This window comes from Methylobacterium sp. J-118, assembly GCF_057836565.1.
In genome coordinates this window covers 5,577,629-5,686,861 of the sequence record NZ_JBYQFA010000001.1, presented here as the reverse complement: position 1 = coordinate 5,686,861, position 109,233 = coordinate 5,577,629, and the positions used below count along the sequence as shown (strand labels likewise).

118 protein-coding genes and 1 tRNA gene (2 of these 119 only partly in view) are annotated in these 109,233 nt (G+C 64.8%); 72 read left to right on the top strand and 47 right to left on the bottom strand.

All coding sequences use genetic code 11. The annotated features are described in order from the left end of the window. Window positions 1-71 carry the final stretch of a sensor histidine kinase gene (locus AC3IF3_RS27725; protein WP_489231100.1) on the top strand. It extends 1,336 nt beyond the left edge of the window, so the window shows 71 of its 1,407 coding nt (coding positions 1,337-1,407); its start codon lies off the left edge, out of view; it ends in the stop codon at window positions 69-71. Here AC3IF3_RS27725 and AC3IF3_RS27720 read toward each other — a convergent pair. Then, window positions 1-1,390, bottom strand: the 5' portion of a protein-coding gene (locus AC3IF3_RS27720; RefSeq protein WP_489231099.1) for an aminotransferase-like domain-containing protein. The gene continues 2 nt to the left of window position 1, outside the view; the window shows 1,390 of its 1,392 coding nt (coding positions 1-1,390); the start codon lies at window positions 1,388-1,390; its stop codon straddles the left edge of the window (only 1 of its three bases is visible, at window position 1). The two genes, AC3IF3_RS27725 and AC3IF3_RS27720, sit on opposite strands and share 73 nt — an antisense overlap. A gap of 115 nt (window positions 1,391-1,505) precedes the next feature. Here AC3IF3_RS27720 and AC3IF3_RS27715 point away from each other — a divergent pair, with 115 nt between their 5' ends. The 13 genes from AC3IF3_RS27715 to AC3IF3_RS27655 all read left to right on the top strand — a co-directional run bounded on the left by AC3IF3_RS27715 (window position 1,506) and on the right by AC3IF3_RS27655 (window position 7,477). Next, window positions 1,506-1,805, top strand: a complete 300-nt coding sequence (locus AC3IF3_RS27715) for a DUF1127 domain-containing protein (protein ID WP_489231098.1) — start codon at window positions 1,506-1,508, stop codon at window positions 1,803-1,805. 57 nt (window positions 1,806-1,862) lie between these two features. Further along, window positions 1,863-2,249, top strand: coding sequence for a RidA family protein (locus AC3IF3_RS27710; RefSeq protein ID WP_243965107.1), 387 nt, complete (start codon window positions 1,863-1,865; stop codon window positions 2,247-2,249). Between the two features lie 355 nt (window positions 2,250-2,604). Continuing rightward, window positions 2,605-2,871 (top strand): hypothetical protein, encoded by a 267-nt coding sequence (locus AC3IF3_RS27705; protein WP_489231097.1) that lies wholly within the window; start codon window positions 2,605-2,607, stop codon window positions 2,869-2,871. 193 nt (window positions 2,872-3,064) lie between these two features. Continuing rightward, window positions 3,065-3,337, top strand: coding sequence for a hypothetical protein (locus tag AC3IF3_RS27700; RefSeq protein WP_489231096.1), 273 nt, complete (start codon window positions 3,065-3,067; stop codon window positions 3,335-3,337). Then, complete coding sequence (locus AC3IF3_RS27695; RefSeq protein WP_489231095.1) at window positions 3,334-3,588, top strand: hypothetical protein; 255 nt, start codon at window positions 3,334-3,336, stop codon at window positions 3,586-3,588. The genes AC3IF3_RS27700 and AC3IF3_RS27695 overlap by 4 nt, the downstream gene beginning before the upstream one ends. A gap of 75 nt (window positions 3,589-3,663) precedes the next feature. Further along, the gene (locus AC3IF3_RS27690; RefSeq protein ID WP_489217821.1) at window positions 3,664-3,858 is read left to right on the top strand and encodes a hypothetical protein; all 195 of its coding nucleotides are present in this window, start codon (window positions 3,664-3,666) and stop codon (window positions 3,856-3,858) included. Window positions 3,859-3,921: 63 nt separating this feature from the next. Beyond that, complete coding sequence (locus AC3IF3_RS27685; RefSeq protein WP_489217822.1) at window positions 3,922-4,338, top strand: globin family protein; 417 nt, start codon at window positions 3,922-3,924, stop codon at window positions 4,336-4,338. 74 nt (window positions 4,339-4,412) lie between these two features. Further along, window positions 4,413-4,643, top strand: a complete 231-nt coding sequence (locus AC3IF3_RS27680) for a hypothetical protein (RefSeq protein ID WP_489217824.1) — start codon at window positions 4,413-4,415, stop codon at window positions 4,641-4,643. A gap of 467 nt (window positions 4,644-5,110) precedes the next feature. After that, window positions 5,111-5,554, top strand: a complete 444-nt coding sequence (locus tag AC3IF3_RS27675; protein WP_489231094.1) for a DMT family transporter — start codon at window positions 5,111-5,113, stop codon at window positions 5,552-5,554. 297 nt (window positions 5,555-5,851) lie between these two features. Further along, the gene (locus AC3IF3_RS27670) at window positions 5,852-6,238 is read left to right on the top strand and encodes a Panacea domain-containing protein (RefSeq protein WP_489231093.1); all 387 of its coding nucleotides are present in this window, start codon (window positions 5,852-5,854) and stop codon (window positions 6,236-6,238) included. Further along, window positions 6,228-6,641, top strand: a complete 414-nt coding sequence (locus AC3IF3_RS27665; RefSeq protein ID WP_489231091.1) for a hypothetical protein — start codon at window positions 6,228-6,230, stop codon at window positions 6,639-6,641. Before AC3IF3_RS27670 ends, AC3IF3_RS27665 begins: the two co-directional genes overlap by 11 nt. A gap of 249 nt (window positions 6,642-6,890) precedes the next feature. Next, the gene (locus tag AC3IF3_RS27660; RefSeq protein WP_489231089.1) at window positions 6,891-7,040 is read left to right on the top strand and encodes a hypothetical protein; all 150 of its coding nucleotides are present in this window, start codon (window positions 6,891-6,893) and stop codon (window positions 7,038-7,040) included. Between the two features lie 191 nt (window positions 7,041-7,231). Beyond that, complete coding sequence (locus AC3IF3_RS27655; protein ID WP_489231087.1) at window positions 7,232-7,477, top strand: hypothetical protein; 246 nt, start codon at window positions 7,232-7,234, stop codon at window positions 7,475-7,477. Between the two features lie 150 nt (window positions 7,478-7,627). On the opposite strand, the gene AC3IF3_RS27650 is transcribed toward AC3IF3_RS27655, so the two are convergent. After that, window positions 7,628-8,011 (bottom strand): ribosome modulation factor, encoded by a 384-nt coding sequence (locus tag AC3IF3_RS27650; RefSeq protein WP_489231086.1) that lies wholly within the window; start codon window positions 8,009-8,011, stop codon window positions 7,628-7,630. Between the two features lie 557 nt (window positions 8,012-8,568). Here AC3IF3_RS27650 and AC3IF3_RS27645 point away from each other — a divergent pair. The 7 genes from AC3IF3_RS27645 to AC3IF3_RS27615 all read left to right on the top strand — a co-directional run bounded on the left by AC3IF3_RS27645 (window position 8,569) and on the right by AC3IF3_RS27615 (window position 16,831). After that, window positions 8,569-8,901 carry a DUF6894 family protein gene (locus AC3IF3_RS27645; protein ID WP_489231085.1) on the top strand — a complete coding sequence of 111 codons (333 nt, stop codon included), beginning with the start codon at window positions 8,569-8,571 and terminating at the stop codon, window positions 8,899-8,901. Between the two features lie 485 nt (window positions 8,902-9,386). Beyond that, a complete protein-coding gene (locus tag AC3IF3_RS27640) occupies window positions 9,387-9,551 on the top strand; it encodes a Flp family type IVb pilin (RefSeq protein WP_489231084.1) in 165 nt (54 codons plus the stop codon). 532 nt (window positions 9,552-10,083) lie between these two features. Beyond that, entirely contained in the window at window positions 10,084-10,290 is a 207-nt protein-coding gene (locus tag AC3IF3_RS27635; RefSeq protein WP_489231083.1) for a type II toxin-antitoxin system ParD family antitoxin, read from the top strand. Window positions 10,291-10,333: 43 nt separating this feature from the next. Continuing rightward, window positions 10,334-13,213 (top strand): PAS domain-containing hybrid sensor histidine kinase/response regulator, encoded by a 2,880-nt coding sequence (locus AC3IF3_RS27630; RefSeq protein ID WP_489231082.1) that lies wholly within the window; start codon window positions 10,334-10,336, stop codon window positions 13,211-13,213. Between the two features lie 437 nt (window positions 13,214-13,650). Then, window positions 13,651-14,457, top strand: coding sequence for an IclR family transcriptional regulator (locus AC3IF3_RS27625; protein WP_489231080.1), 807 nt, complete (start codon window positions 13,651-13,653; stop codon window positions 14,455-14,457). 199 nt (window positions 14,458-14,656) lie between these two features. Next, the gene (locus AC3IF3_RS27620) at window positions 14,657-15,838 is read left to right on the top strand and encodes an aminotransferase class V-fold PLP-dependent enzyme (protein ID WP_489231079.1); all 1,182 of its coding nucleotides are present in this window, start codon (window positions 14,657-14,659) and stop codon (window positions 15,836-15,838) included. Between the two features lie 96 nt (window positions 15,839-15,934). Continuing rightward, window positions 15,935-16,831 (top strand): amino acid ABC transporter substrate-binding protein, encoded by an 897-nt coding sequence (locus AC3IF3_RS27615; protein WP_489231078.1) that lies wholly within the window; start codon window positions 15,935-15,937, stop codon window positions 16,829-16,831. Window positions 16,832-17,275: 444 nt separating this feature from the next. On the opposite strand, the gene AC3IF3_RS27610 is transcribed toward AC3IF3_RS27615, so the two are convergent. From AC3IF3_RS27610 to AC3IF3_RS27600, 3 genes are all read right to left on the bottom strand, one after another. After that, window positions 17,276-18,406 (bottom strand): FAD-dependent oxidoreductase, encoded by a 1,131-nt coding sequence (locus tag AC3IF3_RS27610; protein WP_489231077.1) that lies wholly within the window; start codon window positions 18,404-18,406, stop codon window positions 17,276-17,278. 670 nt (window positions 18,407-19,076) lie between these two features. Next, complete coding sequence (locus AC3IF3_RS27605; RefSeq protein ID WP_489231076.1) at window positions 19,077-19,763, bottom strand: LysE family translocator; 687 nt, start codon at window positions 19,761-19,763, stop codon at window positions 19,077-19,079. A 16-nt stretch (window positions 19,764-19,779) separates the two neighbouring features. After that, window positions 19,780-19,983 (bottom strand): hypothetical protein, encoded by a 204-nt coding sequence (locus AC3IF3_RS27600; RefSeq protein WP_489231075.1) that lies wholly within the window; start codon window positions 19,981-19,983, stop codon window positions 19,780-19,782. Between the two features lie 447 nt (window positions 19,984-20,430). On the opposite strand from AC3IF3_RS27600, the gene AC3IF3_RS27595 reads away from it, so the two are divergent. After that, window positions 20,431-21,411: a helix-turn-helix transcriptional regulator gene (locus AC3IF3_RS27595; protein WP_489231074.1), complete on the top strand. Its 981-nt coding sequence runs from the start codon at window positions 20,431-20,433 to the stop codon at window positions 21,409-21,411. Between the two features lies 1 nt (window position 21,412). On the opposite strand, the gene AC3IF3_RS27590 is transcribed toward AC3IF3_RS27595, so the two are convergent. Continuing rightward, complete coding sequence (locus tag AC3IF3_RS27590; RefSeq protein ID WP_489231072.1) at window positions 21,413-22,342, bottom strand: PfkB family carbohydrate kinase; 930 nt, start codon at window positions 22,340-22,342, stop codon at window positions 21,413-21,415. 74 nt (window positions 22,343-22,416) lie between these two features. Here AC3IF3_RS27590 and AC3IF3_RS27585 point away from each other — a divergent pair, with 74 nt between their 5' ends. The 8 genes from AC3IF3_RS27585 to AC3IF3_RS27550 all read left to right on the top strand — a co-directional run bounded on the left by AC3IF3_RS27585 (window position 22,417) and on the right by AC3IF3_RS27550 (window position 32,098). Next, the gene (locus AC3IF3_RS27585) at window positions 22,417-23,205 is read left to right on the top strand and encodes a GntR family transcriptional regulator (RefSeq protein WP_489231070.1); all 789 of its coding nucleotides are present in this window, start codon (window positions 22,417-22,419) and stop codon (window positions 23,203-23,205) included. Window positions 23,206-23,250: 45 nt separating this feature from the next. Then, complete coding sequence (locus AC3IF3_RS27580) at window positions 23,251-23,553, top strand: hypothetical protein (protein WP_489231068.1); 303 nt, start codon at window positions 23,251-23,253, stop codon at window positions 23,551-23,553. Between the two features lie 647 nt (window positions 23,554-24,200). Next, window positions 24,201-26,030 carry a carbamoyltransferase family protein gene (locus tag AC3IF3_RS27575; protein WP_489231067.1) on the top strand — a complete coding sequence of 610 codons (1,830 nt, stop codon included), beginning with the start codon at window positions 24,201-24,203 and terminating at the stop codon, window positions 26,028-26,030. Beyond that, window positions 26,017-26,385: a hypothetical protein gene (locus tag AC3IF3_RS27570; RefSeq protein ID WP_489231066.1), complete on the top strand. Its 369-nt coding sequence runs from the start codon at window positions 26,017-26,019 to the stop codon at window positions 26,383-26,385. The genes AC3IF3_RS27575 and AC3IF3_RS27570 overlap by 14 nt, the downstream gene beginning before the upstream one ends. Window positions 26,386-26,397: 12 nt before the next feature. Next, entirely contained in the window at window positions 26,398-26,943 is a 546-nt protein-coding gene (locus AC3IF3_RS27565) for a hypothetical protein (protein WP_489231065.1), read from the top strand. Then, on the top strand, window positions 26,940-28,019 hold the full coding sequence (locus AC3IF3_RS27560) for an SGNH/GDSL hydrolase family protein (protein ID WP_489231064.1): 1,080 nt from the start codon (window positions 26,940-26,942) through the stop codon (window positions 28,017-28,019). The genes AC3IF3_RS27565 and AC3IF3_RS27560 overlap by 4 nt, the downstream gene beginning before the upstream one ends. 158 nt (window positions 28,020-28,177) lie before the next feature. Beyond that, window positions 28,178-28,810, top strand: coding sequence for a tyrosine-type recombinase/integrase (locus AC3IF3_RS27555; protein WP_489231063.1), 633 nt, complete (start codon window positions 28,178-28,180; stop codon window positions 28,808-28,810). Window positions 28,811-29,044: 234 nt separating this feature from the next. Beyond that, a complete protein-coding gene (locus AC3IF3_RS27550) occupies window positions 29,045-32,098 on the top strand; it encodes a response regulator (protein ID WP_489231062.1) in 3,054 nt (1,017 codons plus the stop codon). A gap of 25 nt (window positions 32,099-32,123) precedes the next feature. On the opposite strand, the gene AC3IF3_RS27545 is transcribed toward AC3IF3_RS27550, so the two are convergent. Next, window positions 32,124-33,623: a DUF2252 domain-containing protein gene (locus AC3IF3_RS27545; RefSeq protein ID WP_489231061.1), complete on the bottom strand. Its 1,500-nt coding sequence runs from the start codon at window positions 33,621-33,623 to the stop codon at window positions 32,124-32,126. 619 nt (window positions 33,624-34,242) lie between these two features. Between AC3IF3_RS27545 and AC3IF3_RS27540 the strand changes: the two genes are divergently transcribed. The 6 genes from AC3IF3_RS27540 (at window position 34,243) to AC3IF3_RS27515 (ending at window position 44,443) form a co-directional block, all read left to right on the top strand. Continuing rightward, window positions 34,243-34,929, top strand: coding sequence for an OmpW/AlkL family protein (locus AC3IF3_RS27540; protein ID WP_489231060.1), 687 nt, complete (start codon window positions 34,243-34,245; stop codon window positions 34,927-34,929). 325 nt (window positions 34,930-35,254) lie between these two features. Further along, on the top strand, window positions 35,255-35,674 hold the full coding sequence (locus tag AC3IF3_RS27535) for a DUF2147 domain-containing protein (RefSeq protein WP_489231059.1): 420 nt from the start codon (window positions 35,255-35,257) through the stop codon (window positions 35,672-35,674). Between the two features lie 66 nt (window positions 35,675-35,740). After that, window positions 35,741-37,144, top strand: coding sequence for a cytochrome P450 (locus AC3IF3_RS27530; RefSeq protein WP_489231058.1), 1,404 nt, complete (start codon window positions 35,741-35,743; stop codon window positions 37,142-37,144). Further along, window positions 37,137-39,479 (top strand): putative bifunctional diguanylate cyclase/phosphodiesterase, encoded by a 2,343-nt coding sequence (locus tag AC3IF3_RS27525; RefSeq protein ID WP_489231057.1) that lies wholly within the window; start codon window positions 37,137-37,139, stop codon window positions 39,477-39,479. The genes AC3IF3_RS27530 and AC3IF3_RS27525 overlap by 8 nt, the downstream gene beginning before the upstream one ends. Window positions 39,480-40,739: 1,260 nt before the next feature. Then, window positions 40,740-41,753, top strand: a complete 1,014-nt coding sequence (locus tag AC3IF3_RS27520; RefSeq protein WP_489231056.1) for a transporter family protein — start codon at window positions 40,740-40,742, stop codon at window positions 41,751-41,753. A gap of 728 nt (window positions 41,754-42,481) precedes the next feature. Then, a complete protein-coding gene (locus tag AC3IF3_RS27515; RefSeq protein WP_489231055.1) occupies window positions 42,482-44,443 on the top strand; it encodes an ATP-binding response regulator in 1,962 nt (653 codons plus the stop codon). 326 nt (window positions 44,444-44,769) lie between these two features. Here the strand turns inward: AC3IF3_RS27515 and AC3IF3_RS27510 are convergent, their stop codons facing one another. Next, window positions 44,770-45,645 carry a transporter gene (locus AC3IF3_RS27510; RefSeq protein ID WP_489231054.1) on the bottom strand — a complete coding sequence of 292 codons (876 nt, stop codon included), beginning with the start codon at window positions 45,643-45,645 and terminating at the stop codon, window positions 44,770-44,772. Window positions 45,646-46,051: 406 nt separating this feature from the next. After that, window positions 46,052-46,954: a non-homologous end joining protein Ku gene (gene ku / locus AC3IF3_RS27505; protein WP_489231053.1), complete on the bottom strand. Its 903-nt coding sequence runs from the start codon at window positions 46,952-46,954 to the stop codon at window positions 46,052-46,054. Window positions 46,955-47,159: 205 nt separating this feature from the next. Here ku and ligD point away from each other — a divergent pair, with 205 nt between their 5' ends. Both ligD and AC3IF3_RS27495 read left to right on the top strand, forming a co-directional pair. Next, window positions 47,160-49,670 carry a DNA ligase D gene (gene ligD / locus AC3IF3_RS27500; RefSeq protein ID WP_489231052.1) on the top strand — a complete coding sequence of 837 codons (2,511 nt, stop codon included), beginning with the start codon at window positions 47,160-47,162 and terminating at the stop codon, window positions 49,668-49,670. A gap of 206 nt (window positions 49,671-49,876) precedes the next feature. Further along, window positions 49,877-51,061 carry a winged helix-turn-helix domain-containing protein gene (locus AC3IF3_RS27495; protein WP_489231051.1) on the top strand — a complete coding sequence of 395 codons (1,185 nt, stop codon included), beginning with the start codon at window positions 49,877-49,879 and terminating at the stop codon, window positions 51,059-51,061. On the opposite strand, the gene AC3IF3_RS27490 is transcribed toward AC3IF3_RS27495, so the two are convergent. Further along, window positions 51,051-51,227: a hypothetical protein gene (locus tag AC3IF3_RS27490; RefSeq protein ID WP_489231050.1), complete on the bottom strand. Its 177-nt coding sequence runs from the start codon at window positions 51,225-51,227 to the stop codon at window positions 51,051-51,053. The two genes, AC3IF3_RS27495 and AC3IF3_RS27490, sit on opposite strands and share 11 nt — an antisense overlap. Further along, window positions 51,224-51,484 (bottom strand): helix-turn-helix domain-containing protein, encoded by a 261-nt coding sequence (locus AC3IF3_RS27485; RefSeq protein WP_489231049.1) that lies wholly within the window; start codon window positions 51,482-51,484, stop codon window positions 51,224-51,226. Before AC3IF3_RS27485 ends, AC3IF3_RS27490 begins: the two co-directional genes overlap by 4 nt. A gap of 129 nt (window positions 51,485-51,613) precedes the next feature. Here AC3IF3_RS27485 and AC3IF3_RS27480 point away from each other — a divergent pair, with 129 nt between their 5' ends. From AC3IF3_RS27480 to AC3IF3_RS27450, 7 genes are all read left to right on the top strand, one after another. After that, window positions 51,614-51,913, top strand: coding sequence for a hypothetical protein (locus AC3IF3_RS27480; protein WP_489231048.1), 300 nt, complete (start codon window positions 51,614-51,616; stop codon window positions 51,911-51,913). A 102-nt stretch (window positions 51,914-52,015) separates the two neighbouring features. Next, window positions 52,016-52,579 carry a hypothetical protein gene (locus AC3IF3_RS27475; RefSeq protein ID WP_489231047.1) on the top strand — a complete coding sequence of 188 codons (564 nt, stop codon included), beginning with the start codon at window positions 52,016-52,018 and terminating at the stop codon, window positions 52,577-52,579. A 60-nt stretch (window positions 52,580-52,639) separates the two neighbouring features. Further along, complete coding sequence (locus tag AC3IF3_RS27470; protein WP_489231046.1) at window positions 52,640-53,029, top strand: hypothetical protein; 390 nt, start codon at window positions 52,640-52,642, stop codon at window positions 53,027-53,029. A 743-nt stretch (window positions 53,030-53,772) separates the two neighbouring features. After that, entirely contained in the window at window positions 53,773-54,198 is a 426-nt protein-coding gene (locus AC3IF3_RS27465) for a hypothetical protein (protein ID WP_489231045.1), read from the top strand. 91 nt (window positions 54,199-54,289) lie between these two features. Then, on the top strand, window positions 54,290-54,553 hold the full coding sequence (locus tag AC3IF3_RS27460) for a hypothetical protein (RefSeq protein WP_489231044.1): 264 nt from the start codon (window positions 54,290-54,292) through the stop codon (window positions 54,551-54,553). A gap of 142 nt (window positions 54,554-54,695) precedes the next feature. Then, window positions 54,696-54,998 (top strand): hypothetical protein, encoded by a 303-nt coding sequence (locus tag AC3IF3_RS27455; RefSeq protein ID WP_489231043.1) that lies wholly within the window; start codon window positions 54,696-54,698, stop codon window positions 54,996-54,998. Between the two features lie 388 nt (window positions 54,999-55,386). After that, complete coding sequence (locus AC3IF3_RS27450; RefSeq protein WP_489231042.1) at window positions 55,387-55,539, top strand: hypothetical protein; 153 nt, start codon at window positions 55,387-55,389, stop codon at window positions 55,537-55,539. A 169-nt stretch (window positions 55,540-55,708) separates the two neighbouring features. Here the strand turns inward: AC3IF3_RS27450 and AC3IF3_RS27445 are convergent, their stop codons facing one another. From AC3IF3_RS27445 to AC3IF3_RS27420, 6 genes are all read right to left on the bottom strand, one after another. After that, window positions 55,709-56,602, bottom strand: coding sequence for a hypothetical protein (locus tag AC3IF3_RS27445; RefSeq protein WP_489231041.1), 894 nt, complete (start codon window positions 56,600-56,602; stop codon window positions 55,709-55,711). Next, on the bottom strand, window positions 56,599-57,102 hold the full coding sequence (locus AC3IF3_RS27440; RefSeq protein ID WP_489231040.1) for a hypothetical protein: 504 nt from the start codon (window positions 57,100-57,102) through the stop codon (window positions 56,599-56,601). The genes AC3IF3_RS27445 and AC3IF3_RS27440 overlap by 4 nt, the downstream gene beginning before the upstream one ends. A gap of 465 nt (window positions 57,103-57,567) precedes the next feature. Further along, window positions 57,568-57,792, bottom strand: coding sequence for a hypothetical protein (locus AC3IF3_RS27435; RefSeq protein ID WP_489231039.1), 225 nt, complete (start codon window positions 57,790-57,792; stop codon window positions 57,568-57,570). A gap of 287 nt (window positions 57,793-58,079) precedes the next feature. Beyond that, on the bottom strand, window positions 58,080-58,280 hold the full coding sequence (locus AC3IF3_RS27430; protein ID WP_489231038.1) for a hypothetical protein: 201 nt from the start codon (window positions 58,278-58,280) through the stop codon (window positions 58,080-58,082). Between the two features lie 161 nt (window positions 58,281-58,441). After that, the gene (locus AC3IF3_RS27425; protein ID WP_489218398.1) at window positions 58,442-58,876 is read right to left on the bottom strand and encodes a hypothetical protein; all 435 of its coding nucleotides are present in this window, start codon (window positions 58,874-58,876) and stop codon (window positions 58,442-58,444) included. A 429-nt stretch (window positions 58,877-59,305) separates the two neighbouring features. After that, entirely contained in the window at window positions 59,306-59,674 is a 369-nt protein-coding gene (locus tag AC3IF3_RS27420; RefSeq protein WP_489231380.1) for a response regulator, read from the bottom strand. 203 nt (window positions 59,675-59,877) lie between these two features. Between AC3IF3_RS27420 and AC3IF3_RS27415 the strand changes: the two genes are divergently transcribed. Then, window positions 59,878-60,078 (top strand): hypothetical protein, encoded by a 201-nt coding sequence (locus AC3IF3_RS27415; protein WP_489231037.1) that lies wholly within the window; start codon window positions 59,878-59,880, stop codon window positions 60,076-60,078. 578 nt (window positions 60,079-60,656) lie between these two features. After that, a complete protein-coding gene (locus AC3IF3_RS27410; RefSeq protein ID WP_489231036.1) occupies window positions 60,657-61,349 on the top strand; it encodes a thermonuclease family protein in 693 nt (230 codons plus the stop codon). 108 nt (window positions 61,350-61,457) lie between these two features. On the opposite strand, the gene AC3IF3_RS27405 is transcribed toward AC3IF3_RS27410, so the two are convergent. From AC3IF3_RS27405 to AC3IF3_RS27365, 9 genes are all read right to left on the bottom strand, one after another. After that, the gene (locus AC3IF3_RS27405; protein WP_489231035.1) at window positions 61,458-62,336 is read right to left on the bottom strand and encodes a hypothetical protein; all 879 of its coding nucleotides are present in this window, start codon (window positions 62,334-62,336) and stop codon (window positions 61,458-61,460) included. A 648-nt stretch (window positions 62,337-62,984) separates the two neighbouring features. After that, window positions 62,985-65,636, bottom strand: coding sequence for a hypothetical protein (locus tag AC3IF3_RS27400; RefSeq protein ID WP_489231034.1), 2,652 nt, complete (start codon window positions 65,634-65,636; stop codon window positions 62,985-62,987). Between the two features lie 9 nt (window positions 65,637-65,645). Beyond that, entirely contained in the window at window positions 65,646-66,071 is a 426-nt protein-coding gene (locus tag AC3IF3_RS27395; RefSeq protein ID WP_489231033.1) for a hypothetical protein, read from the bottom strand. A gap of 181 nt (window positions 66,072-66,252) precedes the next feature. After that, window positions 66,253-66,690, bottom strand: coding sequence for a hypothetical protein (locus tag AC3IF3_RS27390; RefSeq protein WP_489231032.1), 438 nt, complete (start codon window positions 66,688-66,690; stop codon window positions 66,253-66,255). Between the two features lie 204 nt (window positions 66,691-66,894). Continuing rightward, a complete protein-coding gene (locus tag AC3IF3_RS27385; protein ID WP_489231031.1) occupies window positions 66,895-67,173 on the bottom strand; it encodes a hypothetical protein in 279 nt (92 codons plus the stop codon). Window positions 67,174-67,257: 84 nt separating this feature from the next. Beyond that, entirely contained in the window at window positions 67,258-67,503 is a 246-nt protein-coding gene (locus tag AC3IF3_RS27380) for a hypothetical protein (protein ID WP_489231030.1), read from the bottom strand. Between the two features lie 44 nt (window positions 67,504-67,547). Beyond that, on the bottom strand, window positions 67,548-68,000 hold the full coding sequence (locus AC3IF3_RS27375) for a hypothetical protein (protein ID WP_489231029.1): 453 nt from the start codon (window positions 67,998-68,000) through the stop codon (window positions 67,548-67,550). 211 nt (window positions 68,001-68,211) lie between these two features. Beyond that, the gene (locus AC3IF3_RS27370; RefSeq protein WP_489231028.1) at window positions 68,212-68,406 is read right to left on the bottom strand and encodes a hypothetical protein; all 195 of its coding nucleotides are present in this window, start codon (window positions 68,404-68,406) and stop codon (window positions 68,212-68,214) included. Further along, window positions 68,403-68,828, bottom strand: coding sequence for a DUF5681 domain-containing protein (locus tag AC3IF3_RS27365; protein ID WP_489231027.1), 426 nt, complete (start codon window positions 68,826-68,828; stop codon window positions 68,403-68,405). The genes AC3IF3_RS27370 and AC3IF3_RS27365 overlap by 4 nt, the downstream gene beginning before the upstream one ends. A 121-nt stretch (window positions 68,829-68,949) precedes the next feature. Here AC3IF3_RS27365 and AC3IF3_RS27360 point away from each other — a divergent pair, with 121 nt between their 5' ends. Further along, window positions 68,950-69,678 carry a recombinase family protein gene (locus tag AC3IF3_RS27360; protein ID WP_489231026.1) on the top strand — a complete coding sequence of 243 codons (729 nt, stop codon included), beginning with the start codon at window positions 68,950-68,952 and terminating at the stop codon, window positions 69,676-69,678. A gap of 25 nt (window positions 69,679-69,703) precedes the next feature. On the opposite strand, the gene AC3IF3_RS27355 is transcribed toward AC3IF3_RS27360, so the two are convergent. The 16 genes from AC3IF3_RS27355 to AC3IF3_RS27280 all read right to left on the bottom strand — a co-directional run bounded on the left by AC3IF3_RS27355 (window position 69,704) and on the right by AC3IF3_RS27280 (window position 78,930). Then, window positions 69,704-70,045, bottom strand: coding sequence for a hypothetical protein (locus AC3IF3_RS27355; protein WP_489231024.1), 342 nt, complete (start codon window positions 70,043-70,045; stop codon window positions 69,704-69,706). 89 nt (window positions 70,046-70,134) lie between these two features. Then, window positions 70,135-71,079, bottom strand: a complete 945-nt coding sequence (locus tag AC3IF3_RS27350) for an AAA family ATPase (RefSeq protein WP_489231022.1) — start codon at window positions 71,077-71,079, stop codon at window positions 70,135-70,137. Continuing rightward, window positions 71,076-72,053 carry a PD-(D/E)XK nuclease family protein gene (locus tag AC3IF3_RS27345; RefSeq protein ID WP_489231021.1) on the bottom strand — a complete coding sequence of 326 codons (978 nt, stop codon included), beginning with the start codon at window positions 72,051-72,053 and terminating at the stop codon, window positions 71,076-71,078. Before AC3IF3_RS27345 ends, AC3IF3_RS27350 begins: the two co-directional genes overlap by 4 nt. Before the next feature lie 13 nt (window positions 72,054-72,066). Continuing rightward, complete coding sequence (locus AC3IF3_RS27340; RefSeq protein ID WP_489231020.1) at window positions 72,067-72,333, bottom strand: hypothetical protein; 267 nt, start codon at window positions 72,331-72,333, stop codon at window positions 72,067-72,069. Then, the gene (locus tag AC3IF3_RS27335) at window positions 72,330-72,656 is read right to left on the bottom strand and encodes a hypothetical protein (RefSeq protein ID WP_489231018.1); all 327 of its coding nucleotides are present in this window, start codon (window positions 72,654-72,656) and stop codon (window positions 72,330-72,332) included. The genes AC3IF3_RS27340 and AC3IF3_RS27335 overlap by 4 nt, the downstream gene beginning before the upstream one ends. Window positions 72,657-72,827: 171 nt before the next feature. Next, window positions 72,828-74,087, bottom strand: a complete 1,260-nt coding sequence (locus AC3IF3_RS27330; protein WP_489231016.1) for an AAA family ATPase — start codon at window positions 74,085-74,087, stop codon at window positions 72,828-72,830. Next, the gene (locus AC3IF3_RS27325) at window positions 74,084-75,010 is read right to left on the bottom strand and encodes a DUF7146 domain-containing protein (RefSeq protein ID WP_489231014.1); all 927 of its coding nucleotides are present in this window, start codon (window positions 75,008-75,010) and stop codon (window positions 74,084-74,086) included. The genes AC3IF3_RS27330 and AC3IF3_RS27325 overlap by 4 nt, the downstream gene beginning before the upstream one ends. Beyond that, a complete protein-coding gene (locus tag AC3IF3_RS27320) occupies window positions 75,010-75,246 on the bottom strand; it encodes a hypothetical protein (protein WP_489231013.1) in 237 nt (78 codons plus the stop codon). The genes AC3IF3_RS27325 and AC3IF3_RS27320 overlap by 1 nt, the downstream gene beginning before the upstream one ends. A gap of 124 nt (window positions 75,247-75,370) precedes the next feature. Then, window positions 75,371-75,943, bottom strand: coding sequence for a hypothetical protein (locus AC3IF3_RS27315; RefSeq protein ID WP_489231012.1), 573 nt, complete (start codon window positions 75,941-75,943; stop codon window positions 75,371-75,373). A gap of 40 nt (window positions 75,944-75,983) precedes the next feature. After that, window positions 75,984-76,262 carry a hypothetical protein gene (locus AC3IF3_RS27310; protein ID WP_489231011.1) on the bottom strand — a complete coding sequence of 93 codons (279 nt, stop codon included), beginning with the start codon at window positions 76,260-76,262 and terminating at the stop codon, window positions 75,984-75,986. A gap of 387 nt (window positions 76,263-76,649) precedes the next feature. Further along, window positions 76,650-76,811 carry a hypothetical protein gene (locus AC3IF3_RS27305; protein WP_489231010.1) on the bottom strand — a complete coding sequence of 54 codons (162 nt, stop codon included), beginning with the start codon at window positions 76,809-76,811 and terminating at the stop codon, window positions 76,650-76,652. Between the two features lie 76 nt (window positions 76,812-76,887). Continuing rightward, window positions 76,888-77,211 carry a hypothetical protein gene (locus tag AC3IF3_RS27300; RefSeq protein ID WP_489231009.1) on the bottom strand — a complete coding sequence of 108 codons (324 nt, stop codon included), beginning with the start codon at window positions 77,209-77,211 and terminating at the stop codon, window positions 76,888-76,890. A 95-nt stretch (window positions 77,212-77,306) separates the two neighbouring features. Next, entirely contained in the window at window positions 77,307-77,762 is a 456-nt protein-coding gene (locus AC3IF3_RS27295; protein ID WP_489231008.1) for a hypothetical protein, read from the bottom strand. A 55-nt stretch (window positions 77,763-77,817) separates the two neighbouring features. Beyond that, window positions 77,818-78,099, bottom strand: a complete 282-nt coding sequence (locus AC3IF3_RS27290) for a hypothetical protein (RefSeq protein ID WP_489231007.1) — start codon at window positions 78,097-78,099, stop codon at window positions 77,818-77,820. A 74-nt stretch (window positions 78,100-78,173) separates the two neighbouring features. Next, complete coding sequence (locus AC3IF3_RS27285; RefSeq protein WP_489231006.1) at window positions 78,174-78,626, bottom strand: hypothetical protein; 453 nt, start codon at window positions 78,624-78,626, stop codon at window positions 78,174-78,176. 13 nt (window positions 78,627-78,639) lie between these two features. After that, entirely contained in the window at window positions 78,640-78,930 is a 291-nt protein-coding gene (locus tag AC3IF3_RS27280; protein WP_489231005.1) for a hypothetical protein, read from the bottom strand. 84 nt (window positions 78,931-79,014) lie between these two features. Here AC3IF3_RS27280 and AC3IF3_RS27275 point away from each other — a divergent pair, with 84 nt between their 5' ends. Further along, window positions 79,015-79,272, top strand: a complete 258-nt coding sequence (locus AC3IF3_RS27275) for a helix-turn-helix domain-containing protein (RefSeq protein ID WP_489231004.1) — start codon at window positions 79,015-79,017, stop codon at window positions 79,270-79,272. A 1,397-nt stretch (window positions 79,273-80,669) separates the two neighbouring features. Here AC3IF3_RS27275 and AC3IF3_RS27270 read toward each other — a convergent pair. Both AC3IF3_RS27270 and AC3IF3_RS27265 read right to left on the bottom strand, forming a co-directional pair. Next, window positions 80,670-80,969: a PilZ domain-containing protein gene (locus AC3IF3_RS27270; protein WP_489231003.1), complete on the bottom strand. Its 300-nt coding sequence runs from the start codon at window positions 80,967-80,969 to the stop codon at window positions 80,670-80,672. A gap of 1,200 nt (window positions 80,970-82,169) precedes the next feature. Beyond that, the gene (locus tag AC3IF3_RS27265; RefSeq protein ID WP_489231002.1) at window positions 82,170-82,559 is read right to left on the bottom strand and encodes a heme utilization protein; all 390 of its coding nucleotides are present in this window, start codon (window positions 82,557-82,559) and stop codon (window positions 82,170-82,172) included. A 258-nt stretch (window positions 82,560-82,817) separates the two neighbouring features. Here AC3IF3_RS27265 and AC3IF3_RS27260 point away from each other — a divergent pair, with 258 nt between their 5' ends. Beyond that, a complete protein-coding gene (locus AC3IF3_RS27260) occupies window positions 82,818-83,117 on the top strand; it encodes a hypothetical protein (RefSeq protein WP_489231000.1) in 300 nt (99 codons plus the stop codon). A 213-nt stretch (window positions 83,118-83,330) separates the two neighbouring features. Here AC3IF3_RS27260 and AC3IF3_RS27255 read toward each other — a convergent pair whose 3' ends face one another. Then, window positions 83,331-83,516 (bottom strand): hypothetical protein, encoded by a 186-nt coding sequence (locus tag AC3IF3_RS27255; RefSeq protein WP_489230999.1) that lies wholly within the window; start codon window positions 83,514-83,516, stop codon window positions 83,331-83,333. A 24-nt stretch (window positions 83,517-83,540) separates the two neighbouring features. Continuing rightward, window positions 83,541-83,711, bottom strand: coding sequence for a hypothetical protein (locus AC3IF3_RS27250; protein WP_489230998.1), 171 nt, complete (start codon window positions 83,709-83,711; stop codon window positions 83,541-83,543). Window positions 83,712-83,994: 283 nt separating this feature from the next. Here AC3IF3_RS27250 and AC3IF3_RS27245 point away from each other — a divergent pair, with 283 nt between their 5' ends. From AC3IF3_RS27245 to AC3IF3_RS27225, 5 genes are all read left to right on the top strand, one after another. Beyond that, entirely contained in the window at window positions 83,995-84,249 is a 255-nt protein-coding gene (locus AC3IF3_RS27245; RefSeq protein WP_489230997.1) for a hypothetical protein, read from the top strand. A gap of 1,166 nt (window positions 84,250-85,415) precedes the next feature. Further along, a complete protein-coding gene (locus AC3IF3_RS27240; protein ID WP_489230996.1) occupies window positions 85,416-85,820 on the top strand; it encodes a hypothetical protein in 405 nt (134 codons plus the stop codon). Next, a complete protein-coding gene (locus tag AC3IF3_RS27235) occupies window positions 85,817-88,300 on the top strand; it encodes a DUF927 domain-containing protein (RefSeq protein ID WP_489230995.1) in 2,484 nt (827 codons plus the stop codon). The genes AC3IF3_RS27240 and AC3IF3_RS27235 overlap by 4 nt, the downstream gene beginning before the upstream one ends. Further along, window positions 88,290-88,709, top strand: a complete 420-nt coding sequence (locus AC3IF3_RS27230; RefSeq protein ID WP_489230994.1) for a hypothetical protein — start codon at window positions 88,290-88,292, stop codon at window positions 88,707-88,709. Before AC3IF3_RS27235 ends, AC3IF3_RS27230 begins: the two co-directional genes overlap by 11 nt. Before the next feature lie 327 nt (window positions 88,710-89,036). Beyond that, window positions 89,037-90,191 carry a hypothetical protein gene (locus AC3IF3_RS27225; protein ID WP_489230993.1) on the top strand — a complete coding sequence of 385 codons (1,155 nt, stop codon included), beginning with the start codon at window positions 89,037-89,039 and terminating at the stop codon, window positions 90,189-90,191. Window positions 90,192-90,253: 62 nt separating this feature from the next. Here AC3IF3_RS27225 and AC3IF3_RS27220 read toward each other — a convergent pair. Further along, window positions 90,254-90,330 (bottom strand) — tRNA-Asp (locus AC3IF3_RS27220). A 326-nt stretch (window positions 90,331-90,656) separates the two neighbouring features. Between AC3IF3_RS27220 and AC3IF3_RS27215 the strand changes: the two genes are divergently transcribed. From AC3IF3_RS27215 to AC3IF3_RS27135, 17 genes are all read left to right on the top strand, one after another. Next, complete coding sequence (locus AC3IF3_RS27215; protein WP_007560754.1) at window positions 90,657-91,022, top strand: NADH-quinone oxidoreductase subunit A; 366 nt, start codon at window positions 90,657-90,659, stop codon at window positions 91,020-91,022. A 40-nt stretch (window positions 91,023-91,062) separates the two neighbouring features. After that, complete coding sequence (locus tag AC3IF3_RS27210) at window positions 91,063-91,662, top strand: NuoB/complex I 20 kDa subunit family protein (protein ID WP_489219113.1); 600 nt, start codon at window positions 91,063-91,065, stop codon at window positions 91,660-91,662. A gap of 9 nt (window positions 91,663-91,671) precedes the next feature. Further along, window positions 91,672-92,322, top strand: a complete 651-nt coding sequence (locus AC3IF3_RS27205) for an NADH-quinone oxidoreductase subunit C (protein ID WP_489230992.1) — start codon at window positions 91,672-91,674, stop codon at window positions 92,320-92,322. Window positions 92,323-92,338: 16 nt separating this feature from the next. Beyond that, the gene (locus AC3IF3_RS27200; protein WP_243965101.1) at window positions 92,339-93,529 is read left to right on the top strand and encodes an NADH-quinone oxidoreductase subunit D; all 1,191 of its coding nucleotides are present in this window, start codon (window positions 92,339-92,341) and stop codon (window positions 93,527-93,529) included. Between the two features lie 9 nt (window positions 93,530-93,538). Further along, window positions 93,539-94,900 (top strand): NADH-quinone oxidoreductase subunit NuoE, encoded by a 1,362-nt coding sequence (gene nuoE / locus AC3IF3_RS27195; protein ID WP_489230991.1) that lies wholly within the window; start codon window positions 93,539-93,541, stop codon window positions 94,898-94,900. A gap of 5 nt (window positions 94,901-94,905) precedes the next feature. Continuing rightward, on the top strand, window positions 94,906-95,160 hold the full coding sequence (locus tag AC3IF3_RS27190; protein ID WP_489219108.1) for a hypothetical protein: 255 nt from the start codon (window positions 94,906-94,908) through the stop codon (window positions 95,158-95,160). Window positions 95,161-95,173: 13 nt separating this feature from the next. Then, a complete protein-coding gene (gene nuoF, locus AC3IF3_RS27185; protein ID WP_489230990.1) occupies window positions 95,174-96,475 on the top strand; it encodes an NADH-quinone oxidoreductase subunit NuoF in 1,302 nt (433 codons plus the stop codon). A 128-nt stretch (window positions 96,476-96,603) separates the two neighbouring features. Next, on the top strand, window positions 96,604-98,685 hold the full coding sequence (nuoG, locus tag AC3IF3_RS27180; RefSeq protein WP_489230989.1) for an NADH-quinone oxidoreductase subunit NuoG: 2,082 nt from the start codon (window positions 96,604-96,606) through the stop codon (window positions 98,683-98,685). A 12-nt stretch (window positions 98,686-98,697) separates the two neighbouring features. Further along, entirely contained in the window at window positions 98,698-99,720 is a 1,023-nt protein-coding gene (gene nuoH, locus AC3IF3_RS27175) for an NADH-quinone oxidoreductase subunit NuoH (protein WP_244019119.1), read from the top strand. 29 nt (window positions 99,721-99,749) lie between these two features. After that, window positions 99,750-100,238 carry an NADH-quinone oxidoreductase subunit NuoI gene (nuoI, locus tag AC3IF3_RS27170; protein ID WP_007560744.1) on the top strand — a complete coding sequence of 163 codons (489 nt, stop codon included), beginning with the start codon at window positions 99,750-99,752 and terminating at the stop codon, window positions 100,236-100,238. A gap of 221 nt (window positions 100,239-100,459) precedes the next feature. Continuing rightward, a complete protein-coding gene (locus AC3IF3_RS27165) occupies window positions 100,460-101,080 on the top strand; it encodes an NADH-quinone oxidoreductase subunit J (RefSeq protein WP_243965090.1) in 621 nt (206 codons plus the stop codon). Window positions 101,081-101,102: 22 nt separating this feature from the next. Further along, a complete protein-coding gene (gene nuoK / locus AC3IF3_RS27160) occupies window positions 101,103-101,408 on the top strand; it encodes an NADH-quinone oxidoreductase subunit NuoK (protein WP_010686008.1) in 306 nt (101 codons plus the stop codon). A gap of 82 nt (window positions 101,409-101,490) precedes the next feature. Further along, entirely contained in the window at window positions 101,491-103,590 is a 2,100-nt protein-coding gene (gene nuoL, locus AC3IF3_RS27155; RefSeq protein ID WP_489230988.1) for an NADH-quinone oxidoreductase subunit L, read from the top strand. A gap of 1 nt (window position 103,591) precedes the next feature. After that, window positions 103,592-105,112 carry an NADH-quinone oxidoreductase subunit M gene (locus tag AC3IF3_RS27150; protein ID WP_243967718.1) on the top strand — a complete coding sequence of 507 codons (1,521 nt, stop codon included), beginning with the start codon at window positions 103,592-103,594 and terminating at the stop codon, window positions 105,110-105,112. A gap of 10 nt (window positions 105,113-105,122) precedes the next feature. Further along, on the top strand, window positions 105,123-106,568 hold the full coding sequence (gene nuoN / locus AC3IF3_RS27145) for an NADH-quinone oxidoreductase subunit NuoN (RefSeq protein ID WP_489230987.1): 1,446 nt from the start codon (window positions 105,123-105,125) through the stop codon (window positions 106,566-106,568). 7 nt (window positions 106,569-106,575) lie between these two features. Then, a complete protein-coding gene (locus tag AC3IF3_RS27140; protein WP_489230986.1) occupies window positions 106,576-107,379 on the top strand; it encodes a biotin--[acetyl-CoA-carboxylase] ligase in 804 nt (267 codons plus the stop codon). A gap of 16 nt (window positions 107,380-107,395) precedes the next feature. Beyond that, on the top strand, window positions 107,396-109,069 hold the full coding sequence (locus tag AC3IF3_RS27135) for a ribonuclease J (RefSeq protein ID WP_489230985.1): 1,674 nt from the start codon (window positions 107,396-107,398) through the stop codon (window positions 109,067-109,069). Window positions 109,070-109,233: the final 164 nt, after the last annotated feature.

Below are 109,233 nucleotides of genomic sequence, written 5' to 3'. Positions count from 1 at the left end.
AGCCGAGCGCCTCCCGCAGGATCGGGCGGATGCGCGGATCCGCACAATGGGCGACGTTGAAGCGCATGTAGCCGTTCCAGGCCTCCGACAGGCTGAACGAGGTCCCCGGGGCCAGCACCATGCCCCGGGCCAGCGCCCGGCGGGCGACCGCGGCCCCGTCGCGGCCGTCCGGCAGACGCATCCACAGGAAGAACCCGCCCCGGGGCTGCGCCCAGGGCTCCAGGCCGCAGGCGCGCAGTTCCGCCGAGGCCTGCACCATGGCGCCGGCGAGCCGCCGCTTGGTCTCGGCGAGGTGCCGGCGATAGCAGCCCTCGGTGATCAGGCTGTGCACCAGGGCCGCCGTGACGTGGCCGTTGCCGAGGCTGAGCGCCAGCTTGAGATCGACCAACGGCTCGACCCAGTCGGCCCGGAGCGCGATCCAGCCGCAGCGCGCGGCCGCCGACAGGGTCTTGGAGAAGCTGCCGATCTGGATCACCCGCTCCAGCCCGTCGAAGCCGGCGAGCCGCGGGGCCGGATCGGGCTCCAGATCGCCGAAGATCTCGTCCTCCACGATCAGGGTGTCGTGGGCCTCGCACAGCTTCAGCAGCCGGTGCGCCACCTTCGGCGCGAGGCTCATCCCCGTCGGGTTCTGGAGCGCCGCGTTGGTCAGGTAGAAGCGCGGCCGGTGCCGCTCCAGCAGGGCGGCGAGAACCGGCAGATCCGGCCCCTCCGGGGTCATCGGCACGCCGACCACCGCGACCCGCTGGGCGCGCAGCAGCGCCAGGAAGTTGAAGTAGCAGGGATCGTCCACCAGCACGGTGTCGCCGGGCTGGAGCAGGAACCGGCAGACCAGGTCCAGCGCCTGCGTGGCCGATTCGACCAGCACGATCTGGTCGGGTTCGGCGCCGACGCCCTTCTCGCCGACCTTGCGGGCGATCTGGTGGCGCAGGGGCTCGTAGCCCAGGGGCCGGTCGTAATCGGTCATCTCGGCGCGGTCGGCCTTGGCCACCCGGCGCAGGCCCCGCCGGATCGCCTCGTGGGGCATCCAGGAATCGGGCAGCCAGCCCGCCCCGGGCTTGAGCTGGTCCGAACCCGCCTGCTGCGCCTGCCGGGTGATCCAGAGCGGATCCACGATCCGATCGAGTTGCGGCCCCATCGCCTGGAGCGAGAGCGGCCGCGTCTTGCCGGCGACGTAGAAACCCGAGCCCGGCCGGGCCACGACCGCGCCCTCGGCGGCGAGCCGCTCGTAGGCCTCCACGACGGTGGATTTCGAGACGCCCATCGCATCCGCGAAGGCCCGCACCGACGGGATCCGGACGCCGGGGACGAGCCGCCGCGCGGCGATCCGCTCGCGGATCTCCCCGGCCACGGCCTCGACGCGGGTTCCCGGGGCTCTGACGGCCAGCGACATCCGTACTGCTCATTCTGCCGGACAATTCTTTCGAACCGTACCGAAGTGTTCCTGTCGCTGCCAGCCCTGCCGCTCCACGGTCACCCGGCCCCGGAGAGACAGAGGAGGGGGAGCCATGGACCATTGCCTGACCGAGACCGCCGAAGCCGAAACCCGGACCCCGTGGATCGCCCGGGCGGTCGCATCCCTCGCCGCGTTCGGCGCCGACCTGCGGGCCGGCCTGTCGCGGGGGGCGATGAACCGGCGCGTGCTGCAGCGTCTCTCGACGCTGACCGAGCGCGAGTTGAAGGATATCGGGCTGACGCCGCAGGACGTGGCGGATGCCGGCGTGCCGGGCACCGGCGACGCGATCCTCCTGCTTGTGGGCCGGCGTGACGCGCGGCGGCGCACCCGGGCGGTGATCCGGCGTTGGTGACGGGACGGCCGGCGCGCGTCGGGCCCAGCCCGACGCGCCATCAAGGAGATCCCACAGATGAGCAGAAGTCCCGTGATCGCTCCGGGCGCGACGGCGGTCGGCCCCTACGCGCACGGTGTCCGCGTCGGCGATACCGTCTACCTGTCCGGCCAGACGCCGATCGACGGCGCGACCGGCCGGCTGGTCGAGGGTGGGATCGCGGCGCAGGTTCACCAATGCCTCCGAAACCTCGGCGCGGTTTTGACGGCGGCCGGGCTCGGCTTCGGGGATGTGGTGAAGTGCACCGTGTTCCTGACCGACATGGCCGACTTCGCCGCCATGAACCGGGTCTACGCGGACTATTTCGCCGAACCCTATCCAGCGCGCACGACGATCGGCGTGGCGGCACTGCCGCTCGCGGCACGGGTCGAGATCGAGATGGTCGCGTCTGTCCCGCGGCCCTGAGCGCGCATGCGTGCCGCGATCCGCGGCGCGCTCGGGCAGTCACTGACCGGATTCAGTCGGCGTGCCCCGGGATCGACGCGCCGAAGGCGGCCCGGCCAAAGACTGGAAACCCTCCCCCATGCCAAGGCTGCCCTCGGACACGAACGGGTCCCTGGCTCGATCGCGGAGAAGGTCTCGAGGAATATCTGGAAGGACGTGGCGCGGGCGACGGGGCTCGAACCCGCGACCTCCGGCGTGACAGGCGGGGCGGAAATGCTGACGCATCAAAGCACCGTCAGACTTTCTACCTTTGGAAACTCACTTCGGGCCGGGAATGAAGTTTGACGGGCGCAAGCCCGGATAATAGGCCGGCGGCATGGCCAAAGAGATCCCATCCGTCGGCGACCTGCGCCGCAAGTCCGAGGTGACGGACGAGGAAATCGAGGCAGCGACGGCTGCCTACTTGAAGGACGAAGACATCAAGCCGTTCGCGTTCAAGTCCGGGCACACCATCGGCATGGCCAAGGCGATCGAGATGCACCCGCAGGCCAAGAAGCTGCTGGCCGACGCGGCGACCTTGCCGAGCATGCGTCGCACGATGGTGAGAACCGCGATCATCATGGGCTTCCCGGTCCAGGGATGACGCTCGACGTCGCCGACCCGGTCCTTGAGGCCGTCAATGCGCTTCGGGCACTCGGCCGCCAGGTCGAGTCGTGGAGCGACGATTCGCCCTGTGGCTGGTCGACGGAGAGTCGCTCACCGACAGCGACCTTTTGGCGTCGGCTATCCGGCTGGGCCTGATGGACTCCCCCGGCGGGCTGCAATAGCCGGGCGCCATGCCCGCCGAGCCGCACGCCCCGGTCCGCGGCCGTCAGCTCGCCGCCCTACGCGCCTGCCTGCTCTACCCGCAGGGGCTGCGATACGAGGCATACCCGTCCGCCATGCCGATCCTGCGAAAGCTCGGGTTGGTCGTATCCCGACCGGCACAGGGACCGGGTCGGAAGATCCCCGCGTGGTTCATCACGCAGGACGGGCGGGACCACCTCGCCACGATCGACGCGGCCAAACCGGGCGCACGAGCCGCGCAAGTACCGCGGGCAGAGCCGTGACCGACGAGCAGAAGGCCTACCTCCAGGCACTCGCCGATGTGCGGTCCTGGCATCGCTGGCAGATCAGGCAGGCGCTCGGCGACCTGCGGGTCGTGCAGGCTCACGAGTCCGCCATCGCCTGGATCGAGGAGGTGATTGCCGCGAAGAAGCGGCATGCGGCCGAGGATGAGGCTGAGCGTCAGCGGGTCCGGGCGGTGAACGCCCCGACTGATGATCGGAGAAGCGGCCACATACGATCTGGCTCGGCTTGACTGTGGCCATCGGCCAGCCGACTTCTAAGTCGGAAAGCTCATCACCGAGCACCTGAAGGCCAAGAGCTACCTTAGATGAAGCGCACGAAGCCCAGGCTACCCGACAGCCTGACCCAGCATCTGACGGATCCGAAGATCATAGCCCTGAAGCCGCGGACCAGAGCGCGTAGCCCCTATCGTGTGTCCGGGAGAGCGCAAAAATTCGTCGTCTCGGCCGTGACCCTCACCATCATCGTGCTGGCCGGCGGGCACCTGGTGCGCGCGTGGTAGCTGCTTCCAAGGAAGCGCTGAAGCTAAAGCAGTCCTGATTGCGCGTACATCGGAGGAGCTTGGATGACCCCTGAACAGGTGAAACTCGTGCAGGACAGCTTCGCGAAGGTACGGCCCATCGCCGGGACGGCGGCTGAGCTGTTCTACAGCAAACTGTTCGAGATCGCCCCGCAGGTGCGCCCAATGTTCCACGAGGACATGACCGAGCAGAAGCAGAAACTAATGGCCATGCTAGGGTTGGCAGTGGCCAATCTCGGCCATCCGGAGACCGTGGTTCCGGCCCTCCAGGATCTTGGGCGCAAGCACGTCGCCTACGGTACGCAGGCCGCCCATTACGAGCCGGTCGGTGCCGCCCTGCTTTGGACCCTGGAGCAGGGTCTTGGGCCCGACTTCACCCCAGATGTCCGGGAAGCCTGGACCGAGACCTACACGCTCGTCGCCGGCGTGATGAAAGACGCGGCAGCGGAGGTGCAAGGATAGCGGATGAGCGCGCTGAGCATCTGAAGCCGAAGGGCCACCTGAAATAGCCGCCCAACATGCGGAGCTTAGTTGCCGTGAAGCACATCTACACGTTTGCTGAAGTTGATGGTTCACGGCTGGCGGCCACCGCAGACCGTGACGGTGCGAACCTGCCGGGCGGCCACAAGTTGTGGAAGCGATTGGACAAGTTTGCTGTCGATGGAATGGTCGATAGCTTCGGCATTACTGCGATGGGTAACGCTGAGGAGATCTTGCGCGACGTGCAGGACCGCGGCCTCTATCTTACCGCAAGCCGATCGGTCTGACTGGCTCACCGGCTAGGGCTACGTGCAGCATCGCGAGGATCTCTAGGGGTGAGCCGGATCGCGACCATCGTGAGTGTAGCGGTCGTGGCAGCGACAGGTACGCATCTGCTCGCAAACGAAGGCATCGAGCACGCTCCCCTGAAGGTGCTGGGCGCCGGGCTTATCGCGAGTGGCCTTGTTGCGCTACTGAACCGGGCATGAGCTGCCCTGAGCCCGATGAGTTGTTCCGCGCCCGTCTCCTGCGAGTCGTTGCTGATCACGAGCGGCATCTCGTTAGAATGGCGTATGGTTCGTTCCTCGATCGCATCGGCCGGAAGTACGACCGGTTTAGGACCGGAGTGCCGCTGAAGGGCCTCGACGGCTTCAAGGATGACATCACCGGGGACGAGGCCTGATCCCATCCCCCGCCTCATGGAAGAGGCGCTGAGCGCCCTACCTAGCGAGATCTCACCGATTGGATCTCGACCATGTGGTACCTCTACGGCGCCGTGCTGATCGCCGGGATCGCGAATGCCATCCAGCCCGGCCAGAACAGCACGCTGGCCAGAAGCTTTTCTCAGCCCCTTGTCGCCGGTCTGGTCGTCGGGATCGGCACGGCGTTGACTGTCTTGGTCGCTGGCCTTGTGTCCCGTCGCTTGGCATGGCCAACGCCGCAGGAGCTGTCACAGGTGCCATGGTGGGCCTGGGGCGGCGGTATCTTGGGTGGCGGGATCGTGATCACCCAACTGCTGATCGCCCGCCAAGTCGGAGCCGGGGTGTTCCTCGGCCTGTTGGTCACCGCAGGCGTGGTGACTTCGATCCTCCTAGACCATTTCGGGTGGGTGGGCTTCGAGGAGCATCCGGCCAGCCTCTGGCGGGTCCTAGGCGGCCTCCTGATGGTGGCCGGCGTTGCGCTCGTGGCGCTCTTCTAAGTCTTTCCGCCCTCGAAGCCGCCGGCGTCATTCTCATTGAGGAGAACGGCGAGGGGCCGGGGGCGCGGCGACGGAAGGCACGTCAAGGCCGATGGTTCGCTTTTTGTCCGATATCCACTACATGGTATGAATGCCCGCGCGGATACGATCCGGCGCGGGCTGTTGATTCGAGGGGGGGCCGCACGTGCGGGGCGGTACCATCAAATGCCGAACCACTCGCCCAAGGGCATAGCAAACGAATTTCTGAGACGACGCAGCGCGTTTGGGCTCCCAGCTCAGATGTGGATCCAGAAGCTCGTGTACATCGCTCACGGCTGGAATTTGGCTATCAATGGCCAACCATTGGTTGCTGAGAGCGCTGAGGCTTGGGATGGAGGGCCGGTATTCAGGTCAATTTGGAACCATATCAAAAGGTATGGCTTCGGGAAGGACACTAAGCTTTTGGAGGATCCGGAAACATCAAGACCTATTCCAGCCAGTTTAAGTGCTGACGAACAAGCAATAATCGATTTAGTTTGGGATAAGTACAACGGTTTTTCTGGCGCTGAACTGTCTAGAATGACTCATCAACCGGGAACCCCTTGGACAGAAACATACGTCAAACTTGGGCGCGACTCTGATATACAGGATTCGCTCATTCGCCGGCATTATTTAGATTTAGCTCGGGCCGGGCGTGCCCACTGAAGAAAGAGCTAGTCTCGACGATCTCAGGCGCGCGCCGGTCTCCATACCGGCGCCAGACGCAAAATATACGCAAGAACAATTCAGTGGATTTCTGGCCGAATTCGATCGTATAACGCAGGAAAAACTGGTTCTTGAGGATGAATTGCGCGAACAAAAGCGCAAGAATGCCACAACGGCAATTTTAGATAATCTTATTGAGCCTTTTGCTGTAAAAACCTATAGGTTCATGGTTGCCTATTGTGGACTAAGTTTTGTGACTATTTTGCTAGACGGTTTTAAAATTCAAGGTTTTTCGGTCGACTCCGATGTTCTAAAATATCTTGTCGGCAGCACTGGGGTGACAGTCATAGGCCTCGTTGGCATGGTTCTGACAGGCATTTTTGTGGGTGCTCGAAAATCATAAGCATGGAAGCCTTCCACATCACATAGCCTCGACGCCGCCATCCCGGCGGCTATACTGCCGGGATGCGCACAGCCCTCGCCGTCCTCGCTCTCGTCGTCGCTGCCGGGGGCGCAGGCTCTGAGCGGGGCCTGACCTCGCAGCCGTCGATTGGTACACTGCCTGGCGATGCACAAGCTCCCGCCCGCCAGCCTGTACCGCCTCCGCCTGCTTTCTGAGACTGGCGCACGCTTCTATCCGGTGACCGCCTACATGCGTCGCTTGGAGGTGCTCGGCCTCGTAGCTGCCACCGGGCGGACGGATCCCGAGAAGGACAGCGCCGAGTACCAGATCACCGATGCGGGTCGGGCCGAGCTGGAAGTGCGCTATGGGCCAGCTTCGCCAAAACCCGGCCGAAGCTGATGCTACTTCGCCTCCGCCATCTGCCGCCCGTGGTCATGCTCGATGTCGCGGAAGAGGTTGCCCGCGGTCGAGGTCGTGGTTCTGGCGTCAGCGCGTTGGCTTGACGCAGGAACGGACTTTACGACGACAGGTTGGCCCCGTTCAGAAACAGGGTCAGCCTCAGCTAGGCCCTCCGTAACGGGAGCGCTACGATGGCGAACGCCGGCAAACATGGTATGCACCCCGGTGCTCAGGGTAAGGGTTCTGGCTCTGGCGCGATGACCGAACTGCCAGAAGGTGTGCTCGGTGAGAACGAGGTGTTGAGCAACCGCGACAAGGCTCAGCACGATGACGAGCGCGGCCTCGACAGCAAAGGCGTGCAGACGGACCAGTATCAAGATCATTCTGCCAACCGAGCGGATGCTGACGAGGCCACCGAGAAGCCCAAGCAGCCATAACCCCCGTCGGCAGACGCCATCGGGCGCCCCCGCCGCAGGACCACGTCCTTGAAAAGGGTCGGCGCCGGTAGAGCCTCAATCCGCTTTCTGCATCTGGGCGCCGCTCCGTTACACGACGTCTTGAAAGAGATTGCCGGCGGCAGGCAAGGCTCAGGCGTCAGTGATGGGTACGTCGGGCCCATCTTCTCTGGGTGTGCCGTCATAACCGTCCATCCACGCCCGGCGCTCCGGCATATCTGCATGATAGGGGCAGCTATCCTTCGGCAGGCCGACCGCTCGCGCGTGCGCTCCCTCGGCGATCGCTTCAAAGATGGTGGGGTGACGCGTGTCCATCGCGTTGTCGCCCTCTACGGTATCGAGCCGTTTCGTGAACCGGATGATTCGCCCGGCACAGTCCCACAGGGTCGCAGATCCTGCGCGATTGGCAATGAGGCTGCCCACGCGCACGCCGAAAAGCTGCCGGACCTTCGAGCACGAAAAAGCCCGCGCCGGCGGACCGGGCGGGCTAAGTAGGGTCTTCATCTTGGGCGCCATCACCTAGCAATTACCGCTTCTGGTTGCAATTCAATTGCGATACAATCTGACGGCAGGGTGAACGAAAAAGCCCGCCACGGCGAACCGAGCGGGCTGAGTTCAAGGAGGCGCCCTGAATGGCTTCCAGCCGTCAAACACGTCTTATCGGCGAAGCGTAACATCACCTTAACGATCGGCGACCCGAACTTCCCTGACCCGCGCCGATGAGCTTGAACGCTCGGCTTCCATGCGGGCGAAGCTCAAGACGCGCTGGCGACCCTGACCATCCTCAATCTCCGACCATAGGCGCAGAAGGCTCACAAGGCCTTGGATATCGCCGTCGGCTCTCGCCACGGCAAACGACTCGACAGGAACATCGAGCAGCTCCGCAATTCTTGCCAGCGTTGTGCCGGTCGTACTCGGGGTGATCGCAGCGTCTGACATGCCGGCAAACGCCTCAAATCGCCTTACGTCTCAGCAGTCGAATTCAATATTTCGTGTTTATAACGCATGTTAGTAGAAGGGATTGAGGCGCTTCGATCGGCGGGATTAATTTTTTACAACATATGATGCTATATTTGCAGAAACCCCGTACTAAGAATGCCCAATCACCGGCAGTTGATACGGGCGTCGGTGACTGGAAGAGCCGCGTGCTGCCGCCCTGGCCCGCGGAGCGTCATGTGCCACGCTACTTTATCGCCACGTCTGATCACGTCGATGTCATAGACGATGAGGGCGTCGATCTTCCAGATCTTTTCGCCCTTCGCGAGCTGCTTCGCAGGACGCTCACCGTCATCCTAAAGGACGAAGGTGAGCGAACGGGTATCAATGAATTTCTCGCCGAAGCCTACGATGAGACCGGCCGGCTGGTGATGACGGCGCGGGCACACTTTTCCATCACCGACCAGTAGGTTGGGCTTTGGACTGAAAAAGCCCCGCGCGGTTAGGCCGGCGGGGCTTCGTTGCAGCAACTGCGAATGATGCAGTGCCTCAGCGCCGCGACCCTCGCCTCTGGACCCAGGTCATCGGGGGCCGCCGCATACGATAGCGGCGCATCATCCGCACTGGGGCAACCATGCTGGACGTCGCCGAAATGCCGGTGACAGGTCCAGCGGGCACAGCAGCTGCCGGCAGAGAGAGAACGGCTAGGCCAGCTGCAGCGAGCGACGCGAGTACTAGGATGCGCATGGAGTTTCTCCGGGCCTCAGCGCAGGAGGTGCGCATCAGACCGAGAGGAAGCGTCGGCGCATCCCATTGGTTCAACTGCTCCCGTCCGCCTCCGCCATCTGCCACCTGCGGTTTTGCAGGATGCGGCGGGAACCAGATCTTTACATTCCATAAACGGACCGACGTTATCACAGGTTCGTGATGCCCCAATCGGCGCAGGATCCGTGCGATGCCTCGGCTGCTACGGCAATTCATTCGTGATGAGACCGGCGCCACTGCTATCGAGTACGGCATGATCGCCGCTCTGATCGCGGTGGTTATCATCGGCTCGCTGAGGCTCGTGGGTTCACGGCTCGCTGCAAAGTTCAGCGCCATCGCCGGCAACCTGAGCTGAGGTTAGGAAAAAGCCCGCGCCGGCGGACCGGGCGGACTAAGTTCTAAAGAACGCCCTTGATGGCTCACGGGCGTCGAACGCTGAACTAGGTGGCCGAAATCTCAAGCATGGAGCCGTCCGCCTCCGACCCTTCGCTGGCCCTGGGAATGTCCGCTAACGGGCAACTCGGCTGACCATCGCCTGCGACCAGGATGGATGGTTTTCCGCCGGTCTGCTTTCGGGCAGCAATCGATAGAAGCGGACATCGCGTCCGTGCCCGCTCACGACCCTTCACAGACCCTTGGGAAGTCCGCTTCTCGGAAGGGTGATGGACGACGCCCTATAGCCGCCGGAGGTGGATTTGAGACGGTCCGCTATAAGGCGAAAATGTGCAGAAGCGGGCCTTGTCGCCACGCTTGCTCACACCCTTTTTAGAAATTTCGTGCCGGCACAGGGCAATGCTCGCAATCGTGGACGGGGGGAATACGCCCTGTTCTCAATCAAACAAACATATGTGGAAGTATGACAGTGTAATTTACTGCTAGGCCCAAACATGGCCATGCGCGAACCCATCACAATATCTGTGCCTCCGGAAATGCGAGCGTTCTTGCAAGGATGCGTCGCCACCGGCCGCTACAGCAGCGTCAGCGAGGTCGTACGGGCCGCCCTGCGGGAGTTCGAGCGCGTCGAGATGGGTAAGTCCCCGGTCGTCCAGCAAGCGATGGCGGGGCAGCCTCCTACCCCTTCTGGCTGCGCCTGATCCGATGTTGGGTAGCCGCGACTTCCTCGCCGGGGTGGGCGAGATGGCCACGCTGATGCGCGCCTACGACTGGACCACGACCCCGCTCGGGGAGCCCGAGGGTTGGCCCTCCGGCCTGCGCACAGCGGTGCGCCTGCTGCTCAACAGCCATCACCCCATGCATATCTTCTGGGGGCCGGAGGCGACGTTCTTCTACAACGACGGCTTCGTGCCCTCTGCGGGACCCGAGCGCCATCCCTCCGCGCTCGGCCGTCCGGCTTCCGAGAGTTGGGGCGAGATTTGGCCGGTGATCGGTTCCGAGGTCGCCAAGGTCCGCAATGGCGGCGGGCATACATGGTACGAGGACCAACACGTCCCAATCTTGCGCCAAGGTCGCATTGAGGATGCGTACTGGACTTATGGGTTCAGCCCGATCGATGACGATACCGCGCCCAACGGCACCGGCGGGGTGATCTCGATCCTGACCGAGACCACCAAGCGCAAGGCGTTGGAAAACAGCCTACGTGGGCTCAATCTGTCGCTGAGAGCTGAGAGCGACCGCCTGCGCGACATGTTCAAGCAAGCCCCGAGCTTCATGGCGGTGCTGCGCGAACCGGACCACCGCTTCGAGCTGACCAACGACGCCTACCAGCAACTGATAGGCGGGCGCGACATGATCGGTCTTCCAGTTCGGGAGGCGCTTGGTGAGGTTGCGGGGCAGCCGTTCTTCGACTTGCTCGATGGTGTCTACAAGACGGGTGAGCCGTTTATCGGGCGCGGCATGGAAATCTGGTTGGAGCGCACGCCGGGCGCACCGAGCGAACGGCGAGTCCTCGACTTCATCTACCAACCGATCCGTGACCATGCGGGGGCCGTGGTCGGCATCTTCGTCGAAGGCACCGACGTCACCGAGATGCATGCAGCGACCGAGGAATTGCGTGAGCGCGAGCAACGCCTACACCTCATCGTCGAGGCCGCCACCGACTACGCCATCATGACCACGGATGGCGAGCGGATCGTAACGGGCTGGTCTGCCGGTGCCTCGGAGATCTTCGGATACGCTGCCGAAGAGATCATCGGCCGGAGCGCCGACGTGCTCTTCACACCGGAGGATCGTGAGTTAGGGCAGCCTATCGAAGAGTTGGCAGATGCGCGCGCGGAGGGTCGGGCACCGGACGTCCGCTGGCATCTGCGCAAGGACGGCACTCGCGTCTTCCTCAACGGTTCGCTGCGAGAGCTGCATGACGCGGCCGGTCGGGAACTCGGCTTCCTCAAGATCGCCCGCGACGAGACCGAGCGGCGCGCGTCCGACTTGGCCCTGCGGGAGTTGAATGCGTCCCTTGAACAACAGGTGACCGCACGGGTCCAAGAGATTGCCGCACAGGGGAAAGCCCTGGATGCATCCCAGGCGCGTCAGCGGGTCGTGTTCGATCTGACCCGTCAGTTGATGGGCATCATGGAACTCGATGGCACCCTTCTGGAAGCCAACCCGGCTTCACTCGAAGCGATCGGCGCGGAACTGACCGATGTGGTTGGTCGACCCTTCTGGCTGACCCCTTGGTTCACCAGCTCGTCCGGCGTGAGCGATCTCGTGAAGGGAGCGGTAGGGGCGGCCAGCAACGGGCAAAGCATCCGAACCGAATTACCGCTCCTTCTGCCAAACGGCGAGACGCGCATCTACGACTTCGGGATGCATCCTGTACGCGACAACGACGGTCGTGTGATCGAGATCATGCCAGAAGCGACCGACATCACCGAGCTTCGCAAGGCCGAGGAGGCGCTCCGCCAGTCGCAGAAGATGGAGGCGGTGGGCCAGCTCACCGGCGGCCTCGCCCACGACTTCAACAATCTGCTCGCGGGGATCTCGGGCTCCCTGGAGATGATGCAGAACCGCCTGCAGCAGGGTCGCTTCAACGACGTCGAGCGGTACATGACGGTCGCGCAAGGAGCATCGAAGCGCGCCGCCGCCCTTACCCACCGCCTGCTGGCGTTCTCCCGCCGCCAGACGCTCGATCCCAAGCCTACCGACGTGAACCGGCTCGTCACCGGCATGTACGAGATGGTCCAGCGCACGGTCGGCCCAGGCATTCCGGTCGAGGTGGTTGGAGCCTCCGACCTATGGCCCGCCCTGGTGGACCCGTCGCAGCTTGAGAACGCTCTGCTCAACCTGTGCATCAACGCCAGGGACGCGATGCCGGATGGCGGGCGCATCACGGTCGAGACTCACAACAAGTGGCTCGACGAGCGGGCCTCCCGCAAGCTCGACATGCCGGAGGGGCAGTACCTGTCCCTGTGTGTGACTGACACCGGTACCGGCATGAGCCCGACCGTGATCGCCCGGGTATTCGAGCCATTTTTCACGACGAAGCCCATCGGCGAGGGCACCGGCCTCGGCCTGTCGATGATCTACGGCTTCGCCCAGCAATCGGGCGGGCAGGTGCGCATCTACTCCGAGGTCGGCGCGGGCAGCACCATCTGCATCTACCTGCCACGCCACTACGGCGAGGTCGAGGACGAGGAAGGTGACGCCAAGCTCGATGCGCTGGATCGGTCCGATCAGGGCGAGACGGTGCTGGTGGTGGACGACGAGCCGTCAGTCCGGATGCTCATCACCGACATCCTGGAAGATCTTGGGTACCTTGCCATCGAGGCGGGCGACAGCGCGGCGGGGCTGAAGGTGCTTCAGTCGGATGTGCGCATCGACCTTCTGGTGACGGACGTGGGTCTGCCGGGTGGCATGAACGGCCGGCAAATGGCCGATGCGGCACACTCTCACCGGCCCGGTCTGAAAGTGCTGTTCATCACCGGCTACGCGGAGAATGCGATCCTCGGCAACGGCACTCTTCCGCCGGGGATGGCGGTGTTAACCAAACCGTTCGCGATGGATGCGATGGCGAAACGCATCCGTTCGCTGATCGAAGCTGACCTGGAGGCCAAGCGGTAGCGGGAGGATCGTCCGCCGTGGTCGTGCTCCAGACATCCTTTGCGTGGCCGATGCACTCCCGCTACCCACCCAGAGCGGTAATTGTCGGAGGTCGACGTATGGCTGTTTACGAGGAGCGTTCATGGCGATCCAGGTGGCCGGGTTGGGTCGCAAGCCGAATGACCGCTTGGGGTGGATTTCTGCCGGTCCGCTTCGGGACGGCGATGTATGAAAGCGGACATCGCCGCCGAGCCCGGTCCCGACGCTTTTGGGGCCTTCAGAGGGTCTGCTGTCTGACAGTCCGATGTTCGCGAACGACCGAGCTTGGCCGGAAACCGTTTGGCCAGCGAATGCGTCTCCTGCTGATGCCACAGCTCGGTAGCCTCACCAGAGACGAAGCCTATGCAGGTTCGCTCCTGTAGGGCACAGCCGGACGCCACTCGCAAAACGGATCCATCGTGGCCGATGAGCTTGACAGGTTCCGCGACGGGCCACTGGATCGGGCCCTGGCCATCCTGACCTTCGTGGCAGAGCAGAGGAAGGCCCTCTCGGCTGCCGAGATCGCCGCTGCGCTCGCTCTGCCACTCCCGACCGCGCATCGCCTCATCGGCAATCTGGAGGACCGTGGCCTCGTCCAGAAGGCCCTCGGCACGAAGCGTTACGTTGTCGGGAGCACCCTGGTCACCCTCTCGGCCAAGACCATTGGGGCGGCCTTCCGGACCGTACGGCGGCACGCCGTCCTGAGCGCCGTGGCCGACCGGATCGGCGAGCAATGCGAGATCGGCATCGTCCGCGACAACGCGGTGGCCTATGTCGACAGCGTGCAGACCAAGCAACAGCAGGGATTGCAATTCAATCCTGGACCCGCTGCACCACTGCACTGTACTTCGACGGGCAAGATCTACATGAGCCGCCTGCCCACCAAGGTCCGGCAAAGGCTCGCCCACTCCCTGCCGCTCGCGCAGTACACCCCCACGACGATCGCCGATCCGAAGACGCTCCTGGGCCAGCTGGACGTGATTCGGCGCAGGGGCTGGGCCAAGACCAACGAAGAATACGTCCTCGGCGTCGTCGGCTGCGCCGTCCCAATCGTCTCGCCGAAAGGCGATCTGATCGCGTGCCTCGGGGTTTCCGTGCCGTCGGCGCGTGTCGCCTTCGAGGATCTGGACGCCTTCCTTGGTCCCCTCCAGGAGGCGGCCGCCCTGTTGTCGAGCACCGTCCTGCAGGACAATGACGATTTCGATAATTCTCAAATTTCGGAATGATAAATACCGCTGCGTGATGATCTATCTCGACACCAAGGCGCTGCAGTGTATTCTCGAGTCATGCCGCCGACATGCTCAGCTCAGGAGCAAGTATTGGCGATTTTGGCGGCATCCGCGTCATTCATAGCCTGAGATGATCGAAGGAATCGCCGGAGCTCCCGGCACGATGCTTCGTTGCGTCCGCGCTACCGGAGAAATCATGAGCCAGCACTACGACGTCGCCGCCGTTCGTCAGGCGTTTCCGGCCGCTGAGCACGTGGTCTACCTCGACAGCGGCTTCCAGACCCCGCTATCCCGTCCGGTGAAGGAAGCGTACGAGCGCTTCCTGCGCGAAGGGTTCGAGACCGCCGGTCCCAAGCAGATCTGGCTCAGCCGGCTCGAAGAGACCCGCGCCAAGGTCGCGACCCTGCTCGGCGCGCAGCCGCACGAGATCGCCTTCACCAAGAACACCTCCGAGAGCATGAACATCGCCGCCCACGCGCTGCCGCTGAAGGCCGGCGACAAGGTGCTGATGATCCACGGCGACCACCCGAACAACGCCTACGCCTTCCTCAACCTGAAGAAGAAGGGCGTGGAGGTCGTGTTCATCCCCATGACCGAGGTGGTGAACGCGGAGAGCTTCCGGTCCCGCATCGACGAGAGGACGCGGGCGATCTCCATGTCGCACGTGACCTTCCACGCCGGCCACCGGTTCGATGTGGATAGCGTGGGCGACCTCTGCGAGGAGCACGGTCTCTACTTCGTCGTGGACGTCATGCAGGGCATCGGCGTGACGCCGATCGATGCGAAAGCCATGAAGGCGACCTTCATCGGCTCGGGCACGCATAAGGGCCTGCTCGTGCCCCAGGGGCTGGGCCTGCTCTACTGGGACGCCTCCAAGATCGAACTGGAGCCGGCCTACCTGGCCGCCGCCAGCCTCGCCGAGCCGCCGATGGACTTCATCGCCCGGTCGGACAACATGTCCTTGCCGGCGACGGCCGGCCGGTTCGAACTCGGTAACTACAATCTCCCGGCAATCCAGGGCCTCGGCGCGGCCATCGACCTGATCAACACGGTCGGCATCGAGAACATCCAGAGCCACTGCTTCGATCTCGGCGATTACCTCATCGCGCGTCTCGACCAGCTCGACGTCGGCTTGGTCGGTCCGCGCAACCGGCAGCACCGCGCCCCACACATCTACGTCGTCGCCCTGCCTGCATCTGAGTGGCTGGACTACTTCACGCAGAACGGCATCCGCGTCTCGCCCGAGCGCGACGGTATCCGCGTGTCGCTCGGGATGTTCAACACCACGGCGGACATCGACCGGCTGATCGAGGCCATCCGCGCCCGCAACGTGCCGTCGACGCACGCACGCACGGCCGCGCTGTCCAAGCTCGGCTAGGAACCAAGCCTCTCCACCCTCATCGCTGACGGCATCCGCGCCGCTTGGCCTCGTGAGACCCGAACGGGGTCTGTCATCATCAAGAGGAGAAGACCGATGTCCCTGCGTCGAGCGTTCGTACGACTATCCGGCGCGCTCGCGCTTGGTCTTGCCGCGACGGTAGCCTCCGCCGAGAGCCCGACGCTGGATAAGATCAAGCGCACGGGGGCCGTAACGCTCGGCTATCGTGAGGCTTCGATCCCGTTCTCGTACCTCGGCGCCGATCAGAGGCCGGTTGGCTTCTCGATGGACCTGTGCGCGCAGGTCGTGGACAAGATCAAGAGCGACCTCAAGCTCGACAACCTCGCGGTCAAGCTCCAGCCGGTGGACTCCGCCAACCGCATCCCGCTCATGCAGAACGGGACCATCGACATCGAGTGCGGCGGCACTTCCAGCAGCGCCGCTCGGCTCAAGCAGGTCGCCTTCACGGTCGCGACCTTCGTGTCATCGGCCCGATGGCTGACCAAAGCCTCATCCGGCATCCACGACGTGAAGGGCCTCGACGGCAAGACCGTGGTCGTCACGCAGGGTTCGAACGCGGTCGGCTTCGCGTTCGGCATCAAGGCCAAAGGGGGCACCTTCAACGTCATCCAGGCCAAGGACCACGGCGAGTCGATGCTGGTGCTCCAAAGCGGGCGTGCCGCAGCCTTCATGGAGGACGACATCCTGCTCGCCAGCCTGAAATCCCGCGCGCCCGATCCGGCCGGCCTCATCTTCCTCCCGGAGACCTACGATCTGGTGGCCTACGGCCTGATGCTGCGTAGGGATGATGCGGAATTCAAGGCGCTCGCGGACGGTGTCCTGAAGGGTATGATGGCCTCGGGGGCTTTCGCCAAGCTCTATACCGAGTGGTTCGAGAGCCCGATCCCGCCCCACGGCGAGAACTTGAGCTTCCCGATGTCCGACGCCCTGAAGGAGCGCGTCGCCCACCCGAGCGACGCGATCGATTTCTGACCCGTCACCCGGCGCACGCTTGCCGAAGAGTAACGAATATGCCCGTTGTGCCGACCATCCCGGAGCAGGTCCCGGATCCTGGTCACGGGCCTCGGCAGGCTCGCCGCGACGGCTGCGCAAGCTCATGTCGTCGAGCCTGCGTCGGCCCGGCGGCCTGAAGCAGTCCGATCACCGGTGACTATTTGAGTGCGCCCAAAGAGAAACCGGCAGATCTAGCCTCGTGTCCGCTTTGAGCATCGACGGCGATGACCGCTTTCCACCCCGAGCTGAAGTCGCCGGACGGCTGACGAACGTTCGATTCGGAGAAGGGATGACGGCGGCCCAGGCGTCTGGGTTGGGTCGCTATCGGAATGACTGCTTGGGGTGGAAGGGAGATGGTCCGCTTCTGGACTGGAATGATCCGAAGCGGACGCCGTCCTCGCACTCAGCCGCGATGCCAGTCGCTCACGATGGCTTAGGTGCGAACATCGCGGCGACGCTGTGGGGAGCCTCCAGGCCAAAGAACCGGGCAAGGTTCCGGGCGGAGACAGCGGCGATCTCCGCGCTTCGAAGAAACATGCTTTGCTCGTATGCGGTGAGCGCGAGGCCGATGTGGTCGGGCGACGCGATGATCGCCCTCGCGAGTTCGGCGCCGTCGTAGAGGGCGAGGTTCGCTCCCTCGCCCGCGAACGGCGACATCAGGTGCGCCGCATCGCCGACGAGGGTCACACCGGGCACCCGATCCCAGCGGTGGCCGACCGGCAGGGCGTGGATGGGACGGAGGACGGGATCGTCGTCACTGGTCGTGATGAGGGCGGTCAACTGCGGGGCCCAGCCAGCAAACTCGGCCGCGACGCGGGCCAAGGTAGCTTTGGTGTCGCGGACGTCGATGGCGTCGAACCAGGATGCCGGCCTCTTCAACGCTGTGTAGGTGTGCAGCCGCCCGTCCGCATACCTGTGGGCCAGGATGCCTTGGCCCGGTGCCACGGCCATCAGCGTACCGCCGCCAATCGCCTCCGCACTGGCCGCAATGCGCCTGTCGCCGTCGCGAACTGTCGTCTCGATGAACGACACGCCGGCATAGGTGGGTGTGGCGTGGGCGAGCATGGGGCGGACCTTCGACCAAGCCCCGTCCGCGCCTACGAGCAAGTCGGCGGTGACCGTCGCGCCGTTCGTGAAGGCGACCGTGTGCCGTCCGTCGCCGCAGGCGGTGACCGTAGCCGCTCGGTGGTCCCACCTGATCGTCCCGGCGGGGAGCGAGGCGATGAGCAGCCGCCGCAGGTCACCGCGATCAATTTCGGGCCGATGGTCCGCTGGGTCACCGGGTCGGTCGAACAGGATATGGCCGCTTCGATCCACGATGCGTTTGGCGTTTTCACCGGGGCGCACTAGGCGGAGGAAGCCGTCGTGGAGCCCCGCGGCCCTCAGGGCGATCTGCCCGGTGGGTTCGTGGATGTCGAGCAGGCCGCCCTGGGCCCGCTCATCGACTGATGGCTCCCCCTCGTAGACCGTTGCCAAGATCCCATGGAGATGGAGGATGCGGGCCAGCACGAGGCCACCGGGGCCCGCGCCGAGGATCGTGATCGACTGTCGCATGGGTGCGCTCCCGCGACCGCGTGCGACCGGCGCCTTCAACGGCCAGTCACCACGGTTGCCCGAGATCATCGGGCGATTGCTTCGGAGACGCTGGTCGATCCATGCGAGGAGCGTGGATGACGTGCATTCGACGGCCCTACGCTGGGCGGTCGTTTTTCGCGACACTGCCGAGACTACCTCCGACCAACCGGCTCGGCAACTTTTCGATACTGCGACGAGGACGAGCGACCGCTTTCGGGAAGCGCTGAGAGCTGTTCGGGCGACCCCGTTGGGTCGGTAGGAGCTCGTCCGCTTTTTCGGCGTATCTGCTCCGAAGCGGACCAGCGGCCTCCGGCCAGCATCTGCCGCCACGCATCGCTCGCCTGAACGTCTCAGATGGGTGGGAAGCGGTCTGTCCGCCTTTGTTGAGTGATGCGACGGAACCGGTCGTTCGCTCGACGTCGTCAGACCTCATAGTGTCCATCTTGTCTATCTGGTGCCCCTGGCCGGCATCCGTAAGTGGGCATCGACTCAGGCCGGATCACCAGCTCAGCGCCCCCCTCCTGAACCTTCGATCATACTCATCGCAAAGAGGGCGAATACTGCATCCGCCACGGCCCCTGCGAGCGCTCCGAGGAACCCATGACCGGTGACGATGGTGTGATAATCGTAGGCTGAGTTGAGCGGCGACTCAGAGCCGGCCCGGAGGTTGGCCAGCCGCGCCGATTGCCCCGCTGCTGCTCGGGTTGTCCCAACGGCCTGCCATGCTACCGTCTAGTCCCCGAACCAGCAGGCTCAACGCCAGAAGGGCGAGGAGGAGGCCGGCGGCCTTGTTCAGCTGGTTCAGAACATGACTGGTGACACAGCGCCGAAACAAGGACACGGCTGTGTTGAACACAACCCACCAGCCGAACGATCCCAAGAAAACGCCGGCCGCCAGTACCTGTAGTGGCGCGGTCCCGCGCGCGAGGAGGGCCGGCGTTGCGGCCAGGAACAGCACGGGGGTGATCGGATTCGCCAGTGCCAGCACAACTGCACTGCCGTAGCTCGCGGCCAGGGTGTCGCGGCGCTCGCTGCTCGCATGCAGCACCGAGACGCTGCGAAGCACCCGGACCGCGAGGGCGAGTAGCACTGCCCCCGAGACCAGGGAGAGCACGGCCCCGTTCGACCACGCCGCAGCCAGGTCCGCGCCCCAGCGCATGATCACGGCCCCGTATGACAGATGCACGGTCGCGACGCCGAGCCCGGTAGCAAGGCCGATGGGTAGGCCCCCTGACAGTGTTCGCTGAATGCAAAGTAAGCTCGTCGGCCCGATCGGCGCGGCGATGGACAGACCAAGAGTTGCGCCGGCGAGCAGGGCCGTGGCAATGACGCCCATGGCGCTGGGAATGCACCTAGTCGTCTTCCACGCGGTCGAGGGGAGAAGCGGCCGGCCGGGGCTCAGCTGCCGCGTTGTTCGCGTCCGGGCACCCAATCTGCGCACGCTCCACGGCCGAGGAAGCTTGCGCGCAGGCGAGCTCTGGCAGGTCGTTCAACTCGTCGGCCCAGGCCCCGGTGCAGGACAAGACAACGATCAGGCTGGCGGCAATTGTTTTCATGGCTGTTCCTTCCGTGTGCTGACAATTTAAGGATGGCTGGAATCTGATCATCCTCCGTCCGGCGGATGGCACCGCCTGTGCTGCTACAGGCTCGCGGCCTACGTCCTACCCGAGCAAGAAAGCAGCATTTCCTCAGATACTTGCACAGCCGCGCTTTGGTTTGCGGAGGCTGCGTCGCCGCCGCGCCCGCTGGAGCGTCCGGACGGCGGGCTTACTGAATACGTGCTCGGCGCACCGTCCCTCACCAAAAGCATCATCTGTTTGAAGGATACCGCTGCCAGTTTTGGACTGATATTGGTCTTACCGCGATCAGTTAGCTTTTCGTGGGGCGTGCCGGTGCGGGAAGCTCTTATCGATCGGATTTACGAGGCTGCGGGCACCCCGGAGCTCTGGCCAGACGTTCTCCAGTCTCTAGGCGATACGGCGAACTCGGATGGCGCTGTGCTCATGGTGCTACCCCCCGTCGGAATGCCCCGCTGGATTGCCTCACCGGCTTTTGAGCAGCGCCTACGTCATCACACGGCCGCAGCCTGCTGGCGCGGCAGTGGGCGCACGACCCAGTGGCGCATCCAGGCCCATGCCGGCTTCATGCGTGACGTCGACCTCGTGCCGGGCTCCTATGACGGCCTGCCCTGCGAAATCGACAAGCCGTTCTGGCAGGTGGGGACAACGATTCCCCTGCCTACCGGCGACGTCGCGATCGTCACCGCCGAACGCCGGGCCCAAACCGGCCCCCATGAGGCCGCCATCCTACCTCAGCTCGACGCTCTGCGGCCCCATTTCGTGCGCGCCTGCCAGCTCAGCGCCCAGTTCGGCTGCGAGCGCGCTCGCGTCACCACCATGACGCTCAATCAGATCGGGCTTCCCGCTGCGGTCCTGTCGGCCTCGGGGCGGGTGCTCACCATAAATGCCCGTTTGCAGGAGCGGGAGGAGGTCCTACCCTCCGGCCAGCACGGCGGCTTGCTATTCAAGAGCGTGATCAACAGCAAGCTACTGCAGGACGCGATCAGCAACGTCGTAGGTGGGCGGCACACGGCGCAGACTATGCCGGTGCGCAGCTATTCCGACGACCGCCCTCAGATTGCTCACGTCATGCGCTTGGAACGACACCCCGGCGACGTCTTCGGTGCGGCGGCGGTACTGCTCATCCTTGTGCACGTTGGCACGCGGGCAATTCCGGACGACGGTCTCCTCAACCTGCTGTTCGACCTTACCCCAGCGGAGACGCGCCTACTCCAAGCGCTGGCCGGGGGCTTGCGCCTGCAGAGCTACGCCGAGAGCGTCGGCGTACAGACAAGCACTGTCCGCACCCAGCTCAACTCGATCTTCAACAAAACCGGGACCAAGCGGCAGGCGGATTTGCTGAGCATTGTCGCCTCGCTCTCGATGTTCAGCGGGCAGACGACACAATGCTTAGGTGTGGCGTGAGTCATCGGGCGGCTTCGTCCAGAAAGGCGGCCAACGCCTTCGCAGTCGGAAAGGCGTCGAAGGCCCCGAACCGGCAGGTGGTGAGCGCACCGCAGGCCGCGGCTTGACGCAGGGTCGCTTCGAGGGGCTCTTCTGCAAGCAGGCCCGCCAATAGCCCGGCCGTGAAGGCGTCCCCCGCCCCGACCGTATCGACTGCCGCCACCGCGAACGCCGGCTGGCGTAGGGGCGGCAGCCCAGGACGAAACGCCATCGCGCCGCGCTCACCCAGGGTCACCACCAAGAGGTCGAGGCCACCGTCGAACATGGCGGCAATGGTCGGCGTCGTGGCCCTGGCGTCGGCGATAACGTCGGGAGCTCCTAGGTTGAGGTGGGCGGCCTCAATTGCATTGACGACGAGGATCGCAGTGTCGGCCAGGATCGCCGGGTCGATGGGGCGCACTGGTGAAGGGTTTAGCAGAGTGGGAAGGCCCAGCGTCCGCGCCAGGGCGAAGGCCTCGCGAATGGGGGCGTCCGGCGATTCGAAAGTCGCTGCCACGAGGTCCGCCTGCCCAACACGAGCGGCGACGGCTCGGATGTCCTCCGCACCGAGGGCGAGGTTGGCGCCGAGGCAGACTGCTAGACAGTTCTCGCCGGCTGCATCGACGAAGGCGACGCCGGCGCCCGTCGAGCCTGTATGCGGCACCAGCATATCCTCGGAGAACCCGACCTTCGCGAAGGTCGAGCGGACCACCGGGGAGAACACGTCCGTGCCGACGGCAAAGATTCCATCCACCGCGACGCCGAGTTGGTGCGAGGCGATCGCGAGGTTAAATCCCTTGCCACCAGGCTCGGCTAGGAAGGCCAAGCCATCAAGGGACTCGCCCGCCTGCGGCAGCCGCGCGACCTTGACCGAGCAGGCAATCACGAAGCTTCCGATGACGAAGACACGCATGGAGCACTCCGAGCTTATCCGTTATAAGCATCTGTACCGGAGGTCGATCAGACGTGCGCCCCAAAAATCGGACGATGAACGGTGAGGTCGACCCGGACTTCGCGGAAGGCGAGCGTCCCTCGGTGCTCTCTCTCTTACGCCTGCGCGGCGACACTGCGATGCCGCTGTACCGGCAGATTGAGGGGCAGTTGCGCGAGTTGATCCTGTCGGGCTCGCTGCCGCCGGGCGTCATCCTGCCGGCCGAGCGCCAGCTCGCCGATAGCCTAGGTGTCAGCCGCGTCACGGTCCAGCGCGCCTATGCCGAGCTCAGTGACGACGAACTCCTCGTGCCGCGTGGGCGCTCCGGCTTCCTCGTTCGCCGTCCCCCCGAGCCCGTGCGGCCGGGCATGGACCGGCTCAAGGGCTTCACGGAGGAGATGCGGGAGTTGGGGAAGATCCCGTCGTCGCGCATTCTGGAACGGGCGGTCACTGAGGACCGCTCCATCGCCTCGATCTTCGGCCTGCCATCGACGGCCCCATTCCTACGACTGACGCGCGTTCGCTCTGGCGACGGCGTGCCGATGTCACGCGAGGTCGCTTGGTACAACATCCGCGCCGTGCCCGCCCTTGAGACCGGCGATCTCTCCGGCTCCGTCTATGCCTTCCTAGGCGGGCACCCAGGCGGCCGTCTCGTGCGCTGCGAGCAGACGGTAGAGGCGACTATGCCGACGGCGGACGAATGCGAGATCTTCGCCTTCGAACGGCCGCTCCCTTGCCTATTGATCAAGCGCCACAGCTACAATCAGGACTCGGTTATGATCGAGTACGTTGAGGGCCTGTTCCGGGGAGATGCCTATCGCTATCGCTTGAATTTAAGCGCGTAGCGAATGTAACTGACCTCTGGTCCCTACTCGCCAGGACCGCTCCGGATGGATGAACTCATCCGCTTGGACTGGATGAATAGCCGCTTTGATGCTCGCGGATCTGGCTTGAAAGTCTGCAGCAGTGACAGACGAGCATTGTTGCAAAGCAATCCGTTGCGGATGGTGTTCAAGAAAAGCATCAAATCCTTGTTGAAGCGACGCGAAGATCGTCGACTTCCGAGCTCGATGGCAATGAGTTGGTACGGCAGGGTGGGGCCGTGGGGAGATCGTCTGCTTTTGTGCCGAACCGTCTCCGAAGCGGACGTGCTGCCTTCGGCCAGCTCCAGCCGTGTTGAAGGGCGCCGATGAACGGCTGGGTTGGGTGGTTTCCTGCCCGTCTGCTTCTGGATCCTCAAGCCATAATACCGGACGTTCGCTCAAATCCAGCCCTCGGATAGGCAGAAGCTTCGCCAAGGAGGGTTTGAACTACGAGCTGGTGGCATTAGATCTAATCAGGCGACTGCGTGTCGATGATGAGACGCGAAATCATACCGCGTCTCTACTCCATCATGATTAACTAACCCGATCAGTCTTATCCAATCTTTCACATCCACTTCGCGCAAATCGGCGACGTCCGGCGAAAGCTAACACCAATGGAAAAACCGCACAATTGTAACAAATTATTTCCAAGTTGCCCCTGGAATTGAGTACTGCGACATATTGACGATTCAGCTTTATGGCGATAAATATTAATCTAAGTGAGGGCAGAGCGACAATTTATTCTATTTATTTATTGGCAGCTCCTGCTGGAGCGGCCTGCGCGGCACTTAAGTACCTAAGTGGCTTTAGGTGTCAGCCAAGCTCCGAAACTGCAAGTAAAATGCAAAATAGATCGGTCCAACCTGATCTTAAGTTCCGCACATCGCGCGAGTGTTGACTTAGTTGTGTCTATTTCGCCGAGCTCAAGCGGAAGATATGACTATGCGCAAATAAAACAACGCCCAAGGGATGCGCCAGTGGCTGCCAAGGTTCTCGGAATATCAGCTTACTACCACGATTCGGCGGCTGCGATCGTATGTGACGGTGAAATCGTCGCTGCGGCCCAGGAGGAACGGTTCTCGCGCAAGAAACACGACTCCAGCTTTCCACGACAGGCCATAGACTATTGCTTGAGCGAAGCTTTCATAGACGCGTCGGAACTGGACGGCGTCGTCTTCTACGACAACTCGATGCTCACGGTGGATCGCGCGGTCAAGAGCGCAATAGCGGTTGCACCAGCGGGACGCGATCAGTTCATGGCGTCCTCCCGCGCGCTCTTAGGTCCGAAGGCTTGGCTGGCACGGGATCTGGAATTGGTTCTCGGAGAGGTCCCGCGACTGCTCGGCACGCAGCACCATCTGGCTCACGCTGCCAGCAGCTTCTTTCCGTCCCCGTTCGATGAAGCAGCCATCCTCACGATCGATGGCGTCGGAGAGTGGGCCACCTGTACGCTTGGTATCGGAAAAGGCTCGAACATCGAATTGCTTCAGGAGCTACGATACCCGCATTCCCTCGGCTTGCTGTACAGTGCATTCACCTATCACTGCGGGTTCAAGGTCAACTCAGGCGAATACAAGCTGATGGGTTTAGCTCCCTACGGAGAGCCCAGCTACGCAAACCTGATCCGCGACGAACTGGTCGACATCCGCGAGGACGGATCCTTCCGGCTTGATACGCGCGCGTTTGGGTATATCGACTCGCTGGTGATGACTAACACGCGGTTCGAAGACCTCTTCGGCGGCCCGGCTCGTAAGCCGGATACTATGATCACCCGACGCGAAATGGACCTGGCCGCATCCATTCAACACGTTGCCGAAGAAATCGTCCTCAAGCTTGTCAAGCACGCGAAGCGCCAGACGCAGTCGAGAAATCTAGCCTTGGCCGGTGGTGTCGCCCTTAATTGTGTAGCGAACGGACGCGTTTGGAGAGAAGCCGGGCTGGATGGCTTCTTCATCCAACCCGCTGCCGGTGATGCCGGCGGGGCCCTCGGCGCGGCTCTGCTGGCCTCACACACCGTGTTCGGGGTACCCCGCCCCCCCGGGCGATCGCAGGATGCGCTCAAGGGCAGTCTGCTCGGTCCAGCCTTCTCACCCCAGGAAATCGCCGCCTTCGTCGACCGTACGGACGCGCCCAGCCACCTCGTCGTCGATCCGGCCGAGCGTGCGCGTCGCATTGCCAACGCGCTGGCGGCGGGCAAGATCGTGGCGCTCTTCAGTGGCCGGATGGAATTCGGTCCCCGGGCCCTGGGCGCGCGGTCTCTCCTGGGTGATCCGCGTGTGCCCGACATGCAGAGCCGTATGAACATCAAGATCAAGTTCAGGGAAAGCTTTCGGCCGTTTGCTCCCGCGGTGCTCGCAGAACATGCGGCAGACTATTTCGAGTTAGAAGGCGAAAGTCCCTACATGCTGCTCGTGGCGCCTGTCCGCGAGGAGCGGCGGCACGCCGTCGAGTTGCACCTCGGCGATGACGACAACCTGCTCACGATCGTTCACCAAGTCCGGAGCGACATACCGGCCGTCACGCATGTCGACTTCACGGCCCGTGTGCAGACCGTCGGCGACAACGCAAGCCCCGAATTCCGACGCGTCCTGGAAGCGTTCTATAAAAATACCGACTGTCCGGTGCTGATCAATACATCCTTTAATGTGCGTGGCGAGCCGATCGTCTGCAGCCCGCAGGATGCTTACCGCTGCTTCATGCGCACCGACGTCGACCTTCTCGTTTTGGAAGACAGACTGCTCTGGAAATCCGAGCAGCCCGTGCTGAGTGACGATAGCGAATGGCAGACGCAGTATGAACTCGACTGACCTGCCCCCCTCCCAGCGCCTGAGTGCCGAGCTGTTCGATCGCGGCCTCGTCCCGCTCGCAAAATCGAGACGGACGCGTGGTGAGCCCGCCTGCTTTCAGCCGGATCCCGTAAAAGACGAGGGGTCCTATTTTTCGCGACCGTTCACCGCGTCGATGGCAGCGGCCGACTTCGAGCGTTCGGTGTTCAACACACCTGAACAGCTCATCGATGGACTAACCGCATTCTGGGAGGCTTCAGGCGATGCAGACCTTATCTCCCTCGTCCCCACGATGAGGAAGATCGCCTCCGCTTTGCAAGAAGAAGCCGCCGACCATGACGGGTCGGTCAGCGTCTTCTGCTACGCCATGTTCTAGCAGGTTCTCACCATGACGCTTTATGAAAAGATCGAACAAGAGGTCTTGCAATGGATCAAGGAGTTCATCGTCGTCCCGAATGAGTTTTACGACGGTAAATTCGCCCCCTGCCCCTATGCCCAAGCCGCCATGTTGGCGCGCGCCGTAGATGTAGCCGTGTGGCGGTCCGGCGACCCGCGCCACTTCATCCGCGAGCAAGCCTCGACCATGCGCGACTCCGCCGGCATCCAGACGCGGGTTATCGTTTTCCCACCGCGGGTCCAGTGGTCCCTCGGCATCAGCGATTTTGTCGATACGCTTAATACCGAACTCATCCCAAGTGATATTTTTCTGAACACGGGCGTCGCGAAAACTTCAAACAGTCTATATCCCGGATCTGCCGGTCAGCCATATTTTATTGTGGTCGTCAATAGTTTAGCCGCCGTCCTGCGCGGAGCAAAATCGCTCCAGAAGACAAACTACTACGATAAATGGCCGGCGTCCCACCGCAGGATCGTCGTCGACCGGCGTGCCGACCTGGCGGAACGCTACAAACAATTGAAAGATACCCGCGCATGAAGTTCGCGTCATCTCGGTATGACCCCTTCGTCACACGGACGATGATGCAACATGATGCGGCCGTCGGTACCCTTTATATTCCGAGCTTGAAGCTCCGCGTGAGTGGAAAGACCGGCGGTTACCTGATCCGCACCAACGCCGCCGGATTTCGATCGGAACGCGAATTCACTCCCGAACGGACGCCCGGCAAGTTGCGGGCAGTGATGTTCGGCGACTCGCAAACGGCTGGTGACGGCATCTCCAACGCAAAACGATTTAGCGATCTTTTGGAGAAGAAGGTCCCAAATCTTGAAGTCTATAACTACGGTATCCACGGCACTGGCCCTGATCAACATTATCTCTTATATGATCGTCTCTGCGATGTCCAGCATGACTTGCTAATCATTGTTACATATGTTGAGACCATCCGGCGTATATCCCGCAGGGTTTTCGAGTCGCGCGGGCCCAACGGTTCGCCAGTTTTCTACGCAAAACCGTATTTTGAGATTGTTGACGGTTGTCTAAAGCTTCGCAATGTTCCGGTGCCGAAGCATATCTGGACCGAGCAGACGCTACCTGAGGAATTGAAATCGCACATCTACTCCGCCCACGAGACCAATCTTTTCACGCAGGTCACTGGAAAAAAGGGTTCGGCCCCGAAGTTACCGCGAGCCTTGGAGCCCCTGCACGAAATCGTGAAAAGCTGCATCCTTCGGCTTCCGAAGTTCAGGATGCTCCAAGAATATAGCGATGTAGGTAATCCGAGCTGGGTTTTGCTGCGGTCGATCATGGAGCGATGGATCTCGGCGAGTCCCACTCCGGTGCTACTGGTGACCATTCCGCATTACATCACGTTCGAGTCGGGGCAGGATCCAACCTGTTACCGTCCGCGATTTCAGGAACTCGTGAACGCGACCGGTATCCGGCATTACGATCTCTTTGCAGACGTAAAAAAGCTATCGACCCACAATCGTCGATCGCTCTGGTCGGAATGGTCGGGGCATCTTTCTGCCGAGGCGCACGAGCTTATGGCGGCGAATTTGGCACCAGTCATACAGTCCTTGCTGCCCGATACGCGAAACGAAGCGACCGCGTGAACGCAATCTGACGAACGACCGCTTTGTGGAAGTGCCAAAGGCGGTCCGGACGGCTGGATTGGGTCGCCAGCGGAACGTCCGCATCTGCCTTCCGTCTCCAGAGCCTCGGTTCGGGTGTCTCCTCGCCTTGTCGGCGTGGGCCGGCAAGGAGACAGACGATGGGACACTCTGCACACGATCCGGCTACGAAAGGGCGACCAGCCTGGAACGCCGGCCGCAAGCTCGGCGCCAAGCGGGCCCTCAAACCTCAGCAGGTCTGGGCCATCCGCTTCTGGCTCGACCGCGAACGGCGCGTGCGCGTGCGCGCGATGTTCGGCCTCGCCATCGACAGCAAGCTGCGCGGCTGCGACATCGTCAAGCTCAAGATCGGCGACCTCGTCAGCGGGGGTCGCGTCCGTAGCCGCGCCATCGTCATCCAGCGCAAGACCGGTCGGCCCGTGCAGTTCGAATTGCTCGAACCCGCCCGTACCAGCATCCTCGCATGGCTGGAGGCCAGGGGTGGCACGCTCGACGACTATGCCTTTCCAAGCAGGCTCGACGGCGGCACGCACATCAGCACCCGGCAGTATGCGCGCCTCGTCGATGAGTGGGTCATGGGCAGCGGGCTACGCAGCGAGGACTACGGAACCCATTCCCTCCGCCGCACCAAGGCGTCGTTGATCTACAAGCGGACCGGCAACCTGCGTGCCGTCCAGATCCTGCTCGGCCATACCAAGATTGAGAGCACAGTCCGGTACCTTGGGGTCGGCGTCGAGGATGCGCTGACCTTGGCAGAGGGAACTGAGATTTGAGCGTTCGGCCCCTCGGCTTCATTGTCGGGGGGCTTTCAGAGCAGCCCGGCAGAAAAGCGCCCATCCCGGTCATTCGATGAGTATCGAACGCTCCTTCTTAGCGGACATTCACAGTCACGATGGCTACGCGGGGCCATGTGCGTAAGGGTGACTAAATCAGGGAGGGCTCGCGTCCATAGGCCTCGAGGGCTACGAGTAACCTGTGCCTGGATGCCAGGGGCATAGGTAGATCAGATGCCCAATACGGCCTCGCTCATACGACGCCCCGGTTGGCACGGCTCTCGACCCTTTGCCGGTCTGCCGAGCTCGCCCCTGGCCTACGTACTGCTCGCGTTAGCCGTCACCCTAGTCGGTTGGAACTTCGCAGCCGGCGATGCCGCTCGCCGGGAGCAGTCGCGCCAGCGCGATTTGATCAGCCACAGTGATCGCCTGGTCTCGACCATGAAGGATCTGGAGACCGGCATGCGCGGCTACGCCCTGACCGGTATGCCCGAGTACCTCGAACCCTACGCCGACGCACTCAACCGCATCGGGGAGGAAGCCGCCTACCTTAATGCGTCCGACCACACGGCCATTGACCCTGCCGTCGCGGCGCTCGCCCCCGTGCGCACGCTGATCGAAGGCGAGAGAGCGTTCTCCGACCAGGTCGTGACCATCCGTCGCGACCGAGGCTCCGACGCCGCTGCGGCCCTGGTCGCGACCGGCGAGGGCAAGCACTTGATGGATGCGATCCGCGCTGCGACCGCAGTTGCGGACCAGCGCGCCGACGAAGCGTTGGCCGAGATCGACCGCCGCGACAGCCTGCGCAACACCATCTTGACCGCGTTCAGCCTGCTCTGCGCCACTCTCGCCGTGGCGCTCTTGGCGCGCCTCGCCCTCGTCCGCCGCCGCGAGAGCCAGCGCAGCAGCTGGTTGTTCGAGGGCGTGCTCGCCAACGCGCCGGTCGGGCTGGGCTTCCTCGACGGTGATCTGAAGATCCGCCACATGAACCGTGCGTTGGCGACGATGAGCGAGCGCGGCTTTGGGGCGGATCTCGGTGCACCGATCTGGACCCTGCTGCCGAGGTTGGAAGAGCAGCTCACTCCGCTGGTGGAAGCGGCACGCGATCATGGCTTGGTCAGCGCCGACGTGCCTGTGACCGTGCCGAGCGAGAGCGCGCCGGGTGGGACGCGCCACTTCCGCATGAGCTTCTATCCGCTGCGTCAAGATGAGGGGCCGGCGGCGATCGGGGTCGGAGTCGTGGTCGCCGATGTGACCACAGCGGCCTTGTCCGAGGCGCAGGTACGCGTGGGCGAAGCGCTGCTGCGAACCGTGCTCGATACCCTGCCGGTGGGCGTGCTCATCGCCGAGGCGCCGTCCGGCCGGATCACCGGCCACAACGCCCGGGCCGAGGCGATACTGGGGCACGGGGTCCTGCCCGCGCAACCCGGTGAGGGACCGGCGCGCTGGGTCGGCTTCCACGAGGATGGCCGGCCGGTCGAGCCGAGGGAGTGGCCGCTGATCCAGGTGGTACGCGAAGGCGAGCCTCAGGCGGAGCTGGAAGTCGATTACCGGCGCGGCGACGGCTCGCACGCCTGGATCGGCTTCGCAGGTGCGCCGATGCGTGATCCGGATGGCGCGCTCGTCGGCGGTGTGGTCGTCGTTTCCGACATCGACGCACGCAAGCGTTCCGAGCACGTGCTCGCAGCGGCCAAGGAGGCTGCCGAGGAGGCCAACCGCGCCAAATCCGAGTTCCTGGCCAACATGAGCCACGAGCTGCGCACGCCGCTCTCGGCGGTGATCGGTTACTCGGAGATGCTGCAGGAGGAGATGGAGGACGCCGGTCAGGCGGACCTGCTCCCGGACATGAAGAAGATCGAGGCGAACGCGCGTCACCTGCTCGGGCTGATCAACGACGTCCTCGACCTCTCGAAGATCGAGGCCGAGCGCATGGAGGTGTATCCCGAGACCCTCGATATCGCTGCGACCGTGCGCGATGTCGCAGCGACGGTCGAGGCGCTGGTCGAGAAGAAGGGCAACGCCCTCGTTCTCGATCTCGGGGACGGGCTCGGCGGCGCCTACACCGACGCGACCAAGCTTCGCCAGTGCCTGATCAACCTACTGAGCAACGCGGCCAAGTTCACGGAAGGCGGGCGCATCACCCTGTCGACACGCCGGCAGACGGATGACGAGGGCGACCGACTAGTCTTTGCCGTGTCTGATACCGGCATCGGCATGACCGAGGAGCAAGTGGCGCGACTGTTCCAGCGCTTCAGCCAGGCAGACGCCTCGACGACGCGGCGCTTCGGCGGCACGGGGCTGGGATTGGCGATCACCCGGGCGTTCGCGCATATGCTCGGCGGTGACATCGCGGTCGCGAGCCGTGAGGGCCAAGGCACGACCTTCACCTTGACCGTTCTAGCGAGCGCGGCCGGAGGCGAGGAGATACACGCACCGCCCGGATCATCGTCCGGCGTGCCGCGATTCGATGATCAAGCCGTGCAGGGCAGCGAGGTTCTGGTCATCGACGACGATCAGGCGACCCGCGACCTGCTCGCGCGCTTCCTGACCAAGGAAGGCTTCCACGTCGCGACAGCGCCCGACGGAAAGGCGGGGCTGGAGCAGGCCCGTACTCGACGCCCACGGGCGATCCTGCTCGACGTGACCATGCCGCGCATGGACGGATGGGCCGTGCTGCGCGCGTTGCGCGCCGACCCGGATCTGGGTGATCTACCGGTGATCATGGTCACCGTGCTCGACGAGCAGAACCTCGCCTTCTCGCTCGGTGCGACCGATTACCTGCAGAAGCCGGTCGACTGGGTGCAGCTGAAGGAGGCGATGGAACGGTTCCGCCCGAAGCCGCACGACGGACCCGTGCTGATTGTGGATGACGATCCAGACCTACGCACATTGATGACCACGCAGCTGACCCGGGACGGATGGACGGTGGTGACGGCGGTGGATGGCCGGGCAGGCTTGACGGCGGTAGCCGAGCATAAACCCCGTCTCATCCTGCTCGACCTGATGATGCCGGAGCTGGATGGGTTCGGGTTCCTGCGCCTGTTGCGCACGCGCCCGGAGTGGTACGACATCCCCGTCGTGGTGCTGACCGCCAAGGACGTCACGGCGGACGACTTCCGTCAGCTGGCCGGGCAGGCCGACCGCGTCGTACAGAAGGCCGGCTTGTCCTTCTCGGATCTCTCGGCGCTCCTGAGAACGCTCTATGGGGCTGATCCCGCCGAGTATCAGCATGGTGGGCTCGGATCGGATCATGCCGCCGCGTCGGAGATCACGACGATGGCCGAATGACCAAGCTGCCATTACACACGTAACGTCAAAGATGCGGATCCTCGGCCGCATTGAGCCTGCCGGCTGAGATGGCGTCCCGGAAAGCCCGATAATCTTCCGCGTTACGATCGCCGTAGGCCATCGACCAATCGGCCAGGGCCTCCCGCAGGTCGGTGCGGCCGTCATGGCCGCAGTAACCCGCGATCGCCGCCGCATCCCCGGTGCGTGCGTGAGCCTTGGCGAGCAGGGCTCCGTAAGCGTGCGAGAAGTACAGGAGCGACCGGCCCGTCATCCGCGCGACCGGGATCTCACCTTTCATGTTCTTCATCTGCCGGACGTAGAACGGCCGCCCGTCGATCTTCGTCCACCCCAACAGCGGATCGCCCACGGCCTGCAGGAGGCGCTGGCCGTAGATCACACGCTCGCCCTCGTGGCTGGCGTAGGGCTGAGGCATGCCGCGTAGATACGGCGCGTGGGCCGGTCGCACGGCTTCCTTGACCTGGAGGAAGAGTGCATCCTGATCCGAGTTGCCGCATAGCAACGCGACGTAGGCCCGGGTGCCGACGCTGCCGACGCCGACGACGCGGTGAGCCACATCGACCACGTGGTAGCGGCTGAGCATGAACCGCCGTTCGCGCGGCAGCGTCTCGGCGTAGCGTTCCAGGCCGGTCGTCACGGCCTCGCGCGTGGCCTGATCGACGCGGACGAGGATCGGTGGCTCCTCGCGGAAGCGCCAGCCACCGTCCGTGCGACGCTCGCCCACTTGATCGAGCAAGCTCGTATTGTTCTTTCGCCGCGCCTTCTCGACGGCCTTTTGTACGACAGCTTGCGAGCGCGCGTCGATCTCGATGCCGGCGAAGGCCAGATCATCGGCTCGCGCCGCGCGCTGCCACACGTCGAGCGAACCTTGCGGAGCCAGATCGTCCATCGTGTGTTGGTAACCCGCTACCGCGCTCAGAACCGCTTGCCGCCGTTCCGCTGGGGGGACATCGGCGTCCCGCGCGGCGACCTCGATGCTCGCGCATAGGCGCTTCAGGTCCCACTCCCAGGGCCCGACTGTGACCTCGTCGAAGTCGTTGAGGTCGAGCACCATGTCACCCTGGGGTGAGCCAAACAGCCCGAAGTTCGCGATATGCGCATCGCCGTTCATCACCACATCGATGGCGCCGCGCGGCCCCTGTGCCAGATCCCAGGCCATGACCTGAGCAGCGCCGCGCAGGAACGCGAACGGCGAAGATGCCATACGGGCGACCCGCAGCGGGATCAGGTGTAATTGCCGCCCCTCGTGCGCCGCCTCAATGAGGGCGACAGCGTCGGGACGATCGCCGGCGATACTGAGATCGGCATGAGCAGCGTGGGGCAGTTCCAAGCGCAGGATCTTGCCGGCGGCGCGACGCTTCTCCCACGGCTCCACACCCGATCGAAGGTCGATATGCGGGAAGTCTGCGAGGGGTTCTAGGACCGCCTCCTCTGCAGCTTCGATCACCGCATCCTTCTCAGCGGCCGCCGCCGATGGGGTATCCGTTGGCTGAGCTGACCGTTCCATCGACCTCGTCCGACTACTACAGAACATGCCAACGGCCTGGCTGCGGAATAAACCCCTCCGCTCAACGTGGACTTAACCGCACACCCCCCGACTGACGGCTAACGCCCGTTCAGGTTTGGCCGGCCGCTTGGCGCCCATCCCGGTCATTCAAGGAGCCTTGGGCGCTCCTCAATAGCGTACTTCCGGCATCACGAATGCGACATTGGGCCATTCGCATAAGAGCGGCCTAGGAAATCCCATGAAAATGGGCGCAACTCGTAACCAAATCAATTTAATTATCGGACGTCAAACCGGATAAAACGCTCGTCTACGATAACACGGAAGACGCACCCCGATTTACTCACGCTCCGAATGCCAACAGATTTATTTTTGACCAAGGGATACTCCACTCTGACTATTTGTCGTTTGTTGAAGTTCGATTTTTCTGATCATTCAGACACTGTGCCATTATGCAATCGTGATGCACTTTGTGCGAATTGGCAAAATCGTCGTTGGGCTGCAAACTCGCGTTCACTGCAGCCTGGCACCGTAATTCCCGTAGACTCGATATGGTCCTCGGATAACGTCTATTAACCATCGGCGCGTAGCGATTATTCAGAGAACAAATGCGGACCCGCCAATGAAACCTGTCCTGTTGCCCGCCGTCGTCGCGCTTGCGTTCACAGTCCCTCTCGCCGCGAGCGCCGCCGATCTTCCAGCTGAGACGCCCGCAGCCTATACTTCCGAACCGATCCAAGGCCGGTTCTTCTTGCGCGCTGGCGTCACGGGTTTGATTCTCAACGAAAGCGCGAGCGTCCGCGCTTTGGGTTCACGGATACCGGGCGCGAACATCGACATTGAGCCGCAAGTTACGGCATCGCTGGAGGCCGGCTACTTCTTCAGCCCGAACTTCGCGATCGAGGTGACAGGCGGAGCTCCTCCGAAAGCCCGGATCGATGGCGCGGGCTCTATTAGCACGGTCGGACGCCTTGGCTCGATCATCTATGCGCCGACAACTGCAACGGTGCAGTACCACTTCTTAAGTCTGGGTCGGCTACAGCCCTACGTTGGAATCGGACCCGCCGCGACGTTCGTGTTCAGCGAGAAGGACGGCGCAGCGAGAAATTTGAAAGTAGGTTCCGCTGCGGGCGTGGTCGGCCAGATCGGCGCAAACTACATGCTCGACGAGCACTGGGGCGTCTTTGGTGATGTCAAGGCAGCATGGCTTGGGACGCAGGCACGCGGGTATCTCGGTGCAGTACCGATCAAGGCCAACGTGCGATTTGATCCTGTCGTCTTGAGTTCGGGTCTGCTCTACAAATTCTAAGCTCGACCCTCTTGTGGAAACAACTCATACGGGTCGAGCTCAAAACTCTGTCATGCCGGTCACGATTTTTGAAAGAAGTAAAGCTGCAATAAAGCCTGTTCGACCGCGTCGCGGTTGTGGGGTCGAGAGTATGACCAGCCGGCTGGACCCCGCCCCGTGCCGAGCCGGCAACCCCCATCATGACGTGGGGTGGAGGAAGAGTCGCGGAGGCCGAACTAATCTCATTCTCCGGTCGATCGCCCCGCACCTGATCACGACGTTGGTAGGCTGCAGTCACAATTTATGTTGTCGAAGCTTTCTTTAACGGTTCGAATTTAAATTGTTAATGTCTCGACAGTGCGTCTCGGTGTTCGTCCGCTTCATGCCCCGTATATCAACACCACCGATTTGGTCTCTGGCCTCCATACTCTGGCTTGGCACCTGCGCCGCCAGTACTGCAGGTCCGGAGGGCGTCTGGAGGCGCGAGGACGGCGCGGGCAGCGTGCGGATCGCGCCCTGCCGGGACGCGCTCTGCGGGCACATCGTCTGGCTCAGGGATGCCACCGGGCCGGGCCGCATAGGCGATCGGGTCTTCTACGACATGAAGGCGTCGACAGCCAATCGCTGGTCCGGTTCGGCTCACAACCCGGAGGATGGGCGCGACTATTCCGGGACCATGGTCCTGATGGGCGATCGGCTCGTGACGGAAGGCTGTGTGCTCGGCGGACTCGTCTGCAAGACCGTGCGCTTCCTCCGCCAGCCCTGACCCTAACGACGACGCGGCCTCGATTGGCCCCTAGCCCGAGCAATGCAGGCCGCTGAAAGGTCCACGATGTTTCTTTCCGCCGGCAAGCTTCAGGTTTGCTCGACAGGCTCCACGAGGCTGCTGGCGCGGATTGGCGCGACCGCTCGGTTGCCCATGCAGATCGCCACGATGGTTCGAAGCCTCATCGACGTATGGCCGGACGCTGTCTACTCCAAGGCGCTGGTCGAGACGCGACTGCTGGGACGCATCACCGTATTCATCACGGACCCGCAGTTGATCCGGACCCTGCTGGTCGATCACGCGGACGCGCTGGCGCGGGAGGAGGTCGCACAGCGGGCCTTGGTGCTGGCGCTCGGAAACGGCATTCTCACCAGCGACGGGGCCGCCTGGCGCTTGCAGAGACGAACTGTCGCTTCGGCCTTCAGGCCGGACGGCATCCGCTCGCTGGTGCCCCGCATGCACGAGGCCGCCCAGACGACGGGCGCGCGCTGGTCGCTCCGCGACCCGCACGAGCCATTCGACCTTCTCCAGGACATGATGCGGACAGCGCTCGACATCATCCTGGCGGCCCTCGTGTCGGGCGACAGCGCGCTCGACGTCGATGCCTTCGAGCGGGCACTGGAAACCTATATCGGCACCACCAACTGGAAGATGGCCTATGCGATGGTGGGCGTGCCGTCTTGGGTACCACATCCCCGCCAAGGGGCGGGGGCCAAAGCGGCGATGGCCTCGCGTTCGGCGATGGCCGCCATCGTGAGCCGCAGAAGGACCTCGGGAGGGCGGGGCACGGACTTGCTCGGGATGCTACTAAGTGCTCGGGACCCAGAGACTGGCACGCCGATGGACGATGAGGCCATCGTCGACAATCTCCTCACCTTTATCGCCGCGGGCCACGAGACGACGGCCCTCGCGCTAACCTGGACGTTGCGGCTGCTAAACGACCATCCAGAGATCGAGCGGCGGGTTCTCGATGAGATCGAGGCGATCAACCCAGATTTCACCGGCGATCCTTCCTGCGTCGATCGCCTCGTCTACACCCAGCAGGTGCTGATGGAGTGCATGCGGCTGTTCCCTCCCGCGCCGCTGATCGTACGTCGAACGACCCGGCCGGTGCCGCTAGGTGGGACGACCGTGCAGGCTGGAAGCTCGATTCACATCCCAATCTATGCCCTCCACCGTCAGGAACGCCTGTGGCCCCGTGCCAAAGCCTTCGATCCCGATCGTTTCGCGCCCAGCCTTTCGGCCGGACGGGAGCGCTTCGCCTATATGCCATTCGGCGCGGGGCCGCGGGTATGCATTGGCGCTGGACTGGCGATGACGGAATGCCTGGTCGTGCTGGCCAGCCTCCTCCCGACCTATCGGCTGCGTCACCTGCAGTACACACCGCCTCGCGCGCAAATGCGCATCACGCTGCGCCCCACGGGAGGAATGCCGGTCTCGGTCGCGCCTCGCGGGTCCCGCCATGGGTAAGCCGGAGCGGCACGAGACGTCGATCCTAGCCGCGCTCGTGAACGAGACCGTGGCGGTGGCGAACTATTCCTCGATCGCCCACGTCGCCATCGCCGTTTCCATGAGCGTTTTCTTCTGGCAGAGCGCGCCCAAGCCCCACCTGATCTGCCTGGTGGCGGCCATGAGCCTCACCAACGCCGTCACCATCACGCTCGCGATTAAGTTCAAGGACGCCATTCCCCGATCGAGCTCTTCGACGATCGGGCGCGGACGCCGCCTTGCAATCGGCCTCGCCTTCACCATTGGAGCGATCTGGTCGACGATGCCCTACGTCCTGTTTAAGGACGCCGATGGCGGTCATCAGCAGATCGTGATCGCCACCGCTGCGGGCCTCGTCTCCGACGCTTTCGTGGTTGGCCCGCTGCTGGCCGTCTCCATGGCCCTCGTCATCCCCATCGTAGCTGGCTCGGCCATCGCGCTGTGCGTTCTGCAGCCGCCCTATTTCGAATACATCTCCATCCTGCTGGCCATCTACGCGACCTTCGTCTTCGTCAGCCAGCACCGTCTCGCGCGCTACGCCCGCGAGCGGATCTACGATCGCCTGCTAGTTGCCGAACAAGGTCAGACCATCGCATTGCTGCTCAACGACTTCGAGGCAGGCGCAAGCGACTGGCTGTGGGAGACCGACGTCGAAGGCCGTCTAAGGCACGCGCCCGCCCGCATGGCGGCCGCGCTGAACTGCCCGATCGAGGCCATCCAGGAGCAGGTCTTCGTCACGGTCTTGGCGAGGTACGCCCGCGACGGTGATCACGATGGCACTATCGCGACTGTCGCTCAGTCGATGGCCATCCGCGACGCCCTCCAAGCTTCGACGATCGCATTGCGGGTCGATGGGCTCGATCGCTGGTGGACGTTGAATGGCAAGCCGTGCTTCTCCTCCGGCGGGGAGTTCCGGGGCTACCGCGGCGTGGGGTCCGACGTGACCCGCGATCGCGAGGCGGAGCTTCGCATTGGCCATATTGCAACCCACGATGTGTTGACCGGCCTGCCCAATCGCGCGGCCTTCCAGGACGCACTCAACACGGCATGCGCGAGCGCAGACGCGAACGAGGCCGCGCTTCTCTGCATCGACCTCGACGGGTTCAAGGCCGTGAACGACCGGTACGGGCATGGCACCGGAGACATGCTGCTTGTCTCTGTCGCCAAGCTCCTGCGCGAGCTCGCTCCGCGGGCCGCCATGGTAAGCAGGCTCGGCGGCGACGAGTTCGCCATCCTGCTGACGGGCCAAGGGCGTGGAGAGGCCGAAGCGCTCGCTGCGACCCTGGTGTCTCGCGTCGGCATGCCATTTCGCATCGAGACCGAGCTGTTAGCCATTGGGGCGAGTGTCGGCATCGCGGTCGCCCCCGAGGACGCGAGCGATGACGCGAAGCTTCTGGCGCGCGCCGATCTGGCTCTGTACAGCGCCAAGCAGGCGGGCAAGGGCCGGGCGGAGCGCTACGACGTGGTGCTCGATGAGCGCCTCGCGCGGCGCCGGCGCCTGGACCGGGAGATGCGCCAGGCTTTGACCGACGGCGGCTTCGAACTTCACTATCAGCCGCAAATCCGTTTATCGGACGAAAGCATCAAGGGTTTCGAGGCGCTGCTGCGCTGGCACCACGACACCGAAGGCTGGATCTCGCCGGCCGAGATCATCCCTATCGCCGAGTCTACGGGTTTTATCGTCGAGATCGGGCGCTGGGCACTGCACCAGGCGTGCGTGGATGCACTGGCGTGGCAGGGCCGGCGCGTTGCCGTCAATATCTCATCCAACCACTTCAAGCTATCTGACTTCGTCGAGCACGTTTTTGAGGTTCTCGACAGTACCAAGTTGCATCCGCAGCTGCTTGAGATTGAAATCACCGAATCCATTCTGCTCGATCGCGACTACGACGTCCTCGGCAACCTGGCGCGCCTGAGGAGCCGGGGCGTTCGGATCGCGCTCGACGACTTTGGCACCGGATATTCTTCGCTCAGCTACCTCACCCGCTTTTCGTTCGATACGATCAAGATAGACCAGTCGTTTGTCCGCAACCTTCGCGACCGACCGGAAAGCGCCGTCGTCGTGGAAGCCGTCACGCTGATGGCCCGGGCCCTTTCCATGGAGGTCACTGCTGAAGGGGTCGAAGACGTCGAACAGTTGAACCTGCTGCACGCCAAACGTTGCGATAATGTTCAGGGTTACCTGTACGGGCGTGCCCAGCCCCTGTGTGCGCTGCCGCAGACCTTGCTACACATCCCACAGTTTCGACAGGACGCACGTAGAGCGGAGGTATCCGCAAATGATGGCCTCGACTTGATTGCCAGCCGAAGCGCTTGAGCGGCGAGGGTTAAACCCGCCGCCATGGCACACTCCACGTCGAAGAATTCGAGTTTTATGTTGCGCGACACAGCGAAATGGGAGTGTACTCTGACCTCCGTACCACCCTAAGATTGAAACCGAGCTGTGCGCAGTCCTCTTGTAATTGCTCTCACTTAGAAGCCGTTGTGCTCATGTTCCTCTTTAGCAAAGGCTTTATGAACGTTTCAACCCTGCACGACGGCGGCTGCGCACGCAAAGTTTGACCTTTTGCGCCGCAACATAGCTCGACAGCGCTAACTTGCGAATGTCCACTTCGGGGGCCCCGTAGATTAGCTTGTTCAGTAAAGTTGGATGGCGGCCTGTCCCTCTGTTGGTGGGTCTTCTCTGAAACGGACCAGCTGCTTTCGGCTAGCTTCGGCTTCCGCCGATTGTCCTCCGGGCGTCTGGGTTGGGTGGATTTCGGCAGGTCCGCTTTAAGGCAGCAATGCATGAAAGCAGACATCGTCGCCTGACCCGTTCACTACCCATAAATGCCATTAAGGACGGACGGTGCATGGTCCCAGGCGATCTCGAGCGGATGGCTCGGCGGATCCGAGCCCATACGCGGCAGAACGCTCAGCTGCGTTCTGAACCTCTATAGCCCTGATCCATTACCCGGTGCGGCGCTCAAACGCGTCGAAGCGGGAGGCGGCGAGGCAGTGCTGCGCGAGCTGTGCGCTGATTCGCTGTCGGTGCACAATATTGCCAAGCGCGCATGGGGCCCGCCGGAGGTAGTCAGGTTCCCGAAGCGCTTGACGAACCAGGGTTCGCATATGGCGATCAGCACCAGGCCAAGCCCGTCCGACCAAGCTTGGCGCCGCCACGTCCTCATCACAAACACTGCTAATTGTTGGCGAGTTGCTCGAACTCTCGACGGCCTATCGGACTACAAAATCAGTGAATTTCAGCCTGATTAAGATTTTGGTAACAAATTTGGCGCGATGGCGCGGCCGCCTCAGAGGTGTGTGCTGATGAGGCCCGGGGTGGGACCCGACCCTACATATTGCAGCGCGACAAAAATGGTGCATTTCTGCCACTACTGCGTATCGATGCTTGGGACCTGAGCAGTTCGGGCTACCAATCAATCGCTAACCGTAGGATATTTCCTGCGTTGAGACGGGCAGGCTCCGTGGGGGCGCTCGGCAGGTCCGAAGCCGGCAGCCGCGATGGGCGAGCAGACCGGCATGGAAATGCCGAATGCGGGACGGATGCCTTGGGACCTTGGGAAGGAATGAGAAAATGATGAAGAACTGGCTTGCGGCCGGCGCGGTCGCGCTCACGGTCGGCATGACGTCGACGATCGCGCAGGCGCAATCGACCACGGTCCCGGGTGAGCAGGTCGGTCTCGCCGTCGGTGCGCCGCTGCCTGAAGGCCTCTACGCCATCAACACGTTCACCTACCGCCGCACCGACGGCCGGAACGACGCCGACACGGCCGTCAACATCCCGGTCCTCGTCTACTCGACCCCGCTGGTGCCGCTCGGCGGCCGCGTCGAGCTGCTCGTGGCGCCCCCGACCGTGTTCGTCTTCACCCGCAACGCGGCGGGATCGCCTAATAAGGATATCTCGATCAACGTCGGCACCTTCGTTGGCGGCATCTGGGCGTTCGACCTCGGCAGCAACTTCGGCGTCAGCTTGCTCGGTGGCGTGTACCTGAACGACCTCGACGGTGATCGCGGCTCGCTGTTCAACGGCACTACCGCCGCGAACCCGATCTCTGGTGCGGGTCGGATTCCGGTCGGCACGCCTGTGCTGCCGCAGCTTGCCTCGAACACCTACCGCTTCGGTGTCGCCGGCAGCTACACCGGCGACGGCTACAACATTACCGCCAACCTGACCGCCAACATCTACGACTCGCCCGGTCGCTTCAGTGGTTCGGTCGGCAACTTCATCGGCCCGATCCGCATCTCGGATGCCCTAAACTTCGACCTCACCGCGACGAAGAAGTTTGGTAACTTCGAGATCGGTGCTGTCGGCTATGGCACCTACAACTTCGACATCAGCCAGTTCAGCGCGGCAGCTGGCAACCGTGGCCGCTTCGCCCTCGGTGGTTTGATCGGCTACGACTTCAAAATCTTTACTGTCCAGGCCTACGTCGCCCGCGACGTGGTGACCGGCGCGACTCTCACCAATGCGTTCGGCCGCACCCGCAGCGACTACTCCACCGACGGCTGGATCCGGTTCGTTGTCCCGCTGTACTCGCCGGTCGCCGCCGCTTCGCCGATCCCGGCGCCGCTGGTGCGCAAGTACTGAGCGTTACTGAACAGTAGTTCAGAACTACCCACGTTTGGCTCGCACTGGCAACGGTGCGGGCCATTTTCGGCCTAAATTGTAAATATACCTCACCCTATGGAAAAGCATCGCAAAGATCGTATCGAGCGAGCGGCTCAGATTTGCTTCGTGATGCAAGAGATTCGGATGGGTGGAGTTTCTGACCCAGCGGAAATCGCAGATATTTTAAATGCGCGAGGTATTGAAAATCTGCGCGGCGAGAAGTGGACTTGGATCGAGGTGCTTCGATTTGATAAGCGTCCTAAGGAACGTTCAGACCCTACAAAGCGGGCTGATTGGACACAACGCTAGTGTCGCGCGCGTAGCCAAGATGTAGTCATTCACACATAAGCATGCCAACAGGTACGCATCCAACATCATTTGCGCCTGCTCGTTTGTCTGCTTCCGACCCGAGCCGAAGTTGCTAAGGTGGCCGACGAATGACCGCTTTCAGTAAGCGCCGACGGCGATCTGACCGGCCGAGCTGGGTCGCAACAAGACCGTCCGCTTCTCCGGCGTACCGTCTCTGAAGCAGACCAGCCGCTTGCGGCCAGATCCAGTCGGCCACTACGCGCTAAACGCGGTCGGCTCGGCCGCCTGAGCGTGATTACCGCACCGGACAACCCGCGAAGACGTTCGTTCCGTTCAGGGCTGACAGTGGCGGGCACCGCTCGCTTTCCATAGCTCGCAGGTCGTGACACTCACTACCCATGAGCAGCTTGCACAAATTGATCGGGACAGTCGCCCGCCGGCGTCATTCGCCGGTAACCGACTACGGTGTCACGCTGCTGTTGATCGGCGCCATGACGTTCGTTCGGTTCCTGGCTCCAGCCCATGTCGCTCCGTTCCTGCTGTACATTCCTGTCCTCATGGTCGTCACTCTGGCTTTCGGCTGGGGGGCCGGGACGCTGGCGCTGTTGTTGTCCACCTTGATCGCCGCGTGGTTCTACACGCGCGACGGGATACTCGGCGGCGTCGACGTCGCGCTGCTGTGTCAGTACGTGACGGTCGGTGCGACCATGCTGTGGATCTGCCACGCGTTGCGCCGCTCCGTCGTGCAGAATGAAGCTACGTTGGGGCGGCTCAACGCAGCGAACCACGTCCTCGTCGACAGGGAGGCGGCGCTGACCAGCGCTAACGCTGCGGCGGAGGCTGCTAAGGAAGCGGCCGAGCAGGCTAACACGGCGAAGAGCGATTTTCTGGCTAATATGAGCCATGAACTTCGCACACCGCTTTCCGCCATCATCGGCTACAGCGAGATGATGGGTGAGGAGATCGCGGACGGCTGCGATGCGTCGGACCTTGTGGCCGACATTGGCAAGGTCGAGCGCAACGCCCGTCACCTGCTCGGGCTCATCAACGACGTGCTGGACCTCTCGAAGGTCGAGAGCGGCAAGATGGAGGTCTACGCCGAGGATTTCGCGGTGGATGACATGCTGCGCGACGTCGCGAGTTCGGTCGCTACGCTGATCGGTAAGAAGGGTAATAAGCTGGAATTAAAGATGGCACCCGAGCTGGGCCGTATGCATTCCGATCTGACCAAGACGCGGCAGGTACTCTTCAATTTCCTGAGCAATGCAGCCAAGTTTACGGAAAGCGGGATTATCACACTTGCCGCCTCTCGCACGACGGACGCCTCAGGTGTCGACCGGTTTTCGTTCGCCGTCTCTGATGCCGGGATAGGCATGACAGCTGAGCAGGTGTCACGCCTGTTCCAGCGTTTCGAGCAGGCTGATGCTTCCACGACGCGCAACTTCGGCGGGACCGGGCTTGGTCTTTCGCTCACGCGTTCCTTCGCCGACATGCTCGCGGGGGTGGTCACAGTGTCCAGCGTCCTGGGCCAGGGCAGCACCTTTACGTTCACTGTGCCAGCGACTTTCGTTCCCCTAGCCGACGAGCAAGCATCACCTGATCCAGACGTCATCGCAGACGATGAGTTGGTGGGCGATGTCATCTTGGTCATCGACGACGATACGGACCAACTTGCCCTCACCACGAGATTCCTTCATCGCGAGGGCTTCCAGGTACAGACAGCGGCGAACGGCAGGAGCGGGCTCGAACTCGCCCGGAGGCTGCGGCCGCGGGCCATCCTGCTGGACGTGATGATGCCGGGTGTGGACGGATGGTCCGTGCTAAGCCAGATCAAGGCGGACGAAAAGCTTGCGTCGATCCCAGTCGTGATGGTGACGTCCGTCGACCAGCGCAATCTTGCAGCGTCGCTTGGCGCCTCGGACTACATGCTAAAGCCGGTCGACTGGTCACGGTTCGGCAAAATCGTGAACCAGTTCAGGCTGGCGGAGACGGACCGGCGCGGCACCGTGCTGCTGGTCGAAGACGAGGCCGTGACCCGCATGGCGATGCGGTCCACCCTAGAGGAGGACGGCTGGTCGGTAGTGGAAGCCGCGAACGGCGAAGAAGGCCTGCAGCACGCGGCAGATACCAGGCCGGACGTCGTGATCGTCGACCTTAACATGCCTATCATGGACGGCTTCGGTTTCCTGGAGGGCGTTCGAGCCGTACCCGGCTGTTCGGACATCCCAGTGATTGTACTTACGGGTCGCGAATTCTCGGCGGACGACCGGAGGAAGCTTCGCGGCGCCAGCCAGATCCTCAATCGCGGCGACTTCGCATCGGCGACTTTGGCCGAAAGGCTCAAGGTACTTTCAGCTTGAGAAAGGCGAGGTCGGCGTAGCAGCATTAGCGTCGTGCCCACTTCAATGTCCGCTTTGGCGGCAGTTCTTGTTCGAAGCAGACTGGAGGCTTTCGGCCAGGTTCGGTCGCGTTGGCGGGCGCCGCTGAATGGCTGGATTGGGTGGATTTTCGCCGGTCCGCTTCCGGGCGACACTGCGTAAAAGCGGACATGGTCGCCGCTCCCGCTCACGACCCGCCTTGAGTCCTGGCTGATCCGATCCATTCAGGCATGCAGGATCCGGCAAGGGGCGTTCGTTCATCCATCGCAGGGGGATAACGCCCCTCATCACGCATGCCCGAGACGATTTCAGAACTTGCGCAGGATAGGGCTAGGCTCAGGCGTCTCGCTTTTATCCTGGTAGATCGGCACGGTTACGCGCAACCAGCCGCGTGTCTCAAGTCCTGCGTAATTGCGCTGAACAACGTCCCGCGTAACGTAGGCCTGGAGATTGACCGCGCCGAAGTTGTAGCCCACGAGGCCGCCCACGGCGAACTGGCCTTGCCGAGCATAGGACGGATTGTTGGTCGGAAGGTCGGTCGATCCGAAGGCTACCGGCCCGATTTCCCACTTGCCAAAATGCTTGGTGGCCGTGAGGTCGAGGTTGAGGAAGTCGGGGTAAAAGGTACCGCTGGCCGATCGAGTATCGAAGAAGGTGCCGTACAGGAAGTTGCCTGTCAGGTTCCATCCATCGCCATTGTATGTGATGGCGAAACGTTGGTGCAGAACCGGATTTTGGATGACGATCTTGGTCTCGCTGGGTAGGTAGGCCCCGAGCAGGTAGCTGAAGTTGATATTGTTGCCGAGCTTCCAGGCCACCTGCGCAGCGAGCAGCGTCTGGCCGAACCCGCTCTGGTACGCCGCGCCCCGTGTGCTCGAAGCTGTGATCGGCTGTAGCACGACAAGTTGCAGCCGTCCGCCGACCACCTCTGCCGGTGTCGCCCAGATGAAGGACGGCAGATTGATGTTCGAGTCGGTGCCGCGTGGGGTGATGTCCCGCGAGCCGAAACTGGACGTGTCAATGAAGTAGAGCCCGATCGGCAATGGCGCGCCTGGGGCTTGCCCTACAGTCTGTCCAGGTTGTGCCGATGAACCAGCCTGCACGGGGATGCCGGCCAACCCGTAGGTGAGCGAGGCGGAAAGGGCAGCGATATGGATCGGTCGGATAAGCCCAGCTGTCGTCATTCCGCAGTCCAAGCCTCTCCGTAGTCGGATCGGCCGTTATTGCATGCCAGAACGGATTAAGTGGCCTTCCTGTGCGTGGGATGCAGAGTTGCGACACGAGCGTAGCCGTTGGGCAACATCTGTCACATCGAAGGCTCGCTTCCTTGGATGATTCAAACCGCGCCCACAGTGAGGCCCGGTGCGTAGCGGGGCGTCTGGTTTGAAGCGCAAGGCCGAGGTCCGTTCACCACCCCTAGCCAAGATTGCCGGACGGCCGACCAATAACCGCTTATAGGAAGTGCCGACGACCGATCACATGACTGGGTTGGGTCGGTGATGGACAGGCTGGCAGCCGTTACCTTGGAACCGTCACGGCCGGGCTAGTACGCAATAATCTCGGCGGTGCGCCGGCCGGACAGACGGCCGGTCAAGCAGCCTTTCGGGTCCTGCCCGCGGTAGCCTTGCCCGAAGCGCGCTTCCTCGCGGGCGTCGAGGGCTTAGTCTCCGTCTTGCGCGGCTGCGCCTTGGCCGGCGAAACGACCTTCTCGGAGTCGATGCTGCGCCTCAGGGCTTCCATCAGGTTCACGACGTTGCCGGAGCTCGGCGCACCGGCCTTCGCCTTGCCCTTGCCCTTCGCCGGCTTCGGGGCCTTCCCCTTCACCAGGGCGATCAGTGCCTCCTCGTAGCGGTCCTCGAACTTCGAGGGATCGAACTTCCGGGTGGATCGCGCGATCAGCTCCTCGGCGAGCGCTCGCATCTCGGCCGTCGGATCGCCGTCGGGCATGTCCTCGAAGTAGGCCGTCGGCGACCGGACCTCGTCCTGGTAGCGCAGCAGCGTGGCCAGCAGGCCCTTGCCGTACGGTTCGAGCAGCACCACCCGTTCGCGCTTGTAAATGACGATGCGTCCGAGCCCGGCCATGCCCTTCTTCTTCATCGCATCCCGGATGACGGCGAAGGCTTCGCGAGAGACCTTGTCCTCGGCCGCGAGGTAGTACGGCTTGTCCAAGTAGCGCTCGTCGACCTCGTCGCGCCGGCAGAAAGCTTCGATGTTGATCGTGTGCGTGCTCTCCAAAGCGATCTCGCTGAGCTCGTCGTCCTCGATCGGCACGAGCTCGTTCTTGGCGATCTCGCAGCCCTTGACCTGATCGTCGCGCTCGACGGTGTCGCCGGTGACGGAGTCGACCATCAGCTGCTTGAGACGGTTTCCGGTCTCGCGGTTGATCGTATGACACTTCAGCTCTCTCGACGAACTGACTGCCGGATACAATCCGACCGCGCAGGAAACGAGTGAAAGTCGAAGATGACCTTTCCAGTTGGCGCGCGCTGCCACGTCGATCTCCCGAAACCGTTCAAGTATCCACCCCAATCGATGCATCCTTAGAGCGCCGATTGGGAGTTTGACGGTTAAACGAGAGTCGAACTCGACTCGTTCCTCCACAGATACGCCTGTGGATAACCTGTCGTTTATTGTAGATTTCCCCGCCGTCCGGATCCGTCCAGGAACTCGATCCAGCCGATCCCGTTTCCACGAAGCGATGGCCGAGCTGCTCAGACCGTATCGGGACAAGCGAGATTTCGGGGCCTCGCCCGAGCCCAAGGGGAAGCGCGGCCGCAAGGTCGCCAAGGCGAGGTTCGTCGTCCAGAAGCACGACGCCCGGCGCCTTCACTACGACCTTCGTCTCGAGATGGACGGAGTTCTCAAGAGCTGGGCGGTCACCCGCGGACCAAGCCTGTCGCCCGCCGAGAAGCGGCTCGCCGTCCGGACGGAGGACCACCCCGTCGATTACCTGGGCTGGGAAGGCGCGATCCCGAAGGGCCAGTACGGTGGCGGAACCATGATCGTCTGGGACACCGGTTCCTGGGAGCCCGTCGGTGATCCGGCCGCCGGGCTGGAGAAGGGGCACCTCGAGTTCGCCCTACACGGCGAGAGGCTCGGGGGGAGCTGGCACCTCGTGCGGATGAAGGGCCGCGGCGGCGAGAAGAAGCAACCTTGGCTTCTCATGAAGGCCGACGACGAGCATGCCCGCAGCGAGGGCGACATCCTCGTCGAGCACGAGGCGTCGGTGCTATCGGGCCGGACCAATCGGGATCTGGCGGTGGACGGGGTCGTCAGAGCCGATCATGCCGCACGCGCCGAAGTGGCCGCCGAGCGGAAGACGAAGCCGCCGGCGAGCCGCTCCAAGGGAGCTCGCAAGGCGCTTCTGCCGCCCTTCGTCGAGCCCGCGCTCGCGACCCTCGTCGACGGCGTGCCGACCAGCGACGGCTGGCTGTACGAGATCAAACACGACGGCTACCGCATGCAGGCCCGCATCGACGGGGGTTCGGTGAAGCTGCTGACGCGCTCCGGCCTCGACTGGACGGCGAAGTTCGAACCTACGGCCCAGGCCCTGAAGGCCATGAAGCTGCCCTCTGCGCTGATCGACGCCGAGATCGTGGTCGAGACGGAGAGCGGGGTATCCAGCTTCTCCGCCCTGCAGCAGGCGCTCGCCGCCGGCGATACGGGATCGGCGATCTTCTACGCCTTCGATCTGCTCTACATGGACGGCAGAGACATCCGGGCGCTGCCCCTGACCGAACGCAAGGATCTGCTGCTGCAGAGTCTCGACGACGCCCCGCCGGGTGGCCGCATCCGGTTCAGCGAGCATCTCGCCGCCGACGGCGAGGCCATGGCGCGCCACGCCTGCCGGCTTGGACTGGAAGGCGTCGTCGCCAAGCGCGCGGACTCGCCCTACCGGTCGGGTCGGACCGATGCCTGGCGCAAGATCAAGTGCAGTTCCTCGGAGGAGTTCGTGGTCGCGGGCTACATGCCGTCGACCACGGCACCCAAGTCCGTGGGGTCGTTGATCCTGGGCACGCACGATGACGCCGGCGGCCTCGTCCACGTCGGGCGGGTGGGCACCGGCTTCCGCGACGCGGTCGCACGGGATCTCTGGACCGAACTGGATCCGCTTCGCATCCCGTCGCCGCCCTTCGACGCCGAGATGCCGCCGCTTGCGCGCCGCAACGCCCGCTGGGTCGAGCCCCGGCTCGTCTGCGAGGTGACCTTCCGCGGCTGGACAGTCGACGACCAGCTGCGGCACGCGTCGTTCAAGTCGCTTCGGCCCGACGTGTCGCCGGACGAAGTCGTCCGCCGGAAGGCGGAGGCCCGTCCGAAGACGCGGCAGCGGGGGGCCGCGGCGCTCGCCGCCCTGACGCATCCGGATCGCGTGCTCTGGCCCGACGTCGGCCTGACTAAGGAGGGGCTGGCGGAATACTACGCCGAAATCGCCGACCGGATCCTGCCGCACGTTGTGGGTAGGCCGCTGTCGCTTCTCCGATGCCCGGATGGACTCGGATCCTGCTTCTACCAGAAGCACGGCTGGGCAGGCATGGACGAGCGCCATCTCCAGGTCCTGGGCGACGACGCCGGCAACGCCGTCGTGATCGGGAGCCCCGAAGGTCTTCGGACCCTGGTACAGGCGAGCGTCCTGGAGATCCACCCGTGGGGGGCGCCGGCCGCCGATCCGGATCGGCCGGATCGTCTCGTCTTCGATCTGGATCCGGGTGCGGGCGTCGGATGGAGCGATCTCATCGCCGGGGCGACCGAAGTCCGCGAGCGGTTGCGGGCTTCGGGATTCGGGGCCTTCGTCAAGACGAGCGGAGGCAAGGGACTGCACGTCGTCGTCCCGATCGAACCGCAGGCCAGCTGGGACGAGGCGAAGGCGTTCTCGAAGCGTCTAGCCTCCGAGATGTCCGGCGACGCGCCCGACCTGTACGTCGCGACGGTCTCGAAGAAGGCCAGGGACAACCGCATCTTCGTGGACTACCTGCGCAACCAGCGGGGCGCGACCGCGGTCGCGGCCTTCTCGACCCGGGCACGCCCGGGAGCGCCGGTCTCCGTCCCGGTGGGTTGGGAGGAGCTCCCTTCGCTAGGCTCCGGAGCGCGCTTCGGCGTCGCCAGCGTCCCCGGTCGGATCGCAGCTCTCGCGCGGGATCCCTGGGCCGGTTTCGAACGCGCGGCGAGGCCTCTGGAGGCGTCCGGAAAACGCGGTCGTCGACGGACCTAGACGCAGGCACCCGAGACGTGGTCGCCTTCCTCGGTTCGGTACCGAGGCAGCACCCGTTCGTGTCCCTACCTGTACGGGTCGTCGTCGATCCACGGTATCTCCGCGATCGGCGGTCGATCTCCGCCGGTTGTCTTCCCCAGCGATGGGATCGTATCGGTCTCGGCGGAAGATCCGGCCGGCGAGCGGGGCGGATCGTTCCGTCACGCATGCCCGGGAGACTGACTCTGACGCTCGAGTTGTCGAACGCGGAGGCGCGCCGCATCGCTCTGGCCGCCCAGGGCTTCGGCAGGGCAGATCGTCGGGCGGAGGTCGGCACCGCACGGATGCGCCGGGCGATCGGCCGGCTGGGCCTGCTCCAGATCGACAGCGTGAACGTCCTCGTCCGCGCCCATTACATGCCGCTGTTCTCGCGCCTTGGACCGTACGATCGCGGCACCCTCGATACCCTGGCGGTCGCCAGCTCGAAGTGCTTCTTCGAGTACTGGGGCCACGAGGCGTCCCTCCTGCCAATCGACCTGCACCCCCTGCTGCGCTGGCGCATGGACCGCGCCCGCGAGGGCCGCGGCGTCTGGAGCCGGCTTGAGCCGTTCGCGAGCGAGCGGCGCGCGGAGGCCGACGCTCTGCTCGCCCGCATCGGACGGGAGGGACCGCTGGCGGCCTCCGACGTGTCGAGCCCGAAGGCGTCCAAGGGCATGTGGAACTGGAGCGACGCCAAGCACACGCTCGAATGGCTGTTCTGGGCGGGCTTGGTCGCGTCGACGCATCGAAGGGGGAGCTTCGAGCGCGTCTACGACCTACCCGAGCGCGTGCTGCCCCGGATCGTCATCGCACGACCAACCCCAGACCCCGTGGACGCCCGGCGCGAGCTCGTCGCACGGTCGGCGGAGGCGCTCGGCGTGGCGACCGCGAACGACCTGCGCGACTACTTCCGCCTCTCGCCGGCCGATGCGCGCCTGCCCATCGAGCAGCTCGTCGAGGCGGGCATCCTCGTTCCAGTGCATGTCCGTGGGTGGGAGCATCAGGCCTACCTGCACAAGGATGCCCGGCCCGGTCGCAGGCATGCCGGCGCAGCCCTCCTCTCGCCGTTCGACCCGGTCGTCTGGCATCGGCCGCGGACGGAGCGGTTGTTCGGGTTCCGATACCGCCTCGAAATCTACACGCCCGCCCACAAGCGCGAGCACGGCTACTACGTACTGCCGTTCCTCATGGACGGCGCGCTCGTCGCCCGCGTCGACCTGAAAGCGGACCGCAGGGCCGGCGCCCTGATCGTGCTGCGCACGCACCTCGAGCCGGGCGCGCCGGCGGACACAATGGAACGGATGCTCGACGAGCTTCGGTCGATGGCCTCGTGGCTCGGCCTGCCCGACGTCTCGATCCGATCTACACCGTGAATGGCGCAGGCCGCTCGGTCGGCGGGGTCTCGTCGAGTAACTCGACCAGCCACTCGAGGACAGCGTCGTTGCGGTCGACCTCGCGCACGAGGGCCGCGACGGGGCTGCCGTTGAGCTGGACGTCGTAGCTGCCGGGAGCGAGCTGCTCGACGGTGTAGGCATTCATGACCGACGGTCCCTGAAACGGATCCCGGGTCCACCGCCATTCTCGGGGATGAACTCCAGGCCGGCGGCTTCGAAGGCGACGATCAAGGCCCGCATGTTGGCCCCCATCATCCGTGCGGTTTCGGGCTTAAGCTCGAAGGCTTCGATCGTAGGCGTGGGCACCCGCGATGCTTCGAAGAGATCCGCTTGGCGCCATCCAAGCATTGCTCGCGCGGCTCGGCATAGCCGGGGCGTCAGTCGGATCGCTTGCTCGGCCATCAGGGATCAATCTCCATACCAGACGGTACCCCGAGGCCACGACAAATTCAATGGCTGAGCCATAGGTCTATTGACAGGCCTCAGGATGAGCACCATCCTATGGTTATTCCATAGGTTGATGGATCAGCCATGCCACTTCAGCGCCGCATCTCCTGGAATGACGCTCTCCGCGACATCCGCGACGACCGCGCAAAGATCCCGGCCGGCCTCCTTGCCGCCAAGGCCTCGGTGAACCTCACCGTTCGCCTCAGCCGACGCCCACTGGTTGTTGCCGGCAAGTTCGACCGCTCCGCGATCATGCAGGCTGCCGCGAAGGCGGCTCGGCTCCATCAGGAGCGCTTCGGCTGCATCTGGGCCGAGGCGATATCCGTGGCGCTCAAGGCTGCCTGGGGCGCCGCTAAGCTCGCCCGGCACATGGTTGCGCACTGAAGCCCTGATCCGTCCTAAGCCGGCCTGAGATCGGCGCCCAAACGGGACCCTTCCCCTTCCACCGCCGACCCGTCCCCACGAGCCCTCACTGGAGCCCGAACGATGACGCACGCCTGCATACCGGATTTCAGCCCTCGGCCCACCGCCGTGGTGGTCTCGATCCGCCCTCAAGCAGCCGACCCGGTGCTGGCCGCGATCGACGCCCACGCCGAGGCCTGGGCTGTGTATCAGGCGGCCGCGACCGGCCGGCCGCTCGAGATCGCGGAGATCGGTCTGGCAGCCGCACTCGACGATCTGCTGGCAACCCCCTGCCGCTCTCACACCGGCGCCCTCGCTCTCGTCCGCCACCTGCGCTGGCTGATCCGCGAGGTCGCAATCACCGCCGGGGCTGAGAGCTACCTCGACCGGTTCGTCCTCACCCGTGAAGCTGACCTGTCGCGGTTCGCCGGCTCAGATCTGCTGCCGGACATGCTGCCCGCGGACGCACCCATGGAGCGTCTTGCCCAGCCGGTGGAGCTCTACGCCCAGGCCTGCCAGGCCGAAGCCCCGCGCGAGGCGGTCCGGCGGCGCCTGATGCATCTGGCCAGTTTCGCCGGCGAGGTCCTGGCTGCGGCCGTCATCATCGGCGGCGGTACTGTCCTCACCGGTCTCGCCACCCTGCTCTGAACGCTCTTGCCCCACCCCGTGGGCCGGAGGCCTGCGGATCCTACATCCGGAGACATCGACATGGTCCAACCGAAGAAGCCGCGCCCCGAGGCGCCCCCCTCCACCACCCTACGCGATCGCTCCGAGGGCCTGCGCGCGCGCGTGGCCGATCGTCCGGTTGATCCTGTGCTGGCGGTGATCCGCAGCGGCCGTGAACTATTCCCGGCCTACCAGAGGGTACGGCACCTGCCTGATGCCCCTGATGGTGAGCGTCCGCATGTCGTGACCGAAGCCGTCGATGCGCTGATCGATCATCTGCGCGGACCTCTCATGGGAATCTCACCCGAGACTCCGGTCGGTGCGGTCGAGCTGGCCAAGTACGTGACCGAGCTCCGCACACTGATCAGCTACGATCTCGCGGATGAGATCTACGCAATCCTCGACGCCATCGCGGATGTCCAACTGCAGTGATCTTCTGGTCGCCGGCCAGTGCCCGGCGCCACCTCTTATCCTATCCTCCACCGCGACCATCGCGCCATCCGATCCATGCGGTGGTGGAGACCTCCAATGGGCGACGTGTTTCGGTGCCCAGAGTCCTCGGGCCGCAGTGGCCAAGCGGCTGCCACAGCGCTCGACCGGGCGGCGTTCCGCGCGGAGCTCGAGGCGGCCGCGCGGGAGGCTCTGGATACGGCAGATCGCATCATCGCTGCCCTAGACCGGTTTGATGGCGATCCGGGACGCGGTGGCCCACGCAGCAACTCTGATCCCGTCGTGAGCCTCCGAGCCGCTCAGCTGGATGCCAGCATCACCTAACCGGACCAAGGGTAGCCCCCCTCAATCGGCCGCTGACATTTCCGCGCTTCGGCGAGCCGCGCGCGCCATAGCGATCAGCTCGGCGGCCATCAGGGGGCGAGACGGCGGCGGGTCAGAGCGAGCGTCTCGGTGGACCGCGGACGGCATCGCCGGCGCCGACTGGGCTCGCCCCGGCCACATGCGCGCGATCCGTCCCACCTTCCTCGCGGCCATCCCCACCATGCACGCCCCCAACTGCTAAGCTTGGCTGTGGGTAGGCGGTTGCGAACTGCCGAGTCAGGCATCCAAAGGCGGGGAGGATGGAGCGTCCCCGCGCCATCAACATGCGATTACCCCTGTGCAGGCTTGGCCGCCGCCCTACAGCTACGCTTTCTTCACCCTGGCAGGCACACTGCGCCGTCATGCCGATCCAGCCCGAGCATCGCTACTTCTACCCGATCGACTGGCGCGAGTTGTCGATGGCGATCCGCTTCGGCCGGGCGCAGGGCCGGTGCGAGGGCTGCGGCCGGCCGCATGGGCGGATGGTCTACCACCTCGGTGACGGGCGGTGGTGGGACGCGGACGCTAGCCGCTGGCGCGATGGCTGGGGCAGGCGGATCCGGATCGCCGTCGGCGCCGATATCCTCTGTCGCGCTAGGCCGACGCGCGTGGTCCTGGCCGCAGCACATCGAGACCACGACACCACGAACAACGCGGGTGGCAACCTCGCGGCTTTCTGCCAGCGCTGCCACATGATCCACGACCGGCCGGAGCATCAGAGGCGGCGCTGGCGCACGCTGTTCCAACGCAAGGCGATGGGCGACCTATTTGGCGGCCCTTACACCTGATTGCCTCCCTCCGTATCTCGGGCGCAACCGAACAAGTCACCGGCCGTTCATGTGGCCGCCTCCCTTTGCTCACCGGCCTTAAGGAGTCCACATGCGAGCACTCTTCACTGGCGCCGCCCTGCTCGTCCTTGCGACGGCCGGGGCCGCTGCCCAGCCCTACGACGACACGCGGCCGCCCCCGCCAGGCGAGGAGGATTTCGACCGGCCCCCGCCGCCTCCGCATCGCTTTCGACCACCGCCGCCGGGCGAGGACTTCGATGACGACCGGCCGCCGCCCCCGCATCATCACCGCGGGCCGCCCCTGCCGGATGACGACGATGATGGGCCGCCCCCGCCGCCACCTCGGCGCTACTGACAACCGTCCGAAGTGCTTCTTTAACTACCCCGTCGCACCCTGATCGTGGCCACCGGTGAGTGGCCGCACCGGCACGCGCCGGTGGATGCGCCCCCGCGCTGCCGATGCGCGCGGGGGCGCCTGCACGTCGTGGAGAACAGCGATGCGTGGATCCCTCAAGACCGCTGGCACGGCCGCCCTGGCTGTCCTCGCCCTATGCGCCAGCCAGCCAGCTGCCCAGGCCCGCGATGGCATTGGGGTCGGCGGTGCCGCCGCGCTCGGCGTGCTCGGCGGTGTCGTCGCCGGCAGCGTGATCGCCTCGGCCAACAACGGGTACTACCCGGGCCAGCCGGTCTACCGCGCCCCGCCGCCGGTGTACGTCGAGGAAGTCTGTCACGTTGAGCGGCGTGGCTACATTGATCCTTACGGCGTCGAGCACATCCGCCGCGTCCGCGTTTGCGAATAAGCAGTCTGATCGCCGCGACAGCGTCAGTTATGCTGTATTCGCAACCCGTATCTAAGTACGTAGACGGGATCGGGGCCGGTTAACTAGTCGTTAACCATGCAGGCGCTTCCGTGAGGCTTGCCGCCCGGAGGGTGCGCTGATGCCCAATGCTGATCTTCGAGCCGTGTTTGCGCAGCTGTGTGCCGATGAGCCCGCAGGCGATGTTGGCGATGTATCCTACGAGACTGCACTTGCCTTCGCGGTCCGCCAGCTGATGCGCCGATCGCTCCTGCACTGGCGCCGCTGATCTGCGCTCGACCGTTCGCTTTTCGTACCACTGTGTTCCCGACGCGGCAGCCAGCCGCATACGGCTCAGCTACGGTGCAGGCGTCTCCTTGAAGCGCCTTCCATGCTGCTCCCTACACCCACCGTTCGTCGCTTCCTGCTGCTTGGGCTCATGCTCGCCAGCCTGATTGCGCTGGCGGATGGCATGGCTCGCCAAGAGCTGCAGAGAGCCACGAGCGAGATGGCTTTTGCCGTGGCCGGCGCGTCCGATGAATAGCCGAAGTGCGCACGTGCAGGACTTGGCCCTGGTTCTCACGCTTGCGGGTGTCGGGCCGGCCGACCTGCCTGCGCTCGAGCGGGCTTGGCACACCTGCGTTGGCAAAGCCCACGATTGAAAGCTGAAGCACGCCGGTACGGTCGCCGAAAAACGACGCCCCACTTCCACATCAATCTCTCGCCGGCCTTGCTTCTACAAAATTCTCAAGCATATCTTTTCTTTCAACCTTCATGTCAGCCAACGTCTTTTGATATTTTTTTAGATCCACTGATACTATAAGTGCAGCTTGGGCCTCTCCAGTATCAGGATTATTTTGACCAAAACGACTCAGGTAAACGTTTTGACCTACTGGCAAGTTGATATTATGATGCGTAACGCTTTCCTCGAACAAGAAAAAGTGTCCTTTCTTGCCGTTTACAGTTACGTCAGCTGCATATTGATCTGAGAATTTTTGCAACCACTCCACGGGTGATTTTGATCCAGTAAAGCCCACAATTGACGGGTACAATCTCCAAGCTTGATGTACCGCCATCACGAAACCTTTACGTTGCCCGGCCACGAGCATATAGAAATCCTTTAGATAAAATCTAGTCCTGAAGTGTTTTACGAACAATGATATAAGTGCCGGCTCGTGAGCGCGCCTGTCCGCACCATAGTGCTGCTCTATCGAAGGTGATCTGATCGTCGTTTCAATTATTTTAGTTTCGAAGTCCAATTCTTTACCATAAACTTCGCTTATATTAGGTATTATCTCTATCTCGTATAGATCGGAAGGGAGGTCTCCCCTCTCAGCCAAACGAAGCAGGGCCGCTTTAGCATCGACTTCTTTGGTAAGCCGATCTGCCTCATGGTCGAGCAAATCGCCGATTTGCTCGATTGCCTCGTCGCTATTGTCCTCATCAGACAATCCCAGTTCGCGCCGCGCCTCGGTGATCACCGCATGGCGCAACTCAACCTCTGACGAAGTTTCGCTGGTGCTGTCCCCGTATTCGAGTGATAGGGCCGCTCTGGCAAGTACACCAGCCGCCTGCTCACGCTCAAGATCAGCGATTGCATGTATCATCGCGTTCTAAGCTCCGAGAGATCGATAATATCAAATTCGTCTCTGGTAAGATCTAGGATTTGATGCTCTGGTCCGTAACCGGCACGGGCAGGTCGGGATACCGATATCACCCGTGCAGGATCGATACTGCGTGAAGGAATCACGTAAAGCACAGGCTTCCATATTTTCCATGATGGAGCGTTAACGCTTGCAATAATTTCTGCGAGCTGGGTATCGTTTATTTCACCCTTTGCCTTCCAGTCTTTTGCAAGACGGCGAAAGGTTTTTCTGTGATCGCGTATAACTCTAGGATGTTCTTCTTGAGCACGATATTCGTAGAGCAGGTCTTCATAGATTTTGCGGGGATTTGAGCTTGGTGCGATTAGAGATCCGGCCGAGCCCGCCGGTGCTTCCGCAGCATCAAAATATTCGCAGATCCATGCGAAATACCTACCCTCTCGATACCGCTCGGCTATTTCCGTCGAGAACCATGGGTTGGTACTATAGAAGGCTGCTCCCATCGATCCAATCTTGGTCTAATCCGAAGTTGGCCGGCGATAACATGTGGCATCGTTCGTGGGAAGCATCCGGTGGATTAACCAACGGATCGCCACGCCGCGGGCCTGCACGCACGCCTGGGCGAGCTGCCGTGCGACGTGCGCCAGGGTGGCCTGCGCGATGCCATCCTGCACTCGGTGGGGTCCAACGCTACACACGGCCTGCGGCGCACCAACGCCGACAAGCGGCGCGCGGTGTCGATCCTGCTGCGGGACGAGCTTGTGGCCGTGGATCCTGCCACAGGCGATCCATGGTCCGACCGCGAGGTGGCGCGGCGGTGTGCGGTTGATGGAAAGACCGTAGCTCGCCTGCGCAGTGAGCTTTACCCGGTCACTGCGGAAATCCGCAGTGACCACACCACCCGGGCATACCGCGACCGCCACGGCAACGTCACCCAGATGGACACCGCGCGGATCGGCCGGCGCACGTCACCCGGCGCCGTGGCCGCCCTTGGCGTTGTCGGGCCTGGGCATGTCCGGCCGGTTGTCGTAGCCGCCACTCTCCGGCCCCACGCCGTCGTCCGGCTCTGGGCTGCCAGGCGAGTTCGGGCCACTGCTGCCAGCCGCCGGATCAGGCTTCTTCACCTCACCGATCGGCCGGCCTGGCGGCACGGTCCCGAAAGCTTCGCGTGCCGCGTCTACGTCCGAGCCCATGTTGGCCTCCCTTGAAGTTGTGGGAGGCCAAGGCGCGGGGTCTGATCGAAGTTCCCACCAGGACTTTTCGGCGGGAGCCTTAGTCCGTCAGCACAGCGACGAGCGAGAACGATGTAGCGAGTACGAACGTACCTACGACAAGGGATGAGATGAGTAACATAGGAGGACTTGGGGGCTGAATGGCTATGCTTCCTCAATGTTCAAGGGCCACTCCCGGTTGCAACTTATGTGTGCATAGCCGCCCACCACTTGCGGCCCTTCTCGAACGTGGCTGCGATGCAGGGCTGTCAATCGCCGCTGTCGCCATCTCCAGCGTCGTCGCTGCCGTCCAGCAGCCAGTCGAGTAGGTCTACACCAGCATCGCCGGTCGCATCGCCAGGTGGCTTGCCCGGCTTCTCCACATGCTGTGCCCGCACTTCCGCGAATAGCTGGCGTGCCAGCTGGTCCAGCTCCACGTCGGACAGCTTCCTCTCTGTCTGACCCGGCATGGGCACCTATCTCCGTATCGGCCGCTCGGCCCCACCCCGATCTGCTCACGGGGCGGGGGAGCGTCCGATCTCACCGGCGGTCGGGCCGATACGCAACGCGGCCCATCAGCGGGATGGCAGAACCCGGTTACGACCGGGTGTACCGTATGGTTGTGTCGGACTCAGTATCCGTACCCACCGTAGTAGCCGTACGGGCGGCGGTAGTAGCCGTAGGGTCCGCCGTAGTAGCCCACCGGAGCATACCCGCCGTAGCCATATCCATAACCGCCGTAGGGATACCCGTAGCCGCCAGCGAGGCCGTATCCGACAGCTGCACCGGTCAACAGGCCCAGACCCAGACCGTAGCCGCCGTAGCCATAACCGCGGCCATAGCCGTATCCTCGACCGTAACCGCCGTATCCCCCGCGGAAGCCACCGTAGCCGCCGCGGAAGCCAGCGCCGCGAAAACCGCCGCCATAGCCGCCGCCGCGGAAGCCACCGCCACCAAACCCCCCACCGTGGAAGCCACCACCGCCGAAGCCGCGGGCATCAGCGCCGGTCGGCACGAAGGCGATGGCGGCCAGCAGCGCCGTTGAAGCGAGAGCAAGACGTTTCACAGGATCATCTCCTATCCATGTCGTCACCAAACAACCTGGGTAACCGCAAAACGGATCCGCCCGTGAAATACCCACGGCGTCGCAGTTTTGTATCAATGTGTTGCTGATAGACAAAAAAGCCCGACCCAGGGGAGATGATCCTGGGCCGGGCGCTTCTGCAATGAGCAATACGGGGCGGCGTCGCTCGATGCAGTTGTCGGGTCAATACGGTGGAACGAACAAGAGTTTCATTACTGGGTCGAGCTATCCCTGCCGCCCCATGAGAACCGATTCGCTCCGCGCCGATGGGATGGAAGGGCCGGCCGCATGTGAACATGGTGAACACGGAGGCTGGCACGCTTGCGCCCGGAAAGCGCGAGAGCTCAACCGTCGCGATGAGCGGAAGCGAGACGCAGGGGACAGCTAGTCCCGTTTCGTAGGCTTTCCTGCTCAGTGCAGCTGCAGGGCCGTCAGCGCCGTGCGAACCAATTTTTCGGCACACGGCTTCGAGATGAAGTGCGCATCCTCGGGAAGATCCTCAGCCACCTCGGGCATGCACCCTGAGCAGACGATGATCGCCGTCTCGGGCCACCGCGACGCGACAGCGTGCGCGAGGTCGACGCCCGACATGCCGCCAGGCATCCGAATGTCGGTGTAGAGGAGGTGGATCTTCTTGCCGCAGTTCAGGTGGTCCAGGGCGATGTGAGCGCAGTCGGCTTCCAGCACCTCGAAGCCGAGGCTGTCGAGCATGGCGACCGCTTCCATGCGGATTATGGGCTCATCCTCGGCAACGATGGGAAAGCGGCGTGAAGCTGACATGAATCTATAAAGCGGTCCGGCGACCAAGTGTTTCAGCGTGGCCATAATCGGGCGAGCTGTCGCATGCGAGGTAGGGGCGCTGTGGATCAAGGCTGGCAAGCCTCGGGGAGGGGAACTGCTCAGCGCTGTGTCCGTTGACCGTTCAGATTGGATCTGTTCTAATTCGCAACTGGACGGATCAACCGACAGACAGGAGCACCCACATGGCCAACGCGCATTGCGACAGCTGCAAATTCTTCGACGAGCACAAGGGTAACGGTGCCGCCACGCAGGGCGATGCGGGTCTGTGCCGGTTCAACCCGCCCGTGAGCCAGCCGGCCCCGGAGTCCAAGGGCCTGTGGCCGGTGGTGTCTGCTGAAGACTGGTGCGGCCACTTCACCGCCGAGATGACTGCGGCCGAGTAAGGCCTGGCATCAGGACCGCGATCAGGGCCAGCCGCGAGGCTGGCCTTTTTCGTTTAGACACGATGTTGAGAATGAAGCCCTAGGGTGGCGCGATCGGAGGCCTGGACAACCTGAGAGCGAGCGAGGCAGTATCCTCTAAACAGGCGGAAGCCGATGCTAAGCCGACAGGTCACGATGCGCGCGCTGAGTGCGACCAAGGCCGCCACTGTGACTGTGGCGACCATGATGGTCTTGAGCGTCCTGGCGTCCACCGTCGCCGAGGCGCGATGTGGGGCCCGTGGCGGCCCAGGCTACCGCAAGGCGAATGGCAAATGCGCCTCGCATCAGGACTAACCGTGCGCACCACGCTGTTCACCCTAACCGCTGCGGCGCTCATTTCGCTGTTGGCACACACGGCCCACGCTTCACCAGGCGCGCTCGACCGCCACGGCTGCCACGGCCACGGCGCCCGCCATCACTGCCATCGCGGCATGGCGGGCAAGCACTTTGTCGGGTGGGGAGGCGGGGGCTACCGTTTCGCCCATCGGTACGGCCGCCGTTGGGGGCATCACCGCCGGCATCGCTGGCACTGAGGGCGCATGCGAGCCCTCCTCACCATCCTCGCCCTCGGGCTGGTCGGCTCGGCGCTCGCGGCTGAGCCGATCACCGGCCGCGCCTCCGTGACGGATGGCGATACGGTGGTGATCCGTGACGTGCGGATCCGGCTGCACGGCATCGATGCGCCCGAGAGCGCGCAGTCCTGCCAGGACGCGGCGGGCAAGTCCTATCGCTGCGGCCAGCGCGCCGCCTTCGCTCTCGCGGATCGGATCGGCGAGGCGCCGATCACGTGCGAGCCCCGAGACACCGACCGCTATGGCCGCACCGTCGCGGTGTGCCGGAAGGGCGGCGAGGATCTGAACGCCTGGATGGTCCGGGAGGGGCACGCCATCGCCTATCGGCGCTACTCTTCGGACTATGTGCCGTTGGACACCGAGGCCAGGGCCGCCAAGCGCGGGATTTGGGCCGGGGCGTTCGATGAGCCGGCAGAATGGCGGCGCGGGAAGCGCGCGGCGGGTCTCGAGAACCCTCCATCCACTAAGGCTGAGACGCAGGCCCCGGCGATGCGAGGTTGCGCGATCAAGGGCAACATCAATCGGCGCGGCGACCACATCTACCACGTGCCCGGCTCACGCTTCTATGATCGGACGGTGATCGATGAGGCGTCGGGCGAGCGGATGTTCTGCTCCGAGGCCGAGGCTCAGGCCGTAGGTTGGCGCGAGCCGAGGAACTGAGCGGCCGTTCTGATGCTCGGCAATGAGGACGCGCCGGCCGCCGGGTGTTGCGAACGCCTTGGGCACGCGTGCGGGGAAGCGAGCGCTGTAGCAGATGGGCGAGCGCTCCTACAGCCCCGCCATGCCCGCCGCGTTCTGTTTGAACAGCGCTCCCGAGCGGATGTAGCCCAGGGTCGTGTCATACCGCTTGTGCCTAAGCTGGCGCTGGATCGCGTGCCCTGGCGCGTCATTCGCCGCGGCCGATGTGGCGAGGCCGGACCGGAGGCTGTGGCCAGCGAAGGCGGCGGCGCGCCCTTCGGCTTGGCGCTGCGTCGCGCCCTCGCGCAGGGCGAGGGCCACGATGGCGCGCTTCACGATCCCCGCCACTGCTGCGCCGGTGAGGGCGGCTTTCCCAACCCCCCCATGCCGGTTGATCGACCGGAAGGCGGGGCCGGCTTTGATCTTCGCGGCCTTGATCCAGGCGCGGAAGTTCCTGACCGGGCACGTCGAAGGGTCGGAGCCGTACGGCACGCCGACTTCAGCACCCGCCGCGCTCTGGTCCGTCTTGGTGCGGCCGAGATGGATCACGAGACCATCCGGCCCATCCTCGACCCAAGAGATGCCATCCCGGCGCGTAACCTCCAGCCCGGCTAGTTCGGACCGGCGCAGCGCTGCCGCGAAGCCCACGAGGATCAGCGCACGGTCGCGCCGGCCGGCGAGCGTCTCGGGCAGCGCCTCCACGGCGCGGCGTAACTCGGCAGTGAGGAGTGCGCGCTTTTTATTCGGCGGTGCGCCGTGCTTTCGCTGGAGACCCGCCCAGGCATCGCGGAACGCCGGCGCCGACGTGTCGAGCTCGAACCCCGCCTCCGCATGCGCTTGCCGGACCGCGATGAGGCGGCGGCGGAGGGTGGCGACCTTCAGCGCGCCAGCGTTCTCGATCAGGTACGCGAGCACGGTTCCGGGGTGCGCCGGGATCGCGGACAGGCCCTGCGCCTCGCACCACGACACGAAGGCACGGACATCGCAAGCATACGCTTTCCGGGTCGCTCCGGAGCGCGCGAGCGCCGCGTAATCCCGGGCTTGATCAGCGATGCTCGAAACCGTCGCCGGCAGGTTCGCGGCGGGTGCTTCGTCCAGAGATGAATTATTGAGACAGATCAATTCGTTGGGCATGGTTCTGCCTTAGCGTCGATAACAGCTTATTCTCGACGGTCAGAGTGGTGCGATAGGGTCGGATAAGTCGGCGTCGGGCAGGGCGTGTTTGGCCGCGATAAGCCGTCCGGTGAGGAGCTGGCCTGGGCGCCTGGGGTGGGGTGGATAAAGCGACCCGCCGGCATTGATGCGGCTAGAAGCCGAGATCGCGGCCAGGTTTAGCGCGACCGATCATGGCTGGCAGTCTAGGGTCAGCGCCGTTCTTACGCGGGTCGCGTCGGAGGGCGACGCCACGGGCTATGTCAGCGCTGGCACAGGAGCACGGGCCGCTACGTTCAAGCTGACGTCCGCGCCCCGAGCGAGGAAGGTGAAGGCTCGCGCGTAGCCCCGCCTCGCTGGGTAGCTGTTGGTCGCCTGCGGATCTCCAGAAGGGGTGGCTGGAAGATAAGTGTAGTTATCGTTCAGCCCCCGCCCTCGGCTTTCGCCGCGGGCGAGGCGATAGTCTCATGCCGTGACGGGCTCGGAGAACCCAACCGGGGTCTTCAGGCCGCTGTCATCGAAGCGCCCCAAGCCGTTCCTCGTATCCAGAGAGGCGACCTGGTGTCTCGTCACGGCTCGGCCTACGGTTCGGCCGTCGAGCTGAACGGACGTGGCCACGTGGATCGGTACCTGCCGCGCCGGAGCGGGTGCTAAGCTGGCCGAGGGTTTGGGCGCCGCTGGGGCAGCCGGCGCAGCGCCGCCGCCCGCTGGAGTGGGGGCCCCCATCCGTCCGATGCTCGATATGAAGCTGGAGATGGCCCCTGCTAGGCCGTTGAAGGCGCCCGGCGCAGCCGCGGCGGCCTCGTTCGCCTTGTTGATGCCGTCCGCTGCCCCCACGAAGTTTGGCTGGGCGGTCGCGGCAGCTTGGCCCACAGCGGACAGAGCCTCACTCCCCTGCTGGATCTGAGCAACGGGACTACCGCCCGCCTGTAGATCCGTGTCGGATGGGCGCCGTGGAGGCTGGGGCCACATCCCCGATCCGAGACCGGAAGATGGGGCCGGCTCCGCTCCTCCGCCGAACCAGCCTTTTATCCAGTTCCGAAGCCAGGGCGTGGTTTCGGGGATTTTGGTATCAAGATGCTCGCCAGTGGCAGGATCAATCGCCCCCGGCCCCTCCGTCTCCGCGATCTTGGGCATGACCTTCGCGGTCGCATATCCGGCGAACGCTGCCCCGGCCGCCGTTCCAACGGTGATGCCGGTAAGACCGAGTGCAGTCAGGATCCCGGCTGCGGGGGCCGCATTCTTGGCCGCGTCTGCGGCCTCTGTTGCCGCGCCCCTGCCACCGATCCTCAACGCGGCTGCTTCTAGGTGGGCTGCCGCCGTCTGGAGCTGAGTGGCCGCGGCGGGGAGACCAAACCCGGTTAGCACCTTGTAGGCGCCAAACCCCATCATTCCAGCGGTTGCCCCACCCATGCCGAAGGTTACCGCGGATCCAAGGGCCGGATGCTCTTTCGCGGCGTTCGCTAAAGCAGCCACACCTCTGGCGAGACCCATTAGCATCGGAGCCACGCCCTGCGCATCACTTAGCGATGTCTTCAAAGTTTCGAAAGACTCCCCAAGGGCCTTAACAGAAGTATTATAATCCGATCCTTCAAGTATTTTATCGTACCCATCCATACCAAGCGCATTGCGAAACCGCTGTTTCACTGCCTCAATCTGTTCGGGGCTGCTCAGGAACAGGCCCATGATCCGGCGACCTGTCTCGGTGCTGGCGAACTGATATAGTTCCTTGTTCTGCGCGTTACGGTCTTTGACGCCATGTGCTTCCATGGCAGGGCGAGCGATCTTTTCGATCCAAGCGCCGATACCCTCCTTATCAAGAACATCGTATCCTTTTACAGCGAGCCTCGGATCTTTGATCCATAGCTTGCCCTGTTCCCCCTTCTTACCCTTTTTACGTCCCCAGCCCGCGCCCTTGCCACCCTCCGCATAATTGAACATGCCGAGTTCGGCCCAATGATCGGCTATCGCTGGCGTCATGATGCCGCCGAATACCTGCCGGCCGACCGCCGTCAACGCCGTACCAGTCCGGGCGCCACCCATGTCCTCGATGGACGCGAGAACCGTCGCGAACATGTCGTCGGGCGACATACCCTTGGCCATCGGACCAGCCTGCTTGATGAACTGTTGCAGGTCGTTGGACGTGACCAATCCCTGGCCAGCCACGAGAGCGCGGACCGCCGAGTTCAACTCAGACCGGAACTTCGCGACATCGATCTTATGGTGTTCTTCGTCAATCGCGCCGCCGCGCAGGCCGATGAACTTGAAGAGTCGGAGCATGTCCTCTTTACCGGATCTGCCTGTCGCAGCCGCGAGGACAGTACGAGCACGGGCGAGGTCGGGCAGGATTTCGCGCGCGCCGGCATCGTCGCCGGTCTCACCCGCAACCTCGCGCAGCATCTCGAAGCTGTGCGAGACGCCAACTGTGGGAACTTGAGCGGTGCTTGAATACGAGGCGCGCACCGCGGCTTCTACGTTCTCTCGCGAGGCCCCAGACATACGATAACGGGAGATCTCGGCGTTCAGTTCGCCACCGGCGTGAAGCAGGCTTTCAGTGGCGTGCCCCATGGCTACGCCCGCGATGAGGCTCGGCTCGTAGATGTTGGCCCCGAGCAAGTTGACCGCCCCGTGGCCGAACCGAACGCGTGGGGAACCATGGCCGCCGCGGGAACGTGGCTCGCCCCTCGGGACGCTTGATCCCGCGTTCGGGGACCGCGGCGCACGAACCTCTCGCAACTCACGCATGCCGCGCTCGGCCGCTGCGATTTCACGCCGCCAGTCCCGGAAATGCCGGGTCGCCGAGGCGGCTGCGCTGGCGACGGCAGAGACACGACCGGCGGTGGTCTCAAGAGCCGAGTTCGCCGAGCCGACGCTGCTTCCCCACTTGGCAAAGTAGCGTTCCGCCTTCATGGCCTCCTGACGGAGTTTCTCCAGTTCTCGAACATCACCGCCGATCGCACCGGAGCCACTTCGGGCTTTCCCCCAGGCCGAGATCGCCGCGCCGACCTTCTTCGCACGATCATCGAGCTTCTCCATGTTCTGGAGCATGCGCATGATTACGCGGCCCGCATCGTCCTTGATCTTCAGGTCGATTGCGGTCTCGTACACGACACCCATCTGGGGCCCCTAGTTCTTGCCGTTGATGTGGTTGGCGACGGCTGCGGTGACTTGCTCGGCAGCCTCATGGCCCTTACGGGCGAGCGCCTCACCCAACACGGGGCGCGGCGGCATCTTGGATGTACCCTTCTCGAACCAGGGTCCGCGCTTGTCGTTCGTGCCGACGGATGCCGCGCGGTCGCTCGAAACCGTCGCCCCGAGGCTCTCGCGGAACTCGCCCGTTTCGAGAAGCGGACTGTCGCCCGCACCCTTGTGAGCTACCGTCTCGGCCGCGAGGTGCGGCCACCCGGCTGAGTATGTTCCGGGGAGCGCCTTCGCCTCCGTGAGCAGGACGTGAGCGCCCCGTTCAAGCCCGCGGCGGCGCGCAGCCGGGAGGGTGGCCACCCTCCCGCGCATGTAGGCGGTGAATGACCGGATGTCGGAAAATGAGCGCATTCCGGTCAGCCTCCGTTCCTCTCTGGCCACGACCACGTGTCCAGGTTGAACTCTGCCCCGGTGGCGAGTTCTTCGAGAGTGATGTGCGACGCCTCGAACTCAGCCCTATCCATGGCGTCGACATAGTCAGGGGGCACCCCGTGCCGGATGAGGTTCAGCCTCGCCCGGAAGACGGAGTGCCTTACGAGTTTCCCACCGCGGCCCGGTGCTCTTCCAAGCGGAGCTCCTCCACCTTGGCTTCAGCTTCAAGGTGAGCGTTGATCGCTCGCATGCCTTCGTACCCGACGCGCTGCGCCAAAACGTCGAATTGTCCTTCACTTGATGGCATAGACACTGCTTCACCGTTAATCTCGGTGATATGGGCCAGCTTCATGCAGAACCACATGAATGCTGAATTTGTACCTCCTAGCAAACGAGTCAACCGTAATTCGTCTACCAACGACAGGGCCCGCACGCCAATCCGTCGACCGCTCGCATCCGTAAGCGTTGCGGTGCTGCCATTCTTATTGGGAGGCTTCGGCGCGGGACGTGCGGTGGCGGGCTGAGTTACAACGGCGGGGGCCGGGGCGGGGGCAGACACGGGGGCAGCCTCACCGGCCTCGTGGATCGTGATGGGCATGGAGTTTTCCTAGGAAGGGCCTGCGTCGCAGGCGGACGGTTGGCTCCGGGGCCTGAAGGCTCTCCGGGCTGGGAAGGGTTGCTACAACGGGCGACGTTCGGGAGCCGGTGATTATCTCTGCTTAGCGGAGAGGTGCCCGGACAGAGCCGGGTCCGACCGCACCGGCGCGGCCGAAACTTGTGAGGGGATGGCCCCGGATGCGTGTCAGAAAGCCGTGGTGCCAGCGCCGTTCAAACGCCCCCGGATGATCTGACACTGCGCCGCGCAGTGCTCATCGTCCATGGCGAACGCCATCTCGAACGGGACGCCCGATGACACGAGGAACACGCGTTCGCGGAAGGCCGGATTTGCAGCGAGCGCTCGGACCCGCTCAGGGTCCACACCGGGATACGGCTTCGTAGGCTGCTTCTGGGGATCATCGGCAAGTGGCGTCAGAGGCTTCCAACGCAGAGGGTGGTCTGAACCGGATGTGGTTTGGAGCATGTTGGTCTCGTGGGTGCGCGAGCCCAGCCGCTAGATGCGGGGGACCGGTTCTGGATGGAAAGGGGACGGGACAGGGGTCCGGCGTTAGGCCGGCCTGCGAAACCCCGCGGCGCGGCGCAGGCGGGACCGGGTTTCGTGCAGGGACGCGGCTGCGGCAATTAGCGATGGCTCGACGCTGGCAGCCCATGTGGAAAGAGCCGCGGTCTCGGTCGGGCTGAACGCACCCGCGCCGTGGCGGACGGATGTCTCGCCGAGGAGCATGAGCAGGCGCTGCACCTCGTCGTAGACGACGAGACCGGAGCTCGTCGCAGCTGCCAGGGACGCCGACATCCGACGATCCGCGTCGATTGTGAGAAAGCGAGAGGCTGGCTGTCTCATTGGAGCCTCACGCCGGAGGCGATCGCCCATGTGGCCAAGTCCGCACAGATCGGGTCGGACGCCTTAACTGAGCCGGCAGCGAACACCGCCGCGCACGCTCGGATCAGCCGTTCGGCGGTGATATGAGCAGGGCCCTGACCATCGCGCTCGCATAGAGCGGTGAGGGCACGTTCAATCCGCAGCGTCCAGTTCTCGGGCGCCGTAAGGTCGGCCTTGTCCATCGCGTCGCGATCGGGGTGGCCCAGCGCCCGGGCAAAAGCGTCGCTGTAGCTGTCGGGGAAGCCATAGGGCTGGTCCGAGGGGCGAGGGTAACCGCCCAGCCCGATCGCGATGGCGACCGCCAGAACGCCGCAGATGCGCCGGTCCATCTCGGGGTCGCGGGTCTCGGCGGCGCCTTTCCGCTCCACCCGGGCGAGACGCGTTTCGAGAGCTTTCCACGCCGCGTTCATGGCGCGCCCCACGGCTTCGGGCCGTCACCACGGCCGTTCCCGGGCAGGAGGAATATCGCGCCGCGGCCGGCGGGGCTCTGGGCTGCCTGACGCGCAACCTCCTCCAAGTCGGCACCGGTCTCGGACACGATCGCGAATGGACGAGCACCCTCGGCGGTGCGGCCCCTGGAAAGGCGGCCCAGGCGGGCCTCCATGGATGCGAGCGACCGGTTCATGGCTGGGGCACCGCGTCGATGAACTCAATGAAGATCAGGTGCCGGCGCGGCGCGCAGGCGGCGTGCTCGGCCTCGAAGGCTGGCCAGTCGGCGGGTGCGGGGTCGGGGATGATCACAACCTCGACGCCCTGCACCGCCATCATCCGTTGCGCCTCAATTCGGCGGAGGCGGGTTTCCAGGTTGCCCATCATGGCTGGCCTGCCTGGTTCTCGGCAGCCTCAATCGCCGCGAGACGCTCCGCAAAATCGCTGGTTTTGAGGGCCTCGATATGCCCCGCCACGATCTTCATGAAGTCGGCGGCCTCGGCGAACGTCATCTCACCGGCGGCAGCGGCGGCCACGAGGGCAGCGGTTACCCTCGGCAGATCGGCGGGAGAGACGATGGGCGGGGCATCGAACTCCACCATCCGGTCTCGCTTTGGAGGACAGAGCCGATCCATGCAGAGCTTGAGGGCGGGGCCATCCCCGTTGAGGGCCATCTCAATGGCCTTGCGGGTCAGCGCCTCGGCTTCACCCTCCAGGAGGGCGGCTACGGCCCGAGTGGTGAGGTTCTTCGCGCCGCGGGGCTTGCCCGCAGGGTTGCCGGACTGGCCCGGCTGGAAGCCGATGGTCATCGGGCGGATCCTTGAAATTACAGGACGGGAACAGGGAATGTTTTCCTTACGGATCTACATTCGCTAGGGTATGGCCTTCCGGATGACGCATGCAGGCTGTGCAGCGTTATCCGATAGGGTTGTGTCGAGCTTTCGGATATGCATCTATGTGGATGCCATCCCAGCGGATGAAATCGCCGTGTCCCAGACCATCCTCTATGCCCGCGTCTCGACCGCCGAGCAGACGCTCGCTCATCAGCAGATCCAGGCCGAGGAGAAAGGCTTCGTCCTCGACGTCGTGGTGGCTGACCACGGCGAGAGCGGGCGCAAGCCGCTGCGCGACCGGCCCGAGGGGCGCCGCCTGTTCGACCTGCTGCGCTCGGGTGACACCCTCGTAGTCCGATGGCTAAACCGCCTGGGCCGGTCGTACGAGGACGTGGTGGATGTGATGCGCGAGATGATGCGGCGCGGCGTCATCGTCCGCACCGTGATCTCGAACATGACCTTCGATGGCGCGACCAAGGATCCGATGCAGCGCGCGATCCGGGATGCACTGATCGCCTTCATGGCCGCGGCCGGAGAGGCCGAACTCGAAGCAACCCGGGAGGCGCAGAGGGCCGGTATCGCCTATGCCAAGGAACAGACCGGACGGACCGCCTACAAGGGACGCCGCCCGTCCTACACACGAGAGCAACTCGACACCGTCCGGACGCGCCTCGCGCAAGACGCTGGCCTGAGCTTGGTCGCCGCCGAGACAGGCCTGACGTGGCAGACCGTGCGCCGGATCCGTGAGAACCCGGTAGAAGCCGAAGCTGCGCTCGCCCGTTGGGCGTCAGAGGCAAAGGTAGCCAAGAGCGCGGCAGCAGCGTGAGCAACCGCTTGAGTGCCGGTTGGCGCTACTTGTCTTCTAGTCCGAGGCTTAAGGTATATCCAACTGCCGAACCCCGCGTGCTGAAAACACGAACCTTCACGACGTGACCGATGTCGCTGTCGCTCGGATAATCTTCAATGACAGCTACTTTCAGTCCTGCTTTAAGCATCCCACAGCTCGAAAGCTGATTGGCCCACTGCGCGCCCTTATTGAGCGCGGCCATAATATATTCTTGCAGCTCTCCCTTCTCTGTGCATATCGGCTGCCCATGCTGGTTCGTGACGAGACTTTTCCCTATCAGCAGGTCATCCGCTGCTGCAGGCGATAGAAACAGAAACATGGCAAGCAACAATATGGGACGAAGCATGGCACATCCTCAAGCTATGCCTTAAGCCTCTATTGCTATCGAGGGCGCGTCAATGGGGCGCAAACCTCAGCGAACAAGATGCTGATTGCTCAGGCCACCTTATGTGCCGGCCAGTCCCCCGGGAAGTCAGATCCTGTATCGGCCGATGCGGCACTCGACTGCAACTCGGCCAAGATCGGGGCGAGAGCGGCGGCCTGCGGCTCGGTACGGTCGGACAGGAAAGCGCGTAGGGCGGCCGTGCCCTTCGCCGCCTCGGCCTGCGCCGCCGCTATCAGCCGCTCGCGACCGCTCTGGCGAGGCGCGCCGTCCGTGGCCGGGGCCGGCATCTCGCCGCGCGCCCAAGCAGCCAAGGCCGCACCGTGGGTCTCGCCGAGCTGCTCGCCGTGCCGGAAGATGTCCCGGTGGCACCCTTCCATCTTCCACGACTTCGGGTCCGACAGATCAATGTGGCCTTTTCGGTCGGCTTCCAACCGGAACGACACCGTCACCTCGAAGGAGAAGGTCTTGGACGTGATCGACTTGAACAGCTTCGTGTTGGGCGGGACGAACGTCTCCTCCCCGCGGATGGAGAACACGATGGGGATGCGCCGCTGAAGCAGGGCATAGACCATAGATTTGTGGGCCATCTTGGGCTTCACCCACGACTGACCCTTCTTGCTGTCCTGACCACCGAGCTTCCGGTGTTCCTCGGCCTGCCAGTCCAGCACGCCGCCGAGGCCGACCCACTCCATGCTGAAGCTGTCGATCACGAGGGCCGCGTAGCCGGCGCGCTCTGCGGACTCTGCCGCTTCGGCGAACCGCTCGGGCCGGAACGGCGCTTCCATGACTGAGGCGTCGAACGCGAAATCGCGTTTTAGGTGGAGCGTACGGCCCGCTTCGGTATCCAGCACGGCGATCCTGCCCTCGGGGCCGGCGATACCGCGGGCGAGGCGGAGGGCGCTATAGGTCTTGCCACTGTTCGTCCCTCCGGTGAGGCTGACGAACACACCGGCTCGCTCGGTGAACGAGGCCGCAGGGGCGAAGGTGAAGCTCATGCGGCACGATCCCAGTCGAGCGGGCGGAAGGGCGAGGCGTTGAGATCGAAGTTGACGCGGGCGAGGGTCGGATCGGCTTCCTCGCGCTCACCCCAGCGCTTGGCCGCCCAGTCGGGGAACTCCGGGCGGATGATCTCGGCGGGGTAGCCGGGCCACACCCCGGAGGCGCAAGCCTCGTTCCATCGGTGCAGCGCCACCGCCATCTTTCGGCGACCTATGTGCAGCGTCGCCGCGTCGATCTCCGCGACCGTGACGGCGTTCGGCGCCTCGTTCTCGCAGAACACCCACCGGAAGCTGATCCGGCCGGACATCCGTGGGAACAGCCGCTCGGCCACATCGACATAGAGCGCGGCCTGGACTTCCATAGCCATGCCCTCAATGCGCCGACCGAGATCCTGCGGAGCCGCGCTCTGCTGGCCGGTCTTCACATCCCAGAGGATGATACGGTCGCGCCGGATCTCGATCTTATCGAGCATCACCCGAAGCCAAGCGCCGGATGGGTGCTGGACGATACCGACCACCTCCGACGGAGCGTCGAAAAACCCTTCGCAGTCGGGGATGCGGGCGAGACGGTCCGTCGCGCGCTCTGCGAGCGCTGAGGCGGTGGCGTGGTCGGACCTGAGCACTGGGGCCTTGCCAGCGGCGATGGCCTCCGCGCGGGCTTCCTTGGCCGCCTTGGTGCGCCAGTCGTCCGCGTCGATCACCGCCAGTTCTGCGCCGGCCCCGAGCACCAAGCGATGGACGGCCGTTCCAGTCTGCATGGCCCGGCTGCCCTCGGCATCGTCGGCGTCGGGGGCGCGGCCGAGCCGGGGATGCATGGCGTATGCGTGCTCTGCCGAGCGATCTACGATCACCTTGGCGAGGGACGACGACAGGGACGGCTCTGGGGCCGGATCGGCGTGGTAGACCCCCGCGGGCATGCGGAAGAGCCCCGGCCCGGGAACGAGCCCGGCGAGGTGATCAACGATCTGCATCGTGAAGGAGCCTTCAGGCGGCGCGAGCGAGCGCAGAGTAGGAGGTGAGCACCTCGCGCCGATCGCGGGAGGCGAGGCGGTTCAGCGCGCCGTGAGCGGCAACGAGGGCTTCGGGATCGCGCTCACCGCGAGCAAGGAAGGTGGCGAGTTCGACGCCGCGAGGGCCGCACAGAAGGCGGGTGAGCGCCTGCATCGACCGGCAGCGGGCACGCAGCTCGGCGTCGTCCAGGCCATCGGCCCAAGGGCCGAACCGGTCGCCGGGCGGGATGGGGCCGATCATGTGCTCGACCCTCCGATCCCCGCCCAGGCAGCTTCGAGAATGGCGGCCCGCCAGCCGGCGAAGACGGCATCCATCTCCGCCACCTGGACCATCAGCGCCGTCATGTCCTCTCCTGCCGGCGTGGTGGCCAAGTCCAGGCCGATGCGGCGCAGGTCGGCGAGGCACGGCGCGTTCACCGGATCCGCGATCATGGCGGTGAGATCCGAAGCTTCGCCGGCGGCGGAGGCGGATCGGGCCTGCTCACGAACCGTGAAGACGACGATGCGGAGCAGGGCGTCCGCGGCTGAGCGGTGCCGGGCCAATTCATCGAATTTTTGGATCATCTTTCCCCACCTCGAAAGGCCGGATCCTGAACCCCCACCGGCTCCCCCACCCCACCCCACACCCCAATAGAGGTGGGGTGGGGGTGGGGCGCAGAGGGGTCGGGCTGCCCCCACTTCCCCACCGATCCCCACCCCACCTCGTGAGGTGGGGGAACTCGGAAGGAAGCGAGGTCAAACCCACGCGCCGACGATGATGATCGGCCGATCCCGCCCCTTGGCGCTGTCGTGCTGGCGGTCCACTTTCAGCGCGCCGTTGGCGATCCAGGCCTTGAGGAGCGCCTTCACCCGGGTGGTGCCGGGCTTGGTGTCGATGTTGATCCCGAGGGTGGTTGCGACGGCGAAGCCAGCCCATCTCGGCGACTGCGGGCTCTCGCGCCACTCGCCCTCGGCGATAGCCTGCTGGACCCGGCGGGTGTCGGGGATCTCGATCTCATCGAAGAGGCCGGGCATCGTCCACTCGGCGACCACACCCACAAAATCCTCTGGGGTGGTGTCGTTGGCGTTGTCGAGACCGACGCTGACCAGTTCCCGCCAGTCCGCCTTCTCCATCGGCGGGGCCATGTTGGCCTTGCCATCGTCCACACGGAAGAACCGGCGACGGTCGGTGGGGGCGATCCCGGCCTTGTCCGCCTCATCCGGCGACATGCTGTTGAGTACCCGTGCCGAGCGTACGGCGCCGATGAGGGAAGAGCCGCCGCGGGCGTCCTCGACGGTGTAGGCGATCTGCCCCGCACCGGCCTTGCGCACGTGGTGGACCATCTCGACGCCACAGCGCCCTGTCTCGGCGATCCCGGCCCAAGCCTTTGCCACCCGGTCGATCGCGCCGTTGTCGTTTTCCGGCACGGAGTGGCAAGATACGAAAGGGTCAATGCTCATCACGTCGATCCCGCGGGCGAGGATCTCTGCCGTCACGGCTTCGATCATCGGGCGCTGCACGACGACGCCCTCGGCGACCTTTTCAGCGATGATGATCGGCATCTCGCGCCCGCTGTCGAGGAATAGCCGCCCGCCGATGTCGTCGGCCGTGATGCCGTAGTGGCGGCATATCGCAGCGACACGGCGCTCGATCTCCTCGCGTGGATCCTCACCGTTCCACAGCCACACCCGCAGCGGTTCCCGCACTTGGACACCGAGCAGAGCGCGCCCTGTCGCCATCGCTAGCGCCTCGACCAAGGCGAGGCTCGACTTGCCCAAGCCGCCTGGGGCGACCGTGGCTGTGGTGAAGCGGCGGATGTAGTGCCGCCCGTACAGCCATTGTCGTGGGGGGATCGTACGCGAGTCCTTCCACACGTAGGGAGTTGCCGAGACGCGGACTGCGGGCTGGGATGCATCCCTATCCTCGGCAGGTGCGAAGCGACTGTCATCCTCTTCAGGGAGGTTGAACGGGCGACGGGTGAATAGCTCGCGGCCGTCGAGGATTTCGGCGGTCATGCAGACACCCCGCTACGTAGGGCATCGTTCATATCCTTGCCGACGGTCGGCATGACGATGTCCACCGCCCGGCCCGCCTCACGCCAACGGATGCCGACGGCGCGGCACTCTCGGTCGCTCACCCCATTCGGATCACGCTCGCCCAGCACGGTCAGAGATCCGATGCCGGAAAGAACCGGGAGCGCGCCGACGTTGGCGGCATACACGAGCGCCCAGACCGGCCGCAGGCCCATCATGCGTGCCGAAAGGCAGGTTTCAAGGCCCTCGCCTACGGCCAAGCCGGAAGCTACGTCGGCGGGATCGTCCAACATGATGGCGCCGCCCTTCGAACCGCCGTAGACCTTGCGGCCGAGCTTCTTCCCCTCGGGGGTGAGCGCCGTGCGATGCAGGCCCATCGGTTCGCCGGTGCGCACGTCGCGGATCAGCGCGACCAGCGCAGGCATGGTCTCCTCGCCGAAGGGGCAGCACGGATGAAAGCGGAGCGCGTGGCCGGCCGCATCCTCAACCGCCTCCCAGGGCAGTCCCCGTTCCTCGCGCATATAGGTGGCGACGAGGGTATCGGCCGGATGCCGCGCCTCGTTCCACCAAGACATGGCGCGGCGGCGCTGGCGCTCAGTCTCCGCGCGCTCGGAAGCCTCGGCTTGGCGGCGGGCGGCCTCGCGGCGGGCGAGTTCGGAGGGGGCGGGCGGGGCTGTGTTGCGCCAGCGGTCGGACGAAAGCCCGAGTGCCGCGGCGACATGATCACGGCAAGCCTGCCAGGGATCGCCGGCGTGCGAGTGGCAGAGGAACCCGTCCGGTGAGCCCTCGGAGAGGCGGACGGATAGGGAGCGATCTCGGGCGGAGTGGCCGGGGCCGGGGGCGAGAACCTGTTGGCCCATGACTTGGCCGCGCAGCGCGCGGGCGATCTCAGAGAGGCTCGGCATCAGGCAGCCTGACAGGCATTGGCCTGCTCCTCCGCCTCAGACATCGCCTTGAGGGTTTCGAGGGCGGAGACACTCGCCAGCGCGATGAGGCGCAGTTCTAGGCGGAGGGTATCCGCATCGTCCACCGCGGCGCAGGTAGCTGCGCGTTCCGCCGCGGCACGGATTTCGAGGGCAACGCCTTCGAGGTGGTGACGAACGTCGTCGCCGAGCCGCCGAGGCGCGAGGGACTGTGGCATGGGAGTTGTCCGCTCAAAGGGGGCGCGCGCCCCCGCGTCTCCGCGGAGCGGACGCGGGCGCAGGGGCGCGCTCCGACGGCTGGCCGGCCGCCGGATCTGGGAATTCGGGGGAGGGGGGCGCCGATTAGCCGTTGAAAGTGACGGCGGCGAACTTTGCGAGCAACGCCGCATCGGCGCGGCCGTGGTCGCGCTTGCGCGCGAACTGATCGGCATTGGCCGGATATAGCTGGATGGCCAAGGCGCGGGCGGCTTCCTTGGGATCCTCCGCGCCGGTCAGCTTGTAATGCTTCTTCCAGGTCTGCGGAGTCACCAAATGGACGGCGACATGTGAGAGGGCGAGAACCGTTCTCGCCGTGTAGTACGAGCCGCCAAAACTGAACGCTGAGGGGCGACTATCGGTCGGGCGCGAGGCGACACGCTCCACGATGCCCACGGTCGGACCGTACGTCTGGACGATCCGCTTCAGGGCGTGCGGATCGACTTCGTTACCAGCCAGCGGCATGTCGAGCGTGATGACCCGGTCCAAGGCGGAGGCGTACAGGATCGCGATGCCACCCTTGAGACCCGGATCGATGCCGATGACGCACGCGTCGCGCACGGCCGGCACCTTCGCCTCGAGAAGGCTGTCCACGTCGGCCAAAAACTCGCAGGCGGGCACGCTCTCGGGCGCGGGAACGCGCAGGGTGGTGTCGAGCATCTGAAACTCGGCTGTGTGAGAAAGGTCGGCTTAGGGCTGGTCAGCCGTCTCGGCCGAGATCGGCTGCAGCAGCGGCCGAGCGTTCCGCGAGCCACTTGGTCAGCCCCGAGCGTGAGGCCGCGATGCGATGGCCGATCCGGAACGTCGGCAGCGTGCGCAACTGGTCCGCCCGGCGAACCTGGCGAGAGGTCCAGCCGATGAAGGCACCAACCTGTCGGGCGCCGCACAGCAGATCAACTTCGGGCTGGCCGGCGCCGAGATGCTGCCGCACCTCGGAAGCGCGTACCGTCTGGGTCGAGGGGTTGGACAGATCGGTCATCTGGATCTCCAGGCGGCGGGACGTGCGCGAACGCCCGCGCCGCAGCGGCCGGGTCGGTCCAGTCCAAAAGAAACGGAGGGGCTCGATTACTGGCGCGTTCGGCGCCAAGGATGGCCAGAAACGCGAAACGGCCCAGGCGCATCAGCGCCGGGCCGTTTTGGTTCTTCGCAGGCTCCCTTGTAGGCCAAACCAAACTTGGAAGCTAGGGGGGTATCAGCCTATTTGCGCGATTTTGCGACGGTAATTTTCCGTTCGAACGCGCAGGTGACACAACCGCAACACGATGGCTGGCAGGGATAGCTCAGGCTGCCATCGGCAGCGCATCTGGCGATGGTGAGCAGCCACGGCACCACGCCTGAGACCGCGCGGCGGAAGATTGGCGCGAGGTCAGCCCCAAGCGGCGAGCGCCGCCTCCGCGCCCTCTGCTCGCTTGTGCCAAGCGTCGCGTTCCGCACGGGCATCCGCCTCGCGGGTTCGAGCATCAGCGGCGATGCGCACCTTCGACTCGACCGAGCACTGCTTGCGGAGTTCCAGTGGCGTCTGCGCCATGGCGGTCAGATCCTCTTCTAACGAAGTACAAACATGGCACAGGGGTGCTCAGCAACCTGGATGTGCGCCACCGGTGTCAACGACCCGCGGCCTGGATCTCGGGGAGGGGCACTTCCGGAGCGGATGCTTCCCGATCCGTATCACCCCCGCGGATCCAGATAACTTGGCATTCATGCCCCTCAGGTGCGCCAAGGCTCGGCTCCCCATCCTCGCCGCCCTCAATGTCTGGATCGCCGTCCATGCGATCGAGGATCGCGATGAAGCGATCGGCGACGTCCAGCGCGGTTTGGACCCCCGCCTCGATTTCGGCGCGGAGGAACTCGACGGTGAAGGGCTCGGACCCGCCCCCGCCACCAGGCGGTCGAGGCGGGCGGGGCGTGAACTTCAGGACGGCGCCCATGTCGGGGTTCTCCACCGATCGCCGATGAAATTGCGGCGGGGACGGGATGATGGGATTGAGGCGGGGGCGTGCGGGCGCGGAGCGCCGCCGCGGGGTTAGCGCGTAGATGGCGAGGCTGGCGGGGCAATCTCACCCCCCTGATCCGGGGCGGGTTCTGGGAACTCGTTGGCAAAGGCTAGGGCGAAGAGGGCGGACAGATTGAGTTCGTGCTCAAGGGCCGCCATGCGCAGTTCGCGCTCGGACGCCCGTTGTGAGAGACGGGCGCATTCGTCTGCCGTGATCTCGCCGGTTCTCGTCGCCCGGCTCAACTCTTCCTGCGTCCAGATCGGCAGCGGTTCACGGGTCAGTTCGGGATACTCCGCGGCGAACTGCTGACGGCGGCTGTGCTCGTGGACCGCCGCCTTGAAGGCGGCGCGCGCCTCGGGGCTGCCGGCCGGCGGCAGGGCGGCGGCGGGGCGGGTCGCCTTGGCAAGCTCGGCTCGGAGCGCGGTGGCGCGTTGCCGGAGCGGCGTGGTCTGGTCGTCTCGTACGAGGCGGCGGGCGGGCTTCATGGGGGACCTCTAGAAAGGGACGCGGGCGACCGGCCCGCTCGGGGTGCGGGTCGGCTCAGAGCAGGGAGGCGAGGCCGGTGAGGACCATGCCGCCGCCGATGATGGCGAAGGCGGCCAGCAGCTCGCCAGCGGCGTCGAGGAAGCGGAGACTGCGGCTGTGCGACGTGTCGGGGCGGACAGGCGTCACGGCTTCCCACGGCTCGATCTCGCCCGGGATCGGCTCGTCTGGCAGGTTGCGGTAGCGGCGATCCAGCGGGGTCTGGCGGCGGCCCGTGCGGGCGCTGGTGCTGCGGACCGGGACGGGCTGGCTGAAATCTGGGATGCGGACGTGCGTCATCGTTCGGGCTCCGGTGAGGGCTCGTGGGGTCGGCTTGGTGGTGAAGGGGGCGCCCCGCGGTGGGGCGTGTCAGGTCAGGCGGCGGGCGGCGCTAGGCCTGAATTCAGGGCCCAGGCGGGGTGATCGCCCTCGGGGCCGTAGAGGTCGGGGAACAGCACCCACAGGCGCTGCTCAATGCGGGTGAGCAGATCGCTGCCGGTGTCCATGGCGTCGTCGCGCAGGGCATCGTCGTAGAAGCGATCGTGGTCGCCATGCATGTCGCCAGACACGTACTCGGCCAGCACCATGCCGATGACGGCGGCGCCGATCTCGGCCTGGGTGGCGGGCGAGAGCAGGTGCCACGCCTCGGCGGGCGTGAACGGCAGAGGCATGCGGGCCCAGAGCGCGGCGTGGTCAGGCAGGCGGGCGGTGTCGTCGCCGCGGAGGGGACGACCCCGCAGATTTGCGGGCACATTGGCGACCGCAGGAGCGGCGGTGGCGGCGAGGAGGCCGGCAGCGAGGGCACGGCGGTTGATGCGGGCGGGCATGCGATGCGGCTCCTCAGTGCGCGGCCATGCGGCGGGCGGCCTTGGCGACCTGCCAAGCGGCCTTGAGGGCGGAGGACATGGCCTCGGCGCGGGAGACGCCGCAGCGCTCCTGAATGCCGGGGGCGGCCTTGCAGGCGGCGGCCATGATCGCGGCGCGGTCGTACCGGCCTGCGACGACGAGGGGGCGGGTGCGAGCGCCGAACTGGATCAGGGCGCGGGCACTCAGGAGACCGGCGGGGATCTTGGTGCGGCTGTCCTGGCCGGCGCGGTCGATCTGGGTCCAGGTGACGGTGCGGAAAGACATGGACGACAGCCCCTCTGCTGTGCTACCAGCACAACATGGGGCCGCACGATTGTGCTGTCAACACAAAAATGGTGCTATCAGCATATGAGTGCCGACGATCAGTCCGCTCCCGTGCTTACCGTCGAGCAGATTAGGATGGCGAAGGCCGCCCTGGGCTGGTCAAATCCGATGCTCGCGGAGAAAACGGGCCTCCACCGTAACACGCTGAACCGTGCCGAGAATGGTGAGGCAAAGCGCTCGACCCTTGAGCTACTGCGACACGTTTTCGAAGCTGCTGGCCTTGAGTTCATCCCCGAGAACGGGGGCGGCGCCGGGATCCGGTTCCGAGACCGAAAGGGGTGAACGCGTGATCAACGGCTAAATATGGCTGGTCATCGGCGTTCTGATCGCTATCGGGGTCGTAGGAGCGATCGTCTACTTTATAGCCGCACGGCACGATTGACCCTGCGGTGACGGGCGCCGCAAGGTCAGGCGGGTAGACACGACCAGGGGCGGAAGGGGTGATCACCGGTCCTCACCTCCGCGCAGCGCGCTCGTCTCTCCGCTGGGACTCTAGGAAACTCGCAACGCGAGCAGAGGTACCTATCAGCGTCGTGCTGCGGGCTGAGGCCAGTCCCGGTGAGGCAGCAGTCACGATCGCACAGTTGAATGCACTGGTGCAGGCTTTGCTCTCCGCAGGCGCCCGCTTCCCGCCTGCCGACCCGCTGTAAGGCATCCCATAAGAGAACCTCGGTGTTTTATTCCGGAATAGGGGCGTCCCCAGGGAGTGGCGCTCATTTCCGCGACACCTAAAAGGCCCCTTTTCGGCATGGTCTAGCTCGGCACAGGGCGCCACGGCGGGCTTGCGTTGGCGTTGGCTGGGGCTCGACTCGACGATCTCGGCCGCAAGTTTGGTCTGTTCAGAACCGGAGTGCCGCTGAAGGGCTTCGACGGCTTCAAGGATGACAACACCGGGGACGAGGGCTGACGCCATTCCCCGCTTCGTGGAAGAGGCGCTCATTGCGGGGCTGCCCTGAACCACGCGTCTTGGGGTCGGCACACAGTCTGCGTGTGCTCGCACATGATAGGCCCACTGAACCAGACTTACCGAAACCGCCTCCGACTGCTGAGCCAGAGAGATCGCTTCTACAGGCCAGGTAGCTCAACCCTGAACAGCCTCGCTCGAAACGGGCTGATCGCTCGCACCGGCCGCCATGATCGCTTCGGCCGCGAGGAATGGATGATCACGGAGGATGGCAGGCAAGCTGCTGCGGGGATCGCGCTCAAGCGCACCAGCACCAGCTCGCATCAGGTGATCGAGCCCCCGAGTTCACTGAGGTCGTGAAGCTGCCGGCGTCATCTTCATCGAGGAGAACAGCGAGGGGCCTGGGGTGCGGCTGAGGAAGGCTTGAGGCTAGAGACGTGTGGGGCGGGCCAGCGGAGCTGTGGCCTGTGGATCACGCAAATTCTGAATTGACGAACTGCTCAGGTTTTGCGCTAGCCGCTGAACTCAGTATCTGGGCATCAATGGCTACGCTCTCTGAGGCTGCCATCGATGCCGATGCTGTCCTACGATGGCTCCCACCGCTACATCGTGGTCGCCTTGATGATAGGCGGCGGCGCGATGATGGGAGCGGCCGGATGTGGGATGCTCTGTGATGAACCAGACCGCGCGAACGGCACATTCGCTCAACACGACCGATTTTGAACCTCGCTGACTACGCCTGTCCGCGGTCGGCCGCCATCGCGTGGCGCGACGATCAGAGCACCGTGGCCGCACTGATGGCGCCATCAAGCGGCTCAACGAACGCCGCACCGACCCCTTGCGTGAGCAGACGCGCAACTGTTGCTCGGCGCCGGCCAACCACAACCTCCTGACCGACAGCCAGTGGCACGTCGAGCGCTAGCGCCACGCCCGACGCTGAAAAGTTCAGGATCGTCGCTTCGACATGTGTGCCATCCGCCAGCGTGACCTGCACCGCCGTCCGTTGCGGCACGATCCGGCGGTCGGTGCGTACTGTCTCTTGTATCTTAACCTGTCCACGCGACAACTCGATCAAGCGCCTGGCTACTTCACCAGGCGTAGGGTCCTTGCCCGTAAGTCGGACTAGAAAGTCGCAAGTACCGACCCAGCTCACACGAGCCTCAATCATCCCAACGCTGCGGATGTTACAGGTCAACCACTCGTCGGAACTTGGCAGCGTAGACGATCGCAGCCTGAGACCTTCCACCGACATGTCGACAGTGACGGCATGGAACTCCTGTCTATTGGAGCGCAGACAAAGCGCAGGAACGACGACGATATGTTGCGTTAGAGCCTGTCGCTGATTCATATTGGCAGCCGTGTCATAGCTACAGACTAAGCCAACTGTCTTAAGAGTCCCTTTTCAGTTTATGAGGCATGCAGAAACCGAAACAGTTTCCGCAATACAACCGACGGTTGGTTTGTTGTGCCTATGAAGTCCGCCGGCTTATGCCTGCCCGTAGTTCACCGCCATCGCGTAGGCGCGGCGCGCCGGAACGGATCCGCAATCTGCGGGATTTCTCAGGCAACCCAGGGAGGATGATATGCTGACAGGTAGCCTGCTGTGGCTCTTAGGGGTGCCGATCCCCGTCCTGATCCTGATCTGGTTCTTCTTCCTGCGGGGCCGATAGCGCTACCCCGGCTACCACCTCGACACCGCCATCCCAGCGGCTATCCTCCCCCCATGCGCACAACCCTCGCTGCCCTCGCTCTGGTCGTTGCTGCCGGCGGAGCAGAGGCAACCGAGCCGACAGCGAAGCAGCTCATCAAGGCCTACACCGCAGCTGATGAGGCGTGCCGTGGCTCGCCCGGCGACGCCAGTGCGGCCGAGTGTGATCGGCGCACCCGGCTGAACTCCCGTCTCAATCAGATCGGTCGGTGCTACGGCAAGGAGAACCAGGACCGGTCCGAGTTTGCCTGGCACGCGTGCACGTCTCATTCGAACCGTAGCAACGACCTGGTGCCGGCTTCTCGCTGATGCGGCTGCGCCATCTGCCGCCCACGGTTCTGCACCACGATGCGGGAGGAGACGTCAATGGCAGAAGGGTCCAGTGGGGCGGAACCGCGGCTGGAACGCGCCTCACGCGTAAAAGGACGCTACAACCGCCGGTGAGATCGACGACCTACCCCGCCAACTCGTGAGCTGATCGGCCAGCGGGGCCTGAACTTGGACGGACTGCCACTGCCGACACGGCTCGCCCGGCCGGCTCATGATTGGATTGGTCGACGGGGCTCTTCAGCCTGCCCGCTTGGCACTCCAGCTGCCGCTGCACACGACCAGTCCGCCGGACGTGCGCCATGTACCGCTGCCGCTGCCCTTTGCGGTGAGGCTACCGGCGATCGGCACCTTGTTCGCGCCGCTGGTGATCGTCGCCTGCACGGCACCACCTGCCGATACCCCGCCGGCGATGTCGATTGCTTCACCGGGGATCGAAGCGTCGCTATCCCTGATCTGCACGTAATAGCTCGTGTTGCCTGAACACGGTCCTTCAGTCGTCGTGGCGACGATGGTCCAGGAGCCGTCGAACTGGTTCGGCACCCGCACCTTCTTCGTAGCTGCACCAGCAGGGCAAAGAGTACCAAGCATAAGGCTGGCTGTAACGATTGAGAGGGAAATACGGGTCACGTGCAGCTCCAGCGGTTGCGCCGTCGGGGCTGACCGCGCCGCCATGATACGGGGACCATGGCTAAATAGTTTCACGCACAATCACAAATTCTGCATCCGATCAGTCGAGCCGTGAACAAGCTGAGCCGTATCGGCTGTGCAATCCCGATGTTGGGCTAGCTGTATGCGCCCGCATTTTGGGGAAAATCGTCATCTTATTTCGTTAGCCGCTGAAACTATCGCCTGAAGAGGGTCGTAGGGGGAAGCTACCGCCCTGTTATGGGCGCCGCCCTGCGGTCGTGGGGTTCTCAAGCCTTTCTGGCTTCGAACTGGCATATCCGCCGAACTCTGGAGATCTCGATGAGGAAGACAACCTTTGCGCTCGCCGCCGCAACCCTGCTCGGCAGTCTCGCCTTCGGTGTCGGCACCGTGTCAGCTGCCCCGATGTCGGTGAACGGCCTTCAACTCCATCACCCGGACGTCACGCAGGTCCGCATGATGCACGGCGACCGAATGATGATGAAGAAGCGGATGATGCGCCGTCGCATGATGAAGAAGCGGATGATGCGCCGCATGTAAGGTGCTCACCTTCAGCGTCGGGAGGGCTCCTGTCGGAGCCCTTCCACCATCCATCGCTCTGCCTGATCAATGAGGCTGATACGTTGGCCAGCATTTACAGGCTCGCGACGGTACCCTGTCCTTTGTACCCGGGATGCTTCCGCTGGATCGTATTGTCCGCGGATGGCCTCTTTTCCGAGCAATCGGCGTACCCCTATGCGACTAGGGCAGCTGCTATGATTGTGGGTCGGATCCGAATGGCAGACCTGACCGCCGGCCGACCAAAGCTGGGGCGGACTTGAAGGCGAACGGCGCGGCGTTCTCGTCATTCAGGTAGGCAGCGGTTGCGGTAGCGATCTCGTCGTCCGTCACCTTGGACCTGCGGCGCAGGTCGCCGACGCTGGGGATCTCTTTGGCCACGCCGGAGAGCTACTGCACGCGGCCCTACCCGTCCATAAGTCCAATCCGCTTCGCTTCGTCGAGTAATTCAGCGTCGGTCATCACGTTACCGTTCACCCGCCACAGCCTCGGATCCTCGTCGAAGCGCTCGACCATGTAGCCGGCCGCGACCAGGGCTTCCGCGGCTTTGAGGTTCGGATCATCGGTATTGGCCATGTCGCGACGCTACTCTGATCACGGAAGACGTGCGATCCGTCGTGCCACGACGATCAGAATCGCGAGCATCAAGAGCAGTGCGGTCGCCGCCAGCTTGGCGCGAACCCACCAAGAATATTTCTCAGCCATCGAGAGCGGATCTACAGCGAAGGCTGCTAGATGAGAACGTGGATCAAGGCGCATCGGCCGGGAGGCCATATCATCACGGCTCGCCCAGCCTCGCGTGCTTCCGACAGGCCAAAGGTCCGGTATTTTGTTCCAGGATCGTAGGGAGGGGGTAGCTATGGTGATACAAGCCTACCGTCTGACGCTCATGCTGAACTCAGCCGGATCGGACACGGGCACGACGCGCCAGACGGTGGCCATCGCCACCGAGACGACTGGCGAGGCCGTGGAACTCGCACAGACCTACTGCGGTGTCCTGCCGAGCGCGATCGTCTGTTCCGCGGTGCTCTGTGATGCGGCCAGGGCGGTGCTATGGTCCGAGCAGGACGCCGGCAGTCACGGTACGCACCGGCTTGGCCAGCAATGCCGATGATCGGCCGTCGTCTCGCCACCTTGGGCGTCGCCATCGTCTTCGTCAGCTCGACGCGCGCTCTGGAAGCGGCGGGCGTCGCATACGCCGTTGGCGACTGCCCCGTGGCCGGAGCAGTGGCGACCCTGCTGACGGCATCGTGGCCGTCAGCGTGAGCATCTTACAATGGTGCCGGAGAGCAGGCGTGTTCCTCTTTCCAAACGCTGTGCGCCATTGCCAAGCTGCGTGGTCCTGACCAATCCGTAGAAGTTCATGATCTTCATCATGTGACGCTCGTGACGCACATATAGTTACTACCGGGAACGGCCTGATCGCTGGACTGCACGCCCTGCAAATGCGTCAAACAAGAGCCAGACAGGGCCTAACCCTCTGGATTTACGAGAAGATCACGTACAATATTTTTGGACGCTGGCGCGAGGCCCTCAGTCGCCTTGTCTTCTTCCGAAGCGCTGGTTGTCGCTGCCCCTAGCCATTGAGGCGTGCTGATGCTGCAGAAAGCGCTGAAACTGCTTGCTGTGAACGGAAAACGCTCATTATATGAAAAAGCCCGGTTCGGAGGATCTCCGGACCGGGCTCACTGGAATCGTATGCGGAATGCCTGGCAGCTGACGCATACGATTTGCCCCCATATGCTCACGAAGGCGAAAATGACCTAGCAAAGCCGGACCTGAGTCGCAAGTTCGAGATCTGCCACTCGGCGACCTCGAAGCTAGTTATATGACTATGGCCCCAGCTGCTCGCGATAATAGCCGCGCTGAGCATGATCTGATGTGAGTTTAGATCATGCGGAAAGTTTACAATTCTGAAGATGCCTCTACGACTGTCGCAGATCGTCCCCCAGCAGACCCGCAAAGGCCTGCCGAGGCCCTACGCCCTGCGATCCTTCGTCCCTTCATTCCAGAAGAGGCCATGCGGGCAAGAGCGGCAGCGAAATATGCTGGCGTTCATCCAGCAACGATCGGGATGTGGTCAAAGCGGCATAACATCGGACGCGTGATATCTCGCGACTTATACGTAAGTAGGGTGGCGCTGCAGGCTCTTCTCGAAGATGAGCAGGACCTTTTGAAAGCTTATCTCTCAGGCGACCGCAAAAGCGCTCCGATCCAACATCTATACATGCGGCTCGGCATCCCTCTGCCGTTATCTCAGCTCGTCGCGGAGTAGGGGTAATGCCGAAATCTAATGGTTCGGGCTGGGCTGAAGAGTCCGGCGAGAGCAACCGCATGCCTGCTGAGCAGGTCAAGCCTCACCGCCCAGAAGAGCCGGCCGCGAGACCCGATTTCTTGCGCATCAACGCGGCCGCTTTGGTCAACGCCGAGGCGATCATCCGCAGAGTCATTCCCGGCGGCACGCTCCGCGGACGTGAGTACACGGCGCTCAACCCTAACCGGGCCGACAGCCACGCCGGCTCCTTCAGGGTGAACGTCAGGACCGGACGTTGGGCTGACTTCGCCACCGGCGAACGGGGTGGCGACCTGATTAGCCTCGTTGCATGGCGATATGGCGTGCGGCAGTTCGAGGCTGCGCGCGAACTCGCTCTCTTCCTCTCCGTCGACACGGAGACGAGCCGGTGATCAATGGCCTCCAGCAACTCACAAACGATCTAGGCGAACCACTCGGGTTACCGAAGGTCCGACGCGAAACAGCTTCAGATCACATCCATAGCGCATCAAGCGTCTGTCTGCTGCCGGTGCCTGACGACGCGCCGAAGCCGAATTTTTATCACCAAGATCATGGTGGGCATAGCAGGGCGTGGGAGTATCTTGACGCTGCGGGCAAGTTGATCGGCTTCACTATTCGCTACGATCCACTTAACCAACGGAAGCAGTTCGCACCAGTTACACTGTGGCGAGTCGATAATCGCCTCAAATGGCGTAAAGCGAAGTGGCCGGGGCCGCAGCCTCTCTACGGATTGAACAAGCTCGCCTCTCACCCAAACGCTTCGGTCATCGTATGCGAGGGCGAGAAGGCTGCTGACGCCGCGCAGAAGGTATTCCCGAACAGCGTGGTGGTCACCAGTCCAGGCGGGGCCAAGGCGGCCAAGTCAGCGGACTGGACCCCGCTAGCTGGCCGGCCGGTGATGATCTGGCCGGATAATGACGCCCCCGGTCTCGGCTACGCCCTCGACGTCAAGCGAGAGTTGGCCGCAGTCGGCGCTGGCATGATCACCATAGTAGACGCCGCACGGGTTGCTGCAGCGCTACCGTCCAGTGAGCACCGCGCACCGCCTGACGGCTGGGACGCTGCCGACGGTCTCGACATGGACGGCTGGCAGCCAAAGGCACTCGCCGCTGTCGTGCTTCAACATGTTGATCGCGCTGAGCCAGCACCGAGCTACGTCTCCTTCGGCCACTTCGTCATGAACAGTGATGGGCTGAAGGCGAAAATCACCAAGGGGCGGGGCGAGAGCGCCACTACCGAGGACATGTGGATTTCGGCGCCGTTCGAGGTCATCGGCCGTGCCCGAGATCCCTATGGTTTCGGCTGGGCTCGGTGGCTGCGCTGGCGCGATCCAGATGGCCGCCGCCACGAACATGCCGTGGCTGACTCGGCGCTGCACGGTGACACGGGCGCCCTGGCCGCCGACCTCGCAGCGCGCGGCTTGGTGATCTCCCGCGCCGGTCGCGGGGCGCTCTGCGACTACTTGAACCGAGTTGGTGTAGCCGCGCGTGTAACCATCGTGAACCGTACCGGCTGGCACGTGATCGGCGAGCAGCGGGTATTCGTTCTGCCAGATGCGGTGATCGGCCAGCCCGAGACCGAAACGGTGGTCCTGACTGGAGCGGCCGCAGCACCCTATTCACGAAAGGGAACGTTGCAGGATTGGCGCGACAGTGTCGGACGGCTGACCGCTGGGCACGGTCGCCTCATCCTGGCGGTTGCCACAGCCTTCGCCGGGCCGCTCGTTGATCTTGTCGGGGGCGAAGGTGGTGGGGTGAACCTCTACGGCCAGTCTAGCCGTGGGAAGACAACGGCGCTGAAGGCGGCGGCGAGCGTCTGGGGCCGTGGTGCCTCAGATCCCGGCTTTGTCCGATCTTGGCGAGCTACCGCTAACGCCCAGGAGGCCACCGCGGCGATCGTCACGGATACGCTGTTGTGCCTCGATGAAATCGGGGTGGCCGATGGTCGGGATGCAGCGGCGGCCGTCTACCAGTTGGCCTCCGGTGTCGGAAAGGGCCGCTCGGCTCGGGACGGTTCGATCCGAGCGCCGATGACGTGGAGGGTGCTCACGCTCTCGACCGGCGAGTTGCCGATGGCAGCCAAGATCGCGGAGGACAAGCAGCGCAAGGCCTACGCGGGTCAAGCTGTGCGTCTGCTCGATGTCCCTGCCGATGCCGGCCGCGGCCTCGGTCTGTTCGACCACGCCGGGCCAGAGGGGGATCCTGCCCGTCTCGCCGAAGCCCTGCAGAAGGCCGCCCTATTGGCCTACGGCGAGGCTGGGCCGGCCTTCGTCCGCGCCTTGATGGACATGGGGCAGGAGGAAGCCCGGGCTCTCGTCGTCGACATCGTGGACAGCTTCGTCACCGAGTACTCGCCGGCCGACGCTGACGGGCAGATCCGGCGAGCTGCCGCGCGGCTCGGCATGATCGCCGCGGCGGGCGAGCTGGCTCGCACCTTCAACATCGTGCCCTGGGGGGAGGGTGAGGCAGAGGCGGCGGCGACGCGGGCGCTGGCAGACTGGATCGGGTCGCGCGGCGGCATCGAACCAGCCGAGGTCCGTGAAGCTATTGCTCAGGTTAGGCGATTCTTTGAGGCACACGGCGAGAGCCGCTTCGAAATTGTGGACCACACCGACGCCCGCCCGGTTCCGAATCGCGTTGGCTGGCGCCGGGGTCATGGTGATGGACGGGTATGGCTGGTCCTGCCCGAAATGTGGAAATCGGAAGTTTGCTCTGGCCTCGACCCAGTAGCGACCGCGCGCATCCTAGCTGATCACGGGATGCTCAAGCGAGATAAGACGAAGCTCCAGCGGCCAGAGCGGACTCCTGCCGGACAGCTACGGGTTTACGTAATCACGGCAGCCGTGTTCGATGGAGGCTCCGATGCGTCCTGACCTACGCCTCCGACTGCGCGAAATCACGAAATCCCTCTCTACCCAAAAAACAGGTGTACCAAGTGTAACAGGTGTACCAAGCTCAACCGTACACCCGGTGATACACCCTGTTGACACACCTTCAGCATCGGAAAAAGATAAGCAATTTCAAAGTGTCACACCTGGTACACCTTGCTACACCCTCAAAAATGAAGGTGGCGATAAGCGGTACACCTCGCAGGGTGTGATGACAGGTGTAGCAGACGGTGCAGCGGCAACGGGCAACGAGTCAGTGGACTGGTTCGCGCACTACAAGGGGCGCTTCATTATCCTTGAAAACGGGGGCGGTTTCGATCGTGCCGCGGCCGATCAGCTAGCGCCAGACGGAATGCTCGCGGCGCTCGGGCTGGCGCCCGGCACCCTCCACTAGCGGTGGGTGGCCCGGATGAGGCAGCACACCTGCGCGGGGAGAGGGGCGTGAGCCGACCACCGCACATCCCAGAAATCGGAGATGTCCCAGTGGCGAAGGTCGCTTCGCGCATGGGCTTCGTTGGCGTGCGCGAATTCGAGTTGGCGCTGCCCGAGCTGCGCCGACGTGGCTTCCCGACCGCGGACCCGACCTCCGGCCACTACTGCATTGAGGCGATCGATCGTTGGCGCCGTAGGCGACATCCTGATCTCTTCCCCGAATTGACAGTCTCCGGCGAAGCGCGGGACGCTTCAGTGGCCAGGCAGCGACTCGCGGAGAAGCGAACCGGTGGGCACCGTGAAAATTCCCTACCTCGTCGTCCGTGAACGGCACGGCAAACGCTTGGCCTACTGGTGTCCGACGCCGACGATGAAGGTTGCTGGCTTCGCGCTGATCGCACTAGGTTCCGACGGCCCCGATGCGTGGCGCGAGGCCAAGACTTGGAACGAGCGCTGGCAGGCGCACCGCAAGGGCGTGAAGGCGGCCGAGCAGCCGAAATGGCCGCGCGGATCGCTTGGGGAGGCCTACGAGCGGTACCGCGCCACGGAAGGCTGGAACCGCAAACAGGCGCGCACGCGGGAAGACTGGGGGCGTGGCTGGCGCTACATCGCCCCTATCTTCGGCGACGTCGCTCCGCACACGGTCGACTATGATCTAATCGACGCCTGGTACGCCGACCTGATCGAGACGGCAGGCGTCCGGGAAGCGCACCGGGCCATGAAAATCTGGCGGGCGTTGTGGGTCGTGGCGGCCGCCATGAGTGGGGGCCGGCCGTTCTACTGCGCCCGTGGGGCCGACCCGTCGCTGGGCGTGCGCCGCGTAACGCCAACGGCCCGCAAGGCGGTCTGGCAGGAGCACGAGCTGCGGCGGATCATCCACTACGCCTGGCGTGAGGGCTACCGCGGCTTGGCCTGTCTCGTGTCCATCATGTGGGATACGGCCTTCTCGCCGGTCGATGCCCGATCCCTCACGGCCGGCCAGCTCGTGCGCATCGGCCGATTCGGCGCCTTCGAGATCGGCCGGGCTAAGACGGGGCAGGCGGTGATCGGCACATTGTCAAGGCGATCTGCCACTTTGATCCGCGCCTACCTCGACGGGCTCGGCCTGCGGCCGCTTCCGTCTACGCCGCTGTTTCGGACGCGCGAGGGGGCGCCATACCGGAAGAACTCACTGGCTGAGGATTTCCGGAACCTGCGGAGGTTGGTCGACCCAAAGGAGACGCGGCAGATGCTCGACATCCGACGCTCCGTAGCGATCGAAGCCAGGGCAGGGGGTGCGTCACGGGAGCACTTGGGTGCGAAGCTCGCCAACTCCATCGCCGCCAACGCCGAGCTGGAGCGGACGTACCAGCCGGTCGATATCGACGCCGTCCAAGCGGTTGATCGCGCGCGACTGAACGCCCGGCGACGAGCACGACAGAACAGATCGAGGGCGAAAAGTTGAACGGCCCGGCAAACGCGAGTTGAACGGCGCCTGCGATTTTGGAGCTAAGTGACTGATATGAATGGCGCGGGCGACGGGGCTCGAACCCGCGACCTCCGGCGTGACAGGCCGGCACTCTAACCAACTGAGCTACGCCCGCACGGCGTGGTCGCCTCAAGGGGGCGTTTCGCCCGGCGACGGGGCGGGGTTTATGGGCCGCTTCGGGCGCTGTCAAGCGCATCCAGGTCGGATTCGTCGCGGGGCCGCCCCGGGGGCCTGCGCGCTTCCGTCGTGTTGCAGCCGCGCCCGGCGCCCCCATCTCCCGACGTGAGGGACGGCGTGGTTTGTGCGACGCGACAAGCCATTGTCACGGCTCGGCAGGTCGACTAAGCCTCCGGCCGCGCGCATCCTGGCATAAGAACAATTCCACGGGCGAATCCGGGTCGGCGTCGCACCGCGGTTTTCTACGTCTCGCGAGGCCCTGGCATGACCGGATTGTTGGCGGATTACCTGCCGCTCATCGTGTTCATCGGCGTGGCACTGTTCATCGCCACGGCGCTACTGGTCGTGCCGTTCCTCGTCGCCTTCAAGAGCCCCGATCCCGAGAAGCTCTCGGCCTACGAATGCGGTTTCAACGCCTTCGACGATGCCCGCATGAAGTTCGACGTGCGCTTCTACCTCGTGGCGATCCTGTTCATCATCTTCGATCTTGAGGTCGCTTTCCTGTTCCCCTGGGCCATCACCTTCGGTGATCTGGGCTGGTTCGGCTTCTGGTCGATGATCGTCTTCCTGGGCGTGCTGACCGTCGGTTTCGTCTACGAGTGGCGCAAGGGCGCCCTTGAGTGGGATTGAGTCCCGTCAGCCCCCGCCCGCACCGGATTCCGAGTCGCCGATGGCCCTGATCACCGACACGACCCAAAGCCTGTCCCGCGCGCCCGCGGTCGCGCCCCAGCCGAAGGGGATCATCGATCCCAACACCGGCCGGCCGATCGGTGCGGACGATCCGACCTTCCTGTCGATCAGCGACGAGCTCGCTGACCGCGGCTTCCTGCTCACCACCACGGATGAGCTGATCAACTGGGCCCGCACCGGCTCGCTGATGTGGATGACCTTCGGACTCGCCTGCTGCGCGGTCGAGATGATGCAGATGTCGATGCCGCGCTACGATTGCGAGCGCTTCGGCTTCGCGCCCCGGGGCTCGCCCCGCCAGTCCGACGTGATGATCGTCGCCGGGACGCTCACCAACAAGATGGCCCCGGCGCTGCGCAAGGTCTACGACCAGATGCCGGAGCCGCGCTACGTCATCTCGATGGGCTCCTGCGCCAACGGCGGCGGCTACTACCACTACTCCTACTCGGTGGTGCGCGGCTGCGACCGGGTGGTGCCGGTGGACATCTACGTGCCCGGCTGCCCGCCCACCGCCGAGGCGCTGCTCTACGGCGTGCTGCTTCTCCAGAAGAAGATCCGCCGCACCGGCACGATCGAGCGCTGAGGGGCGGCCATGACGAACGGCATCTCGATCCTGTCGCACACCCAGCCCGCGAGCGGTGAGGCGGCCCTCACGACGATGGCCGAGCGCGTCGTCGGCGCCCTCGGCCCGGCGGTGGTGTCGCATGCCATCGCGTTCGGCGAGCTGACGCTGGTGGTCCAGGCCTCCGACATCGTCTACGCGCTGACCTACCTGCGGGACGATCCGGCCTGCGCGTTCCGCAGCTTCATCGATATCTGCGGCGCGGATTACCCGCAGCGCGTGAAGCGCTTCGACGTGGTCTACCATCTGCTGTCGTTGCGCCACAACGCGCGCATCCGGCTGAAGGTGCAGACCGACGAGGTGACCCCCGTCCCCTCGGCGATCGAGGTGTTCCCGGCCGCCAACTGGTACGAGCGCGAGACCTACGACCTCTACGGCATCCTGTTCTCGGGCCATCCGGACCTGCGCCGCCTGCTCACCGATTACGGCTTCGAGGGGCATCCCCTGCGCAAGGATTTTCCGCTGACGGGCTTCGTCGAGGTCCGCTACGACCAGGACCAGGCGCGGGTCGTCTACGAGCCCGTCCAGCTCACCCAAGAATTCCGCAACTTCGACTTCCTGTCTCCGTGGGAGGGCACCGACTACGTGCTCCCCGGCGACGAGAAAAAGACTTCGGCCTGAACCGCGGAGACTGTCAGTGACAGAGCACAACATCCGCAACTTCGCGATCAATTTCGGCCCGCAGCACCCGGCGGCGCACGGGGTGCTGCGCCTCGTGCTGGAACTCGACGGCGAGGTGGTCGAGCGGGTCGATCCGCATATCGGGCTGCTGCACCGCGGCACCGAGAAGCTGATCGAGCACAAGACCTACCTGCAGGCGACGCCCTATTTCGACCGGCTCGACTACGTGTCGCCGATGAACCAGGAGCACGCCTTCTGCCTGGCGATCGAGAAGCTGGCCGGGATCGAGGTGCCGCGGCGCGCCCAGCTGATCCGGGTGCTGTTCTGCGAGATCGGCCGGCTGCTGTCGCACCTGCTCAACGTCACCACGCAGGCGATGGATGTCGGCGCCCTCACGCCCCCGCTCTGGGGCTTCGAGGAGCGCGAGAAGCTAATGATCTTCTACGAGCGTGCCTCCGGCGCCCGGCTCCACGCCAATTATTTCCGGCCCGGCGGCGTCCACCAGGACCTGCCGCCGAAGCTGGTCGACGACATCGAGGCGTTCTGCGACCCGTTCCTGCAGGTCGTCCAGGATCTCGACGACCTCGTGATGGCCAACCGCATCTTCAAGCAGCGCAACGTCGACATCGGCATCGTGTCGGTGGACGAGTGCATGGAGTGGGGCTTCTCCGGCGTGATGCTGCGCGGTTCGGGCATCCCGTGGGACCTGCGCAAGGCGCAGCCCTACGAGTGCTACGAGGAGATGGACTTCGACATCCCGGTGGGCCGGAACGGCGATACCTACGATCGGCAGGTGATCCGCATGGAGGAGATGCGGGAATCGGCCAAGATCATGAAGCAGTGCTGCGCCAAGCTGCGCGAACCGGCCGGGCAGGGCCCGATCGCGGCGCTCGACGGCAAGTTCGCGCCGCCGCCGCGCCGAGAGATGAAGCGCTCGATGGAGGCGCTCATCCACCACTTCAAGCTGTACACCGAAGGCTTCCACGTGCCGGAGGGCGAGGTCTACGCCGCCGTGGAGGCGCCCAAGGGCGAGTTCGGCGTGTATCTGGTGTCGGACGGGACCAACAAGCCGTATCGCTGCAAGATCCGCGCGCCGGGCTTCGCGCATCTGCAGGCGATGGACTGGATGTGCCGTGGGCACCTTCTCGCCGACGTCTCGTGCGTGCTCGGCACGCTCGACATCGTGTTCGGCGAAGTGGATCGGTAAGTTAGAGCGATGGCCAACCGCAGACTCGCCCCCGCCTCCGAGCAGCCCCAAAACTTCGCGTTCTCGCCCGAGAACGCCGAGTGGGCGAAGACCCAGATCGCCAAGTACCCGGAGGGCCGGCAGGCCTCCGCGGTGATCTCGCTCCTGTGGAAGGCGCAGGAGCAGAACGGCGGCTGGCTGCCGCGGGCGGCCATCGAGGCGGTGGCGGCCGAACTCGGCATGCCGAACATCCGCGTGCTGGAGGTCGCGACCTTCTACACGATGTTCGCCCTGGAGCCGGTCGGGCGGTACTGGATCCAGGTCTGCGGCACGGTGCCGTGCGATTCCTGCGGCGCGCGGGGCCTCAAGGAGATGCTCCAGGCGCGGCTCGGACCGCCGGGCCACGTTTCGGCCGACGGCCATTTCTCCTGGCTCGAGGTCGAGTGCCTCGGCGCCTGCTGCAACGCCCCGATGGTGCAGATCAACCAGGATTATTACGAGGACCTGACCCCCGAATCGCTCGGGACGCTGATGGACGATCTGGCGGCCGGTCGGCCGGTCAAGGTCGGCTCACAGACCGGGCGCGTCTCCTCCGAGCCCCTGGGCGGCGCGAATACGCTCACGGACCCGACCCTGTTCGACGGATCGCGGATCGGCGCCTGGCGCAAGCGCTTCGAGGAGGCCGGCAAGGCCGAGGAGCCGGCCGGGGGGACCGGCGAGGCGGCCGCAGCTACGCAGCAGGCCGCCGAGAACCCGAAGCCAGCCCGGCCCGATGCCGGCCGTCCGGTCGAGCGCACGGTGTCCGACGCGCCGGCCCAGCGCGCGGCCGCGGGGGAGACGCCGGTCAAGCCCGAGGACCGCGCCGACGCCGCCGAGCGCGGCCGCTCCACCGCCAAGCACGGCGCCGCCCGCCCGGGCGACGCGGACGTGCTTGACTCGCCGGCCAAGCGCGTCGCCGAAGGAGAGCCGGCCGCGGGCGAGCAGGGCCATGAGGCCATGCCGGACCGTGACGTGGTCCCACAACAGCCCGAGGCGTCCGGCGCCAGCGAGGGCGAGGTCGCCGCGGAGGCCGAGGAGGCTCGCGTCGCCGGGGCGCTTGCGGCGCTGCCGAAGGATGCGAGCCCCGAACAGAAGGCCGACGCGGTCGGCCAGCGCCCGCCGGGCCTGGATGCGGCCCGCGCCGGACAACCCGACGACCTCACCCGGATCAGGGGGATCGGCCCGGGCAACAGCCAGCGCCTGAACGGGCTCGGCATCTACCATGTCGACCAGATCGCCGCCTGGTCCCGCGACGAAATCACTTGGGTCGGCACCTACCTCGCGTTCCCGGGTCGCATCGACCGCGAGGATTGGGTGGGGCAGGCCAAGGCACTGTCGGGCACCGGAGCGTGACCGCCATGGCCGAGGTGTCGAACGACCTAATCTACGAAGTACTGAAGGCAATGCAGATGCGCCTGGGCACTGTGGATGAGGGGCTACGGGACGTGCGTGGTGAGCTGAAAGGCATGCGCATCAGTCTGCAGGCGCAGCAGGTCCAGATGAACGCCGTTCAGGCCGATGTAGGCAACCTTTACGAGGCCTTCGGCGCCCTCGACTCACGGCTCGCCCGCATCGAACGCCGCCTCGACATCACCGACGCTCCGGTCAGCTGAAGGATTTCAGGACATGCTGTCGGATCAGGATCGCATCTTCACCAACCTCTACGGCCTGCAGTCGCCGGGCCTGGAAGCCGCCAAGCAGCGCGGCGCCTGGGACGGGACCAAGTTCCTCCTGGAGCAGGGCCGCGACTGGATCATCGAGGAGATGAAGGCGTCGGGCCTGCGCGGCCGCGGCGGCGCCGGCTTCCCCACCGGCCTCAAGTGGTCGTTCATGCCCAAGAAGTCCGACGGGCGCCCGCACTACCTCGTGGTCAACGCCGACGAGTCAGAGCCGGGGACCTGCAAGGACCGGGAGATCATGCGGCACGATCCGCATCTCCTGATCGAGGGCTGCATGCTGGCCTGCTTCGCCATGGCGGCGCATGCCTGCTACATCTACATCCGCGGCGAGTACGTCGCCGAGAAGCACGCCCTCCAGAAGGCGGTGGACGAGGCCTATGCGGCCCGCCTCGTCGGCCAGTCGAACGTGCACGATTACCCGTTCGACATCTACGTCCACCACGGCGCCGGCGCCTATATCTGCGGTGAAGAGACGGCGCTGATCGAGAGCCTCGAGGGCAAGAAGGGGATGCCGCGGCTCAAGCCGCCGTTCCCGGCCAATATGGGCCTCTACGGCTGCCCCACGACGGTCAACAACGTCGAGTCGATCGCGGTGGCCGGCACGATCCTGCGCCGGGGCGGCGCGTGGTTCGCCGGGCTCGGCGGCAAGAACAACACCGGCACCAAGCTCTTCTGCGTCTCCGGCCACGTCAACACGCCGTGCAACGTCGAGGCGGAGCTGGGCATCACCTTCCGCGAGCTGGTGGATCGGCATTGCGGCGGCATGCGCGGCGGCTGGGACAACCTGCTGTGCTCGATCCCGGGCGGCTCGTCGGTGCCGCTGGTGCCGGCCGACCAGATCATCGACGCCAAGATGGATTTCGACACGCTGCGCGGCCTTGGCTCCGGCCTCGGCACGGCGGCGGTGATCGTGCTCGACAAGTCCACCGACATCGTCGCGGCGATCACCCGGATCTCGTACTTCTACAAGCACGAGTCGTGCGGCCAGTGCACGCCCTGCCGGGAGGGCACCGGCTGGATGTGGCGGGTGATGCAGCGCATGACCGAGGGCCGCGCGCAGAAGCGCGAGATCGACATGCTGTTCGAGGTCACCAAGCAGATCGAGGGACACACGATCTGCGCGCTGGGCGACGCGGCGGCCTGGCCGATCCAGGGCCTGATCAAGCACTTCCGCCCCGAGATCGAGAAGCGGATCGATCGCTACACGGCCAACCCGCATTCCGACCCGATCCCGATGGCCGCGGAGTGAGGCCGTGACGAGCCAGCCTGACAACCTGATGCTCGTGGACCTGCGGCGGATCGACAGGGTCGAGCTTCGCATCGAGCGGACCGAGCGGCGCCTCGATCTCGCCGACGCCCCGCACTGAGATGGCACCGATGACAAAAATCCGCGTCGACGGCACCGAGGTCGAGGTTCCGGCCGAATACACCCTGCTCCAGGCCTGCGAGGCCGCCGGAGCCGAGATCCCGCGCTTCTGCTTCCACGAGCGGCTGTCGATCGCCGGCAATTGCCGGATGTGCCTCGTCGAGCTGAAGGGCGCGCCCAAGCCGGTGGCGAGCTGCGCCTACGCGGTGAAGGATTGCCGCCCCGGCCCGAACGGCGAGCCGCCGGAGGTCCTCACCCGCTCCGGCCTGACCAAGAAGGCCCGGGAAGGGGTGATGGAGTTCCTCCTGATCAATCACCCGCTCGACTGCCCGATCTGCGACCAGGGCGGCCATTGCGACCTCCAGGATCAGGCCATGGCCTACGGGGTCGATTCGACCCGCTACCAGGAGAACAAGCGCGCGGTCGAGGAGAAGCATATCGGCCCGCTGGTGCGGACCGCGATGAACCGCTGCATTCACTGCACCCGCTGCGTGCGCTTCCTCGCCGAGGTGGCGGGCGTGCCCGACCTCGGCGCCATCGGCCGCGGCGAGGACATGGAGATCACGAGCTACCTCGAGCAGTCGATGGCCTCGGAGCTCCAGGGCAACGTCGCCGACCTCTGCCCCGTGGGGGCCCTGGTGCATCGGCCGCAGAGCTACAACGTGCGGTCCTGGGAGCTGAACAAGACCGAATCGGTCGACGTGATGGATGCGGTCGGCTCGTCGATCCGCATCGACACCCGCGGCCGCGAGGTGATGCAGATCGAGCCGCGGGTCAGCGAGGAGATCAACGAGGAGTGGATCTCCGACAAGACCCGCTATCACATCGATGGGCTGCGGATGCAGCGCCTGGACCGGCCCTACCTGCGCGAGAACGGCCGCCTGCGCCCGGCCTCCTGGGGTGAGGCGTTCCAGGCCATCGCCGCCAAGGTGAAGGGGACGGATCCGAAGCGCATCGGTGCCGTGGTCGGCGACCTCGCCGGGGTCGAGGAGATGTTTGCGCTGCGCGAACTGATGCGCGCTCTGGGCACGCCCAACCTCGATTGCCGCCAGACCGAGACCGGGCTCGACCCGGCGCTCGGCCGCGCCTCCTATATCTTCAACCCGACCATCGCGGGGATCGAGGGCGCGGACGCGATCCTGATCGTCGGTGCCAACCCGCGCACCGAGGCCTCGCTGCTCAACGTGCGCATCCGCAAGCGCTGGCGCATGGCACCGCTGGCGGTGGGGGTCATCGGCGAGCCGGTCGATCTGACCTATCCGAGCCACTACATCGGCGCCGGCCCGGACTCCCTTGCGGCGCTCGCCCGCGGCGAGCACAGCTTCCTGGAGGTGCTCAAGGAGGCCAAGGCGCCGCTCGTCATCGTCGGCGCCAACGCCGAGCCCGGCATCCTGGCCGCGGCCGCATCGCTGGCCAAGGCGGTCGGCGCGGTCTCGGAGGGGTGGAACGGCTTCGGCGTGCTGCACACGGCGGCCGCCCGGGTCGGGGCCCTGGACCTCGGCTTCGTGCCGGGGGAGGGCGGCCTGGCCGTCTCGGGGATGCTGGAGCCGGGCGCCCTCGACGTGCTGTTCAACCTCGGGGCCGACGAGCGCGCCGTGCCGCCGGGCGCCTTCATGATCTATCAGGGCACCCACGGCGACCGGGGCGCCTCCCGGGCCGACGTGATCCTGCCGGGCGCCGCCTACAGCGAGAAGTCGGCGACCTGGGTGAACACGGAGGGCCGGGTCCAGCTGGGCAACCGCGCCGCCTTCCCGCCGGGCGATGCCCGCGAGGATTGGGCGATCCTGCGCGCCCTCTCGGACGTGCTGGGTCAGCGCCTGCCCTTCGATTCGCTGACCGCGCTCCGCCGGGCGCTCTACGCCGCCCACCCGCATCTCGCGGCGGTCGGCGCAGTCGAGCCCGGCAATGTCGCGGAGGCCCTGGACCGGCTCGCCGGCCTCGGCGGCACCGCGACCGGTCCGGCCTTCGCTTCGCCGGTCACCGACTTCTACCTCACCAACCCGATCGCCCGCGCCTCGCGGATCCTCGCAGAGTGCTCGCGGCTGGCCCGGGAGCGCGCCGCCGAGGCGCGCCCCCTGGCGGCGGCCGAGTAGGAGCCAAGACCGATGACGTCGCTCGAAATCCTCGGGACCGTGCTCCTGATCGTGCTGAAGAGCTTCGTGCTCCTCGCCGCGCTCCTCGTCTTCATCGCCTACGCGCTGCTCGCCGACCGGAAGATCTGGGCGGCGGTTCAGCTCCGGCGCGGCCCCAACGTGGTCGGCCCCTTCGGCCTGTTCCAGTCCTTCGCCGACCTGCTCAAGTTCGTGCTGAAGGAGCCGGTCATCCCGGCGGGCGCCAACAAGGCGATCTACCTGCTGGCGCCGCTGGTCTTCGCGATGCTGGCCCTGTCGAGCTGGGCGGTGATCCCGCTCGCCGACGGCTGGGCGATCGCCGACATCAACGTCGGCATCACCTACATCTTCGCGATCTCCAGCCTGGGCGTCTACGGCGTCATCATGGGCGGCTGGGCCTCGAACTCGAAATACGCCTTCCTGGGCGCGCTGCGCTCGGCGGCCCAGATGATCTCCTACGAGGTCTCGCTCGGCTTCGTGATCATCTGCGTGCTGCTCTGCGCAGGCTCCCTGAACCTCTCGCGCATCGTGATGGCGCAGGACACGAGCCTCGGCCTGTTCGGCTGGTACTGGCTGTGGCTGTTCCCGATGTTCGTGGTGTTCTTCATCTCGGCGCTCGCCGAGACCAACCGCCCGCCCTTCGATCTGCCCGAGGCCGAGTCGGAGTTGGTGGCCGGCTACATGGTCGAATACTCGTCGACGCCCTATCTGCTGTTCATGCTCGGCGAGTACGTCGCCATCATGAGCATGTGCGCGCTCGGCACCGTGCTGTTCCTGGGCGGCTGGCTGTCGCCGATCCCGTTCGCGCCGTTCACCTGGGTGCCGGGCGTGATCTGGTTCATCCTGAAGGCCAGCTTCCTGTTCTTCCTGTTCGCGATGGTGAAATCCATCGTGCCGCGCTACCGCTACGATCAGCTCATGCGCCTCGGCTGGAAGGTCTTCCTGCCGATTTCGCTGGTCTCGGTCGTCGTCGTCGCCTTCGTGCTCAAGCTGACCGGCCTCGCGCCGGGCGCCTGAGCCCACCCGCCGAATCGGAGATCCGGGCCATGAAGCTCGATCAGGTCGCAAAGAGCCTGCTGCTGAAGGAATTCGTGTCGGGGATGATCCTCGGCATGCGCTACTTCTTCAAGCCGAAGGCCACGATCAACTACCCCTTCGAGATGGGGCACCGCGGTCCGCGCTTCCGGGGCGAGCATGCCCTGCGCCGCTATCCGAACGGCGAGGAACGGTGCATCGCCTGCAAGCTCTGCGAGGCGATCTGCCCGGCCCAGGCCATCACCATCGAGGCCGGTCCGCGCCGCAACGACGGCACCCGCCGGACGACTCGGTACGACATCGACATGGTGAAGTGCATCTACTGCGGCATGTGCCAGGAGGCCTGCCCGGTGGACGCCATCGTGGAGGGGCCGAACTTCGAATTCTCGGTGGAGACCCGGGAGGAGCTTCTCTACGACAAGCAGAAGCTCCTGCTGAACGGCGACCGCTGGGAGCGCGAGATCGCCCGCAACATCGCGATGGACGCACCGTATCGCTAACGCATCATCTCGAAAGGCAGGCCCCGGCTTTCGGAAAAGATGATGTCGAATCAGGGATCTAGGGCATCGCGGCGGTTCCGCTTTCCGGAGCGATGCTCTAGAGCCATGCCGGGGGCGCTGTTGTGCCCCCGCCGACCGGGTTCTATAGACGGGCCGCCCGCTGCGGCCCGTTTCCACGCACGGCAGAAGGGGCCGCTCCGGCGGCCGATCCCGACCAGCGCATGACCGCAGCAGCCGCCTTCTTCTACCTGTTCGCGAGCGTCACGGTCGCGTCGGGCTTCATGGTGATCGCCTCGCGCAATCCCGTCGCCTCGGTGCTGTTCCTGATTCTCGCCTTCGTGAACGCCGCCGGGCTGTTCGTCCTGATGGGCGCCGAGTTCCTCGCGATGATCCTGGTGGTCGTCTACGTGGGCGCGGTGGCGGTTCTGTTCCTGTTCGTGGTGATGATGCTCGACGTCGACTTCGCCGAGCTGCGCCAGGGCTTTCAGCAATACCTGCCGGTGGGCGCCCTGATCGGCGCGATCTTCCTGGTCGAGCTGCTGCTGGTGGTGGGCTCCTGGACCATCGATCCGGGCCTCGTCCAGGCGCCGCTCGGCAACGTCGCTTCGGCCGAGAACCTGACCAACGCCCAGGCGCTCGGCCGGGTGCTCTACACCGACTACGCCTATTTCTTCCAGCTCGCCGGCCTGATCCTGCTGGTTGCCATGATCGGCGCCATCGTGCTGACCCTGCGCGACCGGCCGGGCGTCAAGCGCCAGGACATCGCTGTCCAGAACGCCCGCACCCAGGCGATGGCGGTTGAGACCCGCAAGGTGCCCTCGCGCCAGGGCGTCGAGGTCTGATGAAAGCCGGGAGCTTCGAACGATGATCGGCCTGAGCCACTATCTCACCGTCGCGGCGATCCTGTTCACGCTCGGCGTGCTCGGCATCTTCATCAACCGCAAGAACATCATCGTCATCCTGATGTCGGTCGAGCTGATCCTGCTCTCGGTCAACATCAACCTCGTCGCCTTCTCGACGCAGCTGAACGACATCACCGGACAGGTCTTCGCCCTGTTCGTCCTGACGGTCGCGGCCGCCGAATCGGCGATCGGCCTCGCCATCCTGGTGGTGTTCTTCCGCAACCGCGGCTCCATCGCGGTCGAGGACGTGAGCATGATGAAGGGCTAGGGCCTCCCTCCCCGCGCGCCCCGATTCACATCCGGACGCCGCCGCCCAGCGGCCGGCCCGGAGGACGGACTGCAAGAGAGCGATGTATCACGCGATCGTCTTCTTCCCGCTGATCGGCTTCCTGATCGCTGGCCTGTTCGGCCGGTACATCGGGGCCCGGGCCTGCGAGTACATCACCACGGCGTTCCTGGCCTTCACGGCCCTGCTCGCCTGGGTCGTGTTCCTGGAGGGTGGCCATGCCGAGCGGGTGCAGGTCGCCGCTTGGTTCTCGGCCGGCGACCTCCAGGTCGACTGGGCCTTCAAGGTCGACACCCTGACCCGGGTCATGCTGGTGGTGGTGACCACCGTCTCGACCCTCGTGCACCTCTACTCCGTGGGCTACATGGAGGAGGATCCGCACCGGCCGCGGTTCTTCGCCTACCTGTCGCTGTTCACCTTCGCGATGCTGATGCTGGTGACGGCCGACAACCTCGTGCAGATGTTCTTCGGCTGGGAGGGCGTGGGCCTCGCCTCCTACCTGCTGATCGGCTTCTGGTACGAGAAGCCCTCGGCCAACGCCGCCGCTATGAAGGCGTTCATCGTCAACCGGGTCGGCGATTTCGGCTTCTCGCTCGGCATCTTCCTGGTCTTCGTGCTGACCGGCTCCGTGGCGTTCGACGCGATCTTCGGCAAGGTCGATGCGATCAAGACCCTGAGCTTCCACTTCATCGGCTACGACTGGAACGCCCTGACGCTGGCCTGCCTGCTCCTGTTCATGGGCGCCATGGGCAAGTCGGCGCAGTTCCTGCTGCACACGTGGCTGCCGGACGCTATGGAGGGCCCGACCCCGGTCTCGGCGCTGATCCATGCCGCCACCATGGTGACCGCGGGCGTATTCATGGTGGCGCGTCTGTCGCCGCTGTTCGAGGAGGCGCCGAACGCGCTCGTCGTCGTCACGGTGATCGGCGGCATCACGTCCTTCTTCGCGGCCACGATCGGCCTCGTGCAGAACGACATCAAGCGGGTGATCGCCTACTCGACCTGCTCGCAGCTCGGCTACATGTTCGTGGCGCTCGGCGTCGGCGCCTATTCGGCGGGCGTGTTCCACCTGTTCACCCACGCCTTCTTCAAGGCTTTGCTGTTCCTGGGCGCCGGCTCGGTCATCCACGCGATGCACCACGAGCAGGACATGCGGAACATGGGCGGCCTGCGCCGCTACATCCCCTACACCAGCGCCATGATGGCGATCGGGTCGCTGGCGCTGATCGGCTTCCCCTACACGGCCGGCTACTACTCGAAGGACGCGATCATCGAGGCGGCCTATGCCTCGACCCGGCCCGGGCACACGCTCGCCTTCCTGTGCGTGGTGGTGGCGGCGTTCTTCACCTCGTTCTACTCCTGGCGGCTGTTCTTCATGACCTTCGAGGGTCCGGCCCGCTGGGGTGTGCACGCCGCGCACGACCACCCAGACGCCCCCGCGGTGGCGCACTCGACCATGGCGCACGAGGCCGACGGGCCCCCCGGCCACACCGAGGGCGCGGCACACGACGACAAGGGCCACGATATCGAGCCGGCCCACAAGAGCGACGTGGTCGCCGACGACCATCACGGGCACGGCGATCATACGCCCCATGAGAGCCCGCTGGTGATGACGATCCCGCTGGCGATCCTCGCCTTCGGTGCGCTGTTCGCCGGGATCATCTTCCACGACCGGTTCATCGGCTCCGGCATGGACGCGTTCTGGGGCCACGCCCTGGCGCACGGCCCGAACAACCACATCATGCACGAGATCCACGAGGTCCCGGCGCTGGTCTCCTACTCACCGCTGATCATGCTGATCCTCGGCTTCGTCCTGGCGTTCTGGATGTATATCCGCCGGCCGGAACTGCCGGGCGCGCTCGCCGCGCAGCAGCCGTCGCTGTACCGGTTCCTGCTCAACAAATGGTACTTCGACGAGATCTACGATCGGATCTTCGTCCGCCCGGCCAAGGATTTCGGCCTGTTCCTGTGGAAGCAGGGCGACGGCCGGATCATCGACGGGCTGGGCCCGAACGGCATCGCGGCCCGTGTCGTGGACGTGACCCGCGGGGTGGTCCGCCTCCAGACCGGATACCTCTACCACTACGCCTTCGTCATGCTCATCGGCGTCGCCGGCCTGATCAGCTGGTATCTGATGGCCGGGCTGCCCAAGGGTGCACACTGACATGCTCGGCCTCGGCATCCTCTCCGGCCTGCTGATCGTGCCGCTCTGCGGCGCGGCCTTCATCCTGACGCTGAACGGCGACGAGGCTTCCGTCGCGCGCAACAGCCGCTGGGCCGCGCTCGCCACCACGATCGTCACCTTCGTGCTCTCGCTGGTGGCCTGGGGCCGCTACGACGCCGCCTCGGCGAGCTTCCAGCTGGTCGAGAGCCATCCGTGGCTCGCCGAGACGATCCGGTTCAAGCTCGGCGTCGACGGCTTCTCGATCCCGCTCGTCCTGCTGACCACCTTCCTGATGCCGTTCTGCATCGGCGCCTCGTGGCACTCGATCCACTTCCGGGTGAAGGAGTATTTCGTCGCCTTCCTCGTCCTCGAGACGACGATGATCGGCGTGTTCGAGTCGCTCGACCTGCTGCTGTTCTACCTGTTCTTCGAGGCCGGCCTGATCCCGATGTTCCTGATCATCGGCATCTGGGGCGGGCAGCGCCGGGTCTATGCCAGCTTCAAGTTCTTCCTCTACACCCTGCTCGGCTCGGTGCTGATGCTGCTCGCCGTGATGGCGATGTACTGGCAGGCCGGGACCACCGACATCCCGACCCTGCTGCAGTACCGCTTCCCGGTGCAGGTGCAGACCTGGCTGTGGCTCGCCTTCTTCGCCTCCTTCGCGGTGAAGATGCCGATGTGGCCGGTCCATACCTGGCTGCCCGACGCCCACGTGGAGGCGCCGACCGCCGGCTCGGTGATCCTGGCCGGCATCCTCCTGAAGATGGGCGGCTACGGCTTCATCCGGATCTCGCTGCCGATGCTGCCGGTGGCGAGCCACGACTTCGCGCCCCTGGTCTTCGCCCTCTCGGTGATCGCGATCATCTTCACGTCGCTCACCGCGATGATGCAGACCGACATCAAGAAGCTGATCGCCTACTCGTCGGTGGCCCATATGGGCTTCGTGACGCTGGGCCTGTTCACCCTGAACGAGCAGGGCATCCAGGGCGCGCTGTTCCTGATGATCTCGCACGGCATCGTCTCGGGGGCGCTATTCCTCTGCGTCGGCGTCGTCTACGACCGGATGCACACCCGCGAGATCTCGGCCTATGGCGGCCTCGTCAAGCGGATGCCGCTCTACGCGGTGGCCATGATGGTGTTCACGATGGCCAATGTCGGCCTGCCCGGCACCTCCGGCTTCGTCGGCGAGTTCCTGTCGATGCTCGGCGCCTTCAAGGCGAACCCGAACGTCGCCTTCTTCTCGACCTTCGGCATCATCCTGTCGGCGGCCTACGCCCTGTGGCTCTACGCCCGGGTGATCTACGGCAAGCTGGAGAAGCCGAACCTCCAGGGCATCCTGGATCTGGATCTGCGCGAAAAGATCATCCTGGCGCCGCTGGTCGCGCTGACGATCTATTACGGCGTGCATCCGGCCCCGGTGCTCGACGTGTTCGCGCCCTCGACCGACGCGCTGATGGCCAGCATGAAGGCCGCCCTCTCGAACACCCAGACGGCCGCGGCCGCGCTGCCGATCCCGCGCTGAGGCGGACACCATGCCCACCGTCCACTCCGTCCTGCCCTCGCTGGCACCGCTCCTGCCCGAGCTGATCCTCGGCATCGGCGTCCTGGTCCTGATCCTCTACGGCGCCTGGCGCGGCGAGCGCTCGGCCGAGACCGTGAGCGTCGGCGCCCTGGTGCTGCTCCTCGTCGCCCTCTCGGTGGTGATCTCCCAGCCGGTGCATGGCCGGATCACGACCCTGTCGGGCGCCTTCGTGTCGGATTCCTTCTCCAAGGTGATGAAGTCGCTGGTACTGCTCGGCTCGGCCTCGACGATCCTGCTGGCGCACGACTTCTTCAAGCGCGAGCGCATCGACCGGTTCGAATTCCCGGTGCTGATCGTGCTGTGCACCATCGGCATGATGGTGATGGTCTCGGCCAACGACCTGATCGCGCTCTACCTGGGCCTTGAGCTGCAATCGCTCGCCGCCTACGTGATCGCCGCCTTCCACCGGGACGACGCCAAGTCCACCGAGGCCGGCCTGAAGTACTTCGTGCTCGGCGCGCTCTCCTCCGGGATGCTGCTCTACGGCGCCTCCCTGGTCTACGGCTTCACCGGCACCGTTTCCTTCCCCGGCATCGTCTCGGCGCTGAACGAGAATGCCGGTCTCGGCATCGTGCTGGGGATCGTGTTCCTGGCCGCCGGCGTCTGCTTCAAGATGTCGGCGGTTCCGTTCCACATGTGGACCCCCGACGTCTACGAGGGCTCGCCGACCCCGGTGACCGCCTTCTTCGCCACCGCGCCCAAGATGGCGGCGGTGTCGATGACGGTCCGGGTGTTCATCGGTGCCATGCCGGACGTGACGGCGATCTGGCAGCAGATCTTCATCTTCGTCTCGGTGGTGTCGATGGCGCTCGGCTCCTTCGCGGCCATCGGCCAGAGCTCGATCAAGCGCCTGATGGCCTACTCGTCGATCGCCAATATCGGCTACGCCCTGATCGGACTGGCCTGCGGCTCGGAGGAGGGGATCAGCGGGCTCGTCACTTACATGATCATCTACCTCGCGATGACGCTCGGCACCTTCGCGATCATCCTGTCGCTCCGGCGTCGGGACGTGATGTTCGAGTCGATCGAGGATCTGTCCGGCCTGTCGCGCACCCATCCGTGGCTGGCCTTCTGCCTCGCCGCAATGATGTTCTCGCTCGCCGGCATCCCGCCCCTGGCCGGGTTCTTCGCGAAGTTCTACGTGTTCGCCGCCGCCATCAAGGCGGGGCTCGTCACCTTGGCGGTGATCGGCGTGGTCACCAGCGTGGTCGGCGCCTACTACTACCTGCGCATCGTGCGGATCATGTATTTCGACGAGCCGAAGGAGCCCTACGAGGCGATGGCCCCGGGCCTGCGCGTGGTCCTGGCGCTGTCGAGCGTCGTTGTGGTGCTGTTCTTCCTGCTCCCGGGACCGCTGGTCGGCGCCGCTAGCCGCGCCGCCCGGTCGCTGTTCTAGGATCGCCTTGCGCTATCGACTCGGGCCCGAGGCCCGCGCCCAGGGCCACCGCCTGCACGTCCACGACACCCTCGGCTCCACCAACACGGAGGCGATGGCTCAGGCGCGGGCCGGTGAGACCGGACCGCTCTGGGTGGTGACCCATCGCCAGGAGGCGGGCCGCGGCCGGCGGGGCAATGCCTGGGCGTCCCTGCCGGGCAATCTCGCGGCGAGCGTGCTCTGGCCGGTGGCCGGTGTGGCGCCGGACCACCTCGCCGAGCTCGGATTCGTGGCCGGCCTCGCCTTGATCGAGGCGCTGGAGGCGGCCTGCGGCACCCTGCCGGATACCGGATCGGAGCCCGACACCCGATCTTTCCAACTCAAATGGCCGAACGACGTGCTACGCGGTCGGGCCAAGCTCGCCGGCTTGCTGCTGGAAGCCGAGACCCTGCCGGGGGGCCGGCGCGCCGCAGTGATCGGCTTCGGCGTCAACGTCGCGGCAGCGCCCGAGGGACTTGGCGCGACGAGCTTGGCCGCGATGGGTTACGCGGGCGGCGCCGAAGCGCTACTGGAACATCTCTCGGACCGGATGGCCGCGCAGGCGCGCACCTGGGACCGGGGACGGAATTTCGCTGCCTTGCGCGCCGACTGGCTCGCGCGGGCCGCCGGTCTCGGATCGGAGATCGCGGTGCACAGCGGCGGGCGCATCCTGCGGGGCGTGTTCGAGACGATCGACGAGGGGGGGCGGCTCGTGATCCTCGCCCCCGATGGGAACCGGCATACCGTGACGGCGGGCGAGGTGCATTTCGGATCGGCCGCGACGGCGGCCTGAGTTTGGACGACGACAGATGGTGATGGGACAGGAGGAGCTGGTCTTCCTGCCGCTCGGCGGCGTGGGCGAGATCGGGATGAATGCGGCCCTCTACGGGCTCGGTCCGGAGAAGGGCCGGAAGTGGATCATGGTCGATTGCGGCATGGGCTTTGCCGGCGAGGAGAACATGCCGGGCATCGACCTGATGTTCCCTGACCTCTCCTTCATCGAGGAGCGGCGCAAGGACCTGCTCGGGATCTTCATCACCCACGCGCACGAGGACCATATCGGCGCGATCTCGGAACTGTGGTCGCGGCTCAAGGTGCCGGTCTACGCGACGCGCTTCGCCAAGAACCTGCTGGAGACCCGCCGCCTCTCCGAACCCGGTGCGCCGAAGGTCGACCTGCGGGAGGTCAAGCCCGGCCGGCGCATCACCATCGGGCCGTTCGAGCTTGAATACGTCCCGGTCTCGCACTCGATCCCGGAATCGAATGCCATCGCGATCCGCACCGCCGCGGGCCTCGTGGTCCATACCGGCGACTGGAAGATCGACCCGACCCCGGTGGCCGGCGAGGTCACCTCGCCCGAGGCGTTCACGGCCCTCGGCGACGAGGGAATCCTGGCGCTGGTCTGCGATTCCACCAACGTCGTGCGCGAGGGCTTCTCACCGAGCGAGCGCGAGGTGGCCCAGACCCTCAAGACGCTGGTCGCGGACGCCCCCCACCGGGTGGCGGTGACCACCTTCGCGTCGAACGTCGCCCGCATCCGCGCGGTCGCCGAGGCCGCGGTGGCCTGCGGCCGCGAGATCGTCGCGGTCGGCCGGGCCATGGACCGGGTGATCGACGTCGCCCGCGAGTGCGGCTACCTCGACGGGCTGCCCGAGTTCCGCCGGGCGGATTCCTGGAAGAGCCTGCCCCGCGAACGGGTCGTGGCCCTGCTCACCGGCTCGCAGGGCGAGCCGCGGGCGGCGCTCGCCCGCGTGTCCCGGCGCGACCATCCGGATATCGGCCTGACCGCCGGCGACCGGGTGATTTTTTCCTCACGGGCGATTCCGGGTAACGAGCGCGATGTCGGGTCGATCATCAACGACCTGATCGAGCAGGGCGTCGAGGTGATCACCGACCGCACCGAGCTCGTCCACGTCTCCGGCCACCCGCGCCGGGACGAGATGGTCGAGATGTACAAGTGGACCCGCCCCGGCACCGCGATCCCGGTCCACGGCGAGGCGCTCCACCTCGACGAGCATGCCCGCTTCGCCCGGGCGCAGGGCGTCCAGAACGTGGTCAAGGCCCGCAACGGCAGCCTGATCCGCCTGAGCCCCGGCACGCCCGCGGTGATCGACCACGTGAAGGCCGGCCGCCTGTTCAAGGACGGCGACGTCCTGATCGACGAGAAGGACCGGGCGATCCCGGAGCGGCGCAAGCTCATGCAGGCCGGGCTCGTCTCGGTGGCCATCGCCATCGACGAGGACGGGGTGGTGCTCGGCGAGCCGGCGGTGGACATCATCGGCCTGCCCAACCGCGGCCGGTCCGGCGACCCGCTGATCGAGACCGTGGTCGACGCGGTCACTCGGACCCTGTCGGGGATGTCCCGGGGCAAGCTCAAGGACTCGGAGGGCGTCGAGAAGGGCGTCGACCGGGCGGTGCGCACCGCCGTCAACGAGGTCTGGGGCAAGAAGCCGGCCTGCCACGTGCAGGTCGTGGAGGTTTGAGACTGGCTGCCGATTTCAGGGCGCTCTAGTGTCCAGGAGGTACCGGCTCATCCGACGCTGGCCGGATGCAACGCGCGTCCCCTTTCCCGCCCGGGAGGGGGGCACGTAGCGTCCGCCAGTGGCGGCTGAGCCTCCAGCCGAACAAAATCGCTCTCGAAAAGAGG

What these genes read in the sequence shown, in the direction of transcription:
- AC3IF3_RS27430 (WP_489231038.1), bottom strand. Translation starts at nt 58,280, where the DNA reads ATGCCGGGTCAGACAGAGAGGAAGCTGTCCGACGTGGAGCTGGACCAG.
- AC3IF3_RS27475 (WP_489231047.1), top strand. Translation starts at nt 52,016, where the DNA reads ATGACGCACGCCTGCATACCGGATTTCAGCCCTCGGCCCACCGCCGTG.
- AC3IF3_RS27335 (WP_489231018.1), bottom strand. Translation starts at nt 72,656, where the DNA reads ATGATCCAAAAATTCGATGAATTGGCCCGGCACCGCTCAGCCGCGGAC.
- AC3IF3_RS27165 (WP_243965090.1), top strand. Translation starts at nt 100,460, where the DNA reads ATGACCGCAGCAGCCGCCTTCTTCTACCTGTTCGCGAGCGTCACGGTC.
- nuoG (WP_489230989.1), top strand. Translation starts at nt 96,604, where the DNA reads ATGACAAAAATCCGCGTCGACGGCACCGAGGTCGAGGTTCCGGCCGAA.
- AC3IF3_RS27315 (WP_489231012.1), bottom strand. Translation starts at nt 75,943, where the DNA reads ATGCTCGACACCACCCTGCGCGTTCCCGCGCCCGAGAGCGTGCCCGCC.
- AC3IF3_RS27715 (WP_489231098.1), top strand. Translation starts at nt 1,506, where the DNA reads ATGGACCATTGCCTGACCGAGACCGCCGAAGCCGAAACCCGGACCCCG.
- AC3IF3_RS27370 (WP_489231028.1), bottom strand. Translation starts at nt 68,406, where the DNA reads ATGATGGGCAACCTGGAAACCCGCCTCCGCCGAATTGAGGCGCAACGG.
- AC3IF3_RS27400 (WP_489231034.1), bottom strand. Translation starts at nt 65,636, where the DNA reads ATGGGTGTCGTGTACGAGACCGCAATCGACCTGAAGATCAAGGACGAT.
- AC3IF3_RS27230 (WP_489230994.1), top strand. Translation starts at nt 88,290, where the DNA reads ATGCGTCCTGACCTACGCCTCCGACTGCGCGAAATCACGAAATCCCTC.
- AC3IF3_RS27515 (WP_489231055.1), top strand. Translation starts at nt 42,482, where the DNA reads ATGAGCAGCTTGCACAAATTGATCGGGACAGTCGCCCGCCGGCGTCAT.
- AC3IF3_RS27530 (WP_489231058.1), top strand. Translation starts at nt 35,741, where the DNA reads ATGTTTCTTTCCGCCGGCAAGCTTCAGGTTTGCTCGACAGGCTCCACG.
- AC3IF3_RS27690 (WP_489217821.1), top strand. Translation starts at nt 3,664, where the DNA reads ATGAAGCGCACGAAGCCCAGGCTACCCGACAGCCTGACCCAGCATCTG.
- AC3IF3_RS27210 (WP_489219113.1), top strand. Translation starts at nt 91,063, where the DNA reads ATGGCCCTGATCACCGACACGACCCAAAGCCTGTCCCGCGCGCCCGCG.
- AC3IF3_RS27470 (WP_489231046.1), top strand. Translation starts at nt 52,640, where the DNA reads ATGGTCCAACCGAAGAAGCCGCGCCCCGAGGCGCCCCCCTCCACCACC.
- AC3IF3_RS27620 (WP_489231079.1), top strand. Translation starts at nt 14,657, where the DNA reads ATGAGCCAGCACTACGACGTCGCCGCCGTTCGTCAGGCGTTTCCGGCC.
- AC3IF3_RS27675 (WP_489231094.1), top strand. Translation starts at nt 5,111, where the DNA reads ATGTGGTACCTCTACGGCGCCGTGCTGATCGCCGGGATCGCGAATGCC.
- AC3IF3_RS27245 (WP_489230997.1), top strand. Translation starts at nt 83,995, where the DNA reads ATGGTGATACAAGCCTACCGTCTGACGCTCATGCTGAACTCAGCCGGA.
- AC3IF3_RS27420 (WP_489231380.1), bottom strand. Translation starts at nt 59,674, where the DNA reads ATGTCAGCTTCACGCCGCTTTCCCATCGTTGCCGAGGATGAGCCCATA.
- AC3IF3_RS27650 (WP_489231086.1), bottom strand. Translation starts at nt 8,011, where the DNA reads ATGGCGCCCAAGATGAAGACCCTACTTAGCCCGCCCGGTCCGCCGGCG.
- AC3IF3_RS27280 (WP_489231005.1), bottom strand. Translation starts at nt 78,930, where the DNA reads ATGTCTTTCCGCACCGTCACCTGGACCCAGATCGACCGCGCCGGCCAG.
- nuoH (WP_244019119.1), top strand. Translation starts at nt 98,698, where the DNA reads ATGACGTCGCTCGAAATCCTCGGGACCGTGCTCCTGATCGTGCTGAAG.
- AC3IF3_RS27605 (WP_489231076.1), bottom strand. Translation starts at nt 19,763, where the DNA reads ATGGGCGTCATTGCCACGGCCCTGCTCGCCGGCGCAACTCTTGGTCTG.
- AC3IF3_RS27445 (WP_489231041.1), bottom strand. Translation starts at nt 56,602, where the DNA reads ATGATACATGCAATCGCTGATCTTGAGCGTGAGCAGGCGGCTGGTGTA.
- AC3IF3_RS27390 (WP_489231032.1), bottom strand. Translation starts at nt 66,690, where the DNA reads ATGCCCATCACGATCCACGAGGCCGGTGAGGCTGCCCCCGTGTCTGCC.
- AC3IF3_RS27320 (WP_489231013.1), bottom strand. Translation starts at nt 75,246, where the DNA reads ATGCCACAGTCCCTCGCGCCTCGGCGGCTCGGCGACGACGTTCGTCAC.
- AC3IF3_RS27640 (WP_489231084.1), top strand. Translation starts at nt 9,387, where the DNA reads ATGCCTCGGCTGCTACGGCAATTCATTCGTGATGAGACCGGCGCCACT.
- AC3IF3_RS27590 (WP_489231072.1), bottom strand. Translation starts at nt 22,342, where the DNA reads ATGCGTGTCTTCGTCATCGGAAGCTTCGTGATTGCCTGCTCGGTCAAG.
- nuoL (WP_489230988.1), top strand. Translation starts at nt 101,491, where the DNA reads ATGTATCACGCGATCGTCTTCTTCCCGCTGATCGGCTTCCTGATCGCT.
- AC3IF3_RS27215 (WP_007560754.1), top strand. Translation starts at nt 90,657, where the DNA reads ATGACCGGATTGTTGGCGGATTACCTGCCGCTCATCGTGTTCATCGGC.
- AC3IF3_RS27340 (WP_489231020.1), bottom strand. Translation starts at nt 72,333, where the DNA reads ATGATCGGCCCCATCCCGCCCGGCGACCGGTTCGGCCCTTGGGCCGAT.
- AC3IF3_RS27520 (WP_489231056.1), top strand. Translation starts at nt 40,740, where the DNA reads ATGATGAAGAACTGGCTTGCGGCCGGCGCGGTCGCGCTCACGGTCGGC.
- AC3IF3_RS27250 (WP_489230998.1), bottom strand. Translation starts at nt 83,711, where the DNA reads ATGGCCAATACCGATGATCCGAACCTCAAAGCCGCGGAAGCCCTGGTC.
- AC3IF3_RS27240 (WP_489230996.1), top strand. Translation starts at nt 85,416, where the DNA reads ATGCCGAAATCTAATGGTTCGGGCTGGGCTGAAGAGTCCGGCGAGAGC.
- AC3IF3_RS27345 (WP_489231021.1), bottom strand. Translation starts at nt 72,053, where the DNA reads ATGCAGATCGTTGATCACCTCGCCGGGCTCGTTCCCGGGCCGGGGCTC.
- AC3IF3_RS27510 (WP_489231054.1), bottom strand. Translation starts at nt 45,645, where the DNA reads ATGACGACAGCTGGGCTTATCCGACCGATCCATATCGCTGCCCTTTCC.
- AC3IF3_RS27710 (WP_243965107.1), top strand. Translation starts at nt 1,863, where the DNA reads ATGAGCAGAAGTCCCGTGATCGCTCCGGGCGCGACGGCGGTCGGCCCC.
- AC3IF3_RS27355 (WP_489231024.1), bottom strand. Translation starts at nt 70,045, where the DNA reads ATGCTTCGTCCCATATTGTTGCTTGCCATGTTTCTGTTTCTATCGCCT.
- AC3IF3_RS27285 (WP_489231006.1), bottom strand. Translation starts at nt 78,626, where the DNA reads ATGCCCGCCCGCATCAACCGCCGTGCCCTCGCTGCCGGCCTCCTCGCC.
- AC3IF3_RS27190 (WP_489219108.1), top strand. Translation starts at nt 94,906, where the DNA reads ATGGCCGAGGTGTCGAACGACCTAATCTACGAAGTACTGAAGGCAATG.
- AC3IF3_RS27540 (WP_489231060.1), top strand. Translation starts at nt 34,243, where the DNA reads ATGAAACCTGTCCTGTTGCCCGCCGTCGTCGCGCTTGCGTTCACAGTC.
- nuoF (WP_489230990.1), top strand. Translation starts at nt 95,174, where the DNA reads ATGCTGTCGGATCAGGATCGCATCTTCACCAACCTCTACGGCCTGCAG.
- AC3IF3_RS27615 (WP_489231078.1), top strand. Translation starts at nt 15,935, where the DNA reads ATGTCCCTGCGTCGAGCGTTCGTACGACTATCCGGCGCGCTCGCGCTT.
- AC3IF3_RS27560 (WP_489231064.1), top strand. Translation starts at nt 26,940, where the DNA reads ATGAAGTTCGCGTCATCTCGGTATGACCCCTTCGTCACACGGACGATG.
- AC3IF3_RS27275 (WP_489231004.1), top strand. Translation starts at nt 79,015, where the DNA reads ATGAGTGCCGACGATCAGTCCGCTCCCGTGCTTACCGTCGAGCAGATT.
- AC3IF3_RS27580 (WP_489231068.1), top strand. Translation starts at nt 23,251, where the DNA reads ATGGATGAACTCATCCGCTTGGACTGGATGAATAGCCGCTTTGATGCT.
- AC3IF3_RS27600 (WP_489231075.1), bottom strand. Translation starts at nt 19,983, where the DNA reads ATGAAAACAATTGCCGCCAGCCTGATCGTTGTCTTGTCCTGCACCGGG.
- AC3IF3_RS27260 (WP_489231000.1), top strand. Translation starts at nt 82,818, where the DNA reads ATGGGCGCCGCCCTGCGGTCGTGGGGTTCTCAAGCCTTTCTGGCTTCG.
- AC3IF3_RS27495 (WP_489231051.1), top strand. Translation starts at nt 49,877, where the DNA reads ATGCCCGGGAGACTGACTCTGACGCTCGAGTTGTCGAACGCGGAGGCG.
- AC3IF3_RS27350 (WP_489231022.1), bottom strand. Translation starts at nt 71,079, where the DNA reads ATGAGCTTCACCTTCGCCCCTGCGGCCTCGTTCACCGAGCGAGCCGGT.
- AC3IF3_RS27480 (WP_489231048.1), top strand. Translation starts at nt 51,614, where the DNA reads ATGCCACTTCAGCGCCGCATCTCCTGGAATGACGCTCTCCGCGACATC.
- AC3IF3_RS27545 (WP_489231061.1), bottom strand. Translation starts at nt 33,623, where the DNA reads ATGGAACGGTCAGCTCAGCCAACGGATACCCCATCGGCGGCGGCCGCT.
- AC3IF3_RS27700 (WP_489231096.1), top strand. Translation starts at nt 3,065, where the DNA reads ATGCCCGCCGAGCCGCACGCCCCGGTCCGCGGCCGTCAGCTCGCCGCC.
- AC3IF3_RS27610 (WP_489231077.1), bottom strand. Translation starts at nt 18,406, where the DNA reads ATGCGACAGTCGATCACGATCCTCGGCGCGGGCCCCGGTGGCCTCGTG.
- AC3IF3_RS27395 (WP_489231033.1), bottom strand. Translation starts at nt 66,071, where the DNA reads ATGCGCTCATTTTCCGACATCCGGTCATTCACCGCCTACATGCGCGGG.
- AC3IF3_RS27630 (WP_489231082.1), top strand. Translation starts at nt 10,334, where the DNA reads ATGGCCACGCTGATGCGCGCCTACGACTGGACCACGACCCCGCTCGGG.
- AC3IF3_RS27290 (WP_489231007.1), bottom strand. Translation starts at nt 78,099, where the DNA reads ATGACGCACGTCCGCATCCCAGATTTCAGCCAGCCCGTCCCGGTCCGC.
- ligD (WP_489231052.1), top strand. Translation starts at nt 47,160, where the DNA reads ATGGCCGAGCTGCTCAGACCGTATCGGGACAAGCGAGATTTCGGGGCC.
- AC3IF3_RS27685 (WP_489217822.1), top strand. Translation starts at nt 3,922, where the DNA reads ATGACCCCTGAACAGGTGAAACTCGTGCAGGACAGCTTCGCGAAGGTA.
- AC3IF3_RS27485 (WP_489231049.1), bottom strand. Translation starts at nt 51,484, where the DNA reads ATGGCCGAGCAAGCGATCCGACTGACGCCCCGGCTATGCCGAGCCGCG.
- AC3IF3_RS27705 (WP_489231097.1), top strand. Translation starts at nt 2,605, where the DNA reads ATGGCCAAAGAGATCCCATCCGTCGGCGACCTGCGCCGCAAGTCCGAG.
- AC3IF3_RS27385 (WP_489231031.1), bottom strand. Translation starts at nt 67,173, where the DNA reads ATGCTCCAAACCACATCCGGTTCAGACCACCCTCTGCGTTGGAAGCCT.
- AC3IF3_RS27635 (WP_489231083.1), top strand. Translation starts at nt 10,084, where the DNA reads ATGGCCATGCGCGAACCCATCACAATATCTGTGCCTCCGGAAATGCGA.
- AC3IF3_RS27655 (WP_489231087.1), top strand. Translation starts at nt 7,232, where the DNA reads ATGGCGAACGCCGGCAAACATGGTATGCACCCCGGTGCTCAGGGTAAG.
- AC3IF3_RS27365 (WP_489231027.1), bottom strand. Translation starts at nt 68,828, where the DNA reads ATGACCATCGGCTTCCAGCCGGGCCAGTCCGGCAACCCTGCGGGCAAG.
- nuoK (WP_010686008.1), top strand. Translation starts at nt 101,103, where the DNA reads ATGATCGGCCTGAGCCACTATCTCACCGTCGCGGCGATCCTGTTCACG.
- AC3IF3_RS27535 (WP_489231059.1), top strand. Translation starts at nt 35,255, where the DNA reads ATGTCTCGACAGTGCGTCTCGGTGTTCGTCCGCTTCATGCCCCGTATA.
- AC3IF3_RS27440 (WP_489231040.1), bottom strand. Translation starts at nt 57,102, where the DNA reads ATGGGAGCAGCCTTCTATAGTACCAACCCATGGTTCTCGACGGAAATA.
- AC3IF3_RS27135 (WP_489230985.1), top strand. Translation starts at nt 107,396, where the DNA reads ATGGTGATGGGACAGGAGGAGCTGGTCTTCCTGCCGCTCGGCGGCGTG.
- AC3IF3_RS27310 (WP_489231011.1), bottom strand. Translation starts at nt 76,262, where the DNA reads ATGACCGATCTGTCCAACCCCTCGACCCAGACGGTACGCGCTTCCGAG.
- AC3IF3_RS27305 (WP_489231010.1), bottom strand. Translation starts at nt 76,811, where the DNA reads ATGGCGCAGACGCCACTGGAACTCCGCAAGCAGTGCTCGGTCGAGTCG.
- AC3IF3_RS27410 (WP_489231036.1), top strand. Translation starts at nt 60,657, where the DNA reads ATGCGAGCCCTCCTCACCATCCTCGCCCTCGGGCTGGTCGGCTCGGCG.
- AC3IF3_RS27455 (WP_489231043.1), top strand. Translation starts at nt 54,696, where the DNA reads ATGCGTGGATCCCTCAAGACCGCTGGCACGGCCGCCCTGGCTGTCCTC.
- AC3IF3_RS27375 (WP_489231029.1), bottom strand. Translation starts at nt 68,000, where the DNA reads ATGAACGCGGCGTGGAAAGCTCTCGAAACGCGTCTCGCCCGGGTGGAG.
- AC3IF3_RS27490 (WP_489231050.1), bottom strand. Translation starts at nt 51,227, where the DNA reads ATGAATGCCTACACCGTCGAGCAGCTCGCTCCCGGCAGCTACGACGTC.
- nuoI (WP_007560744.1), top strand. Translation starts at nt 99,750, where the DNA reads ATGAAGCTCGATCAGGTCGCAAAGAGCCTGCTGCTGAAGGAATTCGTG.
- AC3IF3_RS27435 (WP_489231039.1), bottom strand. Translation starts at nt 57,792, where the DNA reads ATGGGCTCGGACGTAGACGCGGCACGCGAAGCTTTCGGGACCGTGCCG.
- AC3IF3_RS27465 (WP_489231045.1), top strand. Translation starts at nt 53,773, where the DNA reads ATGCCGATCCAGCCCGAGCATCGCTACTTCTACCCGATCGACTGGCGC.
- nuoN (WP_489230987.1), top strand. Translation starts at nt 105,123, where the DNA reads ATGCCCACCGTCCACTCCGTCCTGCCCTCGCTGGCACCGCTCCTGCCC.
- AC3IF3_RS27380 (WP_489231030.1), bottom strand. Translation starts at nt 67,503, where the DNA reads ATGTCGGCGTCCCTGGCAGCTGCGACGAGCTCCGGTCTCGTCGTCTAC.
- AC3IF3_RS27325 (WP_489231014.1), bottom strand. Translation starts at nt 75,010, where the DNA reads ATGCCGAGCCTCTCTGAGATCGCCCGCGCGCTGCGCGGCCAAGTCATG.
- AC3IF3_RS27415 (WP_489231037.1), top strand. Translation starts at nt 59,878, where the DNA reads ATGGCCAACGCGCATTGCGACAGCTGCAAATTCTTCGACGAGCACAAG.
- AC3IF3_RS27330 (WP_489231016.1), bottom strand. Translation starts at nt 74,087, where the DNA reads ATGACCGCCGAAATCCTCGACGGCCGCGAGCTATTCACCCGTCGCCCG.
- AC3IF3_RS27300 (WP_489231009.1), bottom strand. Translation starts at nt 77,211, where the DNA reads ATGGGCGCCGTCCTGAAGTTCACGCCCCGCCCGCCTCGACCGCCTGGT.
- AC3IF3_RS27550 (WP_489231062.1), top strand. Translation starts at nt 29,045, where the DNA reads ATGCCCAATACGGCCTCGCTCATACGACGCCCCGGTTGGCACGGCTCT.
- AC3IF3_RS27205 (WP_489230992.1), top strand. Translation starts at nt 91,672, where the DNA reads ATGACGAACGGCATCTCGATCCTGTCGCACACCCAGCCCGCGAGCGGT.
- AC3IF3_RS27450 (WP_489231042.1), top strand. Translation starts at nt 55,387, where the DNA reads ATGCTGCTCCCTACACCCACCGTTCGTCGCTTCCTGCTGCTTGGGCTC.
- AC3IF3_RS27585 (WP_489231070.1), top strand. Translation starts at nt 22,417, where the DNA reads ATGAACGGTGAGGTCGACCCGGACTTCGCGGAAGGCGAGCGTCCCTCG.
- AC3IF3_RS27555 (WP_489231063.1), top strand. Translation starts at nt 28,178, where the DNA reads ATGGGACACTCTGCACACGATCCGGCTACGAAAGGGCGACCAGCCTGG.
- AC3IF3_RS27660 (WP_489231089.1), top strand. Translation starts at nt 6,891, where the DNA reads ATGCGTCGCTTGGAGGTGCTCGGCCTCGTAGCTGCCACCGGGCGGACG.
- AC3IF3_RS27150 (WP_243967718.1), top strand. Translation starts at nt 103,592, where the DNA reads ATGCTCGGCCTCGGCATCCTCTCCGGCCTGCTGATCGTGCCGCTCTGC.
- AC3IF3_RS27295 (WP_489231008.1), bottom strand. Translation starts at nt 77,762, where the DNA reads ATGAAGCCCGCCCGCCGCCTCGTACGAGACGACCAGACCACGCCGCTC.
- AC3IF3_RS27570 (WP_489231066.1), top strand. Translation starts at nt 26,017, where the DNA reads ATGAACTCGACTGACCTGCCCCCCTCCCAGCGCCTGAGTGCCGAGCTG.
- AC3IF3_RS27525 (WP_489231057.1), top strand. Translation starts at nt 37,137, where the DNA reads ATGGGTAAGCCGGAGCGGCACGAGACGTCGATCCTAGCCGCGCTCGTG.
- AC3IF3_RS27595 (WP_489231074.1), top strand. Translation starts at nt 20,431, where the DNA reads ATGGTGCTACCCCCCGTCGGAATGCCCCGCTGGATTGCCTCACCGGCT.
- AC3IF3_RS27565 (WP_489231065.1), top strand. Translation starts at nt 26,398, where the DNA reads ATGACGCTTTATGAAAAGATCGAACAAGAGGTCTTGCAATGGATCAAG.
- nuoE (WP_489230991.1), top strand. Translation starts at nt 93,539, where the DNA reads ATGGCCAACCGCAGACTCGCCCCCGCCTCCGAGCAGCCCCAAAACTTC.
- AC3IF3_RS27460 (WP_489231044.1), top strand. Translation starts at nt 54,290, where the DNA reads ATGCGAGCACTCTTCACTGGCGCCGCCCTGCTCGTCCTTGCGACGGCC.